This is a genomic window from Pseudomonas sp. LRP2-20 (assembly GCF_024349685.1).
GTDB lineage: Bacteria > Pseudomonadota > Gammaproteobacteria > Pseudomonadales > Pseudomonadaceae > Aquipseudomonas.
The window spans coordinates 3158516-3269330 of the sequence record NZ_AP025944.1 but is presented as its reverse complement, the minus strand read 5'-3'; the positions used below and the strand labels follow the sequence as shown (position 1 = coordinate 3269330).

The following is a 110815-nucleotide window of genomic DNA, read 5'->3' as shown; positions in this document are numbered from 1 at the left end:
CCCGCAACGGCTCGAAGGGTTGTTCATGGTGCCGCTGGGCAGCGGGCAGAATGCGTTGTTCGGCAGCTGGCTGAGCGCCACATTGACCCGCCTTGGCCAGGCGGATTGCCCGGTGCAAGGGCAGGCACTGGCCGAGCAGTTGCTGGAGGACTGCCTGTTCATCCTCGACAACGCCTGCCAGCGCTTGCAGGGCGGGGCGCTGGGGCGGCGCGGCGAGGAACGGGCGATCATGCAACGGGTCAGCGAATGGGCGGCAGATTGCCCGGAAGAAACCCTCAATCTGCTGGAGTTGGCCGAGGTGGCCGGTGTGTCGCTGCGCCAGCTGCAGCAGGCGTTCAAGGCGTTCACCGGAATGCCACCGGCGCACTGGTTGCGCTTGCGTCGGCTCAATGGTGCGCGGCGGGATCTGTTGCGCGGCGGCGAGGTGACCGTGGCCGAGGTGGCGATGCGCTGGTCGTTCTGGCATTTGGGAAGGTTTTCAGAGAGTTACCGGCAGTTGTTCAAGGAATTTCCTAGCGAGACGCTCAAGCGGGGCAGGGGGTAATGCCAGTCAGTTAGGTACACCCTGTGCGTTCGCCACATATTTTGCAGGGTCTATGCGACCGAGCGCCGCCCGCGCGGCGCATCGCGAGCTGCGCTCGCTCCTACGTTTGTTTCTGGCCAGTAACGCCAGTGACAGGCGCGCGCGACCGCCTTGTTCGTACGACGCGATATCGAGTCAGGCGCCAAGGCGTTCGCGCGCAGATCCCACAGAATTAACTGGCCCGAAACAAACGTAGGAGCGAGCGCAGCTCGCGATGCGCCGCGCGGGCGGCGCTCGATTTAAGCCTCACATCTAAATTCAAGGCGGGCACAGACAACCCAGCATTCCCTTAGGAAAATTGCTATCGTGCCCGGCAGTTTCCACCCGAGGTCCCGATGTTCTACCTGCCTTTGCCCAGCGACCAAGCCGACCGCCTGGCCAGCGCGCCCACCGCCACCGCCTTCTTCCCGACCGCCAGCCTGCTGGAGGCGGCCGCCGTGCTGTTCGTGCAGAACCTGCCGCGCCAGCCGGCCAGCGCCTCGGCGGATGCGCAGGAGCGCCGCTTCGCCGAGATCGTGCGCATCGCCAATGAAGTCGAAGGCGCTGCTCCGGGCCGCTTTCAGGGGCAGGTAGCGCAGCATTTCGACCGCGAAGCGTTCGCCATGGGGCTGGGCATGCTGGGGGAGAACGGTGTTGCCCTGGTATCGGCCGACACCGAGTACCAGGCCGACGAGTTCCAGGACGCCGAAGGCCAGTGGAATTTCCAGTTCGCCGACAGCTACCGCCAGCGCGTGACGCCGTTGCACCCGGTGTACCTGCCGTCGCTGGCCAGCGACCTGATGCTCAGTGACCAACAGAACCGCCTGCTGCGCGAGTTCCTGTGCGGCGTTGACGAATCGGTTGCCGTGCAGGGGTTCGCCGGCACCGGCAAGACCTTCCTGATCCACCAGTTCGTGCGCCTGCTCGACCCTCAGCGCACCTTGCTGCTGGCCCTCACCGAAGGCCAGCTGCGGGCATTGCAGGCGCGGGTGAAGGATGCCCAGGCCTACACCGCGCTGACCTTCGGCCAGCTGGCCGACGAAATCCTCAACCGAGACCTGACCAGCAATGGCTGGCGGCTGCGCGACCCGTACCGCACCAAGTTGTCCTGGCGCCCGCAGGAGGCGCAGGTGGTGCGCTGGCTGAACATCCCCGACATCGGCCCGCTCGCCGCGCGCGATGTGGTGGCCTTGTGCATCAAAGCCGTGCGCAGCTTCTGCCGCAGCGGTGACAGCCAGTTGCAGCTGCATCACCTGCCCTGGGCCGGGCCGGGGACCACGCCGCTGGACCAGCAAGTGCTGCTGGAAAAGGCCCGCCTGTACTGGCAGGAGTTGATCCGTCCTTCGGCGCGGGAGATCCAGCTGCCGGTACGCGATTATCACCGGGTCAAGCTGTTGTCGTTGACCGCCGAGGTGATCGACAGCCGCTACAGCCACATCATCGTCGACGAAGCCCATGAGTTGTCCGCGCCCATGCTCGCGGTGCTCGACCGCAGCCCGCAGTCGGTCATCGCCCTGGGCGACGAGCTGCAGAACCTCAATGGCCTCAGCCCACACCATGGCAATTTCATCCGCCAGCGCTACATCGACCATTCGTTGCGTGCCGGCCCGGCCATGGACGGCGTGCTCAACCCGTTGATCCAGGCGCACCCGGCGGCCATCCAGGCCGCCTTCAACGGCAGTGCCGAGCATTACACGCGGGTGAGTTTCTTCGACACGGTGACGGTGCCCGAACAGCCGACCGCATTGATCGTCGATGATGAATGGGGCCTGTTCGGCTGGTTCCAGCGCCTGACTCATCAAGGGGTGCCGTTCGTGCTGCTGCAAAGCGCGCGCAAGGACTTCGAGCTGTTCGTCGAGGACTGCATAGAGCTGTACCGCTACGGCACCCGGGCACGCCACCCGATGCTGTTCCGTTACCCCAGCTGGCAGGCGCTGGAGCAGGACAAGGGCGACGACAAGGCCTTTGCCGCCGTGGCTGGCATGCTGCGCAAGGGCTACACCCCGGAGCATTTTGCCAAGGCCAAGAGCCGTTACCGCTGGGACAAGGCGCCGAAGCTGTTCCTTGGGCGGGTGCGGGATGTGAAGAACATGGAGTTCGCCCGGGTGATGGTGTCGCCGGAGCTGATGGTTGCGCCGACCACGGCGGGCAATCGCAACGAGCGGGCGCGGATGCTGGCGGGCTTGTATACCGCCTGTTCGCGGGCGCGGCATGAGCTGATCGTGCCGGGGGGGATGCTGGACTGGGTCAAGGACCAGGTCCGGGATTGAGCGCCTGGGGCCGCACAGCGGCCCCAGGGCATTGAATCAGTTACGATCCAGCCAGACAGTCTGGGCATTGGTGAACTCGCGCACACCAAAGTGCGACAGCTCGCGCCCGAAACCGCTCTTCTTCACGCCACCAAACGCCACGCGGGGGTCGGAAGCGCAGTAGCCGTTGATGAACACGCCACCGGTATCCAGCGCCGCGGTCATGCGCTCGGCCAGCGCATAGTCGGCGGTGTAGATGGTCGACGCCAGGCCGAACTCGCTGTCGTTGGCCAGTTCCACCGCATGCTCGGCATCGCGGGCGGTGATGATTGCCGCCACCGGCCCGAACAGCTCCTGCTTGAAGGCGGTCATGTCCGGCGTGACGTTGGCGAGCACGGTCGGTGCGTAGAAGTTGCCCACGCCTTCGACCTTGTTGCCGCCCAGCAGCAGGGTAGCGCCTTCGGCCAGCGTCGCCTGGACCTGGCCATCCAGCTCGTCACGCAGGTCGTAACGGGCCATCGGGCCGATGTAGGTGTCGTCCTCCAGTGGGTTGCCAACTTTCAGTTTGCGCGTGGCTTCGACGAACTTGCGGGTGAACGCCTCGACAACGCCGGCTTCGATGATCAGGCGCTTGGCGGCGGCGCAGACCTGGCCAGTGTTCTGGTAGCGGCCAATGACGGCAGCCTGCACTGCGGCATCCAGGTCGGCATCGGCGAGCACGATGAACGGGTCGGAACCGCCCAGTTCCAGCACGCATTTCTTCAGCGCTGCACCCGCCTGGGCACCGATGGCCATGCCGGCGCGTACGCTGCCAGTCAGGGTCACGGCGGCGATGCGCACGTCGTTGATGGCGCGGGTGACGCCGTCCGGGGTGACGTTCAGTACCTCGAACACGCCTTCTGGGAGGCCTGCGTCCTTGAACAGCTCACCGAGCAGGTAGGCGCTGCCCATCACGTTCGGCGCGTGCTTGAGCACGTAGGTGTTGCCCGCGAGGATCGCCGGCACCGCGCCGCGCAGCACCTGCCAGATCGGGAAGTTCCATGGCATCACGGCGAGGATCGGGCCAAGCGGGCGGTACTCGATGCGGGCTTTCTCGACCTGGGTCGGCTCGGCGGCGAGCATTGCTGGGCCGTGCTCGGCATACCAGCGGCACAGGCCGACGCATTTGCTGACTTCACCGCGGGCTTGGGCGATCGGCTTGCCGATTTCGCGGCTGATCATCTGCGCGAAGGCTTCGGCCTTGGCTTCGAGGGTGCTGGCCAGGGCGAGCAGGTACTCGCTGCGCTGACCCAGCGACACTTGGCGCCACTGGCCGTAGCCAGCCTTGGCGCGTTGCAGCGCCGCTTCCAGTGCGGCGTCGGTGTCGAAGGGGTAGGCGCCAATCTGCTCGCCGCTGAAGGGGTCGACGGAGATGGCGTGGGTCAGGCTGCTGATCGCACTCATGGCTGGAGACTCGCGTTGTTGTTAATCAGTGACGCCAGACTAGTGGGCTATGGCTTTAATGAAAACTGAATAATAATGAGCGAAACATTCACGTTTGGAGAATGACTGTGGACCTGGTGCAACTGGAGATCTTCAAGGCCGTGGCCGAGCAGGGCAGCATCAGTGCCGCCGCCCAGCATATCCATCGGGTGCCGTCGAACCTGACCACGCGTATCAAGCAGCTGGAGGAAGACCTCGGTGTCGAGCTGTTCATCCGCGAAAAAAGCCGCCTGCGCCTGTCGCCGGCCGGCTGGAATTTCCTTGAGTACACCCGGCGCATCCTTGACCTGGTGCACGAGGCGCGGCTGACCGTGGCCGGCGAGGACCCGCAGGGTACCTTCGCCCTGGGTTCGCTGGAGAGCACGGCGGCGGTGCGTATTCCGGCGCTGCTGGCTGCCTACAACCAGCGCTACCCCAAAGTCGACCTCGACCTGTCCACCGGGCCTTCCGGGACCATGCTCGAAGGGGTGTTGTCGGGGCGCCTGGTGGCGGCCTTTGTCGACGGCCCGGTGCTGCATCCCACGCTCGAAGGCATGCCGGTGTTCGAAGAGGAGATGGTGATCATCTCGCCGCTCAACCACGCCCCGGTGACCCGTGCCCAGGACGTCAACGGCGCGAGCATCTACGCCTTCCGCGCCAACTGCTCGTACCGCCACCACTTCGAGAACTGGTTTGTCCAGGATCAGGCAGTGCCTGGCAAGATCCACGAAATGGAGTCGTACCACGGCATGCTTGCCTGTGTCAGCGCGGGGGCCGGGCTGGCCATGCTGCCGCGCAGCATGCTCGACAACATGCCCGGCTGCAGCACGGTCTGCGCCTGGCCGATGCAGGAACAGTTCCGCTACCTCAAGACCTGGCTGGTGTGGCGGCGCGGCACGGTTTCACGCAGCCTGAGCATGTTCGTGAAACTGCTCGAAGAGCGCCGTGCGGCGTGAACATCAGCGGTGTATGGGGTCAAACATTAGGTAAGCCATCTCCTTGAGGAGGAGCTGACCATGCGTAACCATCACTATGCTCTGGGCGCCACGCTGCTGATCACACTGGCGCTGCCCTGGACCCTGGCCGCCGCCGCAGAAGTGGACGACCACAACGCCCCCATCGACATGCAGGCCGTGCAACTGCAGCCGCAGGAACAAAATGGCGTGCGTTACCTCGAGGGCGGTATCGGCCAGGACGAAGCCAATGCCCTGCGTCACACCAAGGGTTATGACCTGCACGTCGAACTGTCGACCGGCGCCCACGGCCAGTTCGAAAGCGGCGCCGCAGTCGATATCCAGAACGCACAAGGCAAGTCGGTACTGAGCCTGCAGGATGCCGGCCCGCTGGTGTATGTCCAGTTGCCGCCCGGCCAGTACAAGGTCATTGGCCAAGGCCAGGGCAGAACGGTCCAGCAACAGGTCACGGTGAATGGCAAGACGCCTGTCACCGCGAGCCTGAACTGGCACTGATCGGCAATGATGGGTGGAGTACATCTGTACTCCACCCGAGCAGGAGCCCTGAGGCATGAATCTCGACCCCCGACTGCAAGCGCTGGAGGAGCAGGGCTACGTGCTGTTGCGCGGTGTTCTCGATGGCGTGCGTGTGGCCTTGCTGCGCTGCGCCATCGATGACCTGCAGCCACTGCACTGGGACTATCAAGGGCTGTTGGAGCACTACAAGTGCGTGTTCAATCGTGACCCGCTGTGGTTGCCCTTTCTCGACCTGCCGCCGTTGATCGACCTTGCCGAAGCTGCGCTCGGTGCAGACTGCCACGTGATCGGCCAGACCGCGTGGCGTAGCCACCCTGGCTACCCAGGCATGGAGCTGCACCTGGATCACCTGCCCATGACGTTGCCGGCCTGGCTGGTCGCGCGTGACGACTTTTGTCAACCCATGCAGATTCTGACTGCGCAGCTGTACCTGAGCGATATCGACCTCGACATCGGCCCCACTTGGGTAGTCCCAGGCAGCCACCGCGCGGCGCGTGCGCCGCAACCCGGCGAACAGCAATGGCAGGGGCGGGAGGCCCAGCCGGTACTGTGCAAGGCGGGTGACGCACTGGTGTTTCGCAGCGATGTCTGGCACAGCGGCGGTGCCAACTGCAGCACTACCCGCGAGCGCGACATGTTGCAGGTGCACTATGGCCGGCGCATGGTGGCGCAGAAGTTCTCCCCCTACCTGAATTGGCAGTTCAATCCGCGGGTACTGGAGGCGGCTACCCCGCGGCAGCGGCGGCTGTTGGGCGAGCATGAGGAGGCCGAGTACGACTGAGGCGGTTGGTTAGGCTGGGTAAATTCAAGCAATGCTGGCAATTCACTTTCAACTTTCTGATTATCTGGACAATAATCAGAAAAGTATTACTTCGTGTGACCGGTTGGATGCACCGTTCACCGCAAAAATCGAGGGGCCCAAGCCCCCACTTGCCCGCGTTGACCATCAGGAGAAGTCATTGATGAAAACCCGTCTCGCCAGCACGCTGGCCGCCGCCCTATTGGCCCTCGCCGGCAGCCATCTGGCCCACGCCGCACAGGTTTCCGGTGCCGTGGGAGCCACCGGCCAGGGCGACATGACCTACCGTCTTGGCATGTCGTTCGACTGGGACAAGAAGTGGCTGCAAACCGACATCGGGTATGTGACGGGCTATTGGGACGCGGCCTACACCTACTGGGAAGGCGGCGATGCCAGCGGCGCCCACTCGCTGTCGTTCAGCCCGGTGTTCACCTATGAGTTCAGTGGTTTCACCTACACCCCTTATGTCGAAGCGGGCATTGGCCTGGCGGCCTTCTCCAAGACCGAAGTGGGCGACCATGACCTGGGTTCGGCCGTCAACTTCGAGGACCGCATCGGCTTTGGCCTGAAGCTGCCTGGTGAGCAGAAAGTGGGGGTGCGTGTGATTCACTATTCCAATGCCGGCATCAAACAGCCGAACGACGGTATCGAGTCGTACTCGCTGTTCTACAGCAAGGGCTTCTGATGCAGGGGGGGGCCGCAAAGCGGCCCCAGTGTTCTAGAAGGTGTAGGAAACCCCAGCCTGCACCGTGCGTGGCGCCCCTGGATAGACGTAGGTATTGAACGCGCCCTCGTCATACCCCTTGTTGAACACGTTCTTCACATCCAGGTTCAAGCGCACGTGCTCGTTGACCTTGTAGAAGCTGAGCAGGTCGACCACGCTGTAGCGCTCCATGGTGTAGGTGCTGGCCGCCGTCTGCCCGGCGCGGTCATCCACGTACTTCACGCCAACCCCCAGGCCCAACCCCTTGGCCAGCCCGTCCTGGAACTCATAGGTGTTGAGCAGGCTGAAGCTGTTGCGCGGAATGTTCGCCAGGCGGGTGCCGGTGGGGATGCTGTTGTCCTTGGTCACCTCGGCGTCAACGTAGGCATAGCCGCCGATCATTCGCCATTCCGGCGTCAGGTTGCCTGCGACGTTGATGTCCAGGCCGCGGCTACGCACTTCGCCGGCAGCGACGCTGTAGGTGCCGCTCGGGTCGTTGGGATCGCGGGTCAGCACGTTTTCCTTGACGATGTGGTAGATCGCCGCGTCCACGCTCAACTGACGGTCCAGCGCCTCCCATTTCACACCCAACTCGTATGACTTGCCCTTTTCCGGGTCGAAGCCCGTGCCTTGCAGGCTGGCGCCGCTGTTGGGCTTGAACGAGCGCGCGGTGTTGGCGTAGACGGCAACGGTATCGGTCAGGTCGTAGATCAAGCCAAAGCGTGGGGTGACGCCGTTCTCGCCTTTGTTGAAGTCACCGGCATTGTTCAGCTTGTTGTCGTAGTCATGCTCGTAGCGCTCGAAACGTACCCCGGCGAGGGCTTTCAGGCGCTCGGTCAGGGCCACCTGATCCTGGATGAAAGCCGCCCAGGTCTTGAGGTTTTCCTTGTCATGGGTGGTGGTGCGGGTCAGGGCCGGGCGCGGCTGGCCCAGAACCGGGTCGAAAATGTCGATCGGGTAGGCATTGGCGCCTGCGGCCGAACGCTGGATGATCGAGTTGTAGTCGTAGTCTTCGTACTCGATGCCGGTCAGCAGCGTGTGGCTGAAGCCTCCGGTGTCGAAGTGGCCGGTGAGGTTGAGCTGGTAGTCGCGGTCGGTCCATTCCAGCTTGCGGTGGTTGAAGTTGCGCCCCAGCGTGCGGCCGTCGGCCTGCAAGCCGTTGGCTTCCACGGCATTGCCCTTGAGCGAGCCGTCCAGCCATTGCATGCCGCCGGCCAGGGTCCAGTTGTCATTGAGCAAGTGCTCGAAGCGCAACTGGGCCATGTTGTTGTCGTTGTGCAGCAGGTTGTCGCTGCCTTTTTCCCAGATGTTGGTGTCGCGCGAAGCCGTGCCGAGCTGGCCAGGCAGGCGGGTCAGGCCGCGATCCAGCGGGTGGTTGTTGCGCATGAAATCGCCTTCGAAGATGACCTTGGTGGCATCGTTGACCTGCCAGCTGATCACCGGTGCGACGTCGTAGCGTTCGCTCTCGACGTCGTCGCGGAAGCTCTCGCCGCCTTCGCCCAGCACGTTCAGGCGGTAGGCCAGCGAGCCGTCGCTGTTGAGCGGGCCAGTGGCGTCGAGGGTGGCGCGGTGCATGCCTTGGTCGTCGAACTGGCTGCCGAGGGTGACCTTGGGCTCGCTCAGCGGTTGCTTGCTGACCACGTTGAAGGTGCCGCCGGGGTCACCACGGCCATACAGGCTGGTGGCCGGGCCACGGATCACTTCCAGGCGTTCGACGGTGTTGGCGTCGGGGGCGTTGGGGTAGCCGCGGTTGATCGGGAAGCCGTTGCGGTAGAACTCGCCGGTGGTGAAGCCGCGCACGGTGAAGGTGGTCAGGCCCTGGCCGCCGAAATTGTTGGCGCGGCCGACGCCGCCGGCATAGTCCAGGCCATCCTGCAGGCGGGTAGCCCCGGTGTCTTCGAGCACATCCTTGGGTACCACGCTGATCGATTGCGGGGTCTCGTGCAGGGCTGTGTCAGTGCGTGTGGCACTGGCCGAGCGGCTGGCCTTGTAGCCATCCACCGGGCCATCGGCACGCTCGCTGTCGGCGCTGCTGGTGATGTTCAGGGCCTGGAGTTCGATCTGGGCAGAGTCGCGGAGCGGTTCAGGCTCGGCAAAGGCCAGCGGGGAGATAGCTTGAAGCACACAAAGCGAAACGAACGTGCGACGCATCGACGGTACGATCCTGGAGTAGGGCGCTGAAGGAAAGTGGGGGAAGCGTCGGAAAACTACTACGAATCATTATCAAATGCATTCTTTTTAAATGGGACTGGTGTGCCAGATACCATGTGGTTGCCTGTGCCGGCCTCTTCGCGGGCAAGCCCGCTCCCACAAGGCCCCCGCAGCTCTTCAAGCTGTTGGTATACCTGTGGGAGCGGGTTTACCCGCGAAAAGGCCAGTTCGGTCAGTGCAAGATTCAGCGGGTGCCCTTGATCGCCAGCACATTGCACAGCGGATGCTCCAGCACATGCGCGGTGGTGCCACCCAGGAATGTCTGCATCGCATCATGCCGATGGCTGCCCATCACGATCACATCGACCCGGCTGTGGCTGACGAACTGGGCAATCGCCCGGATCGCCGCACCCTCCACAAAATGCCGCCGCTCCAGCGCAATCTGGTGGTGGTCGCCCAGCCGGTTGAACGCCGCCCGCTGCGCCGTGCGCACGCTGGTATCGAACCCCGGCATGGTGACGGTGCCAGCACCAAAGTCGGCGATATGGGTCTTGGCTGCATCACACACATGCAGCAGGTGGAGTTCGGCATTGCATTGCAGGGCCAGGGCATGGGCGCTGTGGATCACCTGATCGTCCAGGTGTTCGCCCGCACCGTGGCAGTTGAGGTCCACCGCCGCCGCAATCTGCCGGGGCAGTGGCAGGCGGATGTCGCTGACCAGGTGCACGGCCACCGGGCTTTCCTTGAGCAATTGCCAGTCCAGTGGGGTAACCAGCAGCCGCTTGAGCACCGGTTCGTGCTGCACGTCCTTGATCAACAGGTCGCAACCCAGCTGTTCGATACGCTCGAGCACACTGCCCAGCGGGTCGCGTGTCAGCAGCAGTTCGGTGGAAACGTCGAGCCCGGCGTTGCCCAGCTGCTCGGCCTCGTCGGCCAGCCACTGGCGGTTGTCGGCGAGCAGCCGCTCACGCTCGTGGCCATCGCTCATCAGGCCGAAGGTGTCGACATCGTCGACGAACACATTTATATCCAGCAGCGCGCCACTGGACTCGGCCAGCGCCGCTGCGCGCTGCAGTGCCGGGGTATGGCGCATTTGCGGGCCGAGCATGACGAACAAACGCTTGAACTGGCTCATCGCACACCTCCACGTGTGGCAGCCCCCCGGTTCATGCCATGTCATCTGGTCTGTACAGTCTAGACCCGCTAGCGCCAGGCAAAACCCATCATGCTTTTTTCACCTGGCGCTGCTATCATCGCGCCACTCTTTGGGGAGTAGCCTGCCTTCGCACCCTGCGAAGGCGCTCTGGTCAACATATTTGGCAACCTGCCATGGCCAGCGCATCCACCCGGATTGGCGAGACCAACGACCTTCCTGCAGCCAAGCCGGGCCTGCAGGTCGTCTGTCGTTGACTCGTTGCCCGGCTGGAGTCTGATCGTTGAATCCCATTTCCCTTGTCTTTCTCGCCTTCGCCATGTCCACCGATGCCTTCGCGGCCGCCATCGGCAAGGGCTCCAGCCTGCACAAGCCACGTTTGGCCGAGGCCCTGCGCACCGGCCTGATCTTTGGCGTCATCGAGGCCATCACCCCGGTCATCGGCTGGCTGCTGGGCCAGGCGGCCAGCCAGTATGTCGAACAGTGGGACCACTGGATCGCCTTTACCCTGTTGCTGCTGCTCGGCGCGCACATGGTGCATGCCGGCCTGAAACCGGATGACGAAGAGGAACAGAAACAGAGCCAGCACTCGTTCTGGATCCTTGCGGTGACCGCTGTGGCCACCAGCATCGATGCCTTGGCGGTGGGCATCGGCCTGGCGTTCGTCGATGTGAACATCTGGGTAGCGGCAGCAGCGATCGGCCTGGCAACCATGACCATGGTGACGATCGGCACCATGCTCGGGCGAGCGTTGGGCTCGGTGGTGGGCAAGCGCGCCGAGATCATGGGGGGCATCGTGCTGATGCTGGTGGGTACGACCATTCTCTATGAGCACCTGACAGCGGTGTAATTGGCGGGTTGTCGGGTATGATGCAGCCCCGACATTTTCCACGAGGCCTGCCCCATGTCCCTGAGCGCTGAACAGATCGGCGAATTCCAAGCCTTCGCCGAGCAGCTGGCCGATGCCGCTGCTTTGGCGATCAAGCCGTACTTCCGTGCCAGCCTGGAGGTCGAGGACAAGGGCGGGCGCCTGTACGACCCGGTGACCGTGGCCGACAAGGCGGCCGAGGATGCCATGCGTGAACTGATCCAGGCGCGTTACCCGGAGCACGGCATTCTCGGTGAAGAGGCCGGCGTGGCGGTGGGCAGCAGCCCGCTGACCTGGGTGCTTGACCCGATCGATGGCACCCGGGCCTTCATCACCGGCCTGCCGCTGTGGGGCACGTTGATTGCCCTGAACGATGGGACACGGCCGGTGGTGGGGGTGATGAACCAGCCGTTCACCGGCGAACGTTTCGTCGGCACCCCCGCAGGTGCCTGGCGCAGCGGCACGCCGCTGAAAACTCGCGCTTGCACCGACCTGGCTGCGGCCACGCTGATGTGCACCACGCCGGACATGTTCGACACCACCGAGCGCAAGGCCGCTTTCGAAGCTTTGGCTGGGAAGGCACGCTTGATGCGCTACGGTGGTGATTGCTATGCCTATTGCATGCTGGCCTCGGGCTTTGTCGACGTGATCGTCGAGGCGAGCCTGCAGCCGTATGACGTGCAGGCGCTGATGCCGATCATCGAAGGGGCGGGCGGGGTGATCACCGCGTGGGATGGCAGCAGCGCGCAGAATGGTGGGTGCGTGGTGGCTTGTGGTGATCCGGTGTTGCATGCGCAGGTGGTGGAGATGTTGCGTCACGCCATGTAGTTGATGTGTTGCCTGTACTGGCCCCTTCGCGGGTAAACCCGCTCCCACAGGTACATCACAGTTTCTGAAAACTGTGCTGTCTCTGTGGGAGCGGGTTTACCCGCGAAGGGGCCAGCACAGGTATCCCAAATGGCCAATCACCGCACTTTTTCCGATTTCCGGGCTCTATGCTTGGTCAGGCCGCACTGACCCCCGGTGCGGCCGCCGAATATCGACCCGGTGCCGATGGTTGCAAGCAATCCCCGATTTTTCCCACGCCTGCTGCTGGCAGGCGCCCTGATAGGCCTGACTGGTTGCAGCCAGCAGCAAGGCCACGACATCGTCAGCCAGTTCGGCGACGGCAAGCCCAGCGAGCTGTTCCAGACCAGTGTCGACCGTATGGCCACGCTGGCCATGCGCGACAACCTGCAGAGCCTGTACCTGCTGATGAACAAGCTGTACCTGCGCAATCCCAGCCAGTTGAAGATGTCCGGCTACCTCGACGCCGCCACGGCCGAGCGGCAGATCCGCATCGCCATCGAACAGCGCCAGCCCTTGCCGCAACTGGGAAACCGCCGCGACCTCGCCGCCCTGAGCTATGCCTTGAGCCCGGAATTTCGCGGCGACCGGGTCGGCGCTTTCATCTACGCCATCGGCAGCATGCTGATCACCGCGCACGGCGGGCGTACCGAGTTCTACATGACCGATACCATCGACCCGCTGTTCGTCAACAACGCGGCGCGCAATATCGAGAAGGCAACGTGGATGCTCAGCCAGCGCCAGGATGCCAATGGGGTGCTGTTGCTATTCTCCAATGAAATATCGGAGGAGGGCAGCAACCTGAGTTTTGCCGTGGAATTCGGCAAGATCGTGGCGCGGCTGGATCTGCTGGCGGAGCTGCTGGATGAGCGGTATCGGCGGATTGGGTTGAATTATGCGCAGAGTTTGTTGTTGATGAACTTCCTGCCGGTGCAGTGAAGCGGCCCTGAGGCGTCTCAGCTGTCAGGTTTACACTCAGGATTCTCAGCACTCCAGCCTTTACATGGCGTAGATGCACGCCAAATATCGAGAACCTGATCGGTGCTTTCGCTAGCTGTTCGATAATCGCCCTTCAGCCTGCGCTCCACTGTCCGCTATCCGCCCACCCAATCCGAATATCTCATTGCCCAACCCCCGCCTTTTTGCTTAGTGTGTGACCTGTACGCCAGTGGTCAGCTGCCCGCAGATGCCCGACCACGGCCCGATAGAATGACCGTGAACGACCGCATCCACAGGCCCTGGGGCCAGTAGGAAGCGGCGCCCAGAACAATAACGATACCGAGTGCCTTGCCTATGGAAAGCCGCCTGCTGAGCGAGCGCAGTAGCGTGTTCCATCACGCCGACCCTTATGCGGTGTCCGACTACGTCAACCAGCACGTCGGCCAGCACTGCATCGGCCTGGCGCGCACCACCCACCCGCAGGCCAGCCTCAGCCACCGCAAGTTCGCCGAACTCGACCTGTGCCGTATCAGCTATGGCGGCAGCGTGCGGGTCACCTCGCCGGCGCTGGAATCCATCTACCACCTGCAGGTGCTGCTCAACGGCAACTGCCTGTGGCGCGGGCACCAGCGCGAGCACCACCTGGTGCCCGGCGAGCTGTTGCTGATCAACCCGGACGACCCGGTCGACCTGACCTATTCCGAAGACTGCGAGAAATTCATCCTCAAGGTGCCGACCCGGCTGCTCGACACCATCTGCGACGAACAGCGCTGGCAGCGCCCGGACGGCGGCGTGCGGTTCTTGCGCAACCACTACCGGCTGGACGAGCTGGATGGCTTCGTCAACCTGCTGGCCATGGTGTGCCACGAAGCCGAAGTCAGTGATTCGCTGCCGCGCGTACAGGGCCATTACAGCCAGATCGTCGCCAGCAAGCTGATGACCCTGATGAGCACCAATATCCGTCGCGAGAGCCTGGGTACGCCGGGGGCGAGCCTGGAGCGGATCCTCGATTACATCGACCGCAATCTCAAACTGGAGCTAGCCGCCGAAGCGCTGGCGGAGCAGGCCTGCATGAGTGTGCGTTCGCTGTACGCACTGTTCGATCGGCACCTGGGCACCACACCCAAACAGTATGTGCGCCGGCGCAAGCTGGAGCGCGTGCATGCGTGCCTGAGCGATGGCAGCTGCGCGGTGCGCAGCGTCACCGAACTGGCCATGGATTACGGCTTCCTGCACCTGGGGCGGTTCTCCGAGGTGTATCGCCAGCGCTTTGGCGAGCTGCCTTCGGAAACCTTCAGGCAGCGCCATTGAGAGGGATTACATGGGGTAGTGCTTGAGTTCGCGGGCGATCAGCATGCGCTGGATTTCGCTCGACCCCTCGTAGATCTGGGTAATGCGCGCATCGCGGTAGTAGCGCTCGACCGGATAGTCCTCCAGGTAGCCATACCCGCCATGCACCTGAATGGCCATCGAGCACACCCGCTCGGCCATTTCCGAAGCGAACAGCTTGGCCTGCGAGGCCTCCGACAGGCACGGCTTGCCCGCTGTGCGCAGCCGCGCGGCATGCAGGATCAGCAAGCGCGCAGCGTTCACCTGCACCTGCATGTCGGCCAGCAGGTTGGCGATGCTCTGGTGCTCGTTGATCGGCTTGCCGAACTGGATGCGATCACGCGAATACACCAGTGCAGCCTCGAATGCCGCGCGGGCGATGCCCAAGGCCTGGGCGGCGATGCCGATGCGGCCGCCTTCGAGGTTGGACAGGGCGATGGCCAGGCCCTTGCCACGTTCACCGAGGATGTTGGCTGCCGGGATGCGGCAGTTGTCGAAGGTCACCGCGCAGGTGTCGGAGGCGCGGATGCCCATCTTGTGCTCGCTGCGGTCGACCTTGAAGCCCGGGTTGTCGGTTGGCACCAGGAACGCTGAAAGGCCTTTCTTGCCCAGCTCCGGGTCGGTGACGGCGAACACGATGGCCAGGCCGGCACGGCGGGCGTTGCTGACGAACTGCTTGGACCCGTTGATCACCCACTCGCCATTGACCAGCTCGGCACGGGTGCGCAGGTTGTGCGCTTCGGAGCCCGCCTGGGGCTCGGTCAGGCAGAAGCAGCCGATCACCTCGCCAGTGGCCAGGCGCGGCAGCCAGGCCTGTTGCTGGTCGGGCGTGCCGTATGCGAGCAGGGGGCCGCAACCGACCGAGTTGTGGATGCTCATCATCGCGCCGGTGGCGCCGCAACCGGCGGCGATTTCCTCGACTGCCAGGGCATAGGCCACATAGTCGGTGTAGCTGCCGCCAAAGTCTTCGGGCACGACCATGCCGAGCAGCCCCAGCTCGCCCATCTTGCGCACCACCCCATCGTCGATCCAGCCGGCCTTTTCCCAGGCCTGGGCATGCGGGGCGATTTCGCCACGGGCGAAGTCCCGGGCCATGTCGCGGATCATGATCTGTTCTTCGCTCAGTTCCAGGTCTTGCATCTGTGTACTCCCGGGCTCACAGGCCTTCGAAGAATTGGTCGACCCGCTGGCGCGACAGCCCGGCCAGGGTCGGCGGGTTCCAGCGCGGCTGCTTGTCCTTGTCGATGATCAGGGCGCGTACGCCCTCGATGATGTCGCCGTACTGGAACCACTGGCGGTCGATATGCAGCTCCATGGCGAAACAGTCTTCCAGCGCCAGATGGCGCCCGCGGCGCAGCATCTCCAGGGTAACCGCCATGGCCAGCGGCGAGCGGCTTTCCAGCTGGTCGGCAGTGGCTATCGCCCAGGGGTGGCTGTCGCCAATGCTCACGGCGCGCAACTGCTCGATGATCGCCCCCAGGTCGGGCTGGGCGAAGAAATGGTCGATGACTGGGCGCAGCTTTTCTAGCGGCGCATTGTCCAGCACCTGGCTGCCGAGCCTGGCCAGCAGGTTTTGCAGGTCCTTGAGCGGGTGGGCGCCGAAGCGCAGCTGGTCGAGGCCTTCATCCAGGGCCGCGAGCTTGTCGCTGGACAGGTACCAGTCGGCGAGCCCGCAGTACAGCGCATCGGCGGCCTGGATCTGGGTGCCGCTGACGCCCAGGTAGGTGCCCAGTTCACCCGGGATGCGCGACAGGAAGTAGCTGCCGCCAACGTCCGGGAAGTAGCCGATGCCGACTTCGGGCATGCCCAGGCGGCTGCGTTCGGTGACGATGCGCAGGTCGCAGCCCTGAGCCAGGCCCATGCCGCCACCGAGGGTGAAACCGTCCATCAGCACCAGCACCGGCTTGCGGTAGCGGTGGATGGCCAGGTCCAGGGCGTATTCCTCGACGAAGAAGTCTTCGTGCAGGGTTTCGCCGGCTTTGTAGCTGTCGTGCAACGAGCGGATATCACCGCCGGCGCAGAAGCCCTTGGGCCCTTCGCCGCGCAGCATCACGGCCTGCACCTGAGGGTCTTCGGCCCATTGGTCGAAGTGCTGGCGCAGGCTGCGCACCATGTCCAGGGTCAGGGCGTTGAGGCCTGCTGGGCGGTTGAGGGTGAGGTGGCCAATCTGATTGCGGACCTCGGCCAGTACATGAGCCGTTGCCGAGGTATGAGCGTGCGCGGTCATCGCGTTCTCCCTGCTTTGTTATTGATTTTCCAAGTGAAGTCTGGAGTGCGCTGGAGGATCGCTGGATCCTGGCATGCGAAATTATCCTGCACAATGGACAAATCTGCAGGGGGATCGTGCGTTTTTGCCTTGAGCCATTCAGCGCCTGTGAGACCGAGCGCCGCCCGCGCGGCGCATCGCGAGCTGCGCTCGCTCCTACGTTTGTTTCGGGCCAGTAATGCCTGTGACAGGCGCGCGCGACCGCCTTGTCGTACGACGCGATATCGCGCCATGCGCCAAGGCGTTCGCGCGCGAATCCCCCAGGCCTGATTGGCCCGAAACAAACGTAGGAGCGAGCGCAGCTCGCGATGCGCCGCGCGGGCGGCGCTCGGTCTCACAGGCGCTGAACAACCCAAGCCAAACACATCTAATCCAATTTTCATTACCCTGACCGTAACGATCAACCCCGTAGCTTGATTGATCCCCAATTCCCGCGCGCCCTAATGTGCCCCCACGACAGCGAACCCGTGGAGTCACCCAATGACCATAACGAAGAATCCACCGCCGCAATGGTCCAGGCGGCGCGCCGAGAAGCAGCGCCGCCTGGACCGCGTCCGCCATTTGGCCGATGGTGTGGTGCTGCCCACCGAGCGGATCGTCGAAGCCCTGGAACTGCTGATTGCCCCCGGCGACCGGGTGGTGCTCGAAGGCAACAACCAGAAGCAGGCCGACTTTCTCTCGCGTTCGCTGGCCAAGGCCGACCCTGAGCGCCTGCACGACCTGCACATGATCATGCCGAGCGTCAGCCGCGCCGAGCACCTGGACCTGTTCGAACGCGGCATCGCCCGCAAGCTCGACTTCTCCTTCGCCGGCCCGCAGAGCCTGCGCATCGGCCAGCTGCTGGAAGACGGCCTGCTCGAAGTCGGCGCCATCCACACCTATATCGAGTTGTACTCGCGGCTGCTGGTCGACCTGATCCCCAATGTCACCCTGGTCGCCGGTTTCATGGCCGACCGCGAGGGCAACCTGTACACCGGCCCCAGCACCGAAGACACCCCGGCGCTGGTCGAACCTGCCGCGTTCAGCGACGGCCTGGTGATCGCCCAGGTCAACCAGCTGGTGGACCGCGTCGACGACCTGCCGCGTGTGGATATTCCGGCGTCCTGGGTCGACTTTGTGGTGGTCGCCGACCAGCCGTTCTACATCGAACCGCTGTTCACCCGCGACCCGCGCCACATCAAGCCGGTGCATGTACTGATGGCGATGATGGCGATCCGCGGCATCTACGAGAAGCACCGGGTGCAGTCACTGAACCACGGCATCGGTTTCAACACCGCCGCCATCGAGCTGATTCTGCCTACCTACGGTGAGTCGCTGGGCCTCAAAGGCAAGATCTGCCGCAACTGGACCCTCAACCCGCACCCGACCCTGATCCCGGCCATCGAGACCGGCTGGGTCGAGAGCGTGCACTGCTTCGGCACCGAACTGGGCATGGAGGACTACATCGCCCAGCGCCCCGACGTATTCTTCACCGGCCGCGATGGTTCGCTGCGCTCCAACCGCATGATGTGCCAGCTGGCAGGGCAGTACGCGGTCGACCTGTTCATCGGCGCCACCTTGCAGGTCGACGGCGACGGCCATTCCTCGACCGTCACCCGTGGCCGCCTGGCGGGCTTCGGCGGGGCCCCGAACATGGGCCACGACCCTCGCGGCCGGCGCCATGCGACCCCGGCCTGGCTCGACATGACGGTGCCCGAGACCCTGCTTGAGCGTGGCCGCAAGCTGGTGGTGCAGATGGTCGAGACCTATCAGGAAGGCGGCAAACCCACCTTCGTCGAAACCCTCGACGCGGTGGAAGTGGCGAAGAAAGCCGGTATGCCGTTGGCACCGGTGATGATCTATGGCGACGACGTCACCCACCTGCTCACCGAGGAAGGCATCGCATACCTGTACAAGGCGCGCACCCTTGAGGAGCGCCAGCAGATGATCGCCGCCGTGGCCGGCGTCACCGCCATCGGCCTGCGCCACGATCCCAAGGACACCTTGCGCCTGCGTCAGCAAGGGCTGGTCGCCTTGCCCGAGGACCTTGGCATCCGCCGCACCGACGCCAGCCGCGAGCTGCTCGCCGCGCGCAGCATTGCCGACCTGGTCGAGTGGTCCGGCGGCCTCTACAACCCGCCCGCACGGTTCAGGAGCTGGTGATGAATGTGCATGACTTGAAACCGTATCAGCTTCTTCGCGAGCAAGCTCGCTCCCACAAGGATACCGGCGGCCTTGGGGGCGGCGCGATACCTGTGGGAGCGGGCTTGCCCGCGAAGAGGCCGGCGCAGCAAAGCAATATCTCCCTGGCTGAGCACCTTGCCGACCTGGCAGTTGAAGCTCTCATCGACGAAGCCGACCTGTCGCCCAAACCCGGCCTGGTCGATCGCCGCAGCAGTGGCGCCCACAGCGACATGACCCTGGCCCTGATGCACGCGTCGGCGCTGGCCCTGTGGCCTTGTCTGCGCCAGATGGCCGAGGCCGCGCAGGCCCATGGCGAGATCACAGCACTGCTGCGCGCCGACCTGGGCCGTATCGGCCGCGAAGGCGAGCAGGCCATGCTCGCCACCACCGGCGGCATCAATACCCATCGCGGTGCGATCTGGGCCCTTGGCCTGTTGGTGGCCGCGCAAGCCCTCGATGCCAAATCCGATCCCTTGGCAGTTGCCGCCCGTGCCGGGCGCATCGCCTTGATCGACGACCCGGTGGCGCCTGCCGAGCACAGCCATGGCACCCAGGTCCGCCACCGCTACGGCGCCAGCGGTGCCCGCGAACAGGCCCAGCAAGGCTTCCCCGCCGTGCTCGAACACGGCCTGCCACAGCTGCGCCGCAGCCGCGCCAACGGTGCCAGCGAAAGCCAGGCTCGGCTGGATGCCTTGCTGGCGATCATGGCCGCGCTCAGCGACACCTGCGTGCTCTGGCGCGCCGGCCCGCAAGGCCTGCAAACCCTGCAAGCGGGCGCCCGCGCGGTGCTCGATGCCGGTGGCAGCGCCACCCTCGACGGCCGCCGCCAGCTACGCCAACTGGAAGCGCAACTCCTGCAACTGAACGCCTCACCGGGCGGCGCCGCCGATCTGCTGGCTGCCTGCCTGTTCCTCGACAAAGCCGGGAGCCTGTGAAATGGAAACCCTGAACTTTCAATTCCCCGCCGCCGAGCCAGGCCGTGGCCGCACCTTGGTCGGCTGCGTCAGCTCTGGCGACCTGGAAGTGCTGATCGAGCCCGGCAGCGCCGGCCGCCTGGACATCCAGGTGGTCACTTCGGTCAACGGCAGCAGCGCACGCTGGCAGCAGCTGTTCCAGCGCCTGTTCGATGGCCGCACGTTGCCCGCGGTGAAGATCGACATTCACGACTTTGGCGCCACCCCGGGGGTCGTGCGCCTGCGCCTGGAGCAAGGTTTCGAGGAGATTGCCCATGACTGACACCGCCCGCCTGCTGCAAAGCCGCAGCTTGGTCGAGCTCGGCGCCCGCCAGCGTGCCCGCGCCTTGCTCGACGCAGGCAGTTTCCGTGAACTGCTCGGCCCATTCGACCGCCTGATGTCGCCGTGGCTGCCGCGCCAGGGCATCGTGCCCCAGGCCGACGACGGCGTGGTCATCGGCAAAGGCCTGCTCGCTGGCCGCCACACGGTGATCGCCGCCATCGAAGGCGCGTTCCAGGGCGGCAGCATGGGTGAAGTGGGCGGTGCGAAGATCGCCGGCGCCCTGGAGCTGGCCATCGAGGACAACCGCAACGGCATCCCCACCTGCGCCGTACTGTTGCTGGAGACCGGTGGCGTACGCCTGCAAGAGGCCAACCTCGGGCTGGCGGCGATTGCCGAAATCCAGGCAGCGATCGTCGAGCTGCGCGCCCATCAACCGGTGATCGGCCTGATCGCAGGCTCGGTCGGCTGCTTCGGTGGCATGTCCATTGCGGCCGGGCTGTGCAGCCACCTGTTGGTTACCCGTGAAGCACGCCTGGGCCTCAACGGCCCGCAAGTGATCGAGCAGGAGGCGGGTATCGCCGAGTACGACGCCAAGGACCGCCCCTTCATCTGGAGCCTGACCGGTGGCCAACAACGTTACGCCAGCGGCCTGGTGGATGCCTATGTGGCAGACGACGTCGACCGCATCCGCCAGCAGTTGCTGCACCTGCTGGACAGCCCATCGGCCAACCGCGCTGGCCGCCATGCCTGGTACCTGGAGCGCCTGGCCAGCCTTGGCGCCGATTGCCCGCAACTGGACGCCGCTGCCGTGCGTGCCCTCTATCAAGGAGAAGCCTGATGAACCGTGCCTTGAACTGGCTGCCGGGCCTGGCCGGTGGCGAACCGCTGGCGGGTTATCCCGCCTCGTTGCAGGTGGTCGACGGCGAACTGGATAACCGCTTGGCGCGCTTCATTGCCGTGGTACCGGACGCGCACAACCCGTTCCCACGGGCGCGTACGGGCGAGGTCGGCCTGCTGGAAGGCTGGGGCCTGGCCAAGGCCGTGAGCGATGCAATGGCGCTGGACCGCGAAGGCGAGAAACGGGCCATCGTCGCGATCATCGATGTGCCGAGCCAGGCCTATGGCCGCCGTGAAGAAGCCCTGGGTATCCACCAGGCACTGGCCGCTGCCGTGCAGGCCTACGCCCAGGCGCGCCTGGCGGGGCACCCAGTGATAGGCCTGCTGGTCGGCAAGGCCATGTCCGGCGCCTTCCTGGCCCACGGCTACCAGGCGCAACGGCTGATCGCGCTGGATGACAGCGGGGTGATGGTACACGCCATGGGCAAGGCGGCGGCGGCGCGCATTACCTTGCGCAGTGTCGAACAGCTCGAGGCGCTGGCCGCCGAGGTGCCACCGATGGCCTATGACCTCGCCAGTTATGCCTCGCTGGGCTTGCTGTGGCGGCGCCTCCAGGTCGAGAGCGCCGACGCGCCGAGTGCCAGCGATATTGCGCAGGTTCGCGCCTGCCTGGCCGAGGCGGTGCGCGATATCGGCCATTCGACTGACCTGCAATCGCGGCTGGGCGGTGAAAACCGCAGCGCCTCCCGGGACGTGCGCGCACGTTTGCGCAGCCAGTGGCAGGAGGCCTGAGATGAACCTGCCGCAGCCACATGACCTGCTTTGGGGCATGCCCGCAGCCGAGCTGCCTGCCGATGCGCCTGCCTGGGCCGTGCAGGCACTGGCTGCCGGGCAGCCGGTGGTGGTGCGGCGTGCCGCCTGCGCCCCCGGCTGGGTGGCGGTAGGCGTGCGTGGGCAGGGGCGGGAACAGCGCCTGGGCGTGCTGATGCGCTTGCGGGATATCCAGCGGCAAGTGCGCCCAGAGGCACTGCGCTGGGCGGCGCAGAATCCCTGGCCAGCCCTGCAGGCGCTGGCCTCGGTGACGCCCGTGCTCGATGCTTGCGGGCTGGCTTGGGGGCCGACGGGCAGTGTGGGTTACCAGTTGGCCACCGGCTGCGAGGTCGTGCATCGCGCCAGTGACCTCGATCTGCTGGTGCGCACGCCACTCATCATGACGCGGGCAAAAGCACGCGAGCTGCTGGATATCCTCGATTGCGGCCCGTGCCGTATCGATGTGCAGCTGGAGACACCGGCGGGTGCGGTGGCCCTGCGCGAGTGGGCCGGCGTGGCGCGCCGGGTCTTGCTCAAATCGGCCCACGGCGCACGCCTTGTCGCTGACCCCTGGAACGCGCTGGAGTGCGCAGCGTGAGCAGCCTGTTCGCTTTCCCAGGCCAGGGCGCGCAACAGCCAGGCATGCTTCAGCACCTGCCTGAGGGCGGCTCATTGCTGCTGGAGGAGGCCAGTGATGTGCTGCGCGAACGGGTACTGGCGCTGGACAGTGCCCAGGCCTTGCAGTCGACCCGTGCCGTGCAGCTCTGCCTGCTGCTGGCCGGGGTGGCCTGGGCGCAATGGCTGCTGCAGCGCAGCCCGGCACCGGATTATGTGGCCGGGCTGTCTATCGGCGCTTATCCGGCCGCCGTCACCGCCGGGGCACTGGCGTTCGCCGATGCGCTGCGCCTGGTGGCGCTGCGGGGCGAGCTGATGCAGCGGGCCTACCCGCAGGGCTACGGCATGACCGCCCTCAGCGGCCTTGACCTGAGCAGTGTTGAACGCTTGCTGGCTGAAGTGGGCGGTGAGGTGTACCTGGCCAACCTCAACAGCGATAACCAAATCGTCATCGCGGGTAGCGACACCGCCATGGCTGCGGTCGCCGCCAAGGCGCGTGCTCGCGGCCAGGGTGTGGCCCGGCGCCTGGCGGTGAGCGTGCCGTCGCACTGCTCATTGCTCGACGGCCCGGCTGCCGAACTGGCCGCAGCCTTTGCCAGCGTCGAGCTGCGCCGCCCGCGCATCAGCTACCTGAGTGGCAGCTGTGCGCGGCCGATCTTCGACCCGCAACGCCTGCGCGATGACCTGGCCGGCAACATGGCCAGGCTGGTCGACTGGCGTGCTACGTTGCGCAACGCCTATGAACGCGGCGTGCGTCTGCACCTGGAGATGCCGCCGGGCAGCGTGCTCAGCGGCCTGGGCCGCCCAGTGTTCGAACAGGGCAGGGTGGTTGCCCTCGAAGCCACCCGCTGGGACACCGTCGATGCGCTGTTGCGCCAGGAGGTGGCCGACAACCGATGACGGCGCTGCAACTCGAAGAACAACAACAAGCAACTTCGACTCAAGCTGAGGACAACAACAATGATCATCTATGGTGTGGCTCTGCTGGCGGTATGCACGCTGGCCGGCGTAATCGTCGGCGACTTCCTGGGCGTGCTGCTGGGCGTCAAATCCAATGTGGGCGGGGTTGGCATCGCCATGATCCTGCTGATCTGCGCACGGCTGTACATGCACCGTAAGGGTGGCATGAGCAAGGAGTGCGAGTTCGGCGTCGGCTTCTGGGGCGCCATGTACATCCCGGTGGTGGTGGCCATGGCCGCCCAGCAGAACGTGGTCACCGCCCTGCACGGCGGGCCGGTGGCAGTGCTGGCGGCGATCGGTGCGGTGCTGGTGTGCGGGCTGACCATTGCCGTGATCAGCCGTAGCCATCGCGGCGAGCCCTTGCCGGCGCCTGATGCGCCAGAAGTCTCCAATGCGCAGGTCGCCCCTGCAGGAGGGCGCTGATCATGTGGCCGATCATTGACAATGCCTTGGAGCACAATGGCCTGATCACTGCCTTTGCGGTGGTCGGCGGGATCATGTGGTTGTCGGTGCTGCTGTCGAAGTACCTGACCTTTGGCCGGGTTCACGGCTCGGCCATCGCCATCGTCATCGGCCTGGTGTTGGCCTGGGTGGGTGGCACCGTGACCGGCGGGCAGAAGGGCCTGGCCGACATGGCGCTGTTCTCCGGCATCGGCTTGATGGGCGGGGCCATGCTGCGCGACTTCGCCATCGTCGCCACGGCCTTCGAGGTGCAGGCCACCGAAGCGCGCAAGGCCGGGTTGATTGGTGCGGTGTCGCTGTTGCTGGGGACGGTGCTGCCGTTCATCGTCGGTTGCGCGGTGGCCTACGCCTTTGGTTACCGGGATGCGGTGAGCATGACCACCATCGGTGCCGGGGCGGTGACCTATATCGTCGGGCCGGTGACCGGGGCGGCGCTGGGGGCGAGTTCGGATGTGGTGGCGCTGTCGATTGCCACCGGGTTGATCAAGGCGATCCTGGTGATGGTGTTCACGCCGGTTTCGGCGCGGTTGCTGGCGTTGGACAACCCGCGCTCGGCGATGGTGTTTGGTGGGTTGGCGGGGACGGTGTCGGGTGTTACAGCCGGGCTGGCCGCGACGGATCGCAGGCTGGTGCCCTATGGTGCGCTGACAGCGACCTTCCACACCGGGCTGGGGTGTCTGATGGGGCCTTCAGTGCTGTATTTCTGCGTCAGGGGATTGGTTGGCTAGTACTGGCCTCTTCGCGGCTGAAGCCGCTCCCACAGGAACCGCGCTGCCTTGATGCAGAGGCGATCGCTGTGGGGGCGGCTTTTGCCGCGAATGGTCCAACTCAATTCTCCCTGCTGTACATCCGGCACTCAGCCAACAACGCCAACAAATTCGGCTCCCGCTCCCGAGCCTTGAGAAACACCACTCCGATATGCTGCTGCAAGCGATAGCGCGCCTGCAGCGCAATCAGCTTCACGCGGTTCTCGTACACCGCTGCGATCCGCCCCGGCAGCAGGGCGAACCCCACTCCGGAACTGACCATGCTCAGCAGGGTGAAGATGTCGTTCACCTGCATCGCCACCTTGGGCTCGAACCCCGCCTGCTGGAACACCCGTGCGCCATCACGGTGGGTGGCGAAGCCCTGGGTCAGGGTGATGAAGGTGGAGTCGGCCAGGTCTGCCAGGTCCACTTCCTGCTGCTCGGCGAACGGTGAATCGGTCGGCACGGCGAGGAAAATGTCGTCGGAGAACAGCTGCAGCTGTTCGCAGGCCGGGTCGGCCGCGCTCTCGTCCAATGACACCAGGATGGCTTCCAGCTCGTGGTTCTTCAGGCGTTGCAGCAGGTCGACGTTCGAGCCCAGGGTCAGGTCAATGTTCAGCTCGCTGCGCCGCAGCTTCAGGCCCATTACCAGCTTTGGCACGGTCTTGACGGTCAGCGAATACAGCGCGCCGAGGCGGAAGCGCTCGGCATAGAAACCGGCGGCTTCGCGGGTCTGGCGCACCATCTGCTCGGCGTCCTGGATCAGTTGGCGGGCTTTCTTTTCCAGCACGTAGGCGCTTTCAAGCGGGATCAACTGGCGGCCCTCGTGCTTGAACAGCGGGCAGCGCAGGGCGCTTTCCAGGGAGTGGATGGCGCGGTGCACGCTGACCGCGCTGGTGGACAGTTCAGCGGCGGCGCGGCCGAGGTTGCCGCTGCGCATGAAGGCGAGGAAGGTTTCGAGCTTTTTCAGGGTCAGTTCTTCGTCGATCAGCATGCCGATGCGCCAGCGGGAAGGGGACACTGATCATGCCACAGCAACAGGCCTCATGGCGGTGGCAGGTGGCTCGGCAGCAAGCGTGCCCTGCGCAACTGCGCGAGGTTGCGCGAGCCGGTACAGAAGCAGGCGATGCGCAGCTGGCGCAGGAGAATATCGAAATGCTCCACCACAGCCTGGGTGGAGCTCACGGCGGCGCTCAGTACGCTGGCAGCCTGGCCTACCAGGTCGGCACCCAGGCGAATGGCCTTGGCGGCATCGACGCCATTGGCCACGCCGCCAGAGGCGATCAGGCCGATTTCCGGCACGGCGTGGCGCACGGCCAGCAGGCAGTGAGCGGTGGGGATGCCCCAGTCGGCAAACGCCAGGGCGACCTCGCGTTCGGCGGCGCTGCTGGCGCGTTCGGCTTCCACCGCTGCCCAGCTGGTACCGCCGGCACCGGCCACGTCGATCATGGCGACGCCAGCATCGCAGAGCATGCGCGCCACGCTGGGCGATATGCCTGCACCGACTTCCTTGGCGATCACCGGCGCCGGCAATTGGGTAGTCAGGGTTTCGATGCGTTTCAGCACACCGCGCCAGTCACGGTCGCCTTCTGGCTGCACGGCTTCCTGCAGGGGGTTGAGGTGGATGATCAGGGCATTGGCCTGCAGGGTGTCGACGGCGCGGCGCGCCAGGTCCAGGCCATCTGCCTCGCGCAACTGGGCAGCGCCGAGGTTGGCCAGTAGTGGCACATCGGGTGCCAGGCGTCGCAGCTCGGTGGTCAGGCCCTGGTCGTGGCCACTGCGCAGGCTGACGCGTTGCGAGCCCACGCCCATGGCGATGCCGAGTGCCTGGGCAGCCTCGGCGAGGTGCTGGTTGATGAAGCGTGCGCGTTCGGCACCGCCGGTCATGGAACTGATCAGCAGCGGGGCGTGCAGGGTATGGCCGAACAGTTGGGTGCCCAGGTCGATGTCGTTCAGGGCCAATTCCGGCAATGCGCAGTGTTCAAAACGCAGTGCCGACCAGCCTGGGTCTACGCCGTATGAGCTATTGCCGGCGGCCAGTACGATATCCAGATGATCGTTCTTGCGTCGGCTGATTGGGTTTTTCTTCATGCCGGCTCCGTTTTGAGGGGCAGCAGGTGTATCTATAGCTAAGCTGAAAATCGATACAGCATCAGGCAGTAGCGGATGCCGGCGGTTCCTTCGGGGGTTGGAGTGAGGGCGCGAAGGGGGGCGCGTAGAGGCTGACAGGTGTTTGCCGAAAGCGTTTCAGCGCCTATGAGATCGAGCGCCGCCCGCGCGGCGCATCGCGAGCTACGCTCGCTCCTACGTTTGTTTCGGGCCAATTATTCCTGGGGGATTTTCGCGCGAACGCCTTGGCGCATGGCGCGATATCGCGTCGTACCAACAAGGCGGTCGCGCGCGCCTGGCACAGGCGTTACTGGCCGGAAACAAACGTAGGAGCGAGCGCAGCTCGCGATGCGCCGCGCGGGCGGCGCTCGATCTCATAGGCGCTGCAACACTTTCGGCAAACACCTGCCAGGCAACAGTTGACCCCCCGCCACCCCCCGCGTAGCCTTGCGACTTCGAGGTTCTTCGGCCAGGCCGAAGCTAAGACGGGAACGCGGTTCAAGCCGCGGCTGCCCCCGCAACTGTAGGCACCCATAACGGATCGACACAGCCACTGCGCCAACGCGCGGGAAGGCGTCATCCCGCCAGCCTCTTGCAAAGAGCTGGAACGGTGCAAGCCAGGAGACCTGCCTCGAGACGATTTCGACTTTCAACCGGGCGGGGTGATCCGGTGGCGAACGAGCCCGGCCGGCCTGGCCTGCGGCTTTCGTCCCGTGTGCCCGCGCCAACCTGCCAAGGGCAACGCGACATGAAAACACTGGCCAAGCTCCCCGTCACCATCGTTACCGGCTTCCTCGGCTCGGGCAAGACCACCTTGCTCCGCCACATGCTCGACAACGCCCAGGGCCGCCGTATCGCGGTCATCGTCAACGAATTCGGCGAGCTTGGCATCGACGGCGAAATCCTCAAGCAATGCAGCATCGGCTGCACCGAGGAAGAAGCCAGCGGCCGCGTCTATGAACTGGCCAACGGCTGCCTGTGCTGCACCGTACAGGAAGAGTTCTTCCCGGTGATGCGCGAACTGGTCGCACGCCGCGGCGACCTCGATCATATCCTCATCGAAACCAGTGGCCTGGCACTGCCCAAGCCGCTGGTGCAAGCCTTCCAGTGGCCGGAAATCCGCAACGCCTGCACCGTTGACGCGGTCATTACCGTGGTCGACAGCCCGGCCGTGGCCGCCGGCACCTTCGCCGCCTACCCGGAACAGGTCGACGCGCAACGCAAGCTCGACCCCAACCTGGACCACGAATCGCCGCTGCACGAACTGTTCGCCGATCAGCTGGCCAGCGCCGACCTGGTGGTGCTGAACAAGGCCGACCTGATCGACGCCGAAGGCCTGGCCAAGGTCCGTGCCGAAGTGGCCGAAGAGCTGCCGCCTGCGGTCAAGGTGATCGAGGCCAGCAGCGGCCGGCTGCCGCTGGAGGTGTTGCTGGGCGTGGGTGCAGAGTCCGAGGCGCACATCGACGGCCGCCGCACCCACCACGATTCCCACCATGACAGCGACGATCATGACGATCATGACCACGACGCCTTCGACTCGATCTCCATCGACCTGCCCGAAGCCGACGAAAGCCTGCTGCTCGATGCCCTGACCCAGCTGGTGGTGGAGTTCGGCATCCTGCGCGCCAAAGGCTTCGCGGCCATCCCAGGCAAGCCGATGCGCCTGCTGGTGCAGGGCGTGGGCACCCGTTTCGACAAGCACTTCGACCGCGCCTGGCGCGCCGGCGAGCCACGCATCACCCGCCTGGTACTGATTGGCCAGGACCTCGATGCCGCGCAACTGGAAACGCGCCTGCGCCAGGCCCTGGGCGCCTGACCCATGCACCTGCTGCGGACCCAGCCCGGCGGCTTCGTGCCGGACGACAGCATCGCCGACCTCGGCCAGACACCCGCCGAGCTGGTGATTCTCTGCAGCGGCGATTCGCACCTGGCATTGCTCGCCGAAACCGCCGAGCAACTGCCGGCCGACTTCCCCAGCCTGCGCCTGGCCAACCCGATGCAGGTGCAGAACCATGCTTCGGTTGACCTGTATGTGGACGAGGTGCTGCGCCATGCCAATGTGATCCTGGTGTCGCTGCACGGCGGCGTCGGCTACTGGCGCTACGGCGTCGAGCAGCTGGTCGAACTGGCCGCGCGCGGTGTGCAGCTGATCCTGGTGCCCGGCGATGATCGCCCTGACCCGGAATTGACCGACCTGGGCACAGTCACCGGCGAGGCGGCCGAGCGGCTCTGGCACTACCTGCGCCAGGGCGGCAAAAGCAATGCCGTCAACCTGTTCAAATGCCTGGCCAACCAGTGGCTGGGGCGCGATTACAGCTGGGACGAACCGCAGCCTTTGCCGCGCACGTCGGTGTATCACCCGGGCAAACCCGGTGCGCTGCTCGAGGACTGGTACAGCCAGTGGCACAGCGAATACCCAGTAGCCCCGTTGCTGTTCTATCGCTCGCACCTGCAGGCCGCCAACACCGCGTTCATCGACGTGTTCTGCGAGCGCTTGCAGGCGGCCGGGCTCAACCCACTGCCCATCGCGGTGGCCAGCCTCAAGGAAAGCGCCTGCCTGGAGCAGGTCGAGGCCTGGCTGGACGAAGTGGGCGCCGAGGTGTTGATCAACACCACCGGCTTTGCCCTGTCCAGCCCAGAGCGCCCCAACTTGCGGCCGTTTCGCCGGGATATCCCGGTGCTGCAGGCCATCTGCGCACAGGACAACCAGCCCGGCTGGGAAGCCAGCGAGCAGGGCCTCGGTGCCCGCGACCTGGCCATGCACATCGCCTTGCCGGAACTGGACGGGCGCATCATCACCCGCCCGGTGAGCTTCAAGGACATGGCCTGGCGCAGCGAGCGCAGCCAGTCCGACGTGGTCTGCTACCGCGCTCACCCCGAACGCATGGATTTTGTCGCCGAGCTGGCACGGCGCTGGGTCGAGCTGGCGCGCCTGCCCAATGGGCAGAAGCGTGTGGCGCTGGTGCTGGCCAACTACCCGACCCGCGATGGCCGGATTGGCAATGGCGTCGGCCTGGACACCCCGGCGGCTGCCCTGAACATTCTCGAGGCACTGCAGGCCGAGGGCTATCCGCTTGCGCAACTGCCAGGCAGCGGCACGCAATTGATTCACCAGTTGCTCGGTGGGGTGACCAACGACCTCGAGCACCTCGACCAGCGCCCCTGCGCCCAGAGCCTGAGCCTGGCCGATTACCAGGCGGCGTTCGAACGCCTGCCCGAGGCCAACCGCCAGGCTGTGCTGGAGCGCTGGGGGCCGCCCGAGCAGGACCCGATGTACCGCGCTGGTCGCCTGATGGTGGCCGGCCTGCGCTTTGGCCTGACCTTCGTCGGCATCCAGCCGGCGCGAGGTTATCAGGTCGACCCCAGCGCGGTTTACCACGACCCTGACCTGGTGCCGCCGCATGGTTACCTGGCGTTTCACTTCTGGCTGCGCCATGCCTTTGCCGCCGATGCCGTCATCCACGTCGGCAAGCACGGCAACCTGGAATGGCTGCCCGGCAAGGGCGTCGGCCTGTCCGCACAATGCTGGCCGGACGCGCTGCTCGGCCCGTTGCCGAACATCTATCCGTTCATCGTCAACGACCCAGGCGAAGGTGCCCAGGCCAAGCGCCGCACCCAGGCGGTGATCATCGATCACCTGATGCCGCCGCTGACCCGCGCCGAAACCTATGGTCCCCTGCGTCACCTGGAGCAGCTGGCGGACGAATTCTACGAAGCCCAGTTGCTCGACCCACGCCGCGCACGCGAGCTACAGCGCGACATTCTCGAGCTGGTCAAGGCCAACCACATCGACCGTGAGTTGCAGTTGGAAGGCCAACTGGACGATGCCGCGGTGTGGCTGCCGCGCCTGGACACTTACCTCTGCGACCTCAAGGAATCGCAGATTCGCGATGGCCTGCATGTCTTCGGCCAGTCGCCGCAGGCACGCCTGCGCATCGATACCTTGCTGGCCTTGCTGCGCGTGGAGCGTGGCGATGGCCGCGGTGGCAATGCCAGCCTGTTGCGCACACTGGCCAAGGCACTGGCGCTGGGCTTCGACCCCCTCGATTGCGACCTCGGTGAGGCCTGGTCAGGCCCGCGTCCGGCACTGTTGCAAGCCTTGAACGAAGGCGCGTGGCGCACCTGTGGCGATACCCGCGAGCGCCTTGAGTTGCTGGCGTTGCGCATCATCGAGCAGGCGCTGCAGGGTCAGGTGCAGTTGCCCGAGCAGCCCGAATGGCAGCCGGTGCACGATGTGGTAACAGCCCTGCGTGAGCAGGTAGCGCCTGATCTGGATGCGTGCGGCGCGGCAGAAATCAACGGCCTGCTTGCCGCGCTGGCCGGGCGCTTCGTGCCGGCCGGCCCCAGCGGTGCCCCCAGCCGGGGTCGCCTGGATGTCTTGCCGACCGGGCGCAACTTCTACACCGTGGACGTGCGCAACCTGCCAACCACCACGGCCTGGCGGCTGGGGTTCGCCTCGGCCAACCTGATCCTCGAACGGCACCTGCAGGACCATGGCGACCACCTGCGCCAGCTGGGCCTGTCGGTGTGGGGCACGGCGACCATGCGCACGGGGGGGGATGACATCGCCCAGGCCATGGCGTTGATGGGCGTGCGCCCGGTTTGGGCCACCGGCAGTCAGCGTGTCGACGACTTCGAGATCCTGCCGCTGAGCCTGCTCGATCGCCCGCGGGTGGACGTGACGCTGCGTGTGTCGGGTTTCTTTCGCGATGCCTTCGGCAACCTGATCCGCCTGTTCGACGCTGCGGTGCAGGCAGTGGCGGCACTGGACGAGCCGGACGACCTCAACCCCCTGGCCGCGCGGGTGCGTCACGAACGCGCCAGCCTGCAGGCACAGGGCGTGGATGCCGAGCAGGCGGCGCGCCAGGCCGGCTGGCGGGTGTTCGGGGCCAAGCCTGGTGCCTATGGTGCCGGCGTGCAGAATGCCATCGATGGTCGCCTGTGGCACAGCCGCGACGACCTCGCCGAGGTGTACCTCAACCATGGCGGTTACGCCTACGGTGCCAGCGACGAGGGCACGCCGGCGCGTGCCCAGTTCGCCCGGCGCCTGGGCCAGGTGCAGGCGGTGTTGCAGAACCAGGACAACCACGAGCACGACCTGCTCGATTCCAATGATTACTATCAGTTCCAGGGTGGCATGCTGGCGGCGTCGGAGACCTTGTCCGGCGTGGCAGTGGCCAGTTACCACGGCGACCACAGCCAGGTCGACCGGCCGCGGATCCGCACCCTGAAGGAAGAACTCAACCGCGTGATCCGTGCCCGGGCGCTGAACCCTAAATGGATCGACGGGGCGAAACGCCATGGCTACAAGGGTGCGTTCGAACTGGCAGCGACGGTCGACAACCTGTTTGCCTTCGACGCCACCACGCACCTGATTGATGACCATCACTACCAGTCGCTGGCCGATGCCTATGTGCTCGACCCGGCGACACGCGACTTCATGCGCGAGCACAACCCCGAGGCCCTGCGAGACCTCACCGAACGCTTGCTGGAAGCCCAGCAGCGTGGGCTCTGGGAAGCCCCCGGTGACTATCGCGAGGCCCTTGAGGCGCAGTTGCTCGACGGCGAGGAACAGGCTTGAAATGAGTGAACCCGTGCAATTTCCGCTGGCTGCCGTGGTCGGTGCCGACAACCTCAAGCTGGCCCTGTGCCTTACCGCCATCGACCCGAAGATCGGTGGCGTGCTCATCGAGGGCCCGCGTGGCATGGCCAAGAGCACCCTGGCCCGCGGCCTGGCCGACCTGTTGGGCGAGGGCCCGTTCGTGACCTTGCCGCTGGGTGCCAGCGAAGAGCGCCTGGTCGGCACACTGGACCTGGATGCCGCACTCGGCCAGGGCAAGGCGCAGTTTTCTCCCGGTGTGCTGGCCCATGCCGATGGTGGTGTGCTGTATGTCGATGAAGTCAACCTGCTGCCTGACACCTTGGTTGACCTGTTGCTGGATGTGGCCGCCAGTGGCACCAACCGCATCGAGCGCGATGGTATTTCCCATCGGCACAGTGCCCGTTTCGTCCTGATCGGCACCATGAACCCCGAGGAAGGCGAGTTGCGACCGCAGTTGCTCGACCGCTTCGGCCTGAATGTGGCGCTCGAAGGCCTGCCAGCCCCTGAGGCACGTCAGCAGATCATTCGCAGGCGGCTGGCCTTCGACAGCGACCCGCAGGCGTTCTGTGAGCAGTGGGCCAGCGCCCAGGCGCAACTGCGCGAGCGCTGCCAGGCGGCGCGCCAAGGGCTGGCGGAGATCGCCCTGGATGATCAGGCCCTGGCCTGGATCACCGAGCGCTGCTTTGCTGCCGGCGTTGATGGCCTGCGTGCCGACCTGGTCTGGCTGCGCGCCGCCCGTGCCCATTGTGCCTGGCGTGGCGGGCAGGCGATCGAGGAAGGTGATGTCGACGCCGTGGCGGAGTTTGCCTTGCGCCATCGCCGCCGCACGGCGCCTGATGCGCCAGCCTCTGCGCCGCCGCCAGCTGCAGCGGATGGCCGCGACCGGCCGAGCGAAGGCGGGCAGGGCGACTGGGGCGCGCTGCCCGCGCAGCCCGTCAGCAGCGGCGCACGGCGAGAGGTGCCGAACTGGGCAAAAAAGCCCTGAGCATCCGTCAATCAGGTTTGAAGATGGCGGATGCCATGCCCCGGGTTGGCAACCTGGCCGGTGCCAGTCGTGGCCGCGCCCGTGTGGCATCCTCGGGCCGGGTGGCCTGGCTGCCGACCTTGCTCAAGGGGCGCCCGAAGCTGCGCCGGGACCTTTGCTGGCAGCAGCGCCAGGCCCAGGCCAATGAATTGTGGCTGGTGATCGTCGACGCCTCGGCCTCGACCCGGCGCCATCAGGCCCTGGCGCAGTGCAAAGGCCTGCTGGCAGAGCTGTTCGACCAGGCCTATCGGCAACGCGCACGTCTTGCCTTGCTGACCGCCAGTGGTGGCGTACCGCAATGGCAGCGTCATGGGCTCAAGGCGTCGGCAAGCCTGCAGCCCTGGTTGCAGGCCCTGGGGGCTGGCGGCGGCACGCCTTTGATCGCGGCGCTTGAACAGGCTCGGCGCTGGCTGCAGGCCCGGCACAAAGCCCACCCTCATGAATTGCAGCGCTGCCTGGTATTCACCGATGGTCGCCTGCAGCGCTGGCCTGCCGTGCAACCGCTACCTTGCGCCACTGTATTGGTGGACATGGAATTGGCACCGGTTCGCCTCGGGCGGGCACAACAGTTGGCCACGGAACTACGGGCCGAGTATCAGCATCTTGAGCAATTCAAGGTATTGGTATGAGGGCAGTGGAAGGGATTGGCGCGACACTTTGTCGCAATAATGAAAGTTGCCTGGCAGGCCATTGAAATAGTTGTTCAAGTGCGTACCAGGCACGCACTTGCAGGGGCGCAGCGATATTATTTGGGCATCGACCAAGGCTGCAGGTCGTAACCTTTCTGGCACAGTTCGGCACGCACTTCTTCGATCAGGCTGGCCCATTGTGCAGGGTCCGAATAGATACGCGACGACACTTGCTTGCTGCCAATGCGGGTGTTGGTCCGGTCGATGACCGCAAGGCTCAGTTCACCGGTACCGTTGGGCGCATCCCAGGCAACGCACTGGAACGGTTCGAACGCGTGGTCGGCAATCAGCAGAGCTTCGTTGACACGGAGCGGGGCATTCATGGTTCGGTCTCTCTATGGTCCCAAACATCGAAATAAGGTCCGCTTAACTGCTACGTCGCTTCAGGTTTTATCGCGATCCGCAGCGCGGGGTTATTCGTACTGATGCTCCAAGTTAGGGGTGGAGTCACACAGGTAATGTAAATTTTTTGGCCGGTTACAGATTTTTTGTTTCCAGCGCCGGCTGTGACGCCAATAAATATGAAAAATTCCCGAACGGCTCCGGCCCGGCAGAATCGGGCAGACAGACGGTCGTGGGTAGCGTCAAGTTCGTTGCTACTGTTAATTCGGCGCCGCAACTTACTGTTTTCACGTAAAAAACCAACAATTGGCGCCAAGGAACGGTCATGCACGAGACTGCCGCTCTGCGTCGCTTGCTCATCGTCGACCCCTGCGACGATTGCCACCGTCTGTTACCCGGCCTGGAGAGTGCCGGCTGGGAGGTTCACAGCTGTGGGCTGGACCTGGCCCTGGAGCACCGATGCGATATCGGCCTGCTGCGCCTGCAGGCATCACACCTGCGGCACCCGGACGCGGTCAAGGACATGATCAAGCGCAGCAATACCGAGTGGATTGCCGTGCTCAACGCCGAGCAGTTGCGCATGCAGAATGTCGGTGACTTTGTATGTGAGTGGTTTTTCGATTTTCATACCTTGCCATTCGACTTTTCTCGCGTGCTGGTGACCCTGGGGCGGGCGTTCGGCATGGCCCGCCTGCGCGGCAAGGGCGCGGTGAGGGTGGATGGGCTGGAACATGAACTGCTCGGTGACAGCCGGCCGATCCTGGAATTGCGCAAATTGCTCGGCAAGCTGGCACCCACCGAATCCCCTGTCCTTATCCGCGGTGAGAGCGGCACGGGCAAGGAGCTGGTGGCGCGCACCTTGCACCGCCAATCACAGCGCAGCGAAATGCCGTTCATCGCCATAAACTGCGGGGCGATCCCTGAAAACCTGATCCAGTCCGAGTTGTTCGGGCACGAGAAAGGTGCCTTTACCGGTGCCCACCAGCGCAAGGTGGGGCGGATCGAGGCGGCCCATGGCGGCACTTTGTTCCTCGACGAAATTGGCGACCTGCCCCTGGAGCTGCAGGCCAATTTGCTGCGCTTCCTCCAGGAAAAGCACATCGAGCGGGTGGGTGGAAGCCAGCCGATACCGGTCGATGTGCGGGTACTGGCGGCAACCCACATGGACCTGGAAAAAGCCATCGAACAGGGGCGCTTTCGCGAAGACCTGTACTACCGGCTGAACGTGCTGCAGGTGGTGACGGCCCCACTGCGTGACCGCCATGGCGACCTGTCGATGCTGGCCAACCACTTTTCGCACTTCTACAGCCTGGAAACCGGCCGCAGGCCACGGTCATTCAGTGACCATGCGCTGGCAGCGATGGGGCGCCACAACTGGCCGGGCAATGTCCGTGAGCTGGCCAACCGGGTAAGGCGTGGTCTGGTGTTGGCCGAAGGGCGCCAGATCGAGGCCCAGGACCTTGGCCTGCAGGGCCTGGAGCAGGAAGAGCAGCCGCTGGGCACCCTCGAAGACTACAAGCACCGGGCTGAGCGCCAGGCGCTGTGCGATGTGCTGGACCGCCACAGCAACAACATGAGCATTGCCGCGAAGGTGCTTGGGGTATCGCGGCCGACGTTCTACCGGCTGCTGCACAAGCACCAGATTCGCTGATCAGCTGGATTGAGCGATATGCCCGTCAGACAGGTCATCCAACGGCTCTTCTTCGCCCGGTAGCGCGGTAATCACGCTGAAATCACTGATCTCGACTTCGCCGCCGCCATAACCGAGCAAGTGGAAGGAGAATGCCTTGCGCACGGTCGGGTTATCGAAGCCGAATTCCATCTCCAGCGGTTCGTCGGTTGTCACCCGGATCTCTTCGGGCAACCCCAGCGGCACATCCTGCTCCAGCTCCTTGGCCTTGAGCTGGATATAGGCTGCGTGCTGCGGGTCCAGCGCCCGTACCTTGACCCGCACACGGGTGTGCGAGCCCTCGGGCATTTCCAGGTACTGGGCGCCGATCAGGTTGTCTGCCCAGTCGTCGCGGATGCGCGCCTGCAATTGAATGGCGGAGGGGCTACCGAACTGGTAACGCAGGTTCAGCGGCGTTTGCAGCAGCGACTGGTCGAGCACCCCGGCCAGCGCACCGATCTGTGCGCCGAGGGTGCTGTCGCCGAGGCCGAGGTACCTGGCCTGGTCGGCGATGAAACCTGGGCTGTCGTAGCGCCGGCAGCGCTGCTGGAAGTCGCATTCGGTGAAGACGCCCTTGCCATCGTGGTAGCGCAGCATGCCGTTGGTGTAGGAAATCATCTCCCGGCCGTTGTCGTAATCGCGGTACAGCGAACGCCCACCGAGGGCGACCGGGATCGGCAGGGCAAAGTAGTCGAGCAGGGAGGTGGCCAGGTCGATGTGGCCGTAGGTGCCGTTCTTGATGTGCGGCAGTTGTGCCTGTTCCGGTGCCAGGGTCAGGTTGAAGCCCCAGGACGAGGCCAGGCGTACGCCATCGATACCGTGGGATTCGTCCGAGGTGATCACCACCAGCGTGTCCTTGAGTACGCCCTGGCGCTCGAGGTTGTCGAGGAACGCACCGATTGCATCATCGAGGTAGGCGACCGCTGCCTGCTTGGCGGTGTCGTAACGCTGCAGGTAGTCTTCGGGGGCGGAGTAGGGCTGGTGCGTGCCTACGGTCAGCAGGGTGAGCATCCAGGGGCGATCCTGCTGGCGCAGCTGGCTGACATAATCCAGGGCCCCTTCGAAGAACGCCCGATCATCCTTGCCCCACGGGAATTCCAGGTAGTTCTTGTTGCTGAACCACTCCAGCCCGTGCACCGAGTCGAAGCCGATGTGCGGCATGATCCGGTCCTTGGCCATGAAGCGCAGGCCTGCGCCTTGCAGGTAGTGAGTGGTGAAGCCGGCCTGACGCAGCTGTGCCGGCAGGCAGGCCTGGTTGCGCTGGTGCTGGGTGAGCAGCTCGACCCCTTTGGGCGTGCCGTTGGCGAGTTTGTCGTAGTCGCCGCACAGCATCGCATACAGGCCGCGGATGGTCTGGTGCGTGTGCAACACATAGTCCGGGGTGTTCATGCCGCGTTCAGCCCACTGGCTGAGCCTGGGCATCAGGTCTTCATCGAAACGGCTGTGCAGGGCCTGACGGTTGGGGCGCACATAGGCGCCGGGGATGCCTTCGAGGGTGATGACCAGCAGGTTGCGGGCGCGGCCTGGCGCTGTCAGCAGCTTTTGCCCGCTCAAGTCATGCTGTGTCAGGCCAGCGCTTGGCAGCGGCGTGACCGTTGGGGCGTGGCCCGCCCAGTGCTGGACGTGACGCTGCAGGTCGCCGGCGGCGGCAGACAGCAACTGATGGGGCAGGTTGTATTGGCGCCACTGGTCGGCTTCGCTGGGCGCCAGGTGCTGGCTGCCCCAGTGCGCAACGAACAGCAGCGCCGGAATAGCCCAGGCCTTGCGCGCGAACTTCGCGCCGGGTTGCCTGCGACTGTGCCAGGCGCTGCCCAGCCAGACCAGCAGGCCGCCCGCCATCAATAAGGGCAGCCAGGTATGGGCCAGACCGCCACCGGTGGAGTTTTCCATGAACTGCGGGTCGAACAGGTAGCCCAGGTCGGCACTGTTCGGCAGCCTGCCAACGGCGCTGACCAGTTCGGCCGAAGCTACCCACAGGGTGGCCCAGGCCAGCAGAACCGGCAGCGCCAGCCACCACGGGCGGCGCTGCAACAGCAGCACCAGCAGACTGCCCAGCGCCAGGTCCGACAGGTAGCCATAGGGGTTGGACCAACCCAACAGGGCGCGCACGACCAGAGGGATCACCAGCACCAGGGTAATCAGGGCGAGCAGCCGGGTGCGTGGCGGGCCTTGCAGGTTCTTCACGAAAACTTTCCTTTTTGCCATGAAATCGTCACATATCTGTGCGCGATGATAACAGGCCGATACCAGGAAAGCCGTTGGCTACAAGGTTGGTAACCAATTGGGGGCGCCTTGCGCCCCGGCTGTCAGAAGTAGTACGGGAACTTCAGGCTGAAGGAAAAGTCCGGCGCATCATCTGTCAGGCCAATCGACAAGTTCGGCACGATCGTCAGGTTGTTGGAGGCTGCAAAGGTCAGGCCGACGTTGAAGTTGGCCGCGTTATAGTCGCTGTTGGTGATCGATTGCCAGTCGCCGCCGTCGGGCTTGATCTTGCTCTTGCGGGCGAACTGGTCGGTGACCGAGAACGACATGCTCATTTTCTCGTTGAGGGCGAAGGCAATACCGCCGCCGATCTGCCAGGAATCGCCGAGTTTCACGTCACCCGGCACCTTGGTGTTCACCTGCGGGCTGATGTCGCTGAACGAGTCCTGCATGTTGTAGGTGTACGACAGGCTGCCGAACAGCACGGCCGGGTCGAAGGTCTTGACCAGCGAGATGCCAGGCGTGATGGCCCAGACACCGTTGCCGGTCGGCAGGTCCTCGGGCACCGACAGGTTGTCGTTGCCCGCCACCTGTTGCAGCTTGATGCCGTAGGGGTCTTTGCCGGTTGGTGCTTTCACGCGCAAGGTAGCAACCGCATCAGGCCATGTTTCCGACTCGTCGAGGAACTTGTAGGCGATGCCGAAGTTGACGTCGCCGATGGTCGGGTCGCGGGTAACCGATGCGTCGGACGTGGTCCCGGCGGCCCCGCCTGCACCACCTGACGAGTAGGTGGAGTCGCGGTAGACGATGGGCACGTTGATGTCGAACTGCCAACGTTGGTCGACGTTGTAGCGCGCCGTCAGGTCCAGGGTCCAGTTGTCTGCCTTGATGCGGTCGATGTTGATGTTGCCGAGGAAGATCGAGTCCAGCGCCAGAAACCCGTTGAGCACCAGGGCGCGGGTGTCGTAGTGGGTGTAGGTGAGGCCGGTTTCGACGCTGAACTTGCCGCCACCGAAGAAGCCGCTCGCTTCGTCGTACAGGTTGGACACGCTCTGCGCCGGTTCCGAGTTGTCCTGCAGTGACTGCCCGTAAGAAGCGCCACTGCTGCCCGGCGTACCGGTGGCAACGGTCTGGCCACCTTTTACCCCCTGTGCTGGGGACTTGGTCAGGCGTTTCGGTGCTGGCTGGGCGGGGGCCTCCTCGACCTGCTTGAGCCGCTGTTCCAGCACCATCAGTGCGTTCTGTTGGGCTTCGTAGCGCTGTTTCAGCGCAATCAGTTCCTGTTTGAGTGCTTCGACCTGTGGGTCGGTTGCCGCCTGTAGCAGAGTGGCCGGGGCCAGTGTGGTAATGCAAACGATAGCTCTGAACGTCAACAAACGGTGCATGGATTAGCCGTCCCTTCTGACTACATACGATGAGACTTGAGCGTAGATCAGTATCCGAGATTGCGAATGCCTTTGAGTTGTTCGAGATTGGCACCCACGGATCCGGCCATCGGCGCATTGTCGCGCAGCACGACATTGAGGGATGTCAGGTTGCTGACACGGTTGCTGGCGCCCAGCAGGGTGGTGTTCTGCATCAGTCCGCCCTGGCCCAGGCTTTGCATAGAATTACCTTGGTTGCCGTTGGCGACGATATTCATCTGCACGCCACTGCTGGTCGACGACACACTCAACGAGCCCGCGCCATTGCTCCCCACCAGGGTGGAGCCAGCCGCCAGGGCCTGGCCCTGGGGTTGCCCGGATGGCGCCTCGTTGCCCTTGGTGACGTTGATGTCGACATTGTTGTTGGCCGCGTTGAAATCACCCGCCGCACGTACCACCTGGGTCACGCCCTGGGTCGTGTTGAGGCCGCCACCGCCGCTGACGGTGCCGGTGCCGGTGCCGGTGCTGCGAGTCTGTGCACTGCCGGTGCCCTTTTCATCGATCATCGAGACATAGAACTGTGGCTTGATGGTCGATTGCTGGATCTGCATCGCCGATGTCGCGCCAATCACTTCGCCATTGGCGTTCTGCCAGGTGCTGGTCATGACCACGCCAAAGCTCACGATCCGCCCTGGCATCACATAACGCCCACGCAGGCCGGCCAGTTCCTGGTCTTTCAATTCGATCGGTTTGAACGTTTCTGCCTGGGTTGGCAGGCTGGCGGCCAGGCAAACCACTGCCAGCCAGAGGGAAGTCTTCATGGGGCTCTCCCGGAGCGTCTTGCCCTACGTCGTTAAGAAGGTCATTAGAAGAAGTCGCTTTGAATGAAACCGAAGTCCATCAGCTCTGCATCCGGCACCGGCGTGAAATTGCTGACGCGGTTTCTGGCGCTCAGCGGTAGCGGCGGGTCGAGCAGGATGTTGTTCTTGTCATAGCCCTTGCCAATGACGGCGAAGATGATGCCGTTCCAGCCTTTGATGAAATCGTCGAGCTTGAAGCGTTTGTGGCCCAGTACCGGATCACCGATGTACACCCAGCCTCTGTCGACCTTCTGCATCACCACAAAGTGCTTGTAGCCGCGGATATCCATCAGCACGACCACGGGAATGCGGATGCTTTGCAGCGTGTCGGGGGCTACCTTGTAGCCGCGTGCACGCATGCCCAGGCTTTCCACGTAGTGCTTCATGTCGAGCATGGAGAAGCCCTGGGTACGCACCAGGTCCTGGTCGGCGTGGGCCAGCATGCCCTCGATCACCTGGTTTTCATCCACGTCCAGCCAGTAGGCCTGGCGCAGAATGGTCGCCAGGGATGCCGCGCCGCAGCTGAAGTCGGTTTTCTGCTGGACCAGGTCGGCGAACTTGCGTTCGCGGATGCTCTGGACCGGTTTGTAGATCACTGCACCACCTGGCAGCACGGACAACGGCATCTGCGAGGCTTCGCTGACACTGGCGATGCACAGCAGAAATGCCAAGGCGATAATGCGCATGTTCGACGCCCCCTGCCTTATTCTTGTTAGAAAGAGGCTCCCCGAAGGGAGCCTCCAGACCGCCGTTGTTACATCGAGGTGTTGGAGATGGCCAGCGAGTTGCTTTGCTGGTTGCCTACACCGGCTGCCACGTTCACGCCCAGGTTGCCGCTGCCACCGTTCACCGAACCACTCAGGGTGGCGGTGTTGGTCACAGGGTTGGCCCAGCCGGTCGGGGTCAGCACTTGCCACGACACGGTGTTGCTCAGGGCATACTCGCTAGACTCGCTGAAGCTCTTCGAGATGCTGTCCGACGATTGCGAAGCTTTCTCGCCGGCTTTCTCGTAGGCCGAGGCACTGGCTTTTTCCCATGCCGACTGGTTGGCCTTCTCGTAAGACGTATCGCGAGACTTGTCATAGGACGAGTCATGGCTACGGTCATACGAAGAATCGTAGGCCTTGTCGAAGGACGAGCTGAACGACTTGTCGAACGACGAGTTGCTGGCCGACTCATGGGACTTGTCGATCGAGGCATCCAGCGATGCACTGAGCGATGCGTCGAAGTCGGAGCTGCGCGAGCGAGTGAAGTTGCCGAAGGTTTGCGACGACGATGCACTGCCATTGGCACTGGCATCGAGCGATGCGCTAACCGTGGTATTGGACGACGAGCTGTGGTTGTTGCTGGCGCTGCCGTTTGCAGCGTAGTTGTTGGAACCACTGGCGCTCATGCTGTTGCTGCCACTGGAGCTGCTGCTGTTGGAGCCGCTGGCGGTCATGCTGGTTGAACCGCTGGCGCTGCTGCTCTTGCTGCCGCTGGCGCTGGCGCTATTGCTGCCCGACGCGCTCCAGCTCGAGCTGGAACTCTTGTCGACACTGGCATCGAACGAACCGCTGCGCGAGGCCGAACCGCTCTTGGAAACGGTCAGGCTCAGCGTATCGATGGTGTAGGTCCGGTCAGCACGGTTGTTCACCGTCAGGCCAGGGCCGTTCTGGTCGGCCGAAGCCGTAGCGCTGGAGTTACCGATAGGCGCGGCGTTGTTGGCGATCGCCATGGTATTTTTCTGCTGGTTCAGGTCGCCGCCAGCAATGTTGATACCAATGTTGCCGCTGCTGCCGTCGGCCGAGCCGCTCATGACGGCGGAGCTGCGGGTCGACCAGTTGTTGACGGTGTTGTTGTTGCTGCGCTGGGTCACTTCAGCGTTCGCAGTGGCGGTGCCGAAGACGAAGCTGTTGTCGATGTCGGCATTGTCGGACGACGTGTTGGCGATGGCCGCGGCGTTGTCCTGCTGGTTGCCGTTACCGGCCGCCACGTTCACGCCCACGTTGCCGCTGGCACCGGCACCCGAGCTGCTCATTTCAGCTTCGTTGACGGTGCCTTCGTTGTAGATGGTATTGCCGGTGCTTCTTTGCGAGTCAGTCGCTTCAGCAGAGGCGCTGGTGAAAACAGCCCTGTCCATTTGCCGGTGGTGGTTATTGTGGTTGTCGTGACCACGACGATTGTTCTGATCCGCTTGTGCAGCAACAGCCATGACCGCAGCAATTGCGAAAACCAGAGGCTTGATTGCCATCGAGGGTTTCATGGTGTTTCTCCGTCTTTAGGTTAAGTGTTGTTCTTACCTGTTACCTGCTGGGTCAGTTCGCGACCCGTACGCTCAGGGTGTTTGCCGTCTGGTTACCCACCCCGGCGCTCTGATTCAGCTGGATGACCCCGCGGCTACCGGTGAATGCCTGGTCACCGGTGGTGACGTGGCGATAGCCGGGTGAGGTATCAGATGGATCGGAGCTGTTGATCAGCGCCACGTTCTGTTGCAGAAGGACGCTGTCATCGATGCTTTGCGGTTGTGTACTGATGCTGATGCGCAGGGCATTGGCCTGCTGGGTGGCAGCGCCCGCACTCTGGTTGACGCCCAGAGCGCCGCTGCCATGGCTGAAGGCGTTGCCCTGGATGCTGGCACTGGCGCCCATGTTGGGGTCGACGATGGACAACTGGCGCTGACGGATCAGCGTGGTTGCAGTGGCCTCGTGGCCTGTGGCGAGTGCCCGGGCGTTGGCTTGTTGCTGGCCATCGCCAGCGGCCTGGTTGACGCTGAAGTTGCCTTGGTACTGCGCGCCGGAACTGTCGATGTTGGCGTCGTTGATCACCGGAACCGGTGACTGCGCCAGGGCCGTGGCACTGCCCAGCAGGGCCAGGATGAACAGCGTTTGCCTCATGTCATTTGCCTCCCGTGAGGATCTGCAGTGGGGCAAGACCACGCTGGACGCTTGAGTTGACCATGTTGGAAATACCGTTGCCTGAACCTGTGCCACGGCCGGCAGCCTGGTTCGCCAATTGCGTCTGGTTACCGATGTGGCCGCCCAGGTTGTCGGTCTGCTGGGTGACCAGCGAGGAAATCCCCGTGCCGCTGGTGATGCTGGCAAAATCGCCGTCGCTCAGTTCGTTGGTTTGCTTGAGGACTTGCGCGGAGGGGTTGGCATTGGCGGTGGTAGGGTAGGGGTCGGGCGCCAGCGGCGCTCGAATGGCCATGCGCGGTTGCACATCGCGGGTGATTACGATGATGCCGTTGTCGGCGTGTACGGGCAGCGCCGAACCCAGTGCACAACCGACCAGCAGCAGGCGAAAAATGCCTTTATCCAGTTTCCCCATGACGGCTACTCCTTCTTGATGCGCTGGTCTTGTTCAGCGTTGCGAAGGAGGAGAGCGAAAGCCGTGCCGTTTTTGGAGATTTCTTTTAAATCAGAGCGTTGGGCGCACTGTCTGAACCAACAGTGAATTTGCTGTATCAGCGCTGAGACAAATTTTCAATGAATCGGCGTTTGGCCCAGCATTTGCGTTACTCGAAGGGGCTTTTCAACGAATGTTTCATAACCTTGACACTGCCCCCGCAATTGGATGTGAGCCCACAGAAACGGGGACTTGGCCTCACCTGGGTGTGTCATGGGATTAACACTCGGTTGGGCAGACCGGGGTTTTGCCTGCCAGCAGGCGCTGCACGGCAAGCAGGGCCGTTGCGCTGCGCTGCGGCCAGTCGCCTTCGATGATCTGCAGCGGTTGCCCATGGCGCTCCAGCCAGCGGCGGCTGTCCTCGAAGAACACCTGGCGGTCGGCCAGGTCCGGCTGGCTGCGCTGACCATCGGCGACCCAGCCCACCCCTTGTGGACTGAGCAGCAGGTGCAGGTCGTATCGACGGGCAAGCAACGCCTGTTCCAGCCAGGCTGGGCAAGCACCGAACAGGGCGTGACTCCACAGCATGTTGCTGAGCAGGTGGGTATCGAGAATCAGCAGTTCGGGAGCCTGCTGGCGGGCCTGGTCTTCCCAGGCCAGCTGGCCGCGGGCGATGGTGGGAATATCGGCATAGCAGGTGTCGCGGCACTCCTGGTCGATGAAGTGGCGCACGTATTCGGCCACCACGATACCGCCGAAATGCGCCTGGATTTCACCGCTTAGCCAGCTTTTGCCGCTGGACTCGGGGCCGCACAGGACCAGGACCTTCATGGGTGCACCAACGCAGGGTCACGGCGCCATTCCAGCCAGCCGCGCACTGCGATCAGGGTCAACACGGCAAAGAAACCGGCCGTGAAGTACAGCTGTTGGTGCAGGTACTGGCCGACATAGACCACATCCACCACGATCCACAGCGGCCAGCACTGCACGCGCTTCTGCGCCATCCACAGTTGCGCGACCAGGCTGAAGCCGGTCAGCGTGGCATCCAGCCAGGGCAGCGCGGCATCGGTCCAGCCGGCCATCGCCGCACCCAGTGCAACGCTCAGCAGCAGCCCCGCCGCCAAGCCGCCGAGCAGCGAGCGTACTGGCAGGCGCGAGACCTGGCGAGCGTCCTCTACCCGATCCGGGCGTTTCCACTGCCACCAGCCGTACAGCTGCAGCACGGCGTAGGCCAACTGCAGCAGCATGCCCGAGTACAGCTTCACCTCGTAGAACAGCCAGCCATAGATGAGCACCATGACCAGGCCGATCGGCCAGCACCAGGCGTTCTGTTTGACGGTGAGCCACACGGCGGTCACGCCGAGCACGGCGGCGATGAGTTCGAGGCCGGACATCGGCGATCCTTGGTTGGCAAAGGGCGGCGATTGTAGCCTGTGCAGGGCAGGAGGTGTAGCGCGCAACCTGCACCGGCCCATGCGCCGGCTTGGCGGCGCGCGGGCCAGTGATCACGGCCGGTTCAGACCCGGAACTGGCGCAACAGTTGTTCAAGCTCCTCGCTGAGCCGGCCCAGGGCCATGCCGGCGTCGCTGGACTGGCGTGCGGCGTCGGCGGTTTGTTGCGACAGCCCGGCGGTGTCCAGCACATTGCGGTTGATTTCCTCGACCACATGCGACTGCTGCAAGGTGGCACTGGCGATCGAAGCGTTGAGGGCGGTGAGGCTGTGCAGCGCCTGGCTGATGGCATCCAGGCTGGCGCCGGCCTCGCGGGCTTGCTGCACGGTCTGGCGCGAGGCTTCGCTGCTGGTGTCGATGGCTTTGACTGCGGCATCGGACTGGCCTTGCAGGTGCTCGATCATGGTGTGGATTTCGGCAGTCGACTGCGCGGTGCGTTGCGCCAGCAGGCGCACCTCGTCGGCAACCACGGCGAAGCCGCGGCCCTGTTCGCCAGCGCGAGCGGCTTCGATGGCGGCGTTGAGGGCGAGCAGGTTGGTCTGCTCGGCGATGGCGCGGATCACCTCCAGTACCCCGCCAATCCTGGTACTGTGCCCAGCCAGTTCGCGGATTACCTGCACCGCCTGCTCGATGGTCACCGAGAGGCGGTCGATCTGCTGCAGGCTGCCGTGAATGGCCTGCTGGCCGTGCTCCACCTGCTGCTGTGCGGCGCGCATCTCACCGGCGGCCTGTTCGGCGGTCTTGGCCACATCCTGCACGGCATAGGTGACTTCGTTGACCGCTGTCGCCACCTGGTCCATCTGCAGCGACTGTTGGGCGCTGTGCTGCTGTGCGGCGCCAGCATTGTCGCCGACCTGCCCGGCCGACTGCGCCAGGGCGTGGGCGGCACCCTGGAGTTGGCCGACCACCCCCTGCAGCTTGCCGTTGAACTGGTTGAAGTGCTGGCCCAGGTGGGTGATCTCGTCGCGGCCGTGGGTGTCCAGGCGCCGGCTAAGGTCGCTTTCGCCGCTGGCGATGTTGCCCATGGCGTGCACGGCTTCCTGCAAGGGGCGGGCAATGCTGCGGGCGATGAGCATGACCACCAGGGCCATCAGCACGGCGATGGCCAGGCCGACCAGTGAGGCATCACGCAGCTGGCGGGCGAATTCTGCCTGTACATCGTCGACGTAGACGCCGGAGCCGATGATCCAGCCCCAGGGTTTGAACAGCTGGATATAAGACGTTTTGGCCACCGGCTCGCTGGCCCCAGGCTTGGGCCAGCGGTAGTCGACCGGGCCGGCGCCCTGGCTGCGGGCGAGGGCGACCATCTCGTTGAACACGGCGAAACCGTCCGGGTCGCGGATCGCGGAGAGGTCCTGGCCGTCGAGTTTGGGGTTGGCCGGATGCATGATCATCTTCGGCCCCAGATCGTTGATCCAGAAATAGTCGTTCTGGTCGTAGCGCAGCGCCCGCACCACTTGCAGGGCCTGCTGCTGGGCCGCCTCGCGGCTGAGCGTACCGGCGGCTTCCAGGCCCTGGTAGTAGGCCAGCACGCCAGCGGCGGTCTGTACCACGTGGCGGGTCTTTTCCGCCTTGGCCTGGTACAGGTCGCCATGGATCTGGCGCAGCATCAGCAAACCGAGCACCACCAGCATGCCCACCGCAACCACCAGAATCAGCCACAGACGCCGGCTGATCGACATCGACCGCAATGCCTTCATCGAATCCACTCCTGCATTGTTCTTTTTATTCAGCTGCATCCAAGCATGCTTTGCAGGCGGCAGGCACTCGACTAATGGCTAAGTGCTAGTTATTGGCTACTCTGCCACAGGCCGCACGCGCCTTTGCCATGCCGCTTTGATAGGATTTCGGCCGGGCAAGATGAAACCTTTAGGCAGGCTGAACTTTTCCACTGGCGCCGGTCCCAGAAGTCGCTGTAAAAAGGCCGCGCCGCGTGCGGCAATCACAAGCAAACCAAGAATAAGGGGCCTGCAAGCAGCAGTGCTTCATCGGGGGAAGAATGGATTTTTGGACTGCCTTGCAGGCAATCATCTTAGGTGTGGTCGAGGGGCTTACGGAGTTCCTGCCGATTTCCAGTACCGGCCACCAGATCATCGTCGCCGACCTGATCGGATTTGGCGGCGAACGGGCCATGGCGTTCAACATCATCATCCAGCTGGCAGCGATCCTGGCGGTCATGTGGGAGTTTCGTGGCAAGATCCTCGAAGTGGTGTTCGGCCTGACCCGCCAGCCGAAGGCTCGGCGTTTTACCGGCAACCTGTTGCTGGCGTTCATGCCGGCGGTGGTGCTGGGCGTGCTGTTCGCCGACCTGATTCACGAGTACCTGTTCAACCCGATCACCGTGGCAACGGCGCTGGTGATCGGTGGCGTGATCATGCTTTGGGCCGAACGCCGTCAGCACACCGTGGCCGTGGACCATGTCGACGACATGCGCTGGACCCACGCCCTGAAGATCGGTTTGCTGCAGTGCCTGGCGATGATCCCGGGTACCTCGCGCTCCGGCTCCACCATCATCGGCGGCCTGCTGTTCGGCCTGTCGCGCAAGGCGGCAACCGAGTTCTCGTTCTTCCTGGCGATGCCGACCATGGTCGGTGCGGCGGTGTATTCGGGCTACAAGTACCGCCACCTGTTCGAACCGAGCGACCTGCCGGTGTTCGCTATCGGGTTCGTGACCTCGTTCATCTTCGCCATGATCGCCGTGCGGGCGCTGCTGAAGTTCATCGCCAACCACAGCTATGCCGCCTTTGCCTGGTATCGCATCGTCTTTGGTATGTTGATTCTGGCGACCTGGCAGTTCGGCTGGGTCGACTGGTCGACGGCGCACAGCTGACATGGCGCGCGCACAGGGCACGGCGCCACGCGGCGCTGAACGCACAACGGGCGTGCGCAATGCGCGCCTGAAGCTGTTGCTGCTGGGTGCACTGTGCCTGTTGCCGGGGGTTGGCGCAGCACAGATGGGCTGGAGTGGGCAGACATGGGTGCCACTGGCGTTGTACCCGTTGGTCAGCCTGATCAGCCTGCTGCTGTACTGGCAGGACAAGCGCCAGGCCCAGGGCGATGCCTGGCGCACGCCGGAAAAGGTGTTGCATGCCAGCGAGCTGCTGGGGGGCTGGCCCGGCGCGCTGGTCGCTCAGCAGCTGTTGCGCCACAAGACACGCAAACTGTCCTACCAGCTGGTGTTCTGGGGCATCGTGCTGCTGCATCAGGTGTTCTGGCTCGACTACCTGTTCCTGGGCAGCCGATTCCTGCCGTTCAACTGATCAGCCCAGCAGGCCTGCCTGCAGCCGTTTCGGCAGCCGCCGCACCACCAGCTGGTGCGAGCGCTGCAGCAGGTCGCACAGTTCATCCCGGCCCATGGGGTAGGGCGGCTCCATGCTGATCCACCTGGCACGTGCCAGATAAGGCGCCGGCCGCACGCCAGGCCGGTCGCAATAGCCCAGAAACAGCTCATCGGCGACCTTGAACGACAACCCCGCACCGGCCAGGTCGAGCACGGCGAACATCTTGTTGCCGGCCACGGAAAACACCCGGATGCCGCCCCATTTGTAGTCTTCCCGTGCACCCGGCAGGCTCAGGCAGAACGCTGCTACCTGTTCCTCGGTCATTTTCTGCCTAGACATAACGCTCTCCACATGCCTCGAACGACGCCGCCAGGTGATCTATCCATGCCCGCACGGCCGGTAGCAAGCCACGGCGATGAGGGTAGACTGCCTGCAGGTAACCGCCTGGCAACGACCAGTCGGGCAGCAACCTCACCAGCTCACCACGTTCGAGCTCTTCTTCACAGAACATGCTGGGCAGTGCGGTGAAGCCCAGGCCGGCGCGCACGGCGGCGTTGCGCACGACGAAATCGTCAATCGCCAGCCGCGGCTCCAGCGCGATCTCCTGCTGGCGGCCATCGGGGCCGAACAGGCGGAAGTGCACCAGGCGGTCGGCCTCGGCGGCCCCCAGCACCGGCAACGAGGCCAGCTCGGACGGCTCGCGGATATGTTCGGCAAAGCCTGGTGCGGCCACCAGTTGCATCTGCGCCTGGCGCAGCCGGCGGGTGACCAGTGCCGGGTCTTCGTCGCCCAGGTCGCGTACCCGCAGGGCTACGTCGATACCTTCGGAAATCAGATCGACACGGCGGTTGAGCAGGACCATGTCCAGTTGCACCTGGGGATACTGCTCAAGGAAGCGGCTGATCACATCGGGAAGAAACGCATGGGCCAGTGCCACCGGGCACGACACCCGCAGCCGCCCACGCGGCTCGCTGCTCATGCTGGCCACGACTTCGTCGGCGGCTTCGGCCTCCAGCAGCATGGCCTGGCAATGGTGCAGATAGCGCTCACCGACGGCCGTCAGCTTGAGCTGGCGTGTGGTGCGCTGCAGCAGGCGGGTGCCGAGGCGTTCTTCCAGTTCGGCAATGCGCCGTGACAGGCGTGACTTGGGGATGCCCAGCTGGCGCCCGGCCGCAGCGAAGCCGCCGGCTTCGACGACCCGGGCGAAATAGAAGAGGTCATTGAGGTCTTGCATCGAAATGTCTCACTGTTCTACCTGTGGGACAAACTAACGCATTTTTATCGCCTTATCAGCCATTCGACACCCCGGTAGGATTTTCTCCATCGTGATCGCCCACCGCTGCGGTCTTCACTCACTGGAGAGTCCCATGAAACTGTTGCATATCGATTCGAGCATCCTGGGCGACAATTCCGCCTCTCGCCAACTGAGCCGTGAAGTGGTCGAAGCCTGGAAAGCCGCAGATCCGAGCATCGAAGTGGTCTACCGTGATCTGGCCGCCGACGCCATCGCCCACTTCTCGTCCGCCACCCTGGTGGCCGCTGGCACCCCTGAAGAAGCCCGCGACGCCGCCCAGGCCTTAGAAGCCAAGCTGAGTGCCGAAACCCTCGAAGAATTCCTCGCCGCCGACGCCGTGGTGATTGGCGCGCCGATGTACAACTTCAGCGTGCCGACCCAGCTCAAGGCCTGGATCGACCGCGTTGCCGTAGCCGGCAAGACCTTCCGGTACACCGAAGCTGGGCCAGAAGGCCTGTGCGGCAACAAGAAAGTGGTGCTGGTGTCCACCGCCGGTGGCCTGCACGCTGGCCAGCCGACCGGCGTTGGCCATGAGGACTTCCTCAAGGTGTTCCTCGGCTTCATCGGTATCACCGACCTGGAAGTCGTGCGTGCCCACGGCCTGGCCTATGGCCCGGAGCACCGTACCCAGGCCATCGATGCCGCCCAGGCGCAGATTGCCAACGAGCTGTTCGCTGCAGCCTGATCCCCTGGCTTCAACAAAACCGGCTGGCGCCCCGTGTGCCAGCCGGTTTTTTCATCCAGTTTTCATCTGCCAGCGGCCGGCCCGGTTCTATGCTGACGCTATCCTGGTGCCTGCTGCGCGATAGCTGACCGATGAACACTCCCCGCTGTTTGCTGGCATTGCTGCTCGGTGGCCTGCTGGCCCATGCCGAGGCCGCCCCCTGGGTGGCCGGTTTGCATCACATGACCCTCGACGACCCGGTCGATGCCAGGCCGATGCAAGCCCTGGCGTTTTATCCGTCGCAAGGCACACCGCGCAATATCCGCATCGACGGTTACCCCATAGACGTCGCTGAAGAGGCCCCGGTAGCGCTCGGGCAGTTTCCGTTGCTGGTGCTGTCCCACGGCAACACCGGCAGCCCGCTGGCGCTGCATTACCTGGCTACCTCCCTGGCCCGCCAGGGCTTCGTCGTGGTGGCGGTCGTGCACCCGGGCGACAACGCCCGTGACCACAGCCGCCTGGGCACGCTGAGCAACCTTTATGGCCGGCCTTTGCAGGTCAGCGAGGCGATCACCGCCGCCCGCGAGGATACGTTGCTTGGCCCTTACTTGAATGACGGCAAGGTCGGTGTGATTGGTTATTCGGCCGGTGGCGAAACCGCATTGATCCTGTCTGGCGCCCAGCCTGACCTGGATCGCCTGCGCCGTTACTGCCTGGAGCGCCCAGGGGACGCAGATGCCTGCAAGACCCACGGCGTGCTGATTGCCGACCGCAGCGAGCTGGCACCCAAGGCCGACTCACGGGTAGGCGCGGTGATGCTGATGGCACCGCTGAGCCTGATGTTCGGCCGCCATGCGCTGGCCGGTGTGAAGGTGCCTGCGCTGATCTACAGCGGCGACAGCGACCAACTGGTGGCGGTGGACCGCAATGCCGAGGAGTTGGCGCGCAAGCTGCCAATCACTCCGGACTACCGCTTATTGGCCGGGGCCGGGCACTTCGTGTTCATGGCCCGCTGCGACGAGGAGCAGCATGCGCGCATGCCGGCATTGTGCAAGGACGCCGATGGCGTCGACCGCCGCCACATCCACCATTCGCTGCAGCGCGACACGGCGGCCTTCTTCACCCAGGCCTTGGGCGCCCCGGAACCGGCCGAGCGTTCAGCCGCGACGGCCGCGCCGCGCCAGTAGCAACGTCAGGCCGACCCCGGCCAAGGCCAGCAGGGCAGCGACGCAGAAGATCGAGGCATAGCCCAGGTGCACCGCGACCGCGCCCATCACCGGGCCGGCGATGGCCAAGGCCATGTCGAAGAACACTGCATAAGCCCCAAGCCCCGCGCCACGGCTGCTGCTCGGCACCTGCTTGATCGCCTCGACACCCAGTGCCGGGTACACCAGCGACAGGCCGAAGCCGGTCAGGCCGGCACCCACCAGCGCCCAGGGCGGCGAGGGAGCCAGCCACAGCAGGCTCAGGCCGAGCACTTCGGTGGCCATGCAGGCCATGGCCACGTTGTAACCACCGAAGCGGTTGACCGCATTGACGAACATCAGCCGGGAAATGATGAAGCACAGGCCGAAGGCGCTCAGGCACCATGCCGCACCGACCCAGCCGCGTTCCAGGTAATACAGGGTGACGAAGGTAGTCAGGGTGCCGTAGCCGATCGACGCCAGGGTCAGCCCCAGGCCGCAAGGTGCGACGCGACCGAACGCCGACCAGAACGGCAGGCGCTCGCCACGCGTCACCACCACGTCCGGGCGTTTGCGCAGCACCAGCAAGGCCAGCACGGCCAGCACCAGCAGGGCAGCGCCGAGCACGCTGAAGTCCAGCCCGGCGACCGCCAGCACACCGACCGGCGCACCGATGGCGATAGCGCCGTACGAGGCGATGCCATTCCACGAAATCACCCGCGCCGTGTGTTCCGGGCCGACCTGGCTGATACCCCAGCTCAAGGTGGCGACGCCGATCAGCCCCTGGGCCAGCCCCAGCAGCACACGGCCACCGAGCAGCAGGGCCAGGCTCAGCAGCGGCACCTGCAGCGACCAGGCCGAGAGCAGCGTCAGCACCCCGCAACCAGCAATGCCCAGCAGGCCATAGCCAATCGCTTGTTTGCCCCCCAAGGTATCCGCCACGCGCCCGGCGAAGGGGCGGCTGAGCAGGGTGGCGAGGTATTGCAGGCCGATGGTCACCCCGGCAATCACCGCCCCGAAGCCCAGCTGGTCGTGCACATAGCTGGGTAGCACCGCGATCGGCAGGCCGATGCAGAGGAAGGCAATGAAGGTGTAGAAGACGATCGACAGGATCTGCAGGGTGATGCTGAAGGTACTGCTGGCGGGGGCGGGCTGTGGCGCGGTCATGGGCTCTTTCGCGGGCGGGCGGTTGGGCGTGCCCTCATCATGGCCGCTGGGCGAAAGAAATGAAAGCAGGCTAACGAATTATTCGTCGCAGAGTGCATGCCCGTGGAGTTGGCGGTGGATTCTTCGCGGGTAAACCCGCTCCCACAGGGATCGCGCCAGATTCTGGAAATTGAGCAAGACAGTTGCTCCCAAAGGGATTGCGCATGCCTTGAGGTAAGCATTGAACCTGTGGGAGCGGGTTCACCCGCGAAGAGGCCGGCCCAGCCACCACAAGGTGGCCGGGCCAGGTCAGCTATCTCAGACCACGACACCCTGGCTACGCAGGTAGTCGTCATATGTGCCGCTGAAGTCCACCACGCCATCGGCGCTCAGCTCGATGATGCGGGTGGCCAGCGACGACACGAACTCGCGGTCATGGCTCACGAACAGCAGGGTGCCCGGGTAGTTTTCCAGCGCCAGGTTCAGCGCTTCGATCGATTCCATGTCCAGGTGGTTGGTCGGCTCGTCCATCACCAGTACGTTCGGCTTCTGCAGGATCAGCTTGCCGAACAGCATGCGGCCTTGCTCACCACCGGAAATCACCTTCACCGACTTGAGGATCTCGTCGTTGGAGAACAGCATGCGCCCCAGGGTGCCGCGGATCACCTGTTCGCCGCTGGTCCACTGGCCCATCCAGTCGAACAGGGTCATGTCGTCTTCGAAGTCGTGGGCGTGGTCCTGGGCGTAGTAGCCCACTTCGGCGCTGTCGGTCCACTTCACTTCGCCCTTGTCCGGGCTCATTTCACCGACCAGGGTGCGCAGCAGAGTGGTCTTGCCGATACCGTTGGGGCCGATGATCGCCACGCGCTCGCCAGCCTCGATGGTGAAGCCCAGGTCCTTGAACAGCACTTTGTCGTCGAAGGCCTTGGCCACTTTCTCGACGGTGACGGCCTGGCGGTGCAGTTTCTTGGTCTGCTCGAAGCGGATGAACGGGCTCACACGGCTCGACGGTTTGACTTCGGCCAGCTGGATCTTGTCGATCTGCTTGGCTCGCGAGGTGGCCTGCTTGGCCTTCGAGGCGTTGGCCGAGAAGCGGCTGACGAAGGTCTGCAGCTCGGCGATCTGGGCTTTCTTCTTGGCGTTGTCCGACAGCAGTTGCTCGCGCGCCTGGGTGGCGGCGGTCATGTACTCGTCGTAGTTGCCTGGGAATACGCGCAGTTCGCCGTAGTCCAGGTCGGCCATGTGCGTGCAGACGCTGTTGAGGAAGTGCCGGTCGTGGGAAATGATCACCATGGTGCTGTTACGCGCGGTGAGGATGGTTTCCAGCCAGCGGATGGTGTTGATGTCCAGGTGGTTGGTCGGCTCGTCCAGCAGCAGCACGTCCGGGTCCGAGAACAGCGCCTGGGCCAGCAGCACCCGCAACTTCCAGCCCGGTGCCACTTCGCTCATCGGGCCGAAGTGCTGTTCCAGCGGAATGCCCAGGCCCAGCAGCAGTTCACCGGCGCGGGATTCGGCGGTGTAGCCGTCCATTTCGGCGAATTCGGTTTCCAGCTCGGCGACGGCCATGCCGTCTTCCTCGGTCATTTCCGGCAGCGAGTAGATGCGGTCGCGCTCGGCCTTGACCTTCCACAGCTGGCCGTGGCCCATGATCACGGTGTCGATCACGGTGAATTCTTCGTAGGCGAACTGGTCCTGGCGCAGTTTACCCAGGCGGGTGTTCGGCTCGAGCATGACCTGGCCACCGGACGGCTCCAGGTCGCCGCCGAGGATCTTCATGAAGGTCGACTTGCCGCAACCGTTGGCACCGATCAGGCCGTAACGGTTGCCGTTGTTGAATTTGACCGAAACGTTTTCGAACAGCGGCTTGGAGCCGAACTGCATGGTGATGTTGGCGGTGGAGATCAAAGGGCTTACCTATCAGTAACTTACGACGCTGGATTTTCAGCTGATACCGATTTGATACCAATCTTGAGTCTTTCCAGCTCGCTCCAGTCGGAGCTTGAGTTGAGCCAACGGGCATACGTCGACAGCAGCATCTGAACGCTGTGACCCAGCTGTTGGGCGATAAATGCGGGGTTGAGGCCGGACATTGAGCATATTGTCGCATAGGTATGGCGGCAGTTGTATGGGGGGCGACATCTGATCCCCAAATCGTTCAACACCGGCACCCACTGTTTGTGCAGATCAGACGTCTGTTTCACGTACTCAGCGTTCTTCGACGGCGGGAACAGGTACGGTGTTTCGTTTACCACTCCCTTCCAGGCCTGCGGCGGTCCGCGTATTCCCTCGCGAACCGGACCGCCCGCAAGGCCCGATCATTCAGTAGCACGAACCGGTCTCTGCCGGTTTTGGTCCTTTCCTCCACCTTGCCCAGGGCAACGGTCCTCTTGACGTGAACCGTCTTTTTTACGTTTGACGTTTGCCGATGTCCAGTCGCTGTCAGCGATGATGTGGCGCAGCAGGGTTTGCAGGTGTTAACGAGCCCGAGAATGGCATCCGCGCCTTGTGCAAACTGCTGATCAACTATCGGGGCAAGGACGGCATGCCCGGCGTGGGCGGGAAGGGCATCGACACGGTGCTGGAGACCATCAACCGCTGGGCGCCGAGAAACGAGCGATACCCAGGCCTACGCTTCGGTCGTGGCTAAACGCCTGGGCGTGCGCACCACTGATCCGATCAACATCAAGGATCCGGCCAAGCTGTTGACGGGCACAAGTCGATTTGGCTGGCAATGGTCGGGCTGGTCTTTGGGTATGGCCTTTGCGCCGTTCCACTCTGGAAAGGAGTGCCCCTTCCATACTTATTTTTCGATCTATCGTCGAACAGGCTGTTATATTCGTATTTCGCCGCGCCAAGGTTGGCAAATGAGTGAGAGCTGAATGACAAATAACAATTCAACCATTCTGAGGCCCTGCTACCCGCCTTTGGAGGAAATACTGAATGCTCCCGGAGCATGGGTCGAGCCTCCCAACATTCGCAGAGGCGGGGAGAGCGGTGTGCTTCGGGTTGAGCTAGAGGGCCTGACTTTCTACAAAAAGCAGCAAGTCGGGCATGTCTATCGAAGCCTTTTCCACCCGTTTGGCTACCCGACTGTTGCTCGCGAAGCGAAGGCCCTTCGTGCGGCAGCGTTATTGGGAGTGGATACGCCACCGCTTCTCTACGCTGACATTTACAAATGCGGCAGAGATTGGAATGCAGTGATGGTGACGGCAGGTCTAGACGGCTATTTGTCGCTTGAGGACTTCTACGCTCATAATCTTGACCAATCACTTGGATCCAGACGTCACCATGAGATCCTGGAGGCATATGGCCGAGTGCTCGCCAGGTTGAACCTTGGTCGTTGGCAGCACGGTTGCTTGTACCTCAAACATGTCTTTGTAGACTTCAGCGAGCCGTGCGTGAAAGTGGCGCTGCTTGACCTGGAGAAGGCCAGGAAGCGCCTCACCGCTAAGAAGGCTGGACGTCATGACTTGAGACAAGTCAAACGCAGGTCAGGATGGTCAGGGGATGAGTGGGAGGCATTCTGCAGGGGCTACAGGTTCTCGTTCGGGCAAGGTGCAGAACGGATGCTATGAGGGGTTTGCGCAATCTAGAGTAGCCGATCGCCTCTGGCTTCCTAAACACCTCTAAGCCTCATGAGAAGGCCTAGGCAATTGATTGCTTAACAAGAGCAGTGGTGCGTTCCAAGTCTCAATGGGCGCTTGCGGCCGGAAGAATGAGATCAATAATCCAATCTTCGGATGGGTACATTGCCCCGCTTGTACTGCTGATAGCCGGTGTATGGAAGGATGAGCGTGTCGGCAATGGCCGATAATCCCATATCCACGAAAACCGTACCTGCAGACCAGTGGTTACCCGATCGAGCAGGCCCGCTCAGGTTGCAGAACTGATAAGCGAGGCCGCTGTAGGCTCGAGAAATTGAATGACAGTCCGATCCCCAGCGGGCGAGGTTATCGACTGCTTTTGACTCGTCGGATACCGTTTCAATGGTACCGCACCCGCTAAGCACTACTCCGCACGCCAACCCAATCCATAGTTTCATGAGGCCACCTCGACGGTGATGGCCGAATCATATCACCTCTATTCCATCGCCCGCCATGCGCGGGCTTTTTTTTGCCTGGAGAAATCCAATGAGCAAACCCCGCGACGTTCGCAATAACAACCCCGGCAACATCGACTTCAACCCACGCAATGACTGGCAAGGCCAGATCGGCAAGGAACCTGATGGCCGCTTCGCCATGGCTGTCTAAAACCGCTTGAAAGCTTCTCGGTTTCACTGGGCGAAACTCGCTCAAACTTGCCAATGCCAATTAGACAGGAACGACGCATGGCATGCGTCGTCCGCCATGGGTCGATGGCTGCTATCCACTATTGGCCGTGGTTCGCATTCCAAGCATCGAAAGCTTGCATCATCCTTTGTCTGGTCGACAAATCGGCAGGTATCAAATGCTCGATTCGCAGTGACTCTACAGTGATGTCCAAGGGTAGCCCGAAGGTCGTAAAGGTAGAGAGAAAGCTCAACTCGCCATCTGCAATGCGCACTCGTGTCAGCAGCACGGGGCTGACAGTCTCTGCGTGCAAGACCATGCCCGGTGGCGGGAGGCTGCTCAGGCGCTCTGCGAGCGTAGGGTTGCTGACTGACTCCCTGGCCGCGCGTTGCCACGCGGCAGCACGGATCTCCTGGGCATTGGCCAGGCGATCACCGAGGCCGCCGGGGCATAACAGTGTTTCCAGCAGGTTGAGGCCGGATGACAGGTCCTGCGCCACACCCGCCAGCGCCAACAGTAGACCTGTGCTCACGTTGGCGGCGGTGATATCCCAGTTGCTGTCTATGACGATGGCAGGCGCCGGATTGCTTGCATGCAGGATATGTTCGAGGGCCATGTGTACCACACCCATAGCGGGCGCATCGAGTGGCGTCGCGGCGTAGCGCGGCGCGTAGCCAGCGGCAAGAAACACTTCGTTGCAGTGATCCAGTGGCGCTCCAAGGGTCGTCAGTAAGGCATGCAAAGTGCCGGGGCTGGCTTTGGCACGCCCGGTTTCCACACAACTGAGGTGGCGTTGTGAAACCCCGGCCATCAGGGCCAGGTCAAGCTGGCTGAGCCCCGCCTGCCGACGCAGGTGGCGCACATGCTGGCCCGCGGAAGTGGCCGGTGTGGGGGATTTTTGATGGAACAGTGGGTAACTCATGCTTCGTCTCTAGCCCGTCCTTGCGCTCGCGCTCAATGACCTCAGAGGTCATTGAACGCCGACAATCCTACCCCTACTGTGCCAGGAAACCTATCAGGGACATGATCATGGCACTTCGTTTTTTTGCGCTGGCATCGTTGGTGCTCTTTTCGATATAGAGCGGCTGGACGATATTGATTGCCGAACAATCGCTGCTGGCCTTTGGGCGCGCGCTCGTTTCGCGGCCGGACACAGCCCAGGTCGTCATCGACTTGTACTTGATGGCGGCGCTGGCCTGCGTCTGGATGGTGAAGGACAACCGCTCTCGGGGCAGGTCGCTCATCGCAATGCTTCCCTACTTGCTGCTGACGGCGGTATTCGTTTCCGTGGGGCCGCTGCTCTATCTGGCGGTCAATGGCCTTGATCGGGGGCGCCAGGTGTGAACGATGCCTTGAACGTCTACGCGATGTGCGTGGTTGTGCTGTTCCTCAAGATGTTTGCAGTCTCCGGTTACCAAGGTTGGTTCCGACTGCGACACAGGGCATTTACCAACGCAGAAGACGCCGCTGTTTTCAATCGGGTTGCCCGTGAAGCAGAGCTTGCACAAGTGAATCGGGCGAGCAGGGCCTGGGCAAACGACCTGGAGAACATCCCGACTTTTTTCGCGCTCGGTGGGTTGGCCATTGCCATGAATGCGCCTGCAACCGTCACGGCAGTGTTGAGCATTCTGTTCACCGCCGCCAGGGTCCTGCATACCTTGGCTTACTTGAGGGGTATTCAGCCATGGCGCACGGCTTTCTATGGTATCGGGATACTCTGTCTCTTGGGGTTCTGCACGTCGCTCACAATGACGATATGGGTGCGCTGATCCTAGGTTCCTGCCAGAAGCCCGAGGCAGAATTTCCTCCGAGATTCAGTTTTGCAGTGCGGCCCCAACATCCAGATGTCGCCCATCGGCTGCTAGCTGCCCGTCGCAAGGGCAGCTTTCGACCCAAAGCTGCCTCTCGCGAAGGGCAGCAATCGGCCAATAGCGGTCTGTCGATGACCTCGGCGGTTTTCACGTTGCGACATCGCGATGCACCGTCAGGTGATGAGCGACCTCAATGCGTAATGGGCACGCAGCTCTGACTCAAGGATGTACGACCCAAATGGTTCATCATGCGCTGTCTATCCGGAAGCCTAGAAGCTACATTTTTCAACGCAGCATCAGTGTGGGCTGCTGGGTGCCTAGCCTCAACGCGACCAAGTTGCCCTTTCAAATCCCTTTTGCCAGGCGAGCGGTAAGTTCTAGCGCCTGCGCCCGCAGCGCCTCACAAAACAAATCCACTGCTGCTGAGCCCGGTCTATGTTCGGGGCGTATCAACATGACCGAATAGGGGACGCTAACGCTCAGCCGGCGAATCGACAGCCCACTGTGCACTGCTTCTAACCCGCTCAATGGGTTGATAATCGCCACTCCCAGCCCTTGCTTGACCATGGCGCATACCGATGCCGCGCTAGTCGTCTCGATTATCGTGCGCCTGTTCACTCCCGCAGCTCTGAAGTGCTGATCCAACCGTTGCCGGTAGGTATCAAGGCTCGCCAGATTGATGAAACTCACCTCGTGAAAGTCGCTCAGCTCCAGTTGGGGCTTGTTCAACAATGGGTGTCGATCCGGTAACACGCAAACCAGGCCAGCGCTAAATAGGAGCTCTCCTTGGGCACCTCGTGGCACTTGCTCGCCTTCAGTCAAGCCAAGGTCATGCTGCTGTGCCAGCAGTGACTCTTCCAGCAATGGCGACTCCTGTGCAGTGATGCTCACGCTGACGCCCGGGTGACTCTGATGAAACTGCCGGCACACCTCAGGGAGCAAGGCATGAGAGAAGAGAGGCAGGGAAGTAATAGCCAGCCTGCCATGTTCAAAGTTGCGGATCGCCTGGGCGAATCGATCAATGCGCTCCAGGCCGACGTAGGCCCGCTCGACTTCCTCAATCAGCAGCAACGCCTGCGCCGTCGCTAGCAGGCGCCCCCCCTCACGGTCAAACAGGCGCAGCCCAACAACCTGCTCCAACCGAGCCAGTTCACGGCTAATAGTCGGCTGTGAGGTGAACAGCAGTCGCGCAGCATTGGTAACGCTGCCGGCAGCCATGATAGCTCTGAATATTTCGATATGGCGCAGCGATAGCTTCATGGGGAGACCAGAAAGGAAAAGACTGGGCATATCAGATATGAATCGATTAAAGAAAAAAAGCTATTTTTATGAAACTTTTACTCAGTTCATGCTGGTCGCATTCCTGTAACGAGGCACGCTCATGAATGCTGATGCACCTTTTGAATTACTAGCCGCTGCGGTTCGCCGTCATGGTTCGCCACTTTGGGCGTATGACGCCCGGACGATTATTGATCGAATTGAAAAACTGCACGGCTTCGATACGGTGCGCTACGCGCAGAAAGCCAATCCCAATCTGCATATTCTTCGCTTGATGCGCGAACGGGGGGTGGTGCTCGATGCGGTTTCTTGGGGGGAGGTGGAGCGTGCCTTCGCGGCGGGAGCGTCGGTGGATGGCGATCCAGCGGGTGTTGTGTTGACGTGTGACCTGCTAGATCAAACGACCTTGGCCCGGGTAATCGAATCAAGGATTGAGGTCAATGTCGGCTCGATCGATATGCTTCGGCAGTTGGGGGAGCGATCGCCAGGGCATCGGGTCTGGCTCCGTATCAATCCCGGGTTCGGCCATGGTCACAGTCGCAAGACCAACACGGGAGGCGAAAATAGCAAGCATGGTATCTGGCACGAACAACTGGAAGAGGCACTCGACTGCATCAGCACTTGGGGTCTGCACCTGGTAGGTGTCCATATGCATATTGGCTCGGGCGTGGATTACCCGCACCTGGCGCAGGTAGCTCAGTCGATGACTGACCTCATTGCTCGGCTGGACAGGAACATAGAGGCCTTCTCCCTTGGTGGAGGTCTGGCTACACCGTACACAAGTACCGACAAACCGGTCGATATCGACAAATATGCCCGGATTTGGGCCGCTGCTCGGGAGAAAATCGAGGCAATCCTTGGCCATGCCGTACGCATGGAGATCGAACCTGGACGCTTTCTGCTGGCAGAATCGGGTTACCTCGTGACCGAGGTTCGCGCTGTGAAGAAGGCAGGTGGCAATACCTTCATTCTGGTCGATGCCGGGTTCAATGACTTGATGCGGCCCGTCTTGTACGGCTCGTACCATCGCATGACCTTGCTCGACGTTGATGGCCTACCAGTGTCTCGCCCTTTGCAACCCACCCTGGTGGCGGGCCCACTCTGTGAGGCTGGTGATGTGTTTACTCAGAGCGAACACGCGTTGGCTCCCCAGGACTTGCCCCAGGCCAGGGTCGGCGACCTGCTGGTGATTCATGATACGGGCGCCTATGGTGCTTCCATGTCTTCGAACTACAACAGTCGCCCCCTGTTGCCGGAGTTACTGATCGAGAACCAAAGCTACCGAATGATAAGGCGGCGGCAGACCGTCCAGGAACTCTTGAATCTGGAGTTGTGCCCATGAGGCGTTCCATTGTTGACCATCTTGTCATCGTGTCACCGACACTAGCGGCAGGCGCACAACTGGTCGAAAGTCAATTAGGGGTGAGCATGCAGCAGGGTGGCAATCATCCCCGCATGAGCACTCATAATCTACTTTTACGATTAGGCGACTGTTTTTATCTCGAGGTGATTGCGCCCGACCCTTTGGCGCCGAAACCCAGGAGGCCCAGGTGGTTTGGGCTTGATAAACTAAACGCCCAAACATCTCCACGTCTGGCCCACTGGGTCGCGCGCACGGAATTTCTGGATGCCGCAGATGAAGAGCTACAGAGTGCTTTTGGTGTTATCGAACCGATGAACAGAGGCGAGCTGTCGTGGAGTATTTCCATCCATACAGACGGACGACTGCCGCTGGATGGAGTAGTGCCCAGCCTGATCGACTGGGGCGACTCGAAGCCACCGGCACAGAGACTTGACGAGAAGGGTTGTCAGTTGCATCGTCTTGAAATTTTCCATCCCGAACCGGGTGCTGTCGAGCACCATTTGGAAATGATTGGCTTCTGCGGTCCGGTCAAAGTCATACGCAATGACCACTATGGTTTGCGGGCTTATATTGAGACTCCGGACGGTCTCAAAATACTGTAGCGAAGGGCCGCTTCTGACCGATAGCTGTCCTCGGTGAACGGCAGCAATGGGTCGAAAGCGGACAGCCAGCGGCGACTATCAGGTGATACCAAGCGAGTACTTGCTAAGCGTCGCGTAGAGAGGTCCGGCATCCAGTAAATGTCGATGATGCTCTTGTAGTTGTTCCGAGTGCCTTGAATGATGTCCCGGCTATCCAGCGACATCTGGGTGTAGGCGCCTAGGCTAGGCTCTGTACGAAAAGAGTTGTCGCAAACACCGCATGGAACAAGCCAGTGAGACCATTGCGGCATAGCTTTTTGCAAGCTTGTCGAAGCGTGTCACGATCCTGCGATTCCCTTTCAGCCAGCCAAACATGCGCTCGATCATGTTGCGCTGCCGGTACTTGGGCCGATCAAACAGTCTTGGTAAGCCAGGTTTGGGCTTGCGCTTCATTGAGCGTAGCGGGATGACAGGCTGCATCCGATATTGATCGCAGTAGAGGCGTAGCCCTTGTCGGCAAGCAGCCATTTACAGCGTTTACGCGGACGACCACGTTGGCTTGAAGGAATGCTGACGCCGTCCAGCAGAGGCTGGGCGTAGCTGATGTCACTGGCTTGACCGCCAGAGAGAAGGAAGCGCAACGGTGTCCCGTTGGCGTCGCAGAGCATGTGGATCTTGGTTGTCAGGCCGCCGCGACTGCGGCCTAGAGCGTGATCGGCAGGCTCTCAGGCCCCCTTTTTTCCGAGCGCCAGATGAGGCTCGGGTTGCACGTACTGCGGTTGAGTCGATCATCCAGGTTTGCAGATTGATCAAGCCTTGCTCATTCAATCTCAGGTGCAGACGTTTAAGCATCTGGTCGAATGTGCCCTGATTTCGCCAACCCCGAAACCGTTGATACACCGTTGACCACGGGCCGAAGCGCTCCGGCATATCTCGCCACGCAGCACCCGAGCAGAGCACCCAGAGCACGCCATCGAGCATCAATCGGTCGCTAAGGCGCGGGCGCCCTCGGCCATGGGTTTCGATGAAGAGATCGGAGACCAAACCCCACGCCTCGTCCGAGAGTTCGTAACGCTTTGCCATCACAGAATTCCTTTCCGTCGATGGCGGGGGGCTCTACAAAATCTCGGCGTTCAAGGGGCGACGATTGGGTTTCTCGGGATTTCGTACAGAGCCTAGGAATGGCGTCTGCAGCTTGCCGCGCCGCCTCCGAGCATGGGAAGAGCTCGGCATACCCTGGCCGCCATATCGCGGGAGTGGATAGAGGGGAGAGCGGTTAAAAAAATGGACCTTTTTTCCGTGACCGGTGGTCAAGCTAGTTGGATAGGCCTAATTACAAATGAGTGGCCTGCCGTCCTAGCTTCACCAACAAGCCACCGGCGGCGGAGGAGAGCACTATGCGCAGACGAGGCGGTGTGTACTGGGCTTGGTCAGACCCTACACTTCATCACCGATCCCACGAAGAAACCGTGCACGGCGGCACCCTCATCGACGTCCAGGTGAGACTTTCGCGCACCGGCTGCACCCAGCTTTTTCTAGGCGTCTACGCACACTCCGGCATGGCACTGCATGAAGAGGCTTACGAGTCCAGACCGGGTGAATCGATGTGCCGCTCGTTAGCATGGGGTATTGGCCGAGCGCGTCGAGTTGCTTGCGAGTGTTCCCCTGCTGGGGAGGGGTAACTGCTGGCTAGAGTACTTTTGTACTCCCATCGGGATTTCCCCTGGGACTGCAGAGCTTGGCCCTTCACAGCCTCGCTGTAAATGAACCTTCGACCTGTCGTTGAGCAAAAGCGAGCGTTCGTTTTTCTGCCTTGCTGGATGGGCAATGCTGTTCATTGTTTACCATTTCGCAATCCCTTTTATGAAACGTTCACCATTTCACCGGCTGAGCGAGGATCGTGGGATGTACAGTCCTCCAGGAGAGGAGAAAAATAAGGGCTGCGATTAGGTTGGTTAACGGTAGTGTAGGGCAGGGCGCTGGCGGGCAGCGCCGGAGGGTAAGGCCCGGCGAACCTCAAATTCGAGCATGGCCCTCGGGTTGTCGTCGAAGACCTCAGCCATTTCCTGATAGACCTTGTAGTTGGCCTGGCTGCGGGTGGCAGCCGAAACGATCTGGACGAACGGCTTAATACTGCAACCTACGTATGGGTACATTGCCCCGCATATATTGCTGATAGCCGGTGTAAGGAAGGATTACTGTATCGGCAATGCCTGATGCAGCCATATCGACAAGGATGGGGAATGGAGCCCAGTGCGCCCCGGTGCGTTGCGGCCCATTCAAGTTGCAATACTGATACGCAACGCCGCTATACGCTCGAGTAATCGAATGGCAGTTGGTCTGCCATTTCGCCAGATCGTCCACGGCTTTCGACTCGTCTGACACTGTTTGCACAGTCCCGCACCCACTGAGACCAATGGCCAGCACCATTCCCATCCATAGCGTTTTCATCAGGTCACTCCGTTTGTGATTGCCGAATCATAGCGCATCTATGTCAGTGCCCACCTCGTGCGGGTTTTTTTGCCTGGAGCAAATCCATGACCCAATCCATCGCCTGCGGCGTGCGCAATGAGCTGTCAGCGACTTGCCGGCAATGTCTGCTTCGGGTCCAGGCTGTGTGAAAACGCAAGTAAGTACGTCGAGTAGCAAAAGAAGCAGGGGCACCCTGTAAATTCAGCAGATGTAAGTGCAGATCTACCTCAGTCGGGCACCAGGTGCGGCCTGTGCTATGTGGTCCGCGGCAGCGGCTCAGATAGCCGTATGCGGACATAAAACGCTTGGACTCATGTTCTGATCGCTTCAATCAGCCCAGCGATGCCAAAGATGCTCATCATTCGTTTGAGATTGTAAGCAAGTACGTGAAGGCTCATCTCGGTGCGCCTTGGATGACGTGCCTCCTCCTCGCTGTTGTCCACCCAACAGTAGCCGTACAGCGATGTTGCTGTAGCAGCATGCCGTCCACGATAAAGCGCTGGCCGGCGTAGAAATACATAGGGTCTAGCCGGTTGGCATGAAGTCTGCCCTGTCCCCTGGAATCTCATGAATCCCAGGGGCCGATGTGAGCACTGACGAATACCCGCTGATTGCCAGAAAACGAGTAGACGCCACTGCGCTGGCAGGCGCGGATGGACAAAGTTTCGCCTGTGCTTCTACAAAAACCGCCGACATCGCGCTGGAGTTCCGCGCGGTGACCAAGCGCTACGAAGGTGGCCGGTCAGATCCGAAGAACGCAGTAGAGCAGGTAAGCCTCGCGGTGCGGCGCGGTGAGGTGCTCTGCCTGATGGGCACTTCCGGCAGTGGCAAGTCGACCTTGCTGCGCCACGTGAACCGGTTGATAGAACCGAGCAGCGGCGAAGTGCTGATCGATGGCGAAGTGCTGGGCAACTTGACCCTTCCAGCGCTGCGTGAGCTGCGTTCGCAGCGCATCGGTATGGTGTTTCAGCACTTCGGACTGCTGCCTCATCGCAGCGTGCGCGACAACGTTGCCCTGCCCCTGGAGCTGCGTGGTGAGCCGGAAGGCGCGCGGCACGCGGCGGCGCAACGGCAGTTGCAGGCAGTGGGGCTCGGTGAGTGGGGCGAGCATTTCCCCCACGAGTTGTCTGGTGGCATGCAGCAACGCGTTGGGCTTGCCCGGGCTCTGGTCACCGAGCCTGACATTCTGCTGATGGACGAACCCTTCAGCGCGTTGGACCCGACCATCCGCCGCGACCTGCAGGGTCGCTTCCTGCATCTGGTGCGCGAACGCGCAATCACGACCCTGTTGGTGACTCACGATCCGGGCGAGGCGCTGCGTCTGGCCGACCGCATTGCCGTGCTGCGCGCCGGTCGACTGATTCAGGTCGGAACTCCCGAAGAACTGCTCGAACACCCGGCGGACGAGGGCGTGGCGGATTTCTTTGACGAGCGACCCCATGTCAGTCCAGCCGTGTCGTCGCCTGGCTACCAGGCGGTCGGCGCCTCATCTCCGGCGGCCGTGGAAGAAATCTCGGCAAACAACTGGATTCGCCAGGGCCTCCTGGGGCCGGCAGCCTTGGCGGCCGCCGGACGAAACGGCCTGTTCTGGCTGGCGCTGCTGGTCGAGTTGATGGCCCTGGCCGGGTTCGCTGGCGCTTGGCGCGAGGGCGCTGGGTGGACGCTGGCCACGGCAGTGGCAGCGCTATTGGTCAACCGCATCGCCAGCGCCTGGCTGAGCCGTCGTGGCAACGGCCGCGACTCCCATGGTGTGGTGCTGCCCCTGGCGCTGCTGCTGGCGAGTCAGATGTTGACGCTTTGGCGCGCCCTGATACCTGATGCCACCGGCGCACTGCTGCAGTTCCCCGCCGACCGCGACAGCATGCTGGCGGTCGCCGGTGCCATTGACCGATTGATCGCCTGGTCGCAGCTGACCTTCGAGAGCGCCTTCGTCGGGGTGATAGTTGCGGTGCGCACCGTCATCGAGGGCGCTGAAGGCGTGTTGGGCTGGATTCCCTGGCCCGTACCGGCGCTGGCCCTGGTCTACCTGGCTTGGCGCTCTGCCGGCGCCGCCCTGGCCCTGACCAGTGCGTTGGCCCTAGGCTACATCGGCCTGTTCGGCTTCTGGGAACGAACGGTTTCCACCATCGCTCTGGTCGGCTCATCGGTTCTGCTGTCGCTGCTGATCGGTATTCCCACGGGCATCCTGCTGGCCAAGCGGCCGCTGGCGCGGCGTGTGATCACGCCGCTGCTGGACGTCATGCAGACATTGCCGACTTTCGTTTACCTGATCCCGGCGGTGGCCTTCTTCTCCGTCGGCAAGACGCCGGCGGTAATCGCTACGGTGATCTTTGCCCTGGCGCCGATGATCCGCCTCACCGCCCTGGGCATCCGGGAGGTCCCCAAGGCCGCCGTCGAGGCCGCGGTCGCCCATGGTGCGACGCCCTGGCAGACGCTCACCCGGGTCGAGTTGCCGCTGGCCTCCGGCTCCCTGTTGCTGGGTGTCAACCAGACCATCGTCATGAGTCTGTCGATGGTCGTCGTGGCAGCGCTGATCGGCGCTGGCGGCCTGGGATACGACGTCATGACCGCCCTGCGCAACATCAAGGGCGGGGAGGGTGTCCTCGCCGGCATAGCCATTGTTTTTTGTGCCCTGGTACCCGACCGGATTATCCAGGCATCCCTTCGCAAACGTCATCCTTCCACTCAGGAGTAATACATTCCATGGCCAGATTCCTTTCTCGCGCGCTCGCGGGTGCCGCCTTGCTGGGTGCGCTCATGCCGGCCACGGCAAGCTTCGCCAAGGACAAGATCGTCATCGGCGAGCAGAACTGGACCGGCGCCATCGCCATTCAGTACATCCTCGGCGACATCATCTCCAGTCGTCTCGATGGGGACGTCTCCTACCTTGCCGGTGACCTGCCTGTACTGTTCGCTGCGGCCGCCAAGGGCGACGGTTCGGTGGACGTGCTCACCGACATCTGGCTGCCGAACCAGTCCGCAGCCTGGGCCAAGTACGTCAGCGGTGGCACGCATTCGCTGATTCCTAACAAACAGCCCTATGTCGGCGTGCAGGGCTTCTACATTCCGGGCTACATCCAGGACAAGTACGATGTGAAGTCGGTGTACGACCTGAAGAAGCCGGAGGTGGCCAAGCTGTTTGCTCCGCTGGGCGGGGGCAAGTCCCAACTGCTGGTCGGCCCGGCGGGCTGGGAGTCGACCTATATCGGTCAGATCAAGGCCAAGGACTTTGGCTTCGACGGCAATTTCGAGGCGGTGTCCACCGAGGCCTCGGTGACTTACGCGAAGCTCGACGCGGCCTACAAGGCCGAGCGCGGCGTGATCTTCTATGCCTACACGCCGGACTGGATCTTCTCTGCCTATGATCTGCGCCGTCTCGATGAGCCGCCGTTCGACGGATATGCCCAGGACAACAAGAAGGGCGACCCGCTTTACAAGGCAGATGGCTGCTGGAAGTTCATCAGCCCGACCGTCGATGCCGACTGGCTGAACAAGAGCAGCGTCACCTGTGCCTATCCCGATGCGAAGGTGCACATTCTCGCGTCCTCGGCCCTGCAGCAGCGTGCGCCCCGGATCGCCGCATTCCTGGAGAACGTGAGCATCGATCCGGTATCCCTCAATGACCTGATCCTCAAGATCGAGCGCGAAAAGCAGCCGGCGGACGCCGCGGCTAAGGCTTGGGTTGCAGCCAACAAGACGACTGTCGACCGCTGGTTGAGTGCCGCCGGCACCAAGGTGGCCGCGCAATGACACAGCATGCCTAAGGTTTGTGTGGTGCCTGGTGTGTTTGCCTTGGGGTATGTAGCGCCTATGAGATCGAGCGCCGCCCGCGCGGCGCATCGCGGATAAATCCGCTCCCACAGAATCACTGCCAACTTCACTGGCGGCTTTGGGTCGATAGCTGCCAGTCGCTACCGGCAAGTTTGGACCGAAGCGGTCATTTGATGTGATTTGTAATGCCTGGTGGCCGATACCAAGGAGCGACGGCAGCGACGTGCACACCTATCTGCGTCCGGAGCGAAATTGGGGTGTGAAACGTGCGCCGCGCTATGGAAATCCAGTCTGCGTATTCACCCTAATAAATCTCATCCTACGGCTCTTAGCCACCATCACACCTCAGGTAGCCTGATACCTGGCTAGATAGCGAAACTCAACCTTCTGGTCGATACAAAAAATCCATATCCTCTGCTCGAATGTGCCACTTTTCAGCAGTTTCACGTGTAGCACCTGCCCTACGCAGCACAGCCTCAGCGGGAGCAAACACGCCAGCATAATGATGAGCAAAATGACCGATTAACATCAGAATGATCTGCAGGTTGGCTGAGGCCAGCATGTACTGGTCGGCCAACGAGACCGCCTGAGCATTCTGGAGCGTTCCAATGTAGTCGCTGTGCACATGCCCGCTCAGGAAGGGGTAGTACGAGGTGAAGTAGGTCTTGTGCAACCCTGCTTCCACAGCTAGATCGTTCCAATGCCACCCTGCATCCCAACTACCCTTGCGAAGGCGTTCTTGGTGAGGCTCAGCATAGCTCTGGAAGTAACGGGAGCTCTCTATGGAAGGCCACAACAGAGCAGCGTCTGCCTCAGCTTTCTGTCTAGCGAGGCGAGCGTCATCCGTGGTTGCAGCCATCTTGCTTCGCTTCTTCCAACCGCAATATTCCCAGACGTTGTGCCGGAAATCCCGCAACGATTCATTACCTTTGCTGTGTAGCCATGTCATGACCAGATAATTCTCGATCGCAGATCGAGTCAGGACCGCCACCGAGGAGTGATCGATAAAGCTGTGCGAGGGAATGACTTGGTTCCGGAAGGGCGAAGGCTCCAGCAAGGAGCGTACAGAGCACATATGCCGAAACAGCTTCTTCGCCAGGTCATGCTGGCTGAACATCCAAGCTGGCGTATGGGCAGTGGGAACGTGCTGTTTTGCTTGGGCAGTGATCATGTCAGCGATCAACGCGATCAAAGCATCAAATTCTCGTTCCAATTCTTGAGCGCGCTGGTATTGCATTCTCATCCTTCTCCCATCGTAGCGCCGGATGGTTCGAGTTTAACCCCACTCCATATCCGCTTACTTTCGACGATTTGCGGTCTTAGGTGAAGCAGTGACGAGGCAGGCCCAATTGAGCTACGAGTCGGCAATTGATTGGTCTTGCTTGGGCGGATCACCCTCCGTCGAAAGCAAGAGAGCCCACAGCGAGTTTCGAAGTGGGCTTCCTCCTATACAGGATGTTAAGCCTCAATCGCATCGCCCCTGATGTCCAGGAGCTGCCCGTCAGGCTGGAGTATGGAAGGCGCATCAGTTGTTAGAACAGCCATTCCCCACAATGTGGTACTCCATGATATGCCGCTCGCCTTTGGAGTCGTCGTAAGTCAGCTGCATCGGCACAACTTCGCAGACATTGGGCACCGCCGTCACAGCCACAACGTGCGCGATATCCAGGTTCTGAGAGTAACGGTAGGGCTCAACCGTTATTTGTGCGGTTTGAGTACCTTGGTCATCGGCCATAGCAACAGAACCAAGGCAGCCTAGGAACAAAACGAGTAAAAGTTTCATGGTAATCACCTGTACTGAGGGCGTAAGAAGTCCTGAGCATCCAATCAGCGCTCAGTCGTCATAAATGTTGGGGATGGCCCGGCGCAGCAGGGCGCCGGGCTGAGCTACATCAGAAGGGTTTGGTAGGCAGGTATTTGCCGTCCAGGGTGATCACAGCACGGTGGCCACCATCCGGATCTTCGACCTTCTTGATGTCCAGCTTGAAGTTGATGGCACTGATGATGCCGTCGCCGAACTTCTCGTGGACCAGCGCTTTGAGGGTGGTTCCATACACCGACATCATTTCGTAGAAGCGGTAGATGGTGGGGTCGCTCGGCACGCCGTCGAAGAAGCTGCCGCGGATCGGCATCGATTGCAGCAGCGCGACTTGATCAGCATCGAGGTCGAGCTTCTCGCCGACGACCTTCGCGGCGCTTTCAGGCAGCGGATGTTGGCCAAGCAAGGCAGCGGTGACGAAGGCCTCGGACAGGCCGGTACCGTCAACGATTTGCGCAAAGGACAGGTCCTTGCGAGCCTTGGCCAGAATGATCACTTCAGTCAGTTCTTGGCGAGCGGTGCGAGTGGCTTGAGTCTGGATCATGTTGAATCTCCTGGGTAAGTAAAGGTGCAGGTACAGGTTTCAGGCGACGTGCCTGGCTTGCTGGGAAACGGCGTGGACTTCTGGGTTTTCTGCGAGAGATACGAAGGTGCCGGTACTGCCATCAAAGGCGTCGATACGTCCGGTCTCGATGTCATAGATCCAGCCATGCAGGGTCACACGGCCTTCTTCGAGAGCCAGGCGAACGGATGGGTGGGTCTGGATGTTGGCCAGTTGCGCAATCACGTTCTCGCGCACCATGGAGGCGACTTTGCTGGGCTTATCCACGTGATGACGGGCCTCGTTTACTACCTTGGCCGAGTCGGCGTACCGCAACCAGCCGGCTACGGCGGGCATGTGGTCCAGGCATTTGCAGGTGGCGATGGCGGTCATTGCACCGCAGTCGGAGTGGCCGCAGATCACGATGTCCGCAACGTTAAGTCCGGCGACCGCGTATTCGACCGAAGCCGAAACACCCCCCGGCTCTGGCCCGTACGACGGCACGATATTGCCGGCGTTGCGGATTACAAACAGATCGCCTGGCTCCCGTTGGGTGACCAGCTCAGGCACCAGTCGGCTATCAGAGCAGGAGATGAAGAGAGCCTTTGGCGCCTGCTGGTTAGCAAGGTCCTTGAACAGTTTGACCCGCTCAGGAAAGGCGTTTTTTTGAAACTTCAGAAATCCGTCGATGATCGCTTTCATGGTTGCTGTCTCAATGTCGCTGGGTGTGAGACAAAGATTAAGCAGTGCATGGCATAAGGTAAAAGTCTCATTTATTATGATTAGGATCAGATTATCTTATGGGTTTCGACATGCTCGCTCGACACATCCAGTACTTCCTAGCCGTTGCGGAACATCTCAGTTTCACGAAGGCTGCAGCGGCGCTGCATGTCTCTCAGCCGGCCCTTTCTCAGCAAGTAAGGCAGTTGGAAGAGAGCCTAGGAGCCCAGTTGTTTGACCGGTCAGGCCGCACGACGCGTTTGACTGACGCGGGGGATGTCTATCTTCTCTATGCGCGCCGTGCGTATCAGGAATTGCAGGAAGCCAAAAGGGCTATACATGATGTCAGCGACCTCAGCCGTGGCTCATTGCGTGTTGCCGTAACGCCGACGTTCACAACTTATCTAGTGGGGCCGCTAATCGAGGCATTTCATTTCAGGTACCCCAAGATCACCGTCAACCTGAAAGAGATCTCCCAGGAGCGTATCGAGGAGCTGCTGTTGGCGGGAGATTTGGACGTAGGGATCGCATTCGATGAAATACATGCACCTGACATCGAAGCCATCCCCTTGCTGAACGAAACACTCGCTTTGGTTATGAACCGCAGACACCGCCTGGCCGAGGAACGCTCCATTACCTCGCACGGCCTGAGTGCTGAGTCTTTAGTCTTGCTCAGCACTGAGTTTGCCACTCGCGAGCAAATCGACCGTTACTGCCGCAAATATGAGATTCGCCCAAAGGTGCAGATGGAGGCCAATGCCCTAGGCGCAGTGATCGAGATCGTTCGCCGGACGAATCTCTCGACCTTATTGCCTGCCAGAATCGCATTGGCCCATGACGACCTGGTGGCCATCACGTTGGAGCCGGAGCGCTTGCAGCGACGGGCCGTTCTAATGCGGCGCAAAGACGCCTTTCTGAGCGCAGCGGTGCGCGTCTTCATCGATCTGACTAAAGAGGTATCCAGCGATCTCGATCAGTGAGGGTTTGCGGGACCGCAGGATGCGCGTGTGCAACAGGGCCCAAGGGAAAGGGAAAGTGCAACGATGATGGCCTGCCCGACCGACGAAGCGGAGATTGGAAGGAGAGGAAAGCCCCCTATTGGCTTTCTAGCTGCAGACGGCGCACTGATGTGTATCACAAACCGCAATTGGGATGACGAATCGCTTCTGAACGAAAAAAACCTGATCCTTTGAGTCAACAGGATCAGGTTGGCGGTGACTTACAGGCCGAGCTCGGTCAGACCTGGGTGGTCATCCGGACGGCGACCCAGTGGCCAATGGAACTTACGCTCGCTTTCCTTGATAGGCATGTCGTTTACGCAGGCGAAGCGGCGGTGCATGAGACCATCAGCTTCAAATTCCCAGTTCTCGTTGCCGTAGGAGCGGAACCAGTTACCGGAATCATCGTGCCACTCGTATGCGTAACGGACGGCGATACGGTTATCGGTAAAGGCCCAGAGCTCTTTGACCAGGCGATAATCCAGCTCTTTTTTCCACTTGCGGGTAAGGAACCCTTTAGCTTCTTCGCGGTTGGTAGCAAACTCAGCGCGGTTACGCCACTTAGTATCCAGCGTGTAGGCGAGCGAAACTTTCTCCGCGTCGCGGCTATTCCAACCATCTTCCGCCAGTCGGACTTTTTCAATCGCCGTTTCGCGAGTGAAAGGCGGAAGTGGTGGGCGAGTTTGGGTATTGGACATGGTGGTGCCTCCAGATGAGATGGATAATTGAGTAAACCAGTGCCAGTAAATCGCAGGCCTATAGCAAGGCCGCTTAAATCATCAATTTGTGAAAGTTAAATCGCGCTGCTAACGACAGCATTAAAATTGAATTCTATTGCCACGCCTTGATGGAGGCGGTCGCAATTAATAGAGATGCTACAGGTGCAGGCGTACGTATCCTCGGAACTTTGGTTCCGTGGAATATCATAACTCTTGGTAGAACCATGCTTATGCTAGAAGCGTTCGTACTCTACCTGCAGTGGCGGCAATCGAATTTAAATTTCATTCTGCCTAGCCGAGCACTCTGAGTTCGAAAGAATTTACAGTTGTGCCGGATTTACAGCCCCAACTCAGTCAGCCCCGGATGATCATCTGGACGGCGGCCCAGCGGCCAGTGGAATTTGCGCTCGCTTTCCTTGATAGGCATGTCGTTTACGCAGGCGAAGCGACGGTGCATCAGACCATCAGCTTCAAATTCCCAGTTCTCGTTGCCATAGGAGCGGAACCAGTTACCGGAATCATCATGCCATTCGTACGCGTAACGGACGGCGATCCGGTTATCGGTAAACGCCCAAAGCTCTTTGACCAGACGGTAATCCAGCTCTTTTTTCCACTTGCGGGTGAGGAAGGCTTTGGCCTCTTCACGGTTGGTAGCAAACTCAGCGCGGTTACGCCATTTGGTATCCACCGTGTAGGCGAGCGAGACTTTCTCCGCGTCGCGGCTGTTCCAGCCATCTTCAGCAAGTCGGACCTTTTCAATCGCCGTTTCGCGAGTAAAAGGAGGAAGTGGCGGGCGAGTTTGGGCATCGGACATGGTAGTGACTCCAGTCTAGTTAGATAGATAAGTGTGAGTAGTACTTCTAAAGCTCAAGCTTTAAGGCGCGAGCTCTTTCAGCAACATCCGCGCAACTTCCTTTGCGTTATCAGCGCCGTGATAATCACCCATAACGCGAGCCATGGTGATTGCGCCTTCCATCAAAATAAATAACTGCCTAGCTAAGAGCAACGGTTGCTCGGTGTTCAATTGCTCAGTCAGTTCAAGCGTATAGTCTAAGAGTTTCTGCTTGTGCAGCTTGGCGATCTGGCGGATGGGGTCATCGGGATCCCCTACCTCACCTGCCGTGTTAATGAACGCACAGCCGCGGAAATCATCAGCCTCAAACCAGCTTTTCAAAACAGTAAACATACTCAGTACGCGATCATACGGCGTAGCTGCTTTGTCGCATTCAGTTCTGAACCATTGCATCCAGCGTACGTCGCGGGCGCTCAAGGCCGCAGCCGCGACATCATCTTTGGTAGCGAAGTGGTTGTAGATACCCTTCCTTGACACTCCAGAGGTCTTCACCAGTAGATCCATGCCCGTGGCATGAATCCCGTTTTCGTAGATGAGTTTCTCGGCGGTGGCCAGGATCTGGGCTCTGTGATCTATCGTTGGTCTGCTCATGAGCTCAATGTAGAACGATCGTTCTCCCCGGTCAAGCACCATCAAGTAATTTCTTCGATTAACGGAGCGAACCCCAGTGATAGACAGCTTCGGGCCGTCACCCAAGACCGTCCTAGATGGCTAGAGCAGCTTCAAGGCCGACTAGACAGTTCTCCGGGGAGATAGGGTTTGATGATCCAGACGTGCGCGGCGGGCACTCGTCCCGGGCCATCCCTTATGGGAGGGCCTAGTTAGAGAGCGGTTGCGGGGCCACATCGCAACTAATGGCTGATGGCACTGGGTGTTGAGGAGAGCCTTTGGTACGGCTCAGATGCAAATGCGACGGCCGCGTCGGGGTTGCGAGCGGGACTAAGCGGACGACGAAACCCCTCTGATGACGCCGCCAAGCACAAAGCGCTGCGCCTATCGATGGCTGTCGGGGCCGGCGGTCCTCCGAGGCCGATGCACTGAATTAATCACGACCATAGCGGAAAAGTATTTTGCGCGCAAAATATTATCGCGCAATATTAATCCCAAGTACCAAGCAGCCGCTCACCCCTTACGAGACACTGGAGAACGATCATGACCATTCATAAAACATTCGCCATCCTCACTCTTACACTCGGCGTCAATGCTGGTGTTTTCGCGCAGACCGCCACTCCGTACCAGTACGGAATGGACTTGGATATCGACAAGGTTGTCTCTGTGGATGCCGCACCCAGCAGCGGCGGCCAAAACAGCATTGCGACTCTGACCTACCGTGACAGCCACGGCAAGGAGCAGAAGGTGAGTTACATCCGTCCGAACACTGCAGCCAACCAGAACTAAACGCCTGCCCACGCCCTAGGAGCTCAAACCATGAAACTGTCCCGTACCCTCACCGCCGGCCTGCTGGCTCTGGCTGTCAACAGTGCCTTCGCCGCTGGTAGCCCGGGCGTGGAACACACCACCCAAGGCTTCCTTGAAGCTCTGGCTGCAGGCGGCGGCAAGCCGCTTGAAACCCTGTCGCCGAAAGACGCCCGGTCGGTGCTGACCGGCGCTCAGGCAGGCGTGAAGGTCGACTTGTCCGGTATTCAGGTCGAGCGCCGTACCATCCAAACCGATGGCCAGCAGCTGGAGATCCGGGTAGTGCGCCCGGAGGGCGCTAAGGGCGACCTGCCGGTATTCATGTTCTTCCATGGTGGTGGCTGGGTGTTGGGCGACTATCCGACCCACGAGCGACTGATACACGACTTGGTAGTGGGCTCTGGTGCGGCAGCGGTCTACGTCGATTACACGCCATCGCCCGAGGCCAAATTCCCCACTGCGATCAACCAGGCTTACGCCGCCACCCGCTGGGTCGCTGAGCATGGCAAGGAGATTGGTGTCGACGGCAGCCGCCTGGCAGTGGCAGGCAACAGCGTCGGCGGCAACATGGCCGCGGTAGTAGCCATCAAGGCGAAGGAAGCCGGAACTCCGAAGCTGCGCTTCCAAGCGCTGCTGTGGCCTGTGACTGATGCCAACTTCAACAACAGTTCCTACAACCAATTCGCTGAAGGGCACTTCCTGACACGCAACATGATGGAGTGGTTCTGGGACAGCTACACCACTGATCCGAAGCAGCGCGACGACATTCACGCATCGCCCCTGCGGGCTAGCCTGGATCAGTTGAAAGGTCTGCCGCCGGCATTGGTACAAACTGCAGAAATGGACGTGCTGCGTGATGAAGGCGAAGCCTATGCCCGCAAGTTGAACGCCGCTGGTGTGCCAGTAACCGCAGTGCGCTATAACGGCATGATCCATGACTTCGGCTTGCTCAACGTCCTCGGCGAAGTGCCTGGGACCCGCAGTGCGATGGACCAGGCTGCAAAGGCGATCAAGCAGCACCTGAAGTAACAGCGGCGATCAAAAACGGGGCGACCATTGTCGCCCCGTTCGTATTTCACACTTCACAAGCCACCTTCGACTTTCATAGCCCGTCGATCTACTGCTTAGATCCGGACGTCAACCAGGGCGAACTGAAAGGCCCACCGGATCGCATTCATCGTGAGACCGGCTAAACGAGGCGCGCCGCCTGATGCTCAGCGAGCAATTGGATGCTGCAGGTGCGGCATATCGCGTGAGATATGAAAGCCCATCTCAGTTTAGTAGGGAGTATCGGCGCTACCACGGTGCTCCGCCGAAGCAAGACATTCAAATGTAACGATCACAAACAGAGCTCTGAGATAAATCGACAAGAGTCATTCACGATCGCGACCTTCGCACGCGCGTTGTGCATTGGTGTAGCCCCAGATGCTTCACTCCTGCGGTATCTGTTGGCTATGGCAGTCCGCTATGGGTCGATAACTGCCAGTCAGCGCTGACCTCATTGACCCGCGTCAGATGCTCGCAGAGCCTCCGATATCAGCAGTTGACGCCATGGTCCTTCAACAACTTGTGCATTGCTTGCACGCCGGCGCTAAGCGGGTTGTTGCCCTGGCCTGGTTAAGCCATTCCAGGTGAACACCGTGCCGTCGTTGTGGTTTTTCTTCTGTACATAGCCAGGCAGCCCCCGGCAGTTGGCTGACGCGAAGGCCAGGTACTGCAGTCCCAACGCAGCCGCTGTGGCTTAACTGGCCTCGATCACAATGCGGACCTTCGCAGGCACGCTCGCGAGTGCTTCTTCCGTCATGGCAATAGCGCTCCATGCCCGCGCATGTCAGCGGCCTTGAAAAGAGGGGGAAAGGGATTGCTCTAGGTTCATTCAGCGCTTGCTCATCGCGGCTCCCTTAGATCCGATAGGCTGGGTAGTTCAAGGGCAGGATCAGGCACCGCTTCCTGCGGTCAGGGCCTCAGCCTTCAGCGATGAGTATCCATCTTGCGCCAGATACAACAAACCTCGCACCGCTGCTGGCAACCTCAGTCTGGAATATCCGTCATCCACGAAATCGTTGCGTCCTGGTTGCAGCCCTCGATTGACGTTTAACGCGACGGGTCTTCGCCGTGCGCTGTTTCAGTTCGCCGGCTCGACTAGAATTGGAACAGAGGGGACTGCGAGGTGAGTCATGCGCTACTCAAAAATCAGGCCGTTTCTCTGGTGGGCTGGCGCCTTGCAATTTTTCGCGATCCTGGCGGCCATCGAGCACAGGGCATGGGATGTGGTGTTCATTTGCCTGATGGTGATTGCGGTAGGTATATGGTTCGCCAGAGATGCGCAGCGTTTGGAAGCCAGCAAGCACCCGAGTACCAGGTAATCGCCCTCGCCAGGGAGGCGTAATCGTTGAACAGGGTGGTAAGTTTCGCTGCCTGTCAAACAACGAAAGTGATGATTGGCGGCTAACGACAAGTCGCTGCGGTTACGGGGTCAATCGGAAGAGGCATCGAAGTTGATCGCTCATCGATCCACGAGTGTGGTCAGTCAGATCCATGAGCACGGCGAACGCTCCCGCCTTGCGCTCAAGGCAATGAGGCCGTGTGCCTGGCCCGAGATAGACTACACTTCGAGCCGAAGCTGATTGTGACCGAGCTTCATCAAGCTATCGTCGCTCTGGCGATTCACACCGACGGGCCCTGAATGGCCCAAAGAGGGTGCACCAATGGCGACTATCGACACTGAAGTCTTCGCGCAAGGGCTGTTGCAGGTCGAGGCCTGCTGGCAGAGGTATATCTCATCGCAGCGGCTTACCGACGGGCTGAGGGGGCACGCCCTGAAGGGCGCGATCGAGACGGCGGAGCAAGATTTCAGGCATTTTCAGAACCAGAGCCAGCGATTCTATGCCGAGGTCCGCAAGCGAGTGACTGACGCTGAAAAACTGGAACGCGACATGGCGCTATACCCCCATTATTACCTGCCCAAACCTTGAGTTAGGTTGCTTGTCAGGTCTGCTCTGTGGTCTGTCATCAGCGAACTTGGTGTGCATCTCCCTCCTGCCTTTGGTCGATAAACACAGGGGGGGCCTCGGTACAGCCCCTGACTTCAAAACAGGGTGTATAGTCATTGCTCGGGTGACTGTCTTTCAGTGGCTCACAACCGAGACGCCAACATGTACCAGACGTACCCCAGCGCGGCCCACAAAGCCCACCAACGCCTCTGCGAGCAAATCGAAATCTTCCTTCAGCATGGCGGCCACATTCAGCACGTTGCATCCGGCGTCACCGGTTCTCCTGATGGCGTTTCCAAGGTTCAGTGGAAAAAAGAGCGAACAGCAAAGATGTGATGAACAGTGCCGGCGCTTGCTACCGGACATGGCCATACCATTACAGCGCCATTGACTGCGCAGGCTCGGGGGTTCCCCAGTGGACGAAGAACCAAGCGACTCGTTTATAGCCGCGTGCATCGGTGTTTCCGAACAACAAGTCACTCTTTATCGCCGTGAAGCGTTCTTGCTGGGCGATGGTTCATGGCTTGTGCATTTTGCTTTCTTCATGCCCAAAGAGCTGCGTCAGCACCTTACTGGCAGCTTTACCTTGTTGCTGAAGGCCCCGCGGGCGCCTGGCGATGCCCGCCAGCCAGATGAAGCCTGAACAACGAATCAACACGAGATCAACACAGGTTTGAAGGCGCTGGCACTGGACGAGCGCCTTGTCATCCTTCCGGCAGCGTTACCCCACAGACAAATTCATCCGAGCCGAGCCGGTGCGAGCCAAATTCCACCACGTAGCCATCGCCACGGCGTTGTGCCTCGGCCCTGGCGGTCTTCTGGTCGGCATAGACGTCGACAAAGTGCCACGGATGTACGGCGCGTAGAACACCCCAGCCAAGCACACAGCCCTCATTGTCAGGGTCTGCTGGAAGATTTTTGGCGAGGCTGCGAATGCTCATGTTTCTCTCCCTGGAATGGACGACTTGACAGTACTACCGCCGAAATCGGTTTGTTATCTGCATTTTTATCCACGCTGGATGGGTGGACAGCCAACCGCTTTTTTCTTGCATTCATGAAACAAGATCAGCGGCCGGCCCCCGGCCCGAACCTTGCGTCCTGGCGCAGTCCAACCTATGCAAGGCCTTGCTTCGCCTGGCCGGAGGTATGCACATGAAACGCAAGACTGCATGGGTTGTCGTGTTGTCAGGGTTGTTGTTGCTCAGTGGCTGCTGGCCGTACTGGCACGACGGAGGCCATCATCACCGGCATTACTACGATGAAGATCGTGGGGGGCACCAGGACTATCGTCGCTACTGACGCAAGGCCGCGTTGACTTCACGCAACTGTAAAGAAATGGAAAAGCTCGCACAGGCTGGCCGGTCGGGAAATTACACTGGCGGCGCTGCCCTGCCTGGCACCAGGCAGGGCACCGGTTTTTGCCTTTTGGAGTGTTGTATGAAGTTGAAGCAGGTAGTGCGTGCAGCCGTGGTGGTTGCCCTGGTATCCACGCTGGCAGGTTGCTGGATGTTCATGCCGCCAGGTGGCGGTGGTGGGCACGGCGGGGGGCATGGCGGCCCAGGCATGATGGGTGGCGGGCACGGTGGCGGCCCACGCTGATAGCACTGAAATAGACGGCTATTCGCTCACCGACCAAGGGTTGGGCGAATAGCTTGCCGGGCAGTCATGCTTCATCCAGCAACCGCCCAGGGTCGTAAAAGAACGATGCAATTATCACGGCACTGATCACACCCATTGCGTCTGCGATCAGCAACAGGAATTCGCTGCCATCCCCCAGCAGTGTCTTGTGGCTGAAGGCGAAGCTCGCCCCGTGGGGAACGGCGGCAATACCCAGCAATGCCACGGCCAGCGCAGCCGACAGCAACTTGATGTATGTCCTGCCAAACGCCAGCGTGTAGGCCCAGAACACAAAGATGCAGAACACGGCGAGGCCGGTGGAGGTCACGTACTGGGCGAGTATTTCCAGCCACCACACCATGGTTGTCTCCTGAGCGTTTGTAACTGTCGATACGCATCAGAATCATGGCGAGTTGAAATCGTTCCGCTCGGCTAAAGAAATAACGCGAAAGCAAAAAAGCGGCCGGTAACCGACCCTCTCCCATATAGCAAACAAGCCTATGGTGCTGCGCAGATTGCGCAGTACCATGGGCCAATGAAAACCAAAAAAGGGCGCGTGCTTGGCAACTCTTACCTAAGTTCCAGATGGGGCAGCAGGAGCGTGTCGCGTGAAGAGCTCAAGATCGGTCGCAGGCGCAGTACTGTTTACCACTTTCGCCACGTTGTTCATGGCCGGGTGCGCACAGAACCCGGATGTACGAAATAGCCATGATTATACGTCTGGCACCACCGATAGAAGCACGCCAGCCTATCTGGGGTGCGTCAAAGGCGAACTTCAAGGCAACGTGAAAACCTATGAAGTCGACGGCGACAACTCGGTAAAACTGTATGTCGAAAGTACCGACCCCAATAAGGCTGATGGCTTGGTCGAACTACGCGGCACGGGAGCCCAGCGCCAGTTCACCGCCTACCAGCGCGACGCCTGGTACGACCATGGCAGGCTGCTCGACGCTGCGCTGATGTGCAAAAAAGCCTGACGTGTTGATCTGCAAGAGCAAAAAGCCCGCACATGAGAGCGGGCTTTTTGCGATGGGTGCTGATCCATCAGCGTTTTTCATTCTAAGGGAACCAGCCGGCTTGCCCATTCGACGGAAGTCTCGCGCCATTGCCATCGGGCCAGGACACGACCTTGGTGGATTACTTCTGCGGCTCGATCCCGGCTAGAATGGCTCAAGTTCCATTCTGGTTAATTGCAAATGCCAACCTTTCGCATCCTGTTGTGTTCCGTACTTGCTGCCAGCCTTGCCGCTTGCGCAAACCCCGGCAAGCCTACCGCCAGCAAGCTGACAGCAAAATCCCCGGAAGATTACGCCGCGTGTGTCCTGCCAAAGTGGCAGGCGCTGTCCCCCCAGACCACGCAAAAGTCCATCAACCACGGGTATCGGTTGACCGCGCCCAGTGCGGTGACTTCAGACGAAGTGCTGGAAGTCGTTGAATATCACGAAGGCAGCCGCGCAACTTTCTATAAAGGCAGTTTCCTGTCGAGTGACAAGTTGCGCATGGCCGCCAGAGAATGCCTGGAATAACCCGCTGTCAATGGCATCAGTAGCCAGAACCTCCCATGCCGCCCATGCTGGGCAATGCTTGCCGGGACGTGTGCTGCGCATTGCTCCATTCGGCGCAGGTCATGAAGCTGGTCTTGTCGACCTTGCCGGCCTGGTCGAAGCTGACCATGTAGGGCTGCTGTTTTTGCCCAGGCTGGGTAAGCATGTAATCGAAGCAAGTACCCGGCACTGCCGTGCGGTCGGACTCGGCGCTCGGTTTGCCGCCAATTTGCAGTACTTGCGCTTTGCTCATGCCGGTATCGACTTTGGCAACCAACGGTTGGTCATGGTAGAGCGATGAATTACTTGAACAGCCCGTGAGCGCTGCCAATACCAGCATCAGCGCACAAGTTGATTTGTTCATGGCAGGGCTCCCGTCAGAGAACGCCGTTACGGAACAGCATCAATCCAGTCGGCTATTCATCATACGCCTGTATTGCTTTACCCGGCGCAGCGTGCACCACTGCTCCAGCAGCAGTGCCCGCAGTGGTGAGGCCTTGGCCTTGGGTTTGCTGCCCGCAGCCAGCCGGCGCATCTGCAACTTCACCAGCGCCATGTAGGCCAGGGCGGCGAACGCCTTGCGCTTCCAGCGGATCGGCGGCAGCTCGGCCAGGGCCTTGGTTTCGCCAGCCTGCCAGCGCCGGGGCAGGTTGGGCTCGACAGCCAGCGCGGTGGCGATGCCGGCCATGGCCACGCCACTGGCGAGGACCTGCTCGACCACCGGCAGGCGGCGGATGCCCCCGGTGACCATCACCGGCATGCGGGCGATCGCCGCGATCTCGCGGGCGAACTCGAGGAAGTAGGCCTCCCGCGCCAGGGTGCGGCCGTCCCGGGTATCGCCTTGCATGGCCGGTGCTTCGTAGCTGCCGCCGGACAGCTCCACCAGGTCCACAGGCAGTTCGTTGAGCCACAGCACGACCTGGCGTGCATCCGCAGGTTCGAAGCCGCCGCGCTGGAAGTCGGCCGAGTTGAGCTTGACCGCCACGCTGAAACCCGGTGACACCACCTCACGCACGGCCTTGACCACTTCCAGCAGCAGCCGCGCTCGGTTTTCCAGGCTGCCGCCCCAGCGGTCCTGGCGCCGGTTGGTCAGCGGCGAGAGGAACTGGCTGAGCAGGTAGCCATGGGCAGCGTGGATCTGCACGCCACTGAAGCCGGCTTGTTCGGCAAGTGCCGCCGTGCTGGCGAAGCGCTGGATCAGCGCGGCGATTTCGGTTTCGTCCAGGGCCTTGGGTTGCGCAAACAGCTTCGACAACCCGCCCATGTCCAGCGCTACGGCCGAGGGCGCCACGGTTGGCTGGCCGAGGTTGGCCTGCATCTGGCGCCCTGGGTGGTTGATCTGCATCCAGAATTGCGCACCCTGGGCGCGGCCGACGTTGGCCCATTGGCGAAAACGCTGCAACTGCTGGCTGTCATCGAGCATCACGCCACCTGGGCCGGTCATGGCGCTGGGGTCGATCATGACGTTGCCAGTCAGCAACAGGCCCGCGCCGCCTTCGGCCCAGGCCTGATACAGGCGCAGTAGCTGATCGGAAGGGGTCTGATCCTGGTTGGCGAGGTTTTCTTCCATGGCCGCCTTGGCGATGCGGTTGGGGATGACACTGCCATTGGGCAAGCGCAGGGGCTGGAACGGGGACATGGGGGTTCTCCAAGTTAGCGCCAGGCGTCGGGCGGGTTGGGTTTTGGAGAAGGCTAAGGTTAAAGTAAACCTTAAGGTCAACAGGAAATTTCACAGAGCATGAAAATAGGCGAACTGGCCCGGCGCACGGGCCTTAGCGCATCGCGCATCCGTTTCTATGAAGCCAGCGGGCTGATCGAGGCCCGGCGCCTGGGCAACGGTTATCGGGATTATCCGGAACAGGTGGTGAGGTCGCTGGAAATCATCACCTGTGGCCAGCAGGCCGGGTTCAGCCTCGAGGAAATGCGCAAACTGACCAGCGCCTCTGGCGACGAGTCGGCTCGGCATGATCTGTTGCTGGCGAGCCTCAAGCGCAAGGTGGCCGAGATCGAAGCGATGCAGCTGCGCCTGGCGCAGAACCGTGCGCAATTGCTGGCAGTGATCGCAGGCATGCAGAGCAAACCGCAGGGCATGGATTGCGCCGAAAATGCCCAGCGCCTGATTGCCGGGTGGCAGGAAGGAGAGGCCGACAAGGCGCAGTGCTGATGCGGGTATTCTGCAGCGAGAGCCGGTTTGCCGGCCCTCACGCATGGCGGGCAAGGTCGCGGGCTACCTGACGCGCTCTGCCATGTTCAGGCTGCGGCACTGCACCTCGGCGTCCGTCTTGTTCGGATAACTGGGTTTGAGCCGCTGCTTTTCCTGATTGTCATAGATGTCGAAACCGCCGCAAACGGTCGCCGCGTAGTACCGGCTGCCGATGCGAAAGGACGTCTTTTCGACGGGCACAGCTGGAACGATAACGAATCTCGGTTGCATTTTTCGTGCCTCCCCAGGCAGAGACCTAAGTATTAGTCGGGCCATTGATAGCCTTCAAGGCGGCTCATGAAGAAAAGATTGCAGCGGCAGGTACGGCAACCTGTCATCAAATGAAAACCCGCTGTCGCCCGATGCGAAGCATCCCGTACCCCGAGCGCTTACATTCCAATTACCCAGAACTGACGCCTAGCGTCCAGATCGATGATTGGAGAGACAAGCATGTCCAAAGTCGTACGTTTCCATCAGACCGGTGGCCCCGAAGTGCTGCGCTACGAGGATGCCGAGGTCGGTGAGCCTGGCCCGGGGCAGGTGCGCTTGCGTCAGGTGGCGGTTGGCCTGAACTATGCCGACACCTACTTTCGCAATGGTACCTACCCGATCCCGCTGCCCAATGGCATCGGCGTGGAAGCGTCCGGCGTGGTGCAGGCGGTAGGTGAGGGTGTGACCCAGGTGGCGGTGGGTGACCGGGTGACCTACACCGGGTTTCTCAATACCCTCGGCGCTTACTGCACCGAGCGGTTGATCCCCGCTGCGGCGCTGATCAAGCTGCCGGAAACCATCGCCTTCGAAACCGCCGCCGCCATGACCATGCGTGGCCTGACCGCGGCCTACCTGATGCGCCGGCTGTACGCCTTCAAGCCCGGCGACACCGTGCTGCTGCATGCCGCTGCGGGCGGCGTCGGCCTGATCGTCGCGCAATGGGCGCGGCTGCTCGGGCTGAACGTGATCGGCACGGTGTCCACCGAGGCCAAGGCCGAGGTCGCCCGCGCCCATGGCTGCAACCACATCATCAACTACAGCGTCGAGGACGTGGCCAGCCGCGTGCGCGCGCTCACCGATGGCGTTGGCGTCAACGTGGTGTTCGACAGCGTTGGCAAGAACACCTTCATGGGCTCGCTCGATTCGCTCAAGCGCCGTGGCCTGATGGTCTGCGTGGGGACCGCCTCGGGCACCATTGCGCCGTTCGATCCACAGTTGCTGGCGATCAAGGGTTCGCTGCAGCTGACCCGCCCGGCACTGGCCGACTTCATTGCCGACCCTGCGGAAAAGGCCGACCTGGCCGGCGAGCTGTTCGACCACGTCAGCAGCGGCCGCATCCGTATCGAGATCAACCAGCACTATGCCCTGCAGGACGCCGTCCAGGCCCATCGCGACCTGGAAGCGCGCAGGACCACCGGCTCGTCGATCTTCGTCATCTGAAGAGGGCAACAGCATGCACATCGAACAACTGACCTGTGCGATCGGCGCCGAGATAAGCGGCGTCAACCTGGCTGACGCGATCCATGACGACGACCTGTTCGAGCAGCTGCGCGCGCAGTTGCTCAGGCACCGTGTGCTGTTCCTGCGTGACCAGCACTTCAGCCGTGCCGAACACGTGGCCTTTGCCCGGCGCTTTGGCGAGCTGGAAGATCACCCGGTGGCCGGCAGCGACCCGGAGCACCCTGGCCTGGTGCAGATCTACAAACGCCCCGACCAGCCCAACGACCGCTATGAAAACGCCTGGCACACCGACGCCACCTGGCGCGAAGCGCCGCCCATGGGCTGCGTGCTGCGCTGCGTCGAGTGCCCGCCGGTGGGCGGCGACACCCTGTGGGCAAACATGGTGCTGGCCTATGAGAACCTGCCCGCCGACGTGAAAGCCAAGGTCGAAGGCCTGCGCGCACGCCACAGCATCGAAGCCAGCTTCGGCGCCGCCATGCCGATCGACAAGCGCCTGGCGCTCAAGGCGCAGTTCCCAGACGCCGAGCACCCGGTGGTACGCACCCACCCGGAAACCGGCGAGCAGGTGCTGTTCGTCAACGCCTTCACCACCCACTTCAGCAACTACCACACCCCCCAGCGCGTGCGCTTCGGCCAGGACGCCAACCCCGGTGCCGCCGACTTGCTGCGCTACCTGGTCAGCCAGGCCTACCTGCCCGAGTACCAGGTGCGCTGGCGCTGGAAGCCCAACAGCGTGGCGATCTGGGACAACCGCAGCACCCAGCATTACGCGGTCATGGACTACCCACCGTGCCATCGCAAGATGGAGCGCGCGGGGATCAAGGGCAGCCGCACCTTCTGAGTCACCCGCCGCACACTCAGGCGCGCGGCGCACAGCACAATAACAATAGCGAGGACTACTGCATGCAATTCTTCGATGATTCGTTGCACCCGGAAAACATGGAAAAGGTGGTGATCACCGTCGCCCCGTACGGCCCGGAATGGATGCCCGAGGACTTCCCCGAAGACATCCCGCTGACCATGGATGAGCAGGTGCAGAAGGCCGTCGATTGCTACGAAGCCGGTGCCACCGTGCTGCACCTGCATGTGCGCGAACTGGACGGCAAGGGCTCCAAGCGCCTGTCCAAGTTCAACGAACTGATCGCCGGTGTGCGTGAAGCGGTGCCGGACATGATCATCCAGGTCGGTGGCTCGATTTCCTTCGCCCCCGAAGGCGAGGGTGAGGCGGCCAAGTGGCTGTCCGACGACACCCGGCACATGCTCGCCGAGCTGACGCCGCGCCCCGACCAGGTGACCGTGGCAATCAACACCACGCAGATGAACATCATGGAGCTGCTGTACCCGCAGTACCTGGAAGGCACCTCCCTGGCCCACCCGGCGATCCACGCTGCCTACAGCGAGATGACCGTGCCTGCCGGCCCGGCCTGGGTCCGCGAACACCTGCGCCGGTTGCAGGCCAGTGGCATCCAGCCGCACTTCCAGCTGACCGGCATGCATGCCCTGGAAACCCTCGAGCGCATCGTTCGCCGTGGCGACTACATGGGCCCGCTGAACCTGACCTGGATCGGCATCGGTGGCGGATTTGATGGGCCCAACCCGTTCAACTTCTTCAACTTCATCCACCGCGCGCCAGATGGCTGCACGCTGACGGCCGAGTCGTTGCTCAAGAACGTGTTGCCGTTCAACACCATGGCCCTGGCCATGGGCCTGCACCCGCGCTGCGGCAACGAAGACACCATCATCGACCAGCACGGCAAGCGCTTCGGCTCGGTGCAGCAGATCCAGCAGACCGTGCGCGTGGCCCATGAACTGGGCCGGGAAGTGGCCAACGGCAAAGAGGCCCGGGCCATTTACCGCATTGGCGAGCAGTACACCAGCATCGAGCAGACGCTCAAGGCCAACGGCATGGCGCCGAATCGCCTGCCGGGGCAGAGGGGCGTGCCGCAGCGGGCCTGACAAAGCAGGACTGGCCTCTTCGCGGGACAAGCCCGCTCCCACAGGCTCTGCACATCACTCAGGCCTGTGCAGTACCTGTGGGAGCGGGCTTGCCCGCGAAGAGGCCAGAACAGGCAGTAATGATTGTTGGCTGTATCCATAAAAACAAGAACAACCCCACGCCAGATACTCCGAGGAGGCACCATGGCCACCTATCTCGCCAGTGCCCAGGCACCCGGCACCGACACCTTGCACAGCGTCCCCCGGCGCTATGCCTGGGTCGTCTTCGCCCTGACCTTCGGCCTGTTGATCTCCGACTACATGTCGCGCCAGGTGCTCAATGCCGTGTTCCCGCTGCTCAAGGGCGAGTGGGCCCTGAGCGACAGCCAGCTCGGCCTGCTCAGTGGCATTGTCGCGCTGATGGTCGGCCTGCTGACCTTCCCGTTGTCCTTGCTGGCCGACCGCTTCGGCCGGGTCCGCAGCCTGGTACTGATGGCCGTGCTGTGGAGCCTGGCGACCCTGGGCTGCGCCCTGGCAGAAAACTACCCGCAGATGTTCATCGCGCGCTTCCTGGTAGGTGTCGGCGAGGCCGCCTACGGCAGCGTCGGCATTGCCGTGGTGGTGGCGGTGTTCCCCCGCGACATGCGCTCGACCCTGGCCGGCGCCTTCATGGCCGGTGGCATGTTCGGCTCGGTGCTGGGCATGGCCCTGGGCGGTGTCCTGGCCCAGCACCTGGGCTGGCGCTGGGCGTTCGCCGGCATGGCGCTGTTCGGCCTGGTGCTGGCGCTGCTGTACCCGCTGATCGTCAAGGAAGCCCGCATCTCCGCCAAATGCGCCGAACAGGCGCAGCTGAAGGCGAGTCGCCCGCTGCGCTCCTTGTATGGCTCGCGCTCGGTGATCGCCGCGTACATCGGCAGCGGCCTGCAACTGTTCGTCGGTGGCACGGTGATCGTCTGGATGCCCAGCTACCTGAACCGCTACTACGCCATGGGCACTGATCGCGCCGGGGCCATTGCCGCAGTGATCGTGCTGTGCAGCGGCATCGGCACGATCCTCTGCGCGATGCTCTGCGACCGCCTGGGCCGACAACGCCCGGACCGCAAGATCAGCCTGGCCATCGGTTATTGCCTGGGCAGCTGCCTGCTGCTGTCGCTGGCCTTTGCGCTGCCGGTGGGCACCGCGCAGCTGGTGCTGATCTGCCTGGGCATGATGATCGCCGTCGGCACCAATGGCCCGTCCAGCGCCATGGTCGCCAACCTGACCCACGCCGCCGTGCATGGCACGGCGTTCGCCACCCTGACCCTGGCCAACAACCTGTTGGGCCTGGCCACCGGCCCGCTGATCACCGGACGGGTGTCTGACCTGATCGGTTTGCACGCCGCGTTCCAGCTGGTGCCGCTGGTGAGCATCGCCGCTGCGGCCGTGTTCTTCATCGGCAAACGCCATTACCACCGCGACATGGAGCGTCTGCAAGCATCGGTCAGCCGTACCGAGGAGTTGAGTTCGTGAAACAGACGTTATCGGTTGAAGTGTTGTTCGATTTCATTTGCCCGTGGTGCCTGATTGGTCAGCGGCAATTGCAGGCCGCTTTGTTGCTGTTGCAGCGCGAACAGCCGCAGGTGCAGGTGGACCTGCAGTGGCGCGGCGTGCAACTGCTGCCTGGCCTGCCGGCCAATGGCGTGCCATTCCACGCGTTCTATGTGCAGCGGCTGGGCAGCGAGCAGGCCGTGCGCGAGCGCCAGGCGCAGGTGCGTGCAGCGGCCAGCGTGGTCGGCGAAGACATCGACTTCACGCGCATCCGCCGCATGCCCAATACCGCCAATGCCCACCGCCTGTTGCAACGTGCATCCGGCCTGCTTGGCGCCAGGCGGCTTGAAACCTTGCTGGCACAGCTGTTCATTGCCTGCTTTCATCAGGGGCGTGACCTGGGCGACAGCCGGACACTGCTTGCCATTGCCCAGTCCTGCGGGTTGCAGGCGGCGCAAGTGGTCGACTGCCTGCGTGACGATGGCAGCCCGTTTCTCGACGGTGCCGGGCGCGCGGGCAGCGCGGTGCCGCGTTTTCGCTTCAATGAGGGCCGCCTGATCGCTGGCGCGCAACCGGCCGATGTGCTGTTCGCGGCCATGCTCGAAGCCTTGCAAGTGCAGGTGCCGGCATGACCCGGCGGATCGCCCTGGCCGCGAGCCAGGTCCCCGAGCGCAACGGGCGTGTGCTGGTGCAAAGCCACGGCAAGAGCCTGGCCGTGTTCAATGTGGCCGATACCCTGTACGCGATCGACGACAGTTGCCCGCACCAGGGCGCTTCGCTGTGCGGCGGGCGCCTGGAGGGCCGGGTCATCCAGTGCTGCGCCCATGGCCTGCGCTTCGACCTGGCCAGCGGCTACCTGCTCAACTCCAGGGCGCTGAAAGTCAACAGCTACCCGGTCGAATGCCAGGGCCAGCAGGTGTACATCGTGCTGGGCAACGAGGAGGGCGGGCAATGAGCACGCTGGCGATCACGGCGGCGCAGCACCGCATTCGCGCATTGGCCCCAGGCATCGCGGTCAGCCTGATCGTGGGCGCGGCGGCGAGCTTTCTCAGTGAGCACTACGCGGCGCCGGTCATGCTGTTCGCGTTGTTGCTGGGCATGGCCCTGAACTTCCTGGCCGTCGACGGACCGTGCAAGGCTGGCATCGAGTTCACTGCCCGCGGCGTGCTGCGCCTGGGGGTGGCCCTGCTGGGCATGCGCATTACCCTCGGCCAGATCGCCAGCCTTGGCTGGAGGCCAGTGGCGCTGGTGGTCATCCTGGTGCTGGTGACCATCGTGGTGTCGGTGATTGCAGCCAAGGCGCTGGGTTTTTCCCGGTTGTTCGGCCTGTTGACCGGCGGTGCCACGGCCATCTGCGGCGCCTCTGCGGCATTGGCGCTGGCGGCGGCGTTGCCCCAGCACCCGCGCAAGGAACACGCCACGCTGTTCACGGTGATTGGCGTGTCGGCGTTGTCGACCCTGGCGATGATCCTCTACCCGATGATTGCCAATGGGTTGCATCTGTCGCCGGGGCAGGCCGGGGTATTCCTCGGGGCCACCATCCACGACGTCGCCCAGGTGGTCGGCGCCGGTTACAGCATGTCCACCGAAACCGGCGACATCGCCACGGTGGTCAAGCTCATGCGCGTGGCCATGTTGCTGCCGGTGATCGTCTGCGCGGCGATGATCACCCGCCGTCAGGGCCTGGATGCCAGTGGCCAGCGCCCACCATTGCTGCCATGGTTCGCCGTCGGCTTCGTGCTGCTGGCCTGCGTCAACAGCACCGGCTGGGTGCCTGCGGCAGTACAGGGCGGCATCAATGACCTGTCACGTGGCTGCCTGGTGGTGGCCATCAGCGCCCTGGGCATGAAGACCCAGCTCAAGGCCTTGGCTTCAGTGGGGCTCAAGCCCATCGCGCTGATGGTAGGGGAAAGCGTGTTCCTCGTTTTGCTGGTGCTGGCGCTGATGCACTGGGGCCTCTAAGGCGCCTGTTCGGTATGCTGTGCCCGCCAGCTGGCCGGCGGCATGCCGAACTGGGCGATGAACCAGCGGGTGAACGAACTGGGCATCGAGTAACCGAGCATGTCGGCGATGCGCCCCAGCGAATAGCTGGGGTTTTCCAGGTAGCGCATCACCAGGTCGCGGCGCACGTTGTTGATCATGTCCTTGAACGTCAGCCCGTCTTCTTCCAGGCGCCGTTGCAGCGTGCGCACATTCATGCCCTGGGTCTGCGCCACCTGCTCGATGGTGGCGCGGCCCATGGGCAGCAGCAGGTAGATGGTCTTGCGCAGCTCCAGTTCCAGTGACGGCGTGCCGCCGGCCGGCAGCGTGTCCAGGTAGCGCCGCGCCAGGCGCGCCATGGCCTCGTTGGCCTGGGGGCTGGCGCTGTCGAGGTCGGCAGCGGGGCAGACGATGCCGTTGAACTCGCTGCCGAACACCAGCTTGCAGCCAAAGATACGCCGGTGGATGGCCAGGTCGGCGGGTGCGGCATGGGTGAAGTTGGCGCTGATCGGGTGCCACTGGGCACCCAGCAGCGCCGCACACAGGCGCAGCATCACGCCGATGGCAAGCTCGGTGGCCTGGCGGCTGCACGGCGCCCGTTCATTGATCACTTCTTCGCGAATGATGACGGTCTTGCCGGCTTCCTCGACGTGGATGGCCAGCGCATCGTTGAGCAGGTGGCGATACTGCACGATCACTTCCAGGGCATCACGCAGGTTGCGCTGGTGGCTGAGCAGCAGGCTGATCTCGCCGAAGTCCGAGAGCTGGCGCGATTCGGCCATGCGCAGGCCGAAGGTTTCGCAACCGCTGGCACGGGCCGACTCTTCCAGCAGGGTTATCACGTTGGCCGCCGGAATACGCCGGTTGGGGTCGTCGAGCAGGGCGGCGCTGAGGCCGACCTGGGCGAGCAGGGCGTTGGGGTTCAGGCCCACATGGCGGGACACTTCGAGGTAATTGGTCAGGCTGGCGGCACGGACTAGGGCGGGCATTTTTATTGTTTTCCGTCAGGCGGTCTGTGATTTATAGCCTGCGTGTCATCAATTGAGAAGCACAAGCCCGCAACAGCACCTTGTCATCAAATGAAAAGCCACTGACGCGCAATGTGAAGCACCCGCCGAGCCCCCTCATTACTGTGAACCTCGTACCCGATCCAAGCCCCGATGCAAAACGAGGTTCCGACGTGGAAAAACTGCAAACCGCCGCCACCGTGCTGATCATCCCCGGCCTGCGCGATCATGTCAGCGAGCATTGGCAAACCCTGCTCGAAGCGCGCCTGGCCAAGGTCCGCAGCGTGCCACCGCTGCAGGTCGACGGGCTCAGCTGCAACGCCCGTGTCGAAGCCATCCAGCGCGAGCTGGAGCAGGTCGACGGTGAGGTGGTGCTGGTGGCGCACAGCGCTGGCGTGTTGATGGTGGCTCACTGGGCGGCCCGCTACCAGCGGCCGATCAAGGGCGCATTGCTGGCCGCACCGCCTGACCTGGACGCCCAGTGGCCGGCCCATTACCCCAGCCCGCAACGTCTGGCCGAGCAGGGCTGGTCGCCCTTGCCGATGGCGCCGCTGCCATTCCCCAGCATCGTCGCTGCCAGCAGCAACGACCACCTGGCCAGTTTCGACGCCGCCGGTGCCATGGCCCAGGCCTGGGGCAGCGAGCTGGTCGCCCTGGGCGCGGTCGGCCACCTCAACCCGGCAGCCGGCTTCGGCCCCTGGCCGCTGGCCGAAAACCTGATTCGCCGCCTGGACCACTGATCCGCCAACCGCGCACGGATGCCCAGGCCAAGCCCGCAGATGACGGGCGGCCCAATACAACAAGAACAATAAGTGGAGTCATCGCAATGCCAGAACACCGCATTCACCGTGCTGTGAAGCCACAGCGCTGCCTGCTCGCCTGCGCCATCAGCCTGCTCAGCCTGCCCGGCGCGCACGCCATCGAAGTCACCACCGGTAGCGAAGACTGGGCCGTGCGCTTCGACAACACGGTCAAGTACAACTATGGCGTACGCACCGAAAGTGCCGACAAACGCATGCTGGGCACGCCCAACAGCAACGACGGTGATTACAACTTCCGCAAGGCCGGCACCACGGTCACCAATCGGGTCGACCTGCTGACCGAGCTGGACGTGGTCTACCAGGGCAACACCGGCTTTCGTGTCAGCACCGCCAGCTGGTACGACAAGGCGTATGACAACACCGGCTCCAACAGCAACCCGTTCGTCAACGGCAACGGTGACCAGTCCGGCATCAACCCCAGCCTCAACGGCCTGCCGGGCACCGGCGTGCCACTGGGCAGCCCCCACCTGAGCAACTATGCCCAGCGCTACTACAGCGGCCCGTCAGGCGAAGTGCTGGATGCCTTCGTGTTCTTCAGCCGCGATGTGGGCGAGCAGTCGCAGGTCAGCGCCAAAGTCGGCCAGCACAACCTGTTCTGGGGTGAAACCCTGCTCAACCCGGTGCACTCGCTGAGCTACGGCCAGTCCGGGCTGGACCTGGCCAAGCTGGCGGCTTCACCCGGTACCGAAGCCAAGGAACTGTTCGTACCGCGCAACCAGTTGTCCACGTCGTTCATGGTCAACCCCGAACTGACCCTGGGCGCGCAGTACTTCTTCGACTGGGATGCCGCGCGCCTGCCCGAGGCCGGCACTTACTATGGCGGCTCCGACGTGGTGGGCGAGGGTGCCCAGAGCTTCCTGCTTGGCCACACCGGCACCCCCGGGCTGATCCCGGTGCGTGGTGCGCTCACCACCATCCGCCGAGGCGACGACCTTACCCCGCGCAACAGCGGCGACTGGGGCGTCATGGCCAAGTGGTCGCCCGAGTGGCTCGGTGGCACCCTGGGCTTCTACTACCGCAAGACCTCCGAGATCCTGCCCCAGGCCTGGCTCGATGCCCGTGGCATGACCGTGGCCAGGGGCCCGTTCGGCAACCCGCCCGGCAGCCGCCAGGGGGCCGTCGGCAACCTGTACAACTCGCTGCAGAGCACCACCTACCAGTTCGCCTATGCCGACGACATCGACATCTATGGCCTGAGCCTGTCCAAGGACATCGGCGGCGTCAGCGTCGGCAGCGACCTCAACATTCGCCACCACATGCCCCTGGCGAGCATCCCGGCCATCGTCAGTGCCCCTGGCACCGCTGGCCTGGGTGGCGGCTTCGGCCTGCTGCCGCCACGCCTGGCGAGCAGCGGGGTGATCTACGACGTGCCCAAGGACGGCGACAGCCTGAGCGCCACCGGCGAAACCCTGCACTGGACCCTCAACGGCCTGATGACCATCGGCAACACGCCGCTGTTCGACTCGGCGACCCTGCTCGGCGAGCTGTTCTACAGCAACCTGCTCAAGCTCGATGGCCACAACGAGGCCTTGTACAAGGGCAAGCGCAGCTACCGCGGCATCGACCAGCCGACCCGCGACAACTGGGGCATCGCCGTCAACTTCACGCCCACCTGGTTCCAGGTGCTGCCAGGCATGGACCTGAGCCTGCCACTGTCGGTCAACGTCGGCATCGACGGGGTGTCGCCGGTGCAGGGCGGCGGTGCCAAGGACACCGGCAACTATGCGGTCGGCGTCAGCGCCGCCATCTACAACCAGTACTTCGTCGACCTCAAGTACGTCGACAGCTTCGGCAAGACCCAGTCCTGCAAGGATGGCCAAACCGACGGCAGCACGCCGAACGCCCTCGACGGCGAACAGGACTACACCTGCTACGGCGGCGGCTATGCCTCCTTCTCCGGCGGTGGTGCCACCACCGAAGACCGTGGCGCCCTGTACCTGACCCTCAAGACCACGTTCTGAGACCTGTCCCCCACAGACTTCACAGGAAAACAACAATCATGAACTACGTGAACACCCTGTTGGCCACGTGCCTGTCGCTGGCTGCCTTCAACGCGGCCCACGCCGCGGTATCCCCTGACCAGGCTGCCAAGCTGGGCAAGAGCCTGACCACTCTTGGCGCGGAAAAGGCCGCCAATGCCGATGGCTCGATCCCGGCCTACCAGGGCGGCCTGCTGACGCCGCCCGCCAGCTACCAGAGCGGCGCCAGCATGCGCCCCGACCCTTTCGCCAGCGACAAACCGCTGTTGGTCATCGATGGCAAGAACGCCGAGCAGTACAAGGCCCAACTGACGGCCACCACCCTTGAGCTGCTCAAGCGCTTCCCGACCATGCGCGTTGATGTCTACCCGACCCACCGCAGCGTCGCGCTGCCCCAGGCGGTGCTGGACAACACCCTGAAGAACGCCACCGGCGCCAACAGCCAGGAGGGTGGCACCGCCGTGAACAACGTGCTGCCGGGCATCCCGTTCCCGATCCCGCAGAACGGCGCCGAGGCGATGTGGAACTTCCTGCTGCGCTATCAGGGCGTGAGCATGACCGCCAAGTACGATTCGTGGAACGTCGATGCGGCCGGCAAGCCCACGCTGTCGACCACCGGCCAGGCCAACATCAGTTACCCGATCTACGAAGACATGAACAAGCCCATCGGCGCCAAGGACACGTACTACCAGATGAAACTGGTGTACACCGGCCCCGCCCGCCGCGCCGGCGAAGCAATGATGCTGCGCGATGCCGCCAACCCGCTGGTGCAGCCGCGCAGCGCCTGGCAGTACCTGCCTGGGCAGCGCCGGGTCAAGCTGGCGCCGAACCTGGCCTACGACACGCCCAACCCCGGCACCTCGGGCTCCGGCACCTACGATGACGTGTTCGTCTTCAACGGCGCCCTCGACCGCTACGACTGGACCCTGGTCGGCAAGCAGGAAATGTACGTGCCGTACAACACCTACCAGCTGACCTACAACACCGACGTCAAGCAGCTGATCACCCCCAACCACCTTGCCCCGCAGTTCGTGCGTTGGGAAAAACACCGTGTGTGGGTGGTGGAAGGCAAGCTCAAGGACGGTGCGCGGCACATCTACCACAAGCGCCGCTTCTACCTCGACGAGGACAGCTGGGTCGCCCTGGCCTCCGACCAGTACGACGCCCGCGGCCAGCTGTACCGTGGCTCGTTCGCCTTCCTGACCCAGAGCTACGACAAGCAGACCCCGGACGCCACGCCGTTCATGATCTACGACCTGGTCGGCGGCACCTACAACCTCAACGGCGTGGTCGGTGCCTATGGCGGTATCCGCTACATCGACCCGCTGTCCAAGGCCCAGTGGTCGCCTGAATCGCTGGCCGGCAACGGCATCCGCTGAGCGCATGGCGCAGAGGTTCGCAATGTCTGTCTTCAAACGATGCAGCGTGGCGATGCTGTGCTGGGTTGCGCTGCAAGGCGCGGCCCAGGCAGCGCCTTTCACCGACGTGCTGGACCTGCCGGCGATGCCCAGTGCATTGGCCGCCAGCAGTGCGCTGCGGGATGTGACCCGGGCCGGTGAGCGCCTGGTGGCGGTGGGCCCGCGTGGGCACATCCTGTATTCCGACGACCAGGGCGCGCACTGGCAGCAGGCCCAGGTGCCGGTCAGTGCCGACCTCAATGCCGTCAGCTTCGCCACCGCCGAGCAGGGTTGGGCGGTGGGTAACGACGGTGTGGTGCTGCACAGCCGTGACGGTGGCCAGCATTGGGAAAAGCAGCTCGATGGCCGTGCGCTGGCCGACGGCAGCGATAGCACCTTGCTCGATGTGTGGTTCAGCGATGACCAGCATGGCTATGCCGTGGGCCTGTTCAACCTGTTGCTGCGCACCGAGGACGGCGGCCAGCACTGGTTGCCGTGGCAGGACCACAGCGACAACCCGCAAGGCTTGCACCTGACCAGCCTGGCGCCGGTTGGTGAGGCGCTGTACATCACCGGCGAGCAGGGCCTTTTGCTCAAGCTGGATGCCGCTGGTGAGCGCTTCACCCAGGTGCCGACGCCCTATGCCGGCACCTTGTTCGGAGCCGTGGGCAAACCCGGGCTGTTGGTGATCTACGGCTTGCGTGGCAATGCCTACCGCAGCACCGACGGCGGCCAGCAATGGCAGCCGGTCAGCAGTGGCGTGCAGACTAGCCTGACGGCCGCGAGCCTCACGGCTGCCGGCGATGTCTGGCTGGCCAGCCAGGCTGGCGACCTGCTGCTCAGCCGCGATGGCGGCGCCAGCTTCAGCCCGCAGCCACAAGCCACACGCGGCCCGGTGACCGCGCTTGCCAGCACTGCCGCTACCGGGCTGGTGCTGGTGGGCGAGCGGGGCGTGCGCACCTTCGACGAGAGAAGACCCTGATGGCCGATATCCGCCAAGACCCACTGCCGGTGATCCACAACCTCGCCGACTTCGACCCCCGTTCGGGCAATCGCCTGGAGCGCCTGGTGTTCAACCATCGCCTGGCCTTTGTGCTGTGCATGCTCCTGACCACCCTGGTGCTGGGCTACATGGCACTGACCCGCCTGGAACTGCGCCCCAGCTTCGAGAAGATGCTGCCGCAGAGCCACCCCTACATTCAGAACTACCTGGAAAACCGCCCGTCGCTGCGCGGCCTGGGCAACTCGGTGCGGGTGGTGGTGGAGAACACCCGCGGCGACATCTTCGACCCCGACTACCTGCAGACCCTGCGCCAGATCAACGACGAGCTGTTCCTCAGTGACGGCGTCGACCGCGCCTGGATGAAATCGCTGTGGAGCCCGGCAGTGCGCTGGACCGAGGTCACCGAACAAGGCTTCCAGGGCGGCCCGGTGATGCCCGATGGCTACCAGGGCGGGGCTGCCGACATCGAGCAGCTGCGCCAGAACATCGAGCGCGCCAACATCGTCGGCAGCCTGGTGGCCCGCGACTTCAAGTCGAGCATGCTGATCGTGCCGCTGCTGGATCAGGATTCGGCCACCGGCAAAGGCATCGACTACCACGCCTTCTCGCAAAAGCTCGAGCACCTGCGCAGCCAGTACCAGGCCAGCGGCCAGTATCAGATACACGTGATCGGCTTCGCCAAGTTGATGGGCGACCTGATCGACGGGCTGATCCAGGTGATGGCGTTCTTTGCCTTGGCCGTGGTCACCAGCCTGGTGATCATCTACCTGTACACCCGCTGCGTGCGCAGCACCTTGCTGGTGGTGCTGTGTTCGCTGACAGCGGTGGTCTGGCAGCTGGGCATCGTCGCCTGGCTGGGCTATGCCATCGACCCGTACTCGATCCTGGTGCCGTTCCTGATCTTCGCCATCGGCGTCTCGCACGCCGCGCAGAAGATGAACGGCATCCTCCAGGACATCGGCCGTGGCACCCACCGGCAGATCGCCGCACGCTACACCTTCCGCCGCCTGTTCGTGGCCGGGGTCACCGCGCTGCTGGCGGACGCCGTAGGCTTTGCCGTGCTGATGCTGATCGATATCCCGGTGATCCAGGACCTGGCCATCACCGCCAGCATCGGCGTGGCGGTGCTGATCTTCACCTCGCTGCTGCTGATGCCGGTGGCGCTGTCGTATGTCGGCGTGGGCCGCAAGGCTGCCGAGCGCGCGTTGTACATCGATGCCCGCGCGGCGCAGCACCGTGGCTTTGGCCGCTTGTGGGACCTGCTCGACCGCTTCACCGAGCGCAAGTGGGCCACGGGCGCCTTGCTGGTGGCCGTGGCCCTGGCCGCCATCGGGGTGTGGGGCAGCCTGCAACTGAAGATCGGCGACCTCGACAGCGGTGCCCCGGAGCTGCGCGCCGACTCGCGCTACAACCGCGACAACGCCTTCATCACCCGCCACTACGCACTGAGCAGCGACACCTTCGCGGTGATGGTCAAGACGCCGCCGGAAGGCTGCCTGCGCTACCAGACGCTGGTGCTGGCCGACCGCCTGGCCTGGGAGCTGCAGCAGCTGCCCGGGGTGCAGACCACCTTGTCGCTGGCCAACGCGGTGCGCCAGATCACCGCCGGCACCTACGAGGGCAACCCGCGCCTGAACAGCCTGCAGCGCAATCAGGACGTGCTCAACTACGCGGCCCAGCAGGCTTCGGTCAACACCCCGGAGCTGTTCAACAACGACTGCTCGCTGATGCCGGTGATCGCGTACCTGAAGGACCACCGCGCCGACACCCTGGCGCAGGTCGCCGCCACCGCCGAGCGCTTCGCCCAGGCCAACAGCGGCGAGGAACGCCAGTTCCTGCTGGCCGCCGGCAGCGCCGGTATCGAGGCCGCCACCAATATCGTCGTGCGCGAAGCCAACCACCGCATGCTGTTGCTGGTGTACCTGGCTGTCACCCTGTTCTGCCTGTTCACCTTCCGCAGCTGGCGCGCCACCCTGGTGGCGATCCTGCCGCTGATGCTCACCTCGCTGCTGTGCGAAGCGCTGATGGTGGCCATGGGCATCGGCGTCAAGGTCGCCACCTTGCCGGTGATCGCCCTGGGTGTGGGCATTGGCGTCGACTACGCGTTGTACCTGCTCAGCGTGCAGCTATATCACCAGCGCGCCGGCCTGCCGCTGGCCCAGGCCTACCAGAAGGCCGTGGCGTTCACCGGGCGCGTGGTCGGCCTGGTGGGTATCACCCTGGCCGCCGGCGTGGTCGGTTGGGCCTGGTCGCCGATCAAGTTCCAGGCCGACATGGGCCTGCTGCTGACCTTCATGTTCCTCTGGAACATGCTCGGCGCGCTGGTGCTGATCCCGGCGCTGTCGCACTTCCTCCTGCGCGGCCATGGCGCCCCGGCGGCGAGCCGGGCCCGTGCCGCGTCACGTTCGTCAACCCAAGAAACCGAGTGTTCGCCTCATGTCTGATTACCTTCCGCCACTGCGCGACATGGATTTCCTGTTCAACGAAGTGTTCGATATCCCGGCCTGGTGGGCGCAGACCCCGGCACTGGCCGAGCAGGTCGACGCCGACACTGCCCGGGCCGTGCTCGAACAGGCCGGCAAGCTGATTGCCGAAGTGGTGGCGCCGCTCAACCGCACAGGTGATGAACAGGGTTGCCGCTGGGAAGACGGCCGCGTGACCACCCCGGATGGCTTTGCCGACGCCTATCGGGCGTTTGCCGAAGATGGCTGGGTGGGGGTCGCTGGAGTGCCGGAGTACGGCGGCATGGGCATGCCGAAGGTGATCGGTGCCCAGCTCGAAGAGATGCTCAACGCTGCCAACCTGTCGTTTGGCCTGTACCCGATGCTCACCGCAGGCGCGTGCCTGTCGCTGCTCAACCACGCCAGCGAACCGCTCAAGGCCCGTTACCTGCCAGCGATGTACGAAGGGCGCTGGACCGGCTCGATGTGCCTGACCGAGCCGCACTGCGGCACCGACCTGGGCCTGCTGCGCACCCGCGCGGAACCGGCGACCGATGGCCGTTACCGGGTCAGCGGCACCAAGATCTTCATTACCGGCGGTGAACAGGACCTGACCGAGAACATCATCCACCTGGTGCTGGCCCGCTTGCCCGACGCACCCGCCGGTGCCAAGGGCATTTCCCTGTTCCTGGTGCCCAAAGTGCTGGTCGACGACGATGGCGCACTGGGCGAGGCCAATGCCGTCAGCTGCGGCTCGATCGAGCACAAGATGGGCATCAAGGCCTCGGCCACCTGCGTGATGAACTTCGACGGCGCCATTGGCTACCTGGTCGGCGAGCCGAACAAGGGCCTCAATGCCATGTTCACCATGATGAACTACGAGCGTTTGGGCGTGGGTATCCAGGGCCTGGCCCTGGGCGAGCGCTCCTACCAGAATGCCATCGCCTATGCCCGTGACCGCCAGCAGGGCCGCGCCCCGAGCGGCGCCGAGGTGCCGGGGCAGGCTGCCGACCCGATCATCGTGCACCCGGATGTGCGGCGCATGCTGCTGACCATGAAGGCCCTGAACGAAGGCGGGCGGGCATTCTCCACCTACGTGGCGCTGCAGCTGGACCTGGCCAAGTACAGCGAGGATGCCGGCGCCCGCCGCCTGGCCGAGGCCAAGGTGGCGTTGCTGACCCCGGTGGCCAAGGCCTTTCTCACCGACATGGGGCTGGAGACCACCGTGCATGGCCAGCAGGTGTTCGGTGGCCACGGTTACATCCGTGAATGGGGCCAGGAACAGCTGATTCGCGATTGCCGCATCACCCAGATCTACGAAGGTGCCAACGGCATCCAGGCCCTCGACCTGGTGGGGCGCAAACTGCTGGGCGACGGTGGCCAGGCGTATCGCCAGTTGTCAGCAGAGGTCAGCGCGTACGCCGCAACGTTGCCGGCCGAATTCGGCACGCCGTTGCTGGCGGCCATGCACAACCTCGACGAACTGACCGCCTGGGTCCTCGACCGTGGCGAGGGCGACCCTCGGGAGATCGGTGCCGCCTCGGTGGAATACCTGCAGGTGTTCGGTTACACGCTCTATGCCTACCTCTGGGCACGCATGGCCGAAGTCGCCCTCAACACGGCGCAACCTGAGCCGTTCCACCAGAGCAAACTGGCCACCGCGAGGTTCTACTACGCACGCCTGCTGCCGCGCATCCACTCGCTGAGTGCCAGCGTCAAGGCGGGTAGCAGCAGCCTGTACCTGCTCGATGCCGAGCTGCTGTGAAGGATGCCGCTATGACCACCACCCGTATCATGCCGGCCGCCGACCAGGCCTACGGCTACCCGCTGCTGATCAAGCGCCTGCTGTTGTCTGGCGTGCGCTACCAGCCGAACCAGGAAATCGTCTACGCCGACCAGTTGCGCTACAGCTACACGACGCTGGTCGAACGTATCCAGCGCCTGGCCAACGTGCTCACCGAGGCCGGGGTCAGGCCTGGCGACACCGTCGCCTTGCTCGACTGGGACAGCCACCGCGCCCTGGAGTGCTTCTTCGCCGTGCCGATGCTCGGCGCGGTGTTGCATACCGTCAACGTGCGGCTGTCGGCCGAGCAGGTCCGCTACACCATGAACCATGCCGAAGACCGGCTGGTGCTGGTGCATGACGACTTCCTGCCGCTGATGGCGCAGCTGCGCGAGGATTTGCCAACCGTGCAAGGCTTCATCCGCCTCAGCGATGGCGCCTGTGACCAGCCGTCACTGCCCACGCTGGGCGAGTACGAGGCACTGTTGAGCGCGGCTGGCGCCAGCTTCGACTTCCCCGATTTCGACGAGCATTCCCTGGCGACGCTGTTCTACACCACCGGTACCACCGGCCACCCCAAGGGTGTGTGCTTCAGCCATCGCCAGTTGGTGCTGCACACCTTGGCCGAGCAGGCGACCCTGGCTGCCTGCGGTGCTGAGCCCCTGTTGCGTGAAGGTGATGTGTACATGCCGATCACGCCGATGTTCCATGTGCATGCCTGGGGCGTGCCTTATGTGGCCACGGCGCTGGGCATCAAGCAGGTCTACCCGGGGCGCTACGAGCCCAACCGCCTGGTGCGGCTGTACCGGGAGGAGGGCGTGACCTTCTCGCACTGCGTGCCGACCGTGCTGCAGATGATGCTCGACAGCGACGAGGGCCGGCGTACCGACCTGGTCGGCTGGAAGATGCTGCTCGGAGGCAGCGCATTGACCGTCGGGCTGGCGCAACGAGCCAGCCATCGCGGCATTCGTGTGCATTGCGGCTATGGCATGTCGGAAAGCTGCCCGCTGCTCAGCGTCACCCGCCTGAGCGCGCAGGACCTGACGTTGCCGGTGGCCGAGCAGGTGCCGCTGCGCATAAACGCCGGCATGCCGATCGTGCTGGTCGACCTGCGTATCGTCGATGACGCTGGCCTGGACGTGCCGCACGATGGTGAACGCCTGGGTGAAGTGGTGGTACGCGCGCCATGGTTGACCCAGGGTTACCTCAAGGAGGCGGAGCAAGGCGCCGCGCTGTGGCGCGATGGCTGGCTGCATACCGGTGACCTGGCCTGCATCGATGCGGGTGGCGTGGTGCGCATCCGCGACCGGATCAAGGATGTGATCAAGACCGGCGGCGAGTGGATCAGCTCGGTCGAGCTGGAAAGCCTGATCAGCCAGCACCCGGCCGTCGAGGCAGTGGCGGTGGTCGGCGTACCGGACCCACAGTGGGGCGAGCAGCCGTTGGCATTGCTGGTGTGCCGCGATGGCCGGCCACTGGAGGCGGCAACACTGGCCGAGCATCTACAGCCTTTTGTCGCCAGCGGCCAGCTGAACAAGTGGGCGATTCCGCGGCAGGTGCGTTGTGTAGAGCAGATCCCGAAAACCAGCGTGGGCAAGGTTGACAAGAAGCTGATCAGGCAGGCGCTGCTCACCGAATAACCGGCGCAAGAAAGCGGGTGCGGCAGGCGGCGGGCGACGTTAAAGTGCGCTGAAACTGGTTAGCCGTAGGGAATTCCGATGTCCAGCGCCTTTACGTTCATGTCGTCTCCGGTCGGCACCCTGACCCTGGTGGCACGCGGCGAGCGGCTTGCCGCCGTGCTGTGGGAGGAGGAGCGCGAGAACCGCGTGCGGCTGGGCGAGTTGCACCGCGATGACCGCCACCCGATGCTGTGCGAAACGGCCCGCCAACTGGGCGAGTACTTCGCCGGCACGCGGCAGCATTTCGAGCTGGAACTGGACTTTGCCGGAACCGAGTTCCAACGCCAGGTGTGGGCGGCCTTGCTGACCATTCCCTTTGGCCAGACCCGCAGCTACAGCGACATCGCCCGGCAGATCGGCAACTCCAGTGCCGTGCGGGCAGTGGGCGCGGCCAACGGGCGCAACCCGATCTCGATCATTGCCCCGTGTCACCGGGTGATTGGTGCGTCCGGGAGCCTGACCGGGTTTGCCGGTGGTTTGCCGGCCAAGCAGTATCTGCTGGCGCTGGAAGGTCGGCAGAGCCTGGCCCTGGACCTGTGATTTGCCTGCACCGGCCTCTTCGCGGGCAAGCCCGCTGCCACAGGATCAACACCCCTGCAAACCTGTGGTAGTCCTGTGGCAGCGGGCTTGCCCGCGAAAGGGCCAGTACAGGCATGACTTCAGGTAGCAGAAGCAGCCAGTGGCACGCCGAATGCGAGGTTGCTGGCGGTATCCAGCAGGATCAGGCCTTCAGCCTTGTCATCCAGCGCTGCCAGCAGGTTGCCCTGGCTGTCCCAGGCTGCGGAACCACCGGCGCCAATGAAGTTGTCGGCCGGGCCGACGCAGTTGGCCAGCAGGACCGGCATGCCCAGGGTGCGTGCCACCTCCGGGTAATGCTCGTTGCCTTCGCGCATGCCTTTGGCGGTCTTGGCCACGCTGACCAGGTACAGTTCGGCACCCAGCGCATGGCCTTGCGCGGCATGTTCGATGAACATCGACTCATAGCAGATGGCCGGGGCGATCTGCAGCGGCCCTGCTTCGAACACCAAGGGTTGATCCCCGGCCGTGAAGAACGGCCGTTCATCGTCATGCAGACGCTGCTTGGCATATGCGAGGGGTGGCAGGCCTGGGCGCAGGATGGGCATGCCGATGCGAATGCCTTCGGCGGTCGGCAATGGCAGCCCCACGGCTACGCTGATTGCCAGCTCATCACAAAGCGCCTGCAAGGGCCCGAGGCGGGCAGAAGTCACCGGCAGGGCCACCTGGCGTGCAACGGTCGGCTCGTAACCGGTCAACGACAGTTCCGGGAACACCACCAGCTCGGCGCCCAGTGCCGCGGCTTGCTCGATGCAGCGCAGATGGCGGTCCAGGTTGACCGCCAGGTCGCCTTTGCGCGACGCCAGTTGTACGGCACAGAGTTTCATGGTGCGTCCCATCCCTGGTACAGGTCGAAAGGCCGAGCATACCCCCGACACACTCGCCTGTACCAGCAATGGGTTGCTTCAGGACGTCGAGTGCGGGCCAAAACGTTGACGGAACCAGTCGTCGAGCATGGCCTTTTCCGCATACAGCCGGTCGCTGCTGTGAGAAGCCCGGCCTGGGCGGCTCAGGTACATCTTGTCGCTGACCCGCTCCTTGGCCTGCTGGTCGGGCTTGCCGGGCTGGCTCAGCGTGTAGCTCAGGTCAATGGTCGGCCAGGTGATGTCGCGCATGAAGCGCACATCGTAGGCCTGGCTGTGCCACGGCTCGTAGCGGCCGGCCAGGTCGATGTCGCGAATGTCGATGACCAGCTGCTGACCGGGCTGCAGGTAGCGCTGGCCGAGCTTCTGCAGGTACACGGTCAGGGTCTTCATCACATAGGGGTCGGCGCCGCGTTCATAGCCTGGGCCATCGAGGCTGGCGTCGCGGAATTTTTCCGGGTGGTCGAAACGCACCTCGACCTGCGCAGGTGGGGTGCCTTGTGCCATGCTGTTGAATGACAGCGCCATGAGCACGGCACACACAAGAGCGTTACGCATGATGCACCTCCGGGGCGGGCTGCGTGTCGCTCCATTTTACGCCGGCCAGGGCGCGCCAGCAGAGGAACATTGTAATGAGCCGGTTTCGGCGGGTAGCCGCCAACAGCAAGGGGCGCGACCTGGCCGTGGGCGATATCCACGGTCATTTCCGGCGGCTTGAGCAATGCCTGGATGCAGTGGGTTTCGACTCCGCAGCGGACCGGCTGTTCAGCGTCGGCGACCTGGTCGACCGCGGCCCGCACAGTGAAGCATGCCTGTGGTGGCTGGAGCAGCCGTGGTTCCATGCGGTGCAGGGCAACCATGAATCGCTGGCGATCACGTACCTGCATGGCGGGCGCCTGGATCTGGACATGTACCGTGCAGCGGGTGGTGGCTGGTTCATCGATAAGCCCAGGCGCGAGCAGGCGGTCTTTGTCGAACAGTTTCTGCAGTTGCCGATTGCCTTGGAGGTACAGACTGACGCCGGCCTGATCGGCCTGCTGCATGCCGACAGCCCTTTCAACGACTGGCAGGCATTGCGCGATAGCCTGCTGTTCGATGACGACGCGGGCGTTCGCGAGGTTTGCCAATGGTCGCGTCAGCGCCTGAAGGACGGCAACACCGAGGTCGTAGCAGGGCTGCGCGCCTTGCTGGTCGGGCATACGCCTGTGTTGCGGGCCAAGCAGCTGGGCAATGTCTGGCACCTCGACACCGGCGGCTGGGCCAGTGGCCATTTCAGCCTGATGGACCTGGCCAGCCTGCGCCTGGTCAGCCCGGCAGCAGATGAATCAACAGTGCCCCGGCCAGCCCCATCAGCATGACCCCGCAGGCCCGCTCCAGCCACGGCAGGGCACGCACGAAGCGCCGCAGCAGTCGTCTGTTGCCTATGGCTGCAGCCACCAACAGGTCCCACAGCAGCACGATGCTGAACATCCAGGCACTGTAGAGCCACTTCCAGCCTGCGCTGCTGCTGGCCACCATGCCGGCAAGGCTGGCATAGAACAGCGCGTTCTTGGGGTTCAGCACGCCGGACACAAAACCCATGCCCAGGCCACGCCACCAACCCTTGACCGAACCCTGCGCCGCAACGGCCGTCAGCTCGCTGCTACCCGCATGGCGCAGGAATAGCTGGCCGATGTAAAGCAGGTAGCCGGCACCGGCCAGTTGCAAGCTGATGAACAGCACACTGCCTTCGCGCAGGATGGCCAGGCCGGCGAAGGCCGTGGCAATGAACAGGCCATTGGCCAGGGCGATGCCCAGGCAGGCCCCGCTGGCCACACGCCAACCCGCTGCGACAGATGTGCGGGCCACCAGAAAGAAATCAGGCCCCGGCGAAAGCAGGGCGAGGAAGTGGGCGAGGGCGACGATCAAAAACTGCTCCATGGTGGGCTTTCTCGGGGGGAAAGCCGCAGTCTGGGCTGCTGCCCTGGCGCCGGTATTGAAGATTATTGCACGTGCCGGTACTGCCCCGGGGTCACCCCGACATGGGCTTTGAACACCCGCTGGAAGTGGCTCTGGTCGGCAAAGCCCAACTGGTAGGCAACGTCGGCCAGCGCCAGCCCGTCACGCAGCAGTAGGCGGCCACGGTTGACCCGCGCGTTGAGCAGGTAGGCATGGGGTGTCAGCCCGGTGGCGGCGCGAAACGCGCGGATCAGTTGATAGCGGCCAAGGCCCGCTTGCCCGGCCAGCTGCTCAAGGCTCAGGTGCGCCAGGTCTTGCGCTTCGATATGTTCGATCAGCCCACGCAAGGTAGGCATCTCCAGCGCAGGCGAGGGGGCTGCGAGCGATGCCGGTTGCGCCGAAAAATCGTGATCGCCGAGGAATGCCACCAGCGCTGCTTCCTTTTCGCGGCTGCTCGCTGCCGAGAAGAGCAGGCCGTTCAATGCGCAGAATTCGCGGTACAGCGCCGGTTCCCGGCTGATCCGCGCAGGGGCACCCGGCCTGGCGGCTGCGAGCCCTGACTCCAGGCGCAACTGCGCCAGCCAGCCGGCATCCACATGCAGCATCTGGTAGCTCCAGGCTTGGCCGGGTTCGGGGTTGCAGGCATGTACCCGCTGCGCTGGCACCAGCACCAGCGTGCCCGGCGTCAGGCGCTCTTGCCCGTCGCCAGCGCCGCTGAAACAGCTGCTGCCGGCATCCACCGCGCCGATGGAGAAGGTCGGGTGACTGTGCGCCTTGTAGCAGGCGCGACTATGGCAGGCACGGCGGCTTTCCACCCAGGGCAGTGCCGGGTCGCGCCAGAGCTGGGAGCGGGCAGTGGGCATGATGGGTTCCTCGATCAGCTCGGCAGCTTAGCAGCGCCGGGCGCTTGACCGTACAGTTTTTGCCGTTGGCTGTACCTTGACCCGGCCCTCGCCTGGCATCGACAGTAGCGTCTGATTTGCCTGGAGAACAAAATGGACCTGTCGAGCCTGTTGCTATTCATCCCCGCCTGCTTTGCCCTGAACATGGCGCCGGGGCCGAACAACCTGTTGTCGCTGCACAATGCCAGCCGCTACGGCCTGCGCACCGCCTGCGTGGCCGGTGGCGGGCGGATTCTCGCCTTCAGCGGCATGATCGCCCTGGCCGCCATGGGCCTGGCGGTGGTGCTGCACACCAGCGAATACCTGTTCCTGGCAATCAAGGTGGTGGGTGCGGCGTACCTGTTCTACATCGCCTGGCAGCTGTGGCGCGCCCCGGTGGGCGAGGCCGTGATGGCCAGTGATCACCCGCGCGGTACCTGGCGCCTGGCGCGCCAGGAGTTCTGGGTAGCGGCGGGCAACCCGAAAGCGATCCTGATCTTTACCGCTTTCCTGCCCCAGTTCGTAACGGTCGGCAGCGCCACCCCGGTAAGCGAGCAGTTCCTCTGGCTGGGCGTGTTGTTCCTGCTGCTTGAGTGGGCGGCCATCGCCATTTACTCAGGTCTGGGCGCCTACATGCAGCGCTGGTTCAGCCAGCCCGGCCCGCGCCGGCTGTTCAACCGGGTCAGCGCCTCGCTGCTCGGTTGCGCCGGCCTCGGCCTGCTGGCGGCGCGCCGTTAGAAATTGAAGCGCAGGCCCACGTTTGCGGCACTGCTTTCCTGTTGGCGGCTGTCCAGATTGCTCGTGTACTGCACGCCGCCATGCAGGCTCAGCGCCTCGCTGACTTGGACGACCAGGCCGGTTTCCAGCTGCAGCGAGGTGTAGCGGTAATCGGTCTTGATCTTGTCCGCCCCATCGAACGTCAAGGTGTCGCGGCCGCCGTCGCCGTGCCAAAGGTTGAGCTGAGCATAGGGTTGCAGCAGGCGGCCACTGCTGGCGCTGAAGGCACCTTCAAGGCGCACGCCGAGCCGGCCGGTCAGCTCGACCTGAGCGTGGTGGCTGACGTGCGAGATGCTGTCGTTGGCGCTGTCCAGCGAGACTTTCTGGGCAATCAGCTGGGCTTGGGGCTCCAGGGTCCAGCGTTCGGACACGCTGATCGGGTAGCCGGACTCCAGCGATGCGGTCCAGGCGTGGCCGTCGATGTTCAGCTTGTCACCCCGCTCGGAACGGGCGCGGCCATCGAGTTTCGTATACTGCAGCACGCTGTCGAGGTACCAACCTTGCGGGCCAACCAGCGTCCAGTAGCCGCCGACACTGTCGCCATCGAGCTTCAGGTCACCGACGCTGCGGTCTTCTACTGCCAACGCGAAGCCTTTGACATCGGCATCCAGACGGCTGTGGCTGACATACAGGCCCAGATGCTGGCGATAGCCGTTATCGCTGAGCTTGGCATACAGGTCCTGACCCACCTTGAAACCATACAGATTGCCGTCCAGGCTCGGGCTTACGGTGCCGCTCCATTGCTCGCGCAGCGCGCCGCCGTAGGCCTGGCCCCAGCTGGCGGGCAGGGCGCCTTGGCCGGTCAGCAGCTGTTGGTCACCCTGGCGCTGGTGGAAGGTGCCCAGGGCCTGACGGGCAATGATCGCCGCACCCCGTGGGGCTGCGGCATAAACCGGTACTTCTGGTCGATACAAGGGCACGCTGACGCCGGCCACCGGGGCTGGCAGCTCGGCCTGGCCGGGGGCCGGCGCAGCCACGGGCGGGGTCGCTGCGGGCTCGACCGGAGGTTCGCCTGGTGCTTGGGAGGCAGGGGTTGCCACCAGCGTCGAGCGCAGGTACCAGCTGTTTTCGCTGCCAGCGGTCACACCGCCTTTGAACAGCCGGTAGTCGTAGGCACCGACAGAGAGTGTCTGTGTCTGCACAAAGGCCGTGGCGGTGCTGGTGGCGCCATCACGGGCTTCGACGACCTGGATGCCGTTCTGGTGCGTGGCGGCGCCGCTGCCACCCAGGTTGTTGACCTCCAGGCGCGTGCTGCCGCTGATGCTGCCCTGGCTGACCACCAGCCGGTCGGATGCCGCGCCGTCGCCCGCGAGCACGCTGTTCACCCGCAGCAGGCCATTGTCACCTTGGTAGTTGCCATGGATGGTCAGGTGGCCTTGGGCGTCATTGCCCGTCGTCAAGTCGATGGTGCCTGCACTGTGCAGCGTTGCCTTTTGCCCTTCGCTGATGGCGCTGATGGATCCCTGGCGGGATATCAGCGTACTGCTGCCGTCAATGAGCAGGTCACCCGTGCCGCTGCCAGGTTGCTCAGGGGTGCCATCACCAAGGGTCAAGGTATCGTCGAGTGTGAGGCGGCTGTTTTCGAACAGACCGATTGCCTCCCAATTGACATACCGGGCTCCGCCATTGACCTGGCTGTTCTCGAATACCAGGCTGTCATTGCCACGACCTCCGTCCAGTACGGTGACCAATGTGCCGGAGTCGAGGCCAACGATGCTTGCATGGTCATCACCTGGGCCCATATCGACCTTGCCGCCAATGCGGCCGCCTGTCCAGGTGAAGCGGTCGTCGCCGGTGCTGGCCAGTACATTGCCTTTTAACAGGCCGCCGCTGAGGGTGATCTCGTCGGTACCGCCGCTGGTGCTGATGTTGCCACCTATGGTGCCGTCGCTAACAATGATGATGTCATTGTCGAAACCACTGACCAGATTGCCATCGATCCGGGTCTCGATACCAAGGTCCTGGGACATAGCGAAGTAGTTGTCGGCCAGCTTGAGGTCGACCCGGCCAATACGCCCGCCAGCGAAGATCGCGTAGTCGCCGTCCTCGAATGCGACGATGATCCACCCGCCAGCCATGTAGAACTGTCGTAGCCTTGCCCTTGGTTGAGCGATTGCACCCTGCCGCCGGTCATCCTGTAATCGTCGATGGCTGAGGTCTGCACGATCACGCCCAGGTTATCGCCAGGCGAAACCACCAAGGCTTGGGCATGAACGATCAGCGGCAAGGGGAGCAGAGAAAAAACAGCAGGCAGCAGCAGGCGAGGGCAACGCATCGGCAGGTCTCCGTGTCCATTTGAAGGGACCACTACCTGAGTCGGCATCTCTTGTGCCGTTTCGGCCCTGCCTGAGTTGTATGTAATGCGCGAACAAGGGACAACTGGCAAAAATGTCAGGTGGCCTGTAGCTATCAGTCGCGGTAGAAGGTCTGCACCAGGTGGAAGCCGAACTTGCTCTTGATCGGGCCGTGGACCACGCGCAGGGGCTTCTTGAAGATCACCTGGTCGATCGCGCCTACCATCTGCCCGGGGCGGATTTCACCGAGGTCGCCGCCACGTTTGCCCGAAGGGCAGATGGAGAACTTCCTGGCCAGCACATCGAAAGCTTCGCCGTTGGCGATGCGCTGTTTGAGCTTTTCGGCTTCGTCAGCGGTCTTGACCAGGATGTGGCGGGCTTGAGCTTTCATGGGACACCTGTGCTTCGGGGCAAAAAAGGGCGCCATTATGCCTGATCACGCAGCTCCGTGCGGTCACGAAACTGCTCCAGCGCCTGGGGGTTGGCCAGGGCATCGGTATTTTTCACCGGCAGCCCATGCACCACATTGCGGATGGCCAGTTCCACCAGCTTGCCGCTGATGGTGCGCGGGATGTCGCTGACCTGGGCAATCACCGCCGGCACATGGCGTGGCGTGGTGTACTGGCGGATCACCTGGCGAATGCGCTGGCGCAGGGCGTCGT

At 62.9% G+C, this 110815-nt stretch carries 107 protein-coding genes, 9 pseudogenes and 1 riboswitch (2 of these 117 cut by a window edge); of the genes and pseudogenes, 67 read left to right on the top strand and 49 right to left on the bottom strand.

Going from position 1 to position 110815, the window contains the following annotated elements; genetic code table 11:
• Together OCX61_RS14600 and OCX61_RS14595 are read left to right on the top strand one after the other, a co-directional pair.
• Positions 1-544, top strand: partial view of a helix-turn-helix domain-containing protein gene (locus tag OCX61_RS14600; protein ID WP_261940126.1) — the 3' portion only. It extends 356 nt beyond the left edge of the window; 544 of the gene's 900 nt are visible here — the last part of the coding sequence; its start codon lies beyond the left edge, outside the window; it ends in the stop codon at positions 542-544.
• Between the two features lie 374 nt (positions 545-918).
• Positions 919-2832 carry a DEAD/DEAH box helicase gene (locus OCX61_RS14595; RefSeq protein ID WP_261940125.1) on the top strand — a complete coding sequence of 638 codons (1914 nt, stop codon included), beginning with the start codon at positions 919-921 and terminating at the stop codon, positions 2830-2832.
• Positions 2833-2868: 36 nt separating this feature from the next.
• On the opposite strand, the gene OCX61_RS14590 is transcribed toward OCX61_RS14595, so the two are convergent.
• The gene (locus tag OCX61_RS14590; RefSeq protein WP_261940124.1) at positions 2869-4254 is read right to left on the bottom strand and encodes an aldehyde dehydrogenase family protein; all 1386 of its coding nucleotides are present in this window, start codon (positions 4252-4254) and stop codon (positions 2869-2871) included.
• Positions 4255-4361: 107 nt separating this feature from the next.
• Here OCX61_RS14590 and ptrR point away from each other — a divergent pair, with 107 nt between their 5' ends.
• From ptrR to OCX61_RS14570, 4 genes are all read left to right on the top strand, one after another.
• The gene (ptrR, locus tag OCX61_RS14585; protein WP_085679542.1) at positions 4362-5228 is read left to right on the top strand and encodes a putrescine utilization regulator PtrR; all 867 of its coding nucleotides are present in this window, start codon (positions 4362-4364) and stop codon (positions 5226-5228) included.
• 60 nt (positions 5229-5288) lie between these two features.
• Positions 5289-5741 carry a carboxypeptidase regulatory-like domain-containing protein gene (locus OCX61_RS14580; protein ID WP_261940123.1) on the top strand — a complete coding sequence of 151 codons (453 nt, stop codon included), beginning with the start codon at positions 5289-5291 and terminating at the stop codon, positions 5739-5741.
• 55 nt (positions 5742-5796) lie between these two features.
• Positions 5797-6543, top strand: a complete 747-nt coding sequence (locus OCX61_RS14575) for a phytanoyl-CoA dioxygenase family protein (RefSeq protein ID WP_261940122.1) — start codon at positions 5797-5799, stop codon at positions 6541-6543.
• A gap of 181 nt (positions 6544-6724) precedes the next feature.
• Positions 6725-7246 (top strand): acyloxyacyl hydrolase, encoded by a 522-nt coding sequence (locus tag OCX61_RS14570; protein ID WP_261940121.1) that lies wholly within the window; start codon positions 6725-6727, stop codon positions 7244-7246.
• A gap of 33 nt (positions 7247-7279) precedes the next feature.
• Here OCX61_RS14570 and OCX61_RS14565 read toward each other — a convergent pair whose 3' ends face one another.
• Both OCX61_RS14565 and OCX61_RS14560 read right to left on the bottom strand, forming a co-directional pair.
• Entirely contained in the window at positions 7280-9415 is a 2136-nt protein-coding gene (locus tag OCX61_RS14565) for a TonB-dependent siderophore receptor (RefSeq protein ID WP_261940120.1), read from the bottom strand.
• 244 nt (positions 9416-9659) lie between these two features.
• On the bottom strand, positions 9660-10550 hold the full coding sequence (locus OCX61_RS14560) for a universal stress protein (protein WP_261940119.1): 891 nt from the start codon (positions 10548-10550) through the stop codon (positions 9660-9662).
• 301 nt (positions 10551-10851) lie between these two features.
• On the opposite strand from OCX61_RS14560, the gene mntP reads away from it, so the two are divergent.
• The 4 genes from mntP (at position 10852) to OCX61_RS14540 (ending at position 14532) form a co-directional block, all read left to right on the top strand.
• Complete coding sequence (gene mntP / locus OCX61_RS14555) at positions 10852-11418, top strand: manganese efflux pump MntP (protein ID WP_261940118.1); 567 nt, start codon at positions 10852-10854, stop codon at positions 11416-11418.
• A 54-nt stretch (positions 11419-11472) separates the two neighbouring features.
• A complete protein-coding gene (gene hisN / locus OCX61_RS14550) occupies positions 11473-12264 on the top strand; it encodes a histidinol-phosphatase (RefSeq protein ID WP_261940117.1) in 792 nt (263 codons plus the stop codon).
• Positions 12265-12489: 225 nt separating this feature from the next.
• Complete coding sequence (locus OCX61_RS14545) at positions 12490-13221, top strand: hypothetical protein (protein ID WP_261940116.1); 732 nt, start codon at positions 12490-12492, stop codon at positions 13219-13221.
• 354 nt (positions 13222-13575) lie between these two features.
• The gene (locus OCX61_RS14540; protein ID WP_261940115.1) at positions 13576-14532 is read left to right on the top strand and encodes an AraC family transcriptional regulator; all 957 of its coding nucleotides are present in this window, start codon (positions 13576-13578) and stop codon (positions 14530-14532) included.
• Positions 14533-14538: 6 nt separating this feature from the next.
• Here OCX61_RS14540 and OCX61_RS14535 read toward each other — a convergent pair whose 3' ends face one another.
• Entirely contained in the window at positions 14539-15690 is a 1152-nt protein-coding gene (locus OCX61_RS14535) for an acyl-CoA dehydrogenase family protein (RefSeq protein ID WP_261940114.1), read from the bottom strand.
• A 16-nt stretch (positions 15691-15706) separates the two neighbouring features.
• A complete protein-coding gene (locus OCX61_RS14530; protein ID WP_261940113.1) occupies positions 15707-16777 on the bottom strand; it encodes an enoyl-CoA hydratase/isomerase family protein in 1071 nt (356 codons plus the stop codon).
• Between the two features lie 519 nt (positions 16778-17296).
• On the opposite strand from OCX61_RS14530, the gene mdcA reads away from it, so the two are divergent.
• Genes mdcA through madM form a run of 9 tightly spaced genes read left to right on the top strand, consistent with a single transcriptional unit; the run spans position 17297 to position 24627 of the window.
• On the top strand, positions 17297-18958 hold the full coding sequence (gene mdcA / locus OCX61_RS14525) for a malonate decarboxylase subunit alpha (protein WP_261940112.1): 1662 nt from the start codon (positions 17297-17299) through the stop codon (positions 18956-18958).
• On the top strand, positions 18958-19914 hold the full coding sequence (locus OCX61_RS14520; protein WP_261940111.1) for a triphosphoribosyl-dephospho-CoA synthase: 957 nt from the start codon (positions 18958-18960) through the stop codon (positions 19912-19914). The genes mdcA and OCX61_RS14520 overlap by 1 nt, the downstream gene beginning before the upstream one ends.
• Before the next feature lies 1 nt (position 19915).
• The gene (locus tag OCX61_RS14515) at positions 19916-20215 is read left to right on the top strand and encodes a malonate decarboxylase subunit delta (protein WP_060484751.1); all 300 of its coding nucleotides are present in this window, start codon (positions 19916-19918) and stop codon (positions 20213-20215) included.
• Positions 20208-21053, top strand: a complete 846-nt coding sequence (locus OCX61_RS14510; RefSeq protein ID WP_261940110.1) for a biotin-independent malonate decarboxylase subunit beta — start codon at positions 20208-20210, stop codon at positions 21051-21053. Before OCX61_RS14515 ends, OCX61_RS14510 begins: the two co-directional genes overlap by 8 nt.
• Positions 21053-21844, top strand: coding sequence for a biotin-independent malonate decarboxylase subunit gamma (gene mdcE, locus OCX61_RS14505; protein WP_261940109.1), 792 nt, complete (start codon positions 21053-21055; stop codon positions 21842-21844). The genes OCX61_RS14510 and mdcE overlap by 1 nt, the downstream gene beginning before the upstream one ends.
• A gap of 1 nt (position 21845) precedes the next feature.
• Positions 21846-22460, top strand: coding sequence for a malonate decarboxylase holo-ACP synthase (locus tag OCX61_RS14500; protein ID WP_261940108.1), 615 nt, complete (start codon positions 21846-21848; stop codon positions 22458-22460).
• Complete coding sequence (gene mdcH, locus OCX61_RS14495) at positions 22457-23377, top strand: malonate decarboxylase subunit epsilon (RefSeq protein ID WP_261940107.1); 921 nt, start codon at positions 22457-22459, stop codon at positions 23375-23377. The genes OCX61_RS14500 and mdcH overlap by 4 nt, the downstream gene beginning before the upstream one ends.
• A gap of 60 nt (positions 23378-23437) precedes the next feature.
• Positions 23438-23860, top strand: a complete 423-nt coding sequence (gene madL, locus OCX61_RS14490) for a malonate transporter subunit MadL (RefSeq protein ID WP_261940106.1) — start codon at positions 23438-23440, stop codon at positions 23858-23860.
• 2 nt (positions 23861-23862) lie between these two features.
• Positions 23863-24627: a malonate transporter subunit MadM gene (gene madM / locus OCX61_RS14485; protein WP_099814062.1), complete on the top strand. Its 765-nt coding sequence runs from the start codon at positions 23863-23865 to the stop codon at positions 24625-24627.
• Positions 24628-24727: 100 nt separating this feature from the next.
• On the opposite strand, the gene OCX61_RS14480 is transcribed toward madM, so the two are convergent.
• Together OCX61_RS14480 and fni are read right to left on the bottom strand one after the other, a co-directional pair.
• The gene (locus tag OCX61_RS14480; protein ID WP_261944319.1) at positions 24728-25639 is read right to left on the bottom strand and encodes a LysR family transcriptional regulator; all 912 of its coding nucleotides are present in this window, start codon (positions 25637-25639) and stop codon (positions 24728-24730) included.
• A 50-nt stretch (positions 25640-25689) separates the two neighbouring features.
• The gene (fni, locus tag OCX61_RS14475; RefSeq protein WP_261940105.1) at positions 25690-26736 is read right to left on the bottom strand and encodes a type 2 isopentenyl-diphosphate Delta-isomerase; all 1047 of its coding nucleotides are present in this window, start codon (positions 26734-26736) and stop codon (positions 25690-25692) included.
• Between the two features lie 459 nt (positions 26737-27195).
• Positions 27196-27402: riboswitch (cobalamin riboswitch) on the top strand.
• A 100-nt stretch (positions 27403-27502) separates the two neighbouring features.
• Here fni and cobW point away from each other — a divergent pair.
• Genes cobW through OCX61_RS14455 form a run of 4 tightly spaced genes read left to right on the top strand, consistent with a single transcriptional unit; the run spans position 27503 to position 34009 of the window.
• On the top strand, positions 27503-28570 hold the full coding sequence (gene cobW, locus OCX61_RS14470) for a cobalamin biosynthesis protein CobW (protein WP_261940104.1): 1068 nt from the start codon (positions 27503-27505) through the stop codon (positions 28568-28570).
• Positions 28571-28573: 3 nt separating this feature from the next.
• The gene (gene cobN, locus OCX61_RS14465) at positions 28574-32335 is read left to right on the top strand and encodes a cobaltochelatase subunit CobN (protein ID WP_261940103.1); all 3762 of its coding nucleotides are present in this window, start codon (positions 28574-28576) and stop codon (positions 32333-32335) included.
• A 1-nt stretch (position 32336) separates the two neighbouring features.
• Entirely contained in the window at positions 32337-33341 is a 1005-nt protein-coding gene (locus OCX61_RS14460; protein WP_261940102.1) for a magnesium chelatase ATPase subunit I, read from the top strand.
• Between the two features lie 35 nt (positions 33342-33376).
• Complete coding sequence (locus OCX61_RS14455; protein WP_261940101.1) at positions 33377-34009, top strand: vWA domain-containing protein; 633 nt, start codon at positions 33377-33379, stop codon at positions 34007-34009.
• 116 nt (positions 34010-34125) lie between these two features.
• Here the strand turns inward: OCX61_RS14455 and OCX61_RS14450 are convergent, their stop codons facing one another.
• Positions 34126-34392 carry a hypothetical protein gene (locus OCX61_RS14450; RefSeq protein ID WP_101319072.1) on the bottom strand — a complete coding sequence of 89 codons (267 nt, stop codon included), beginning with the start codon at positions 34390-34392 and terminating at the stop codon, positions 34126-34128.
• A 344-nt stretch (positions 34393-34736) separates the two neighbouring features.
• On the opposite strand from OCX61_RS14450, the gene OCX61_RS14445 reads away from it, so the two are divergent.
• Entirely contained in the window at positions 34737-36062 is a 1326-nt protein-coding gene (locus tag OCX61_RS14445; protein ID WP_261940100.1) for a sigma-54 dependent transcriptional regulator, read from the top strand.
• Here the strand turns inward: OCX61_RS14445 and OCX61_RS14440 are convergent, their stop codons facing one another.
• The 11 genes and pseudogenes from OCX61_RS14440 to OCX61_RS27360 form a co-directional block, all read right to left on the bottom strand.
• Complete coding sequence (locus OCX61_RS14440) at positions 36063-38264, bottom strand: LTA synthase family protein (protein WP_261940099.1); 2202 nt, start codon at positions 38262-38264, stop codon at positions 36063-36065.
• Positions 38265-38386: 122 nt separating this feature from the next.
• Positions 38387-39667: a fibril amyloid transporter FapF gene (fapF, locus tag OCX61_RS14435; RefSeq protein ID WP_261940098.1), complete on the bottom strand. Its 1281-nt coding sequence runs from the start codon at positions 39665-39667 to the stop codon at positions 38387-38389.
• 47 nt (positions 39668-39714) lie between these two features.
• Positions 39715-40467 (bottom strand): fibril amyloid subunit FapE, encoded by a 753-nt coding sequence (gene fapE / locus OCX61_RS14430; RefSeq protein WP_261940097.1) that lies wholly within the window; start codon positions 40465-40467, stop codon positions 39715-39717.
• A gap of 44 nt (positions 40468-40511) precedes the next feature.
• On the bottom strand, positions 40512-41192 hold the full coding sequence (gene fapD, locus OCX61_RS14425; RefSeq protein ID WP_261940096.1) for a fibril amyloid maturation endopeptidase FapD: 681 nt from the start codon (positions 41190-41192) through the stop codon (positions 40512-40514).
• Between the two features lie 68 nt (positions 41193-41260).
• A complete protein-coding gene (gene fapC / locus OCX61_RS14420; protein ID WP_261940095.1) occupies positions 41261-42751 on the bottom strand; it encodes an amyloid-like fimbrin subunit FapC in 1491 nt (496 codons plus the stop codon).
• Between the two features lie 52 nt (positions 42752-42803).
• Entirely contained in the window at positions 42804-43382 is a 579-nt protein-coding gene (gene fapB, locus OCX61_RS14415) for a fibril amyloid subunit FapB (RefSeq protein ID WP_261940094.1), read from the bottom strand.
• Between the two features lies 1 nt (position 43383).
• Positions 43384-43815, bottom strand: a complete 432-nt coding sequence (fapA, locus tag OCX61_RS14410) for a functional amyloid chaperone FapA (RefSeq protein ID WP_261940093.1) — start codon at positions 43813-43815, stop codon at positions 43384-43386.
• Between the two features lie 297 nt (positions 43816-44112).
• Complete coding sequence (locus OCX61_RS14405; RefSeq protein ID WP_261940092.1) at positions 44113-44664, bottom strand: ATP/GTP-binding protein; 552 nt, start codon at positions 44662-44664, stop codon at positions 44113-44115.
• The gene (gene pnuC, locus OCX61_RS14400) at positions 44661-45227 is read right to left on the bottom strand and encodes a nicotinamide riboside transporter PnuC (RefSeq protein WP_261940091.1); all 567 of its coding nucleotides are present in this window, start codon (positions 45225-45227) and stop codon (positions 44661-44663) included. Before pnuC ends, OCX61_RS14405 begins: the two co-directional genes overlap by 4 nt.
• A gap of 122 nt (positions 45228-45349) precedes the next feature.
• Positions 45350-45916 (bottom strand): annotated as a pseudogene (locus OCX61_RS27365) (methyl-accepting chemotaxis protein); the annotation flags it as partial.
• 354 nt (positions 45917-46270) lie between these two features.
• Positions 46271-46894 (bottom strand): annotated as a pseudogene (locus OCX61_RS27360) (cache domain-containing protein); the annotation flags it as partial.
• Between the two features lie 389 nt (positions 46895-47283).
• Between OCX61_RS27360 and OCX61_RS14390 the strand changes: the two are divergent.
• Positions 47284-48114, top strand: a complete 831-nt coding sequence (locus OCX61_RS14390) for an undecaprenyl-diphosphate phosphatase (protein WP_261940089.1) — start codon at positions 47284-47286, stop codon at positions 48112-48114.
• Position 48115: 1 nt separating this feature from the next.
• Positions 48116-48544, top strand: a complete 429-nt coding sequence (locus OCX61_RS14385; protein ID WP_261940088.1) for a DUF1294 domain-containing protein — start codon at positions 48116-48118, stop codon at positions 48542-48544.
• On the opposite strand, the gene OCX61_RS14380 is transcribed toward OCX61_RS14385, so the two are convergent.
• Both OCX61_RS14380 and OCX61_RS14375 read right to left on the bottom strand, forming a co-directional pair.
• Positions 48545-48904 (bottom strand): MmcQ/YjbR family DNA-binding protein, encoded by a 360-nt coding sequence (locus tag OCX61_RS14380; RefSeq protein ID WP_261940087.1) that lies wholly within the window; start codon positions 48902-48904, stop codon positions 48545-48547.
• Positions 48897-49799: a LysR substrate-binding domain-containing protein gene (locus tag OCX61_RS14375; protein ID WP_261940086.1), complete on the bottom strand. Its 903-nt coding sequence runs from the start codon at positions 49797-49799 to the stop codon at positions 48897-48899. Before OCX61_RS14375 ends, OCX61_RS14380 begins: the two co-directional genes overlap by 8 nt.
• Positions 49800-49932: 133 nt before the next feature.
• On the opposite strand from OCX61_RS14375, the gene OCX61_RS14370 reads away from it, so the two are divergent.
• Both OCX61_RS14370 and OCX61_RS14365 read left to right on the top strand, forming a co-directional pair.
• A complete protein-coding gene (locus OCX61_RS14370) occupies positions 49933-50544 on the top strand; it encodes an FMN-dependent NADH-azoreductase (protein ID WP_261940085.1) in 612 nt (203 codons plus the stop codon).
• 131 nt (positions 50545-50675) lie between these two features.
• Positions 50676-51710, top strand: a complete 1035-nt coding sequence (locus OCX61_RS14365) for an alpha/beta hydrolase family protein (protein WP_261940084.1) — start codon at positions 50676-50678, stop codon at positions 51708-51710.
• Here OCX61_RS14365 and OCX61_RS14360 read toward each other — a convergent pair.
• The 3 genes and pseudogenes from OCX61_RS14360 to OCX61_RS14350 form a co-directional block, all read right to left on the bottom strand.
• Positions 51681-52874 carry an MFS transporter gene (locus OCX61_RS14360; protein ID WP_261940083.1) on the bottom strand — a complete coding sequence of 398 codons (1194 nt, stop codon included), beginning with the start codon at positions 52872-52874 and terminating at the stop codon, positions 51681-51683. The genes OCX61_RS14365 and OCX61_RS14360 overlap by 30 nt on opposite strands.
• 297 nt (positions 52875-53171) lie before the next feature.
• Positions 53172-54758 carry an ABC-F family ATPase gene (locus OCX61_RS14355; RefSeq protein ID WP_261940082.1) on the bottom strand — a complete coding sequence of 529 codons (1587 nt, stop codon included), beginning with the start codon at positions 54756-54758 and terminating at the stop codon, positions 53172-53174.
• Positions 54759-54778: 20 nt separating this feature from the next.
• Positions 54779-55260 (bottom strand): annotated as a pseudogene (locus OCX61_RS14350) (tyrosine-type recombinase/integrase); the annotation flags it as partial.
• 57 nt (positions 55261-55317) lie between these two features.
• Here OCX61_RS14350 and OCX61_RS14345 point away from each other — a divergent pair.
• Positions 55318-55555: pseudogene (locus OCX61_RS14345) on the top strand (structural protein P5); the annotation flags it as partial.
• Positions 55556-55732: 177 nt separating this feature from the next.
• Positions 55733-56428, top strand: coding sequence for a lipopolysaccharide kinase InaA family protein (locus OCX61_RS14340; RefSeq protein WP_261940081.1), 696 nt, complete (start codon positions 55733-55735; stop codon positions 56426-56428).
• Between the two features lie 146 nt (positions 56429-56574).
• On the opposite strand, the gene OCX61_RS14335 is transcribed toward OCX61_RS14340, so the two are convergent.
• The gene (locus OCX61_RS14335) at positions 56575-56895 is read right to left on the bottom strand and encodes a YceK/YidQ family lipoprotein (RefSeq protein ID WP_261940080.1); all 321 of its coding nucleotides are present in this window, start codon (positions 56893-56895) and stop codon (positions 56575-56577) included.
• A gap of 88 nt (positions 56896-56983) precedes the next feature.
• On the opposite strand from OCX61_RS14335, the pseudogene OCX61_RS14330 reads away from it, so the two are divergent.
• A pseudogene (locus OCX61_RS14330) lies at positions 56984-57091 on the top strand (structural protein P5); the annotation flags it as partial.
• 130 nt (positions 57092-57221) lie between these two features.
• Here OCX61_RS14330 and OCX61_RS14325 read toward each other — a convergent pair.
• The gene (locus OCX61_RS14325; protein WP_261940079.1) at positions 57222-58043 is read right to left on the bottom strand and encodes a helix-turn-helix domain-containing protein; all 822 of its coding nucleotides are present in this window, start codon (positions 58041-58043) and stop codon (positions 57222-57224) included.
• Between the two features lie 107 nt (positions 58044-58150).
• Between OCX61_RS14325 and OCX61_RS14320 the strand changes: the two are divergent.
• Both OCX61_RS14320 and OCX61_RS14315 read left to right on the top strand, forming a co-directional pair.
• Positions 58151-58465: pseudogene (locus OCX61_RS14320) on the top strand (DUF2834 domain-containing protein).
• Entirely contained in the window at positions 58462-58890 is a 429-nt protein-coding gene (locus tag OCX61_RS14315) for an MAPEG family protein (RefSeq protein ID WP_261940078.1), read from the top strand. Before OCX61_RS14320 ends, OCX61_RS14315 begins: the two are co-directional and overlap by 4 nt.
• Before the next feature lie 387 nt (positions 58891-59277).
• Here OCX61_RS14315 and OCX61_RS14310 read toward each other — a convergent pair whose 3' ends face one another.
• On the bottom strand, positions 59278-60192 hold the full coding sequence (locus tag OCX61_RS14310) for a LysR family transcriptional regulator (protein ID WP_261940077.1): 915 nt from the start codon (positions 60190-60192) through the stop codon (positions 59278-59280).
• Positions 60193-60313: 121 nt separating this feature from the next.
• Here OCX61_RS14310 and lysA point away from each other — a divergent pair, with 121 nt between their 5' ends.
• Together lysA and OCX61_RS14300 are read left to right on the top strand one after the other, a co-directional pair.
• Entirely contained in the window at positions 60314-61552 is a 1239-nt protein-coding gene (gene lysA / locus OCX61_RS14305; RefSeq protein ID WP_261940076.1) for a diaminopimelate decarboxylase, read from the top strand.
• On the top strand, positions 61549-62175 hold the full coding sequence (locus OCX61_RS14300; RefSeq protein WP_261940075.1) for a VOC family protein: 627 nt from the start codon (positions 61549-61551) through the stop codon (positions 62173-62175). The genes lysA and OCX61_RS14300 overlap by 4 nt, the downstream gene beginning before the upstream one ends.
• A 222-nt stretch (positions 62176-62397) precedes the next feature.
• On the opposite strand, the pseudogene OCX61_RS14295 reads toward OCX61_RS14300, so the two are convergent.
• Positions 62398-63237: pseudogene (locus tag OCX61_RS14295) on the bottom strand (IS5 family transposase).
• A gap of 314 nt (positions 63238-63551) precedes the next feature.
• Here OCX61_RS14295 and OCX61_RS14290 point away from each other — a divergent pair.
• Positions 63552-63836 (top strand): hypothetical protein, encoded by a 285-nt coding sequence (locus OCX61_RS14290; RefSeq protein ID WP_261940074.1) that lies wholly within the window; start codon positions 63552-63554, stop codon positions 63834-63836.
• A gap of 445 nt (positions 63837-64281) precedes the next feature.
• On the opposite strand, the gene OCX61_RS14285 is transcribed toward OCX61_RS14290, so the two are convergent.
• Complete coding sequence (locus OCX61_RS14285) at positions 64282-64605, bottom strand: YceK/YidQ family lipoprotein (RefSeq protein WP_261940073.1); 324 nt, start codon at positions 64603-64605, stop codon at positions 64282-64284.
• Between the two features lie 661 nt (positions 64606-65266).
• On the opposite strand from OCX61_RS14285, the gene OCX61_RS14280 reads away from it, so the two are divergent.
• Together OCX61_RS14280 and OCX61_RS14275 are read left to right on the top strand one after the other, a co-directional pair.
• On the top strand, positions 65267-67321 hold the full coding sequence (locus tag OCX61_RS14280; RefSeq protein ID WP_261944318.1) for an ATP-binding cassette domain-containing protein: 2055 nt from the start codon (positions 65267-65269) through the stop codon (positions 67319-67321).
• 8 nt (positions 67322-67329) lie between these two features.
• Entirely contained in the window at positions 67330-68376 is a 1047-nt protein-coding gene (locus OCX61_RS14275; RefSeq protein WP_261940072.1) for an ABC transporter substrate-binding protein, read from the top strand.
• A gap of 400 nt (positions 68377-68776) precedes the next feature.
• On the opposite strand, the gene OCX61_RS14270 is transcribed toward OCX61_RS14275, so the two are convergent.
• The 4 genes from OCX61_RS14270 to OCX61_RS14255 form a co-directional block, all read right to left on the bottom strand.
• A complete protein-coding gene (locus OCX61_RS14270) occupies positions 68777-69634 on the bottom strand; it encodes a DUF5677 domain-containing protein (protein ID WP_261940071.1) in 858 nt (285 codons plus the stop codon).
• Positions 69635-69922: 288 nt separating this feature from the next.
• Complete coding sequence (locus OCX61_RS14265) at positions 69923-70180, bottom strand: DUF2790 domain-containing protein (RefSeq protein WP_261940070.1); 258 nt, start codon at positions 70178-70180, stop codon at positions 69923-69925.
• Positions 70181-70289: 109 nt separating this feature from the next.
• On the bottom strand, positions 70290-70760 hold the full coding sequence (cynS, locus tag OCX61_RS14260) for a cyanase (RefSeq protein WP_085622528.1): 471 nt from the start codon (positions 70758-70760) through the stop codon (positions 70290-70292).
• Positions 70761-70799: 39 nt separating this feature from the next.
• Positions 70800-71459, bottom strand: coding sequence for a carbonic anhydrase (locus OCX61_RS14255; protein WP_090313438.1), 660 nt, complete (start codon positions 71457-71459; stop codon positions 70800-70802).
• A gap of 110 nt (positions 71460-71569) precedes the next feature.
• Here OCX61_RS14255 and cynR point away from each other — a divergent pair, with 110 nt between their 5' ends.
• On the top strand, positions 71570-72457 hold the full coding sequence (gene cynR, locus OCX61_RS14250; protein ID WP_261944317.1) for a transcriptional regulator CynR: 888 nt from the start codon (positions 71570-71572) through the stop codon (positions 72455-72457).
• Between the two features lie 239 nt (positions 72458-72696).
• Here the strand turns inward: cynR and OCX61_RS14245 are convergent, their stop codons facing one another.
• The 3 genes from OCX61_RS14245 to OCX61_RS14235 all read right to left on the bottom strand — a co-directional run bounded on the left by OCX61_RS14245 (position 72697) and on the right by OCX61_RS14235 (position 74638).
• Entirely contained in the window at positions 72697-73173 is a 477-nt protein-coding gene (locus OCX61_RS14245) for a nuclear transport factor 2 family protein (protein WP_261940069.1), read from the bottom strand.
• 358 nt (positions 73174-73531) lie between these two features.
• The gene (locus tag OCX61_RS14240) at positions 73532-74008 is read right to left on the bottom strand and encodes a nuclear transport factor 2 family protein (RefSeq protein WP_261940068.1); all 477 of its coding nucleotides are present in this window, start codon (positions 74006-74008) and stop codon (positions 73532-73534) included.
• Positions 74009-74068: 60 nt separating this feature from the next.
• Positions 74069-74638 (bottom strand): TetR/AcrR family transcriptional regulator, encoded by a 570-nt coding sequence (locus OCX61_RS14235; protein WP_261944316.1) that lies wholly within the window; start codon positions 74636-74638, stop codon positions 74069-74071.
• 561 nt (positions 74639-75199) lie between these two features.
• On the opposite strand from OCX61_RS14235, the gene OCX61_RS14230 reads away from it, so the two are divergent.
• The 7 genes and pseudogenes from OCX61_RS14230 to OCX61_RS14200 all read left to right on the top strand — a co-directional run bounded on the left by OCX61_RS14230 (position 75200) and on the right by OCX61_RS14200 (position 79099).
• Complete coding sequence (locus OCX61_RS14230; protein WP_261940067.1) at positions 75200-75445, top strand: DUF2790 domain-containing protein; 246 nt, start codon at positions 75200-75202, stop codon at positions 75443-75445.
• Between the two features lie 30 nt (positions 75446-75475).
• The gene (locus OCX61_RS14225; RefSeq protein WP_261940066.1) at positions 75476-76492 is read left to right on the top strand and encodes an alpha/beta hydrolase; all 1017 of its coding nucleotides are present in this window, start codon (positions 75476-75478) and stop codon (positions 76490-76492) included.
• Positions 76493-76649: 157 nt separating this feature from the next.
• Positions 76650-76799 (top strand): annotated as a pseudogene (locus tag OCX61_RS14220) (helix-turn-helix domain-containing protein); the annotation flags it as partial.
• A gap of 841 nt (positions 76800-77640) precedes the next feature.
• On the top strand, positions 77641-77829 hold the full coding sequence (locus tag OCX61_RS14215; RefSeq protein ID WP_261940065.1) for a hypothetical protein: 189 nt from the start codon (positions 77641-77643) through the stop codon (positions 77827-77829).
• Between the two features lie 342 nt (positions 77830-78171).
• Positions 78172-78438 (top strand): hypothetical protein, encoded by a 267-nt coding sequence (locus tag OCX61_RS14210; protein ID WP_261940064.1) that lies wholly within the window; start codon positions 78172-78174, stop codon positions 78436-78438.
• A gap of 180 nt (positions 78439-78618) precedes the next feature.
• Positions 78619-78792, top strand: a complete 174-nt coding sequence (locus OCX61_RS14205) for a hypothetical protein (protein ID WP_261940063.1) — start codon at positions 78619-78621, stop codon at positions 78790-78792.
• Positions 78793-78871: 79 nt separating this feature from the next.
• The gene (locus tag OCX61_RS14200) at positions 78872-79099 is read left to right on the top strand and encodes a hypothetical protein (protein ID WP_261940062.1); all 228 of its coding nucleotides are present in this window, start codon (positions 78872-78874) and stop codon (positions 79097-79099) included.
• Positions 79100-79160: 61 nt separating this feature from the next.
• On the opposite strand, the gene OCX61_RS14195 is transcribed toward OCX61_RS14200, so the two are convergent.
• The gene (locus OCX61_RS14195) at positions 79161-79397 is read right to left on the bottom strand and encodes a hypothetical protein (protein WP_261940061.1); all 237 of its coding nucleotides are present in this window, start codon (positions 79395-79397) and stop codon (positions 79161-79163) included.
• 496 nt (positions 79398-79893) lie between these two features.
• On the opposite strand from OCX61_RS14195, the gene OCX61_RS14190 reads away from it, so the two are divergent.
• On the top strand, positions 79894-80055 hold the full coding sequence (locus OCX61_RS14190; RefSeq protein WP_261940060.1) for a hypothetical protein: 162 nt from the start codon (positions 79894-79896) through the stop codon (positions 80053-80055).
• A gap of 64 nt (positions 80056-80119) precedes the next feature.
• Here the strand turns inward: OCX61_RS14190 and OCX61_RS14185 are convergent, their stop codons facing one another.
• Positions 80120-80434: a hypothetical protein gene (locus OCX61_RS14185; protein ID WP_261940059.1), complete on the bottom strand. Its 315-nt coding sequence runs from the start codon at positions 80432-80434 to the stop codon at positions 80120-80122.
• A gap of 247 nt (positions 80435-80681) precedes the next feature.
• Between OCX61_RS14185 and OCX61_RS14180 the strand changes: the two genes are divergently transcribed.
• Positions 80682-81050, top strand: a complete 369-nt coding sequence (locus OCX61_RS14180) for a hypothetical protein (protein WP_261940058.1) — start codon at positions 80682-80684, stop codon at positions 81048-81050.
• 219 nt (positions 81051-81269) lie between these two features.
• Positions 81270-81599, top strand: a complete 330-nt coding sequence (locus OCX61_RS14175; RefSeq protein ID WP_261940057.1) for a hypothetical protein — start codon at positions 81270-81272, stop codon at positions 81597-81599.
• A 16-nt stretch (positions 81600-81615) separates the two neighbouring features.
• Here OCX61_RS14175 and osmE read toward each other — a convergent pair whose 3' ends face one another.
• On the bottom strand, positions 81616-81981 hold the full coding sequence (osmE, locus tag OCX61_RS14170; RefSeq protein WP_261940056.1) for an osmotically-inducible lipoprotein OsmE: 366 nt from the start codon (positions 81979-81981) through the stop codon (positions 81616-81618).
• 39 nt (positions 81982-82020) lie between these two features.
• Complete coding sequence (locus tag OCX61_RS14165) at positions 82021-83256, bottom strand: NADH:flavin oxidoreductase/NADH oxidase family protein (protein WP_261940055.1); 1236 nt, start codon at positions 83254-83256, stop codon at positions 82021-82023.
• A gap of 99 nt (positions 83257-83355) precedes the next feature.
• On the opposite strand from OCX61_RS14165, the gene OCX61_RS14160 reads away from it, so the two are divergent.
• Positions 83356-83781 (top strand): MerR family transcriptional regulator, encoded by a 426-nt coding sequence (locus OCX61_RS14160; protein WP_261940054.1) that lies wholly within the window; start codon positions 83356-83358, stop codon positions 83779-83781.
• A 63-nt stretch (positions 83782-83844) separates the two neighbouring features.
• Here OCX61_RS14160 and OCX61_RS14155 read toward each other — a convergent pair whose 3' ends face one another.
• Positions 83845-84051, bottom strand: coding sequence for a hypothetical protein (locus OCX61_RS14155; protein WP_261940053.1), 207 nt, complete (start codon positions 84049-84051; stop codon positions 83845-83847).
• A gap of 219 nt (positions 84052-84270) precedes the next feature.
• On the opposite strand from OCX61_RS14155, the gene OCX61_RS14150 reads away from it, so the two are divergent.
• The 7 genes from OCX61_RS14150 (at position 84271) to OCX61_RS14120 (ending at position 90696) form a co-directional block, all read left to right on the top strand.
• Complete coding sequence (locus OCX61_RS14150; RefSeq protein WP_261940052.1) at positions 84271-85251, top strand: quinone oxidoreductase family protein; 981 nt, start codon at positions 84271-84273, stop codon at positions 85249-85251.
• 13 nt (positions 85252-85264) lie between these two features.
• The gene (locus OCX61_RS14145; protein ID WP_261940051.1) at positions 85265-86113 is read left to right on the top strand and encodes a TauD/TfdA dioxygenase family protein; all 849 of its coding nucleotides are present in this window, start codon (positions 85265-85267) and stop codon (positions 86111-86113) included.
• A gap of 62 nt (positions 86114-86175) precedes the next feature.
• The gene (locus OCX61_RS14140) at positions 86176-87228 is read left to right on the top strand and encodes a beta-keto acid cleavage family enzyme (RefSeq protein ID WP_261940050.1); all 1053 of its coding nucleotides are present in this window, start codon (positions 86176-86178) and stop codon (positions 87226-87228) included.
• A gap of 183 nt (positions 87229-87411) precedes the next feature.
• Complete coding sequence (locus OCX61_RS14135; RefSeq protein ID WP_261940049.1) at positions 87412-88716, top strand: MFS transporter; 1305 nt, start codon at positions 87412-87414, stop codon at positions 88714-88716.
• On the top strand, positions 88713-89366 hold the full coding sequence (locus OCX61_RS14130) for a DsbA family protein (RefSeq protein ID WP_261940048.1): 654 nt from the start codon (positions 88713-88715) through the stop codon (positions 89364-89366). Before OCX61_RS14135 ends, OCX61_RS14130 begins: the two co-directional genes overlap by 4 nt.
• A complete protein-coding gene (locus OCX61_RS14125; protein WP_261940047.1) occupies positions 89363-89689 on the top strand; it encodes a Rieske (2Fe-2S) protein in 327 nt (108 codons plus the stop codon). Before OCX61_RS14130 ends, OCX61_RS14125 begins: the two co-directional genes overlap by 4 nt.
• Entirely contained in the window at positions 89686-90696 is a 1011-nt protein-coding gene (locus OCX61_RS14120) for a YeiH family protein (RefSeq protein ID WP_261940046.1), read from the top strand. Before OCX61_RS14125 ends, OCX61_RS14120 begins: the two co-directional genes overlap by 4 nt.
• On the opposite strand, the gene OCX61_RS14115 is transcribed toward OCX61_RS14120, so the two are convergent.
• Positions 90693-91703: an AraC family transcriptional regulator gene (locus OCX61_RS14115; RefSeq protein ID WP_261940045.1), complete on the bottom strand. Its 1011-nt coding sequence runs from the start codon at positions 91701-91703 to the stop codon at positions 90693-90695. The genes OCX61_RS14120 and OCX61_RS14115 overlap by 4 nt on opposite strands.
• A 191-nt stretch (positions 91704-91894) precedes the next feature.
• On the opposite strand from OCX61_RS14115, the gene OCX61_RS14110 reads away from it, so the two are divergent.
• The 8 genes from OCX61_RS14110 to OCX61_RS14075 all read left to right on the top strand — a co-directional run bounded on the left by OCX61_RS14110 (position 91895) and on the right by OCX61_RS14075 (position 103364).
• Positions 91895-92461 carry an RBBP9/YdeN family alpha/beta hydrolase gene (locus OCX61_RS14110; protein ID WP_261940044.1) on the top strand — a complete coding sequence of 189 codons (567 nt, stop codon included), beginning with the start codon at positions 91895-91897 and terminating at the stop codon, positions 92459-92461.
• Between the two features lie 86 nt (positions 92462-92547).
• On the top strand, positions 92548-94503 hold the full coding sequence (locus OCX61_RS14105) for a DUF1302 domain-containing protein (RefSeq protein WP_261940043.1): 1956 nt from the start codon (positions 92548-92550) through the stop codon (positions 94501-94503).
• Positions 94504-94541: 38 nt separating this feature from the next.
• The gene (locus OCX61_RS14100) at positions 94542-95900 is read left to right on the top strand and encodes a DUF1329 domain-containing protein (protein ID WP_261940042.1); all 1359 of its coding nucleotides are present in this window, start codon (positions 94542-94544) and stop codon (positions 95898-95900) included.
• A gap of 22 nt (positions 95901-95922) precedes the next feature.
• Positions 95923-96900, top strand: coding sequence for a WD40/YVTN/BNR-like repeat-containing protein (locus OCX61_RS14095; protein ID WP_261940041.1), 978 nt, complete (start codon positions 95923-95925; stop codon positions 96898-96900).
• On the top strand, positions 96900-99365 hold the full coding sequence (locus OCX61_RS14090) for an efflux RND transporter permease subunit (RefSeq protein ID WP_261940040.1): 2466 nt from the start codon (positions 96900-96902) through the stop codon (positions 99363-99365). Before OCX61_RS14095 ends, OCX61_RS14090 begins: the two co-directional genes overlap by 1 nt.
• Positions 99358-101127, top strand: coding sequence for an acyl-CoA dehydrogenase C-terminal domain-containing protein (locus OCX61_RS14085; RefSeq protein WP_261940039.1), 1770 nt, complete (start codon positions 99358-99360; stop codon positions 101125-101127). Before OCX61_RS14090 ends, OCX61_RS14085 begins: the two co-directional genes overlap by 8 nt.
• 11 nt (positions 101128-101138) lie before the next feature.
• Positions 101139-102785, top strand: coding sequence for a fatty acid--CoA ligase (locus tag OCX61_RS14080; RefSeq protein ID WP_261940038.1), 1647 nt, complete (start codon positions 101139-101141; stop codon positions 102783-102785).
• A gap of 78 nt (positions 102786-102863) precedes the next feature.
• Positions 102864-103364, top strand: a complete 501-nt coding sequence (locus OCX61_RS14075) for a methylated-DNA--[protein]-cysteine S-methyltransferase (protein ID WP_261940037.1) — start codon at positions 102864-102866, stop codon at positions 103362-103364.
• A 119-nt stretch (positions 103365-103483) separates the two neighbouring features.
• On the opposite strand, the gene OCX61_RS14070 is transcribed toward OCX61_RS14075, so the two are convergent.
• Both OCX61_RS14070 and OCX61_RS14065 read right to left on the bottom strand, forming a co-directional pair.
• Positions 103484-104227 carry a carbon-nitrogen hydrolase family protein gene (locus OCX61_RS14070; RefSeq protein WP_261940036.1) on the bottom strand — a complete coding sequence of 248 codons (744 nt, stop codon included), beginning with the start codon at positions 104225-104227 and terminating at the stop codon, positions 103484-103486.
• 78 nt (positions 104228-104305) lie between these two features.
• Entirely contained in the window at positions 104306-104821 is a 516-nt protein-coding gene (locus OCX61_RS14065) for a DUF3016 domain-containing protein (protein WP_261940035.1), read from the bottom strand.
• A 74-nt stretch (positions 104822-104895) separates the two neighbouring features.
• Between OCX61_RS14065 and OCX61_RS14060 the strand changes: the two genes are divergently transcribed.
• Positions 104896-105621 (top strand): metallophosphoesterase, encoded by a 726-nt coding sequence (locus OCX61_RS14060; RefSeq protein WP_261940034.1) that lies wholly within the window; start codon positions 104896-104898, stop codon positions 105619-105621.
• Here OCX61_RS14060 and OCX61_RS14055 read toward each other — a convergent pair.
• Positions 105569-106183, bottom strand: a complete 615-nt coding sequence (locus OCX61_RS14055; RefSeq protein WP_261940033.1) for a LysE family translocator — start codon at positions 106181-106183, stop codon at positions 105569-105571. The two genes, OCX61_RS14060 and OCX61_RS14055, sit on opposite strands and share 53 nt — an antisense overlap.
• A gap of 62 nt (positions 106184-106245) precedes the next feature.
• Entirely contained in the window at positions 106246-107064 is an 819-nt protein-coding gene (locus tag OCX61_RS14050; protein ID WP_261940032.1) for an AraC family transcriptional regulator, read from the bottom strand.
• A 132-nt stretch (positions 107065-107196) separates the two neighbouring features.
• Here OCX61_RS14050 and OCX61_RS14045 point away from each other — a divergent pair, with 132 nt between their 5' ends.
• Positions 107197-107820 (top strand): LysE family translocator, encoded by a 624-nt coding sequence (locus OCX61_RS14045; RefSeq protein ID WP_261940031.1) that lies wholly within the window; start codon positions 107197-107199, stop codon positions 107818-107820.
• Here OCX61_RS14045 and OCX61_RS14040 read toward each other — a convergent pair.
• From OCX61_RS14040 to OCX61_RS14030, 3 genes and pseudogenes are all read right to left on the bottom strand, one after another.
• Positions 107817-110134: pseudogene (locus OCX61_RS14040) on the bottom strand (autotransporter family protein). The gene OCX61_RS14045 and the pseudogene OCX61_RS14040 sit on opposite strands and share 4 nt — an antisense overlap.
• A gap of 134 nt (positions 110135-110268) precedes the next feature.
• Positions 110269-110544 carry a peptidylprolyl isomerase gene (locus OCX61_RS14035; RefSeq protein ID WP_261940030.1) on the bottom strand — a complete coding sequence of 92 codons (276 nt, stop codon included), beginning with the start codon at positions 110542-110544 and terminating at the stop codon, positions 110269-110271.
• 35 nt (positions 110545-110579) lie between these two features.
• On the bottom strand, positions 110580-110815 hold the final stretch of the coding sequence (locus OCX61_RS14030) for an acetoacetate--CoA ligase (protein ID WP_261940029.1). It continues 1723 nt past the right edge of the window; only the last 236 of its 1959 coding nucleotides appear in the window; the start codon falls outside the window, past its right edge; its stop codon occupies positions 110580-110582.

What these genes read in the sequence shown, in the direction of transcription:
- OCX61_RS14160 (WP_261940054.1), top strand. Translation starts at nt 83,356, where the DNA reads ATGAAAATAGGCGAACTGGCCCGGCGCACGGGCCTTAGCGCATCGCGC.
- OCX61_RS14140 (WP_261940050.1), top strand. Translation starts at nt 86,176, where the DNA reads ATGCAATTCTTCGATGATTCGTTGCACCCGGAAAACATGGAAAAGGTG.
- OCX61_RS14510 (WP_261940110.1), top strand. Translation starts at nt 20,208, where the DNA reads ATGACTGACACCGCCCGCCTGCTGCAAAGCCGCAGCTTGGTCGAGCTC.
- OCX61_RS14075 (WP_261940037.1), top strand. Translation starts at nt 102,864, where the DNA reads ATGTCCAGCGCCTTTACGTTCATGTCGTCTCCGGTCGGCACCCTGACC.
- OCX61_RS14535 (WP_261940114.1), bottom strand. Translation starts at nt 15,690, where the DNA reads ATGCAAGACCTGGAACTGAGCGAAGAACAGATCATGATCCGCGACATG.
- OCX61_RS14155 (WP_261940053.1), bottom strand. Translation starts at nt 84,051, where the DNA reads ATGCAACCGAGATTCGTTATCGTTCCAGCTGTGCCCGTCGAAAAGACG.
- OCX61_RS14270 (WP_261940071.1), bottom strand. Translation starts at nt 69,634, where the DNA reads ATGCAATACCAGCGCGCTCAAGAATTGGAACGAGAATTTGATGCTTTG.
- madM (WP_099814062.1), top strand. Translation starts at nt 23,863, where the DNA reads ATGTGGCCGATCATTGACAATGCCTTGGAGCACAATGGCCTGATCACT.
- OCX61_RS14275 (WP_261940072.1), top strand. Translation starts at nt 67,330, where the DNA reads ATGGCCAGATTCCTTTCTCGCGCGCTCGCGGGTGCCGCCTTGCTGGGT.
- OCX61_RS14405 (WP_261940092.1), bottom strand. Translation starts at nt 44,664, where the DNA reads ATGAAGGTCCTGGTCCTGTGCGGCCCCGAGTCCAGCGGCAAAAGCTGG.
- OCX61_RS14120 (WP_261940046.1), top strand. Translation starts at nt 89,686, where the DNA reads ATGAGCACGCTGGCGATCACGGCGGCGCAGCACCGCATTCGCGCATTG.
- OCX61_RS14215 (WP_261940065.1), top strand. Translation starts at nt 77,641, where the DNA reads ATGCGCTACTCAAAAATCAGGCCGTTTCTCTGGTGGGCTGGCGCCTTG.
- OCX61_RS14050 (WP_261940032.1), bottom strand. Translation starts at nt 107,064, where the DNA reads ATGCCCACTGCCCGCTCCCAGCTCTGGCGCGACCCGGCACTGCCCTGG.
- OCX61_RS14290 (WP_261940074.1), top strand. Translation starts at nt 63,552, where the DNA reads ATGCGCAGACGAGGCGGTGTGTACTGGGCTTGGTCAGACCCTACACTT.
- lysA (WP_261940076.1), top strand. Translation starts at nt 60,314, where the DNA reads ATGAATGCTGATGCACCTTTTGAATTACTAGCCGCTGCGGTTCGCCGT.
- OCX61_RS14095 (WP_261940041.1), top strand. Translation starts at nt 95,923, where the DNA reads ATGTCTGTCTTCAAACGATGCAGCGTGGCGATGCTGTGCTGGGTTGCG.
- OCX61_RS14375 (WP_261940086.1), bottom strand. Translation starts at nt 49,799, where the DNA reads ATGCAAGACCTCAATGACCTCTTCTATTTCGCCCGGGTCGTCGAAGCC.
- OCX61_RS14065 (WP_261940035.1), bottom strand. Translation starts at nt 104,821, where the DNA reads ATGCGTAACGCTCTTGTGTGTGCCGTGCTCATGGCGCTGTCATTCAAC.
- cobW (WP_261940104.1), top strand. Translation starts at nt 27,503, where the DNA reads ATGAAAACACTGGCCAAGCTCCCCGTCACCATCGTTACCGGCTTCCTC.
- OCX61_RS14085 (WP_261940039.1), top strand. Translation starts at nt 99,358, where the DNA reads ATGTCTGATTACCTTCCGCCACTGCGCGACATGGATTTCCTGTTCAAC.
- OCX61_RS14595 (WP_261940125.1), top strand. Translation starts at nt 919, where the DNA reads ATGTTCTACCTGCCTTTGCCCAGCGACCAAGCCGACCGCCTGGCCAGC.
- OCX61_RS14045 (WP_261940031.1), top strand. Translation starts at nt 107,197, where the DNA reads ATGGACCTGTCGAGCCTGTTGCTATTCATCCCCGCCTGCTTTGCCCTG.
- OCX61_RS14225 (WP_261940066.1), top strand. Translation starts at nt 75,476, where the DNA reads ATGAAACTGTCCCGTACCCTCACCGCCGGCCTGCTGGCTCTGGCTGTC.
- madL (WP_261940106.1), top strand. Translation starts at nt 23,438, where the DNA reads ATGATCATCTATGGTGTGGCTCTGCTGGCGGTATGCACGCTGGCCGGC.
- OCX61_RS14365 (WP_261940084.1), top strand. Translation starts at nt 50,676, where the DNA reads ATGAACACTCCCCGCTGTTTGCTGGCATTGCTGCTCGGTGGCCTGCTG.
- cynS (WP_085622528.1), bottom strand. Translation starts at nt 70,760, where the DNA reads ATGATCCAGACTCAAGCCACTCGCACCGCTCGCCAAGAACTGACTGAA.
- OCX61_RS14340 (WP_261940081.1), top strand. Translation starts at nt 55,733, where the DNA reads ATGACAAATAACAATTCAACCATTCTGAGGCCCTGCTACCCGCCTTTG.
- OCX61_RS14100 (WP_261940042.1), top strand. Translation starts at nt 94,542, where the DNA reads ATGAACTACGTGAACACCCTGTTGGCCACGTGCCTGTCGCTGGCTGCC.
- OCX61_RS14590 (WP_261940124.1), bottom strand. Translation starts at nt 4,254, where the DNA reads ATGAGTGCGATCAGCAGCCTGACCCACGCCATCTCCGTCGACCCCTTC.
- fapA (WP_261940093.1), bottom strand. Translation starts at nt 43,815, where the DNA reads ATGGGGAAACTGGATAAAGGCATTTTTCGCCTGCTGCTGGTCGGTTGT.
- fapE (WP_261940097.1), bottom strand. Translation starts at nt 40,467, where the DNA reads ATGAAGACTTCCCTCTGGCTGGCAGTGGTTTGCCTGGCCGCCAGCCTG.
- OCX61_RS14570 (WP_261940121.1), top strand. Translation starts at nt 6,725, where the DNA reads ATGAAAACCCGTCTCGCCAGCACGCTGGCCGCCGCCCTATTGGCCCTC.
- OCX61_RS14150 (WP_261940052.1), top strand. Translation starts at nt 84,271, where the DNA reads ATGTCCAAAGTCGTACGTTTCCATCAGACCGGTGGCCCCGAAGTGCTG.
- OCX61_RS14360 (WP_261940083.1), bottom strand. Translation starts at nt 52,874, where the DNA reads ATGACCGCGCCACAGCCCGCCCCCGCCAGCAGTACCTTCAGCATCACC.
- OCX61_RS14060 (WP_261940034.1), top strand. Translation starts at nt 104,896, where the DNA reads ATGAGCCGGTTTCGGCGGGTAGCCGCCAACAGCAAGGGGCGCGACCTG.
- pnuC (WP_261940091.1), bottom strand. Translation starts at nt 45,227, where the DNA reads ATGTCCGGCCTCGAACTCATCGCCGCCGTGCTCGGCGTGACCGCCGTG.
- fapF (WP_261940098.1), bottom strand. Translation starts at nt 39,667, where the DNA reads ATGCACCGTTTGTTGACGTTCAGAGCTATCGTTTGCATTACCACACTG.
- OCX61_RS14580 (WP_261940123.1), top strand. Translation starts at nt 5,289, where the DNA reads ATGCGTAACCATCACTATGCTCTGGGCGCCACGCTGCTGATCACACTG.
- OCX61_RS14560 (WP_261940119.1), bottom strand. Translation starts at nt 10,550, where the DNA reads ATGAGCCAGTTCAAGCGTTTGTTCGTCATGCTCGGCCCGCAAATGCGC.
- OCX61_RS14545 (WP_261940116.1), top strand. Translation starts at nt 12,490, where the DNA reads ATGGTTGCAAGCAATCCCCGATTTTTCCCACGCCTGCTGCTGGCAGGC.
- OCX61_RS14455 (WP_261940101.1), top strand. Translation starts at nt 33,377, where the DNA reads ATGCCCCGGGTTGGCAACCTGGCCGGTGCCAGTCGTGGCCGCGCCCGT.
- OCX61_RS14285 (WP_261940073.1), bottom strand. Translation starts at nt 64,605, where the DNA reads ATGAAAACGCTATGGATGGGAATGGTGCTGGCCATTGGTCTCAGTGGG.
- OCX61_RS14380 (WP_261940087.1), bottom strand. Translation starts at nt 48,904, where the DNA reads ATGTCTAGGCAGAAAATGACCGAGGAACAGGTAGCAGCGTTCTGCCTG.
- OCX61_RS14090 (WP_261940040.1), top strand. Translation starts at nt 96,900, where the DNA reads ATGGCCGATATCCGCCAAGACCCACTGCCGGTGATCCACAACCTCGCC.
- OCX61_RS14385 (WP_261940088.1), top strand. Translation starts at nt 48,116, where the DNA reads ATGGCGCGCGCACAGGGCACGGCGCCACGCGGCGCTGAACGCACAACG.
- OCX61_RS14105 (WP_261940043.1), top strand. Translation starts at nt 92,548, where the DNA reads ATGCCAGAACACCGCATTCACCGTGCTGTGAAGCCACAGCGCTGCCTG.
- OCX61_RS14335 (WP_261940080.1), bottom strand. Translation starts at nt 56,895, where the DNA reads ATGAAACTATGGATTGGGTTGGCGTGCGGAGTAGTGCTTAGCGGGTGC.
- fni (WP_261940105.1), bottom strand. Translation starts at nt 26,736, where the DNA reads ATGAAGAAAAACCCAATCAGCCGACGCAAGAACGATCATCTGGATATC.
- fapD (WP_261940096.1), bottom strand. Translation starts at nt 41,192, where the DNA reads ATGCGCATTATCGCCTTGGCATTTCTGCTGTGCATCGCCAGTGTCAGC.
- OCX61_RS14480 (WP_261944319.1), bottom strand. Translation starts at nt 25,639, where the DNA reads ATGCTGATCGACGAAGAACTGACCCTGAAAAAGCTCGAAACCTTCCTC.
- OCX61_RS14055 (WP_261940033.1), bottom strand. Translation starts at nt 106,183, where the DNA reads ATGGAGCAGTTTTTGATCGTCGCCCTCGCCCACTTCCTCGCCCTGCTT.
- OCX61_RS14070 (WP_261940036.1), bottom strand. Translation starts at nt 104,227, where the DNA reads ATGAAACTCTGTGCCGTACAACTGGCGTCGCGCAAAGGCGACCTGGCG.
- OCX61_RS14240 (WP_261940068.1), bottom strand. Translation starts at nt 74,008, where the DNA reads ATGTCCGATGCCCAAACTCGCCCGCCACTTCCTCCTTTTACTCGCGAA.
- OCX61_RS14175 (WP_261940057.1), top strand. Translation starts at nt 81,270, where the DNA reads ATGCCAACCTTTCGCATCCTGTTGTGTTCCGTACTTGCTGCCAGCCTT.
- OCX61_RS14515 (WP_060484751.1), top strand. Translation starts at nt 19,916, where the DNA reads ATGGAAACCCTGAACTTTCAATTCCCCGCCGCCGAGCCAGGCCGTGGC.
- OCX61_RS14325 (WP_261940079.1), bottom strand. Translation starts at nt 58,043, where the DNA reads ATGAGTTACCCACTGTTCCATCAAAAATCCCCCACACCGGCCACTTCC.
- OCX61_RS14445 (WP_261940100.1), top strand. Translation starts at nt 34,737, where the DNA reads ATGCACGAGACTGCCGCTCTGCGTCGCTTGCTCATCGTCGACCCCTGC.
- OCX61_RS14165 (WP_261940055.1), bottom strand. Translation starts at nt 83,256, where the DNA reads ATGTCCCCGTTCCAGCCCCTGCGCTTGCCCAATGGCAGTGTCATCCCC.
- OCX61_RS14255 (WP_090313438.1), bottom strand. Translation starts at nt 71,459, where the DNA reads ATGAAAGCGATCATCGACGGATTTCTGAAGTTTCAAAAAAACGCCTTT.
- OCX61_RS14530 (WP_261940113.1), bottom strand. Translation starts at nt 16,777, where the DNA reads ATGACCGCGCACGCTCATACCTCGGCAACGGCTCATGTACTGGCCGAG.
- OCX61_RS14080 (WP_261940038.1), top strand. Translation starts at nt 101,139, where the DNA reads ATGACCACCACCCGTATCATGCCGGCCGCCGACCAGGCCTACGGCTAC.
- OCX61_RS14145 (WP_261940051.1), top strand. Translation starts at nt 85,265, where the DNA reads ATGCACATCGAACAACTGACCTGTGCGATCGGCGCCGAGATAAGCGGC.
- fapC (WP_261940095.1), bottom strand. Translation starts at nt 42,751, where the DNA reads ATGAAACCCTCGATGGCAATCAAGCCTCTGGTTTTCGCAATTGCTGCG.
- OCX61_RS14310 (WP_261940077.1), bottom strand. Translation starts at nt 60,192, where the DNA reads ATGAAGCTATCGCTGCGCCATATCGAAATATTCAGAGCTATCATGGCT.
- cynR (WP_261944317.1), top strand. Translation starts at nt 71,570, where the DNA reads ATGCTCGCTCGACACATCCAGTACTTCCTAGCCGTTGCGGAACATCTC.
- OCX61_RS14210 (WP_261940064.1), top strand. Translation starts at nt 78,172, where the DNA reads ATGGCGACTATCGACACTGAAGTCTTCGCGCAAGGGCTGTTGCAGGTC.
- OCX61_RS14195 (WP_261940061.1), bottom strand. Translation starts at nt 79,397, where the DNA reads ATGAGCATTCGCAGCCTCGCCAAAAATCTTCCAGCAGACCCTGACAAT.
- OCX61_RS14390 (WP_261940089.1), top strand. Translation starts at nt 47,284, where the DNA reads ATGGATTTTTGGACTGCCTTGCAGGCAATCATCTTAGGTGTGGTCGAG.
- OCX61_RS14185 (WP_261940059.1), bottom strand. Translation starts at nt 80,434, where the DNA reads ATGGTGTGGTGGCTGGAAATACTCGCCCAGTACGTGACCTCCACCGGC.
- OCX61_RS14450 (WP_101319072.1), bottom strand. Translation starts at nt 34,392, where the DNA reads ATGAATGCCCCGCTCCGTGTCAACGAAGCTCTGCTGATTGCCGACCAC.
- OCX61_RS14575 (WP_261940122.1), top strand. Translation starts at nt 5,797, where the DNA reads ATGAATCTCGACCCCCGACTGCAAGCGCTGGAGGAGCAGGGCTACGTG.
- osmE (WP_261940056.1), bottom strand. Translation starts at nt 81,981, where the DNA reads ATGAACAAATCAACTTGTGCGCTGATGCTGGTATTGGCAGCGCTCACG.
- OCX61_RS14190 (WP_261940060.1), top strand. Translation starts at nt 79,894, where the DNA reads ATGAAGTTGAAGCAGGTAGTGCGTGCAGCCGTGGTGGTTGCCCTGGTA.
- OCX61_RS14370 (WP_261940085.1), top strand. Translation starts at nt 49,933, where the DNA reads ATGAAACTGTTGCATATCGATTCGAGCATCCTGGGCGACAATTCCGCC.
- cobN (WP_261940103.1), top strand. Translation starts at nt 28,574, where the DNA reads ATGCACCTGCTGCGGACCCAGCCCGGCGGCTTCGTGCCGGACGACAGC.
- OCX61_RS14245 (WP_261940069.1), bottom strand. Translation starts at nt 73,173, where the DNA reads ATGTCCAATACCCAAACTCGCCCACCACTTCCGCCTTTCACTCGCGAA.
- fapB (WP_261940094.1), bottom strand. Translation starts at nt 43,382, where the DNA reads ATGAGGCAAACGCTGTTCATCCTGGCCCTGCTGGGCAGTGCCACGGCC.
- OCX61_RS14540 (WP_261940115.1), top strand. Translation starts at nt 13,576, where the DNA reads ATGGAAAGCCGCCTGCTGAGCGAGCGCAGTAGCGTGTTCCATCACGCC.
- OCX61_RS14230 (WP_261940067.1), top strand. Translation starts at nt 75,200, where the DNA reads ATGACCATTCATAAAACATTCGCCATCCTCACTCTTACACTCGGCGTC.
- OCX61_RS14125 (WP_261940047.1), top strand. Translation starts at nt 89,363, where the DNA reads ATGACCCGGCGGATCGCCCTGGCCGCGAGCCAGGTCCCCGAGCGCAAC.
- mdcA (WP_261940112.1), top strand. Translation starts at nt 17,297, where the DNA reads ATGACCATAACGAAGAATCCACCGCCGCAATGGTCCAGGCGGCGCGCC.
- OCX61_RS14115 (WP_261940045.1), bottom strand. Translation starts at nt 91,703, where the DNA reads ATGCCCGCCCTAGTCCGTGCCGCCAGCCTGACCAATTACCTCGAAGTG.
- OCX61_RS14565 (WP_261940120.1), bottom strand. Translation starts at nt 9,415, where the DNA reads ATGCGTCGCACGTTCGTTTCGCTTTGTGTGCTTCAAGCTATCTCCCCG.
- OCX61_RS14035 (WP_261940030.1), bottom strand. Translation starts at nt 110,544, where the DNA reads ATGAAAGCTCAAGCCCGCCACATCCTGGTCAAGACCGCTGACGAAGCC.
- mdcE (WP_261940109.1), top strand. Translation starts at nt 21,053, where the DNA reads ATGAACCGTGCCTTGAACTGGCTGCCGGGCCTGGCCGGTGGCGAACCG.
- OCX61_RS14460 (WP_261940102.1), top strand. Translation starts at nt 32,337, where the DNA reads ATGAGTGAACCCGTGCAATTTCCGCTGGCTGCCGTGGTCGGTGCCGAC.
- OCX61_RS14265 (WP_261940070.1), bottom strand. Translation starts at nt 70,180, where the DNA reads ATGAAACTTTTACTCGTTTTGTTCCTAGGCTGCCTTGGTTCTGTTGCT.
- OCX61_RS14520 (WP_261940111.1), top strand. Translation starts at nt 18,958, where the DNA reads ATGAATGTGCATGACTTGAAACCGTATCAGCTTCTTCGCGAGCAAGCT.
- OCX61_RS14300 (WP_261940075.1), top strand. Translation starts at nt 61,549, where the DNA reads ATGAGGCGTTCCATTGTTGACCATCTTGTCATCGTGTCACCGACACTA.
- hisN (WP_261940117.1), top strand. Translation starts at nt 11,473, where the DNA reads ATGTCCCTGAGCGCTGAACAGATCGGCGAATTCCAAGCCTTCGCCGAG.
- OCX61_RS14500 (WP_261940108.1), top strand. Translation starts at nt 21,846, where the DNA reads ATGAACCTGCCGCAGCCACATGACCTGCTTTGGGGCATGCCCGCAGCC.
- OCX61_RS14235 (WP_261944316.1), bottom strand. Translation starts at nt 74,638, where the DNA reads ATGAGCAGACCAACGATAGATCACAGAGCCCAGATCCTGGCCACCGCC.
- OCX61_RS14205 (WP_261940063.1), top strand. Translation starts at nt 78,619, where the DNA reads ATGTACCAGACGTACCCCAGCGCGGCCCACAAAGCCCACCAACGCCTC.
- OCX61_RS14135 (WP_261940049.1), top strand. Translation starts at nt 87,412, where the DNA reads ATGGCCACCTATCTCGCCAGTGCCCAGGCACCCGGCACCGACACCTTG.